Raw genomic sequence first — 97,976 nt, forward strand, 5'->3', positions numbered from 1 at the left:
GACGCCCCGCCAGGGCCGCCGCCCCGGCCAGACCCTCCAGGGACAGGGCCAGGGCGCGCGGCTCGGCGAGGACACGGGCGACCTCCAGGCCGCGCAGGTGGTGCACAGCGGCCGGACCCGCCTCGCCCCGGAGTTCGGCGATGAAGCCGAGCTCCGCGCAGAGCAGGTGGTCGCCCGCCCGGGACGACACGGCGGCGAACCCGTCGCGGATCCCCAGGAGGTGCGCCTCGGCGGCGTCGAGGCCGCCGGAGCGGCGGGCGCCGAGGGCGAGGCCCATCCCGGAGTGGATCTCGCCGTACGTGTATCCCTGCTCGGCGGCGATGCGCCGCGCCTGCTCGTGCAGGTCGCGGGCCCGGTCCCAGTCGCGGGCGAGCAGCGCCAGCCGGCCGAGTCCGGAGAGCCGGGCCGACACCTCCGCCTCAAGCCCCAGCTCCCGCGCCATGCGCAGACCCTCGTGCTGCCGTTGCTCGGCCTCCTCGTACGCGCCCTCGATCTCGGCGAGCGCGGCGAGCGGGGAAACCGTCTGCAACTCGCCCCAGCGGTCGCCCAGTTCGCGGAAGAGGGTGGCGCTGCGGCGTCCGTCGCGGCCGATTCCGGCGAGGTCCCCGCCGGCCAGCGCGAGCATCGATCTCAGGCCGAGTGCGGCCGCGGTGCCCCACGGGTCGTCCGCAGAGGTGAAGAGGGCGAGCGCGCGGGCGTTCAGCGCCTCGCCCCCGGCCGTGTCGCCCGCGCTGAACAGGCCGTACGCGCACAGCCACAGCACACGGGCCCGCCGTACGGGGTCGGGGACGGCTTCGGCGGCGGCCACGATCCCGGCCTCGGCACCGACCCCGGACGGGTCGCCCCCGGCGGTGTCGCCGGTCAGCAGGGCGAACGCCCGGTAAAGAAGTGCGAGTTCGGCCGCGTCGGCGGATCCTCCGGGTACTGCCGTCAGGACCGCGTGCAGGCTCCGGCGGGCCTCGGCGAGGCGACCGCGCAGCAGCCACCACCAGGCCAGGGCGGCGGCCGGCCGCACGGCCCCGCCCACCGTGCCCGGGGCGGCCGGCGCACGGCGCACCGCCTCGTCCAGGGCCGCCCGCAGATTCCCGGCCTCGGCGTCCAGCCGGTCCAGCCAGGGGCGTTGTTCCGCGCCGCGCAGATGAGGTTCGGCGCGAACGGCGAACGCGAGGTAGTGGCGCAGATGGCGGTCGCGCGCAGCTGCGAGGCCCTCCGTCGCGTGCAGTTGCTCCGTCGCGTACGCGGCAACGGACTCCAGGAGCCGGTAGCGGGGCCCGTCAGGACCGTTCGCCACGGCCAGGAGGGACCGGTCGACGAGCCGCCCGACGAGGTCGAGCACGTCCTCCCGGGCGACCTCGTCCCCCGTTTTTGGACAGCGCCGATCGCACGGGCGATGAAGAGGACGATCTCCGCGACGGTGTCAGCCGGCGCTCGGCCACTTCATGATCTGAGACGTGTGGGACCACACCCACTTGGCGAACCTGGTGCCGTACCTGGCGCCGACCTTGATGAGAGCGTACGCGAGCCCTACCCCAGCCGTAGGTCGTGATCTCGATGGTGAATGGCGCCTCTCCGCCTACTCGAGTTCACCGAGACGGAGGGCGTCCTCAATCTCGCTGAGCTTCGCGGAGGACAGGACGCCCGCCCGCTCGATCAGGTCATCCTGGGACACGGTGGTCAGCCACGTGCACGGGGTGAAGCCCGGGCGCGGGAACGCGAACCGCAGCACGCCTTCAAAGGGCAGGCCTTCCATGGCACCTACTTGCACTTCGATGCCCAGACCGCTGATGTCGACGCCCGCAGGAGTGACGACCTGCATCGCCCGGATCCTGGATGAGTCGTCTGCCGCCAGCAGTACGACCAGCCGCCGCTCGTCGAACTCCACCCACCAGACTCGTCCTCCGGACTCAGGACGGCAGGCGGAACTGCGCGACCCTGACGCGTTGTGGAGACGGGGGCGGCCGCCGTTGATCATCGTGAGTTGTGTGGACTGACGAAGAGACGGTGGCCGCGGGTCACGGCATAGAACCCGCCCGTTGGCGGGACGGGTTCGAGGGCCTGATGATGATGCCGGTGGTCAGCAACGGCCGGCGCCCTGGTAGGCGAGATCGGCCCGGATGGGAACGCCCTGGCGCTCGCAGATCCGGATGATCCGGTGGGTGCGGGCGGCGGTCAGGTCGTGGGTGCGGCCCGGCAGGGCGGGCGAGAGCCACAGCAGCCGGCCGCCGGGATCGGTGACGACCTGCACGTTCACTGCGCGTTCACGCCGTGGCGCCGGTGTTTGTCGGAGTAGTCGGTGCGGCCGTCGCCGACCCGGTCGCACTCGGCGAGGGTGCCGTCGGGCAGGACGAAGTCGGGTTCGTGCTCGCGCAGCGTCTTCAGTAGACCCGATGCACGTTCGGCGAGCACGTCCCACGTGGCTGCGGACCGGCCGGTGCGCGGGGCGCCGGAGTCGAGCCGGTGCTGCCGGGCTCAGCGGGTCTCGGTGAGCGGGCCGTACGCGTCGGGGCGGCGGGTGGTCAGGAACGGGAACAGCTCCAGCCAGTCGCGGCGGGCGTCGAGGTCGAGGTCGGCGACCAGGACGGCGGGCTCGTCGCGGGGGGCCTGGGCCAGGACGCGGCCGTACGGGTCCACGATGAAGGAGCTGCCGTAGAAGGTGAGGCCGTTCTCGGCGCCGATGCGGTTCGGCACGATCATGAAAGTGGCGTTGGCGACGGCGTTGCCGGTGATCACCTTCTGCCAGAGCGGCTGGGAGTCGAAGCCGGGGAAGCCGGGCTCGGAGCCGATGGCGGTCGGGTAGACGAGGACGTCGGCCCCGGCGAGGGAGTAGGCGCGGGCGAGCTCCGGGAACCACTGGTCCCAGCAGGTGGGCAGCCCGAACGCGGCCTCGTCGACCGTGACCAGCGGGAAGGCGTCGTCGCCGGCCGGGCCGGGACGGAACCAGTCGTCCTCGTAGTAGCCCTCGGTCACCGGGATGTGGGTCTTGCGGGTGCGCTGGGCGAGAGTGCCGTCGGGGGCGACGAGGATCGCGGTGTTGTAGCCGAGGCCGTCGTCCTCGCCGCCGGGCGCCGGGGCCTTCTCGTACAGCGACGCGTGCACGTACACGCCGTGCTCGCGGGCGGCCTCGGCGGCAAACGTGAAGGTGGGGCCGGTCAGCAGCTCCTCCGGCCCGGCGGGCTCGGGGTGGTCGGAGCGGCGGACGACGGCGAAGTACGGCGAGAGCGTCAGCTCCTGGAGGCAGACCACCCGGGCGCCCTCGGCCGCGGCGAGCCGGACGCCTTCCAGCAGGGCGGCCCGGTGCTCTGCGGGGTCGCGGTGCCAGCGCTGCTGGGCGGCCGCGACGCGCAGGGGGGTGCGGTCGGCGGGGCGGGTCCGGGTCGGGGACGCGGGCGGGTTGTGGGCGGTGATCAGACGCATGACGGTTCCTGGGGGAGAGGTCGGCGGGGCGGGCGGGGGCCGGCACGAGAAGGACAGGGTGCCGGAACGTTCCGGCACCCACCGAATCTAACTTTGCCGGAACGTTCCGGCAATCCTCCGCCCTGCCCGGCGGTGAACGTCTAGACTTCACCTCCGTGACCTCCCGGACCGTGACCCTGCTCGACGTGGCCCGCGCCGCCGGGGTCTCCAAGAGCACCGTGTCCGACGCGCTCCAGGGCTCGGGCCGGGTCGCGGAGGGCACCCGGGTCCGGGTCCGCGCGGTGGCGGAGGAGCTCGGCTACCGCCCCAACAGCGCCGCCCGGCGGCTGCGCCGCGCCAGCACCGGAGCCGTGGGGCTGCGTCTGCCGGCGACCGCGACCCGGCTGGACTACTACATGAACCTCGCCTTCGGGGCGGTGGAGCGCGCCCAGGAGGACGGGCTCGACGTGGTGCTGCTCGCACCCTCGGGGGCGTCGGGCGGGCGGATCGCCTCGCGCGTCGACGGCCTCCTGGTGATCGACCCCGAGGTCGGCGACAGCGAGGTGCCCGGGCTGCTCGACGCGGGCGTCCCGGTGGTGACCGGCGAGCGCTACCTCGGCCCGGCCGCCGGCCCCAGCGGCGCCGTGGTCTGCGACAACGCCGCCTCGTTGACCGCCCTCCTAGACCACGTCACCGAGCGCGGCGCCCGCCGCCCCGCGCTCCTGGCCCCCGCGGGCTCCTCCGCCTGGGCGACCGCCCTGCGTGCGACGGCCCGGTCCTGGGGGCGGGCCCGCGGAGTGGAGGTGGCGCTGCGCACCGTGCCGTTCGCGGCGACCCCGGCGGAGGCCGAGGAGGCCGCCCGGGCACTGCTCACCGCGGACCCCGCGGTCGACGCCGTGATCTGCGCCCCCGACGGCTCCGCCCCGGGCGTCCTGCGCGCGGCGGCGGCCCTGGGCCGGGAGGCCGGCGGGGCCGAAGAACGCGGAAGCGGCACCGCCCTGCTCGTCGCGTCCTGCGTCGACGGCACCGCCACCCGGGGTGCCGAACCACCCGTCACCGCCGTCGACCTGCGCCCCGCCGCGTACGGCCGCGCTTGCGCCGAACTGCTCTGCGACATACTCGCGGACCGCGCCGCGCCCGACACCGTCCGCCGCCACGCCTGGTCCCTGGAGGCCCGCGCCTCCACCGGCCCCGCCTGAGCTGCGGCGTCGCACGGACCGCGTGGCCGAGCGGCCCGGACCAGCGCTCGTCGCCCACGACGGCAAGCCGAATCACGATGCGCGCCTTCACCCGGCCGACCAGGAACCACCGAAGGGCGCGGCAGGGGCCGGGGCGCTCCGCGGAGGGCCGGACGGAAGCGAATCGATGAATTCCGGATCTTCGACAGCCACCGGACAGCCACCGGACAGCCGTCGGCACAGCCATCGAAGGTGGCCCCCGAAGCCCCGCCGCCGCGGTTCGGCGGACCGGCGGGATTCGGCCCCGCCCGCTCCCGAACTCCCCATCATGTGAAGGGAGTCGGGGTGGAGCCCCCTCCTCCACATCTGCCCGATGTGAACATTCCGCGTCGAGTGGCAACTGGCTTTGCGGCCTTGACATTTCGGCGTGCGGCCGGTGATAAGATCATCGTACTTCCAGTGGGCTGATGGCGTATGGGGGCATTCCGGGAGGGATGGATTCCTCGGCCCCACCTTCGGAGGGGCACCTCCCGAAGCGGCGCACGGTCGTGGCGAACGAGCCCTGGCTGCGTGCCGCCTGATGGGGTGTCAAGCCGTTTCCGCCATGGCACTTGAAGTGAGTCTCATGACATTTTCACAGGGCCCCGTCATCTGGGCGCTGGTTGTCGTAGCACTGGTCGCCGCGGGTGCCGTTCTGCGGGCTCGCGCGACCAACGTCAAGCTGCGCAGACACAACACCGACCTGCGCGGCGAGCGCGACGCGCTCCTGCACCAACGGGACGAGCTCCACACCGTCCACAACGGTCTGCTCCAGCGCCAGGCCGCCGAACTCGCGGAGGTCCGCAAGGACGCCGAGGAGGAGACCAAGGCCGTCCTCAAGGCCGCCGTCCGTACGCTCCAGGGTCTCGCCGACGAGCAGCAGGTCGTGATCGAGAAGGCTCAGCGCAAGTACGGCGACGACCCCGGCATCCTCGCCGACCTGATGGCCATGGACCACGCCAACAGTCAGTTCGGCCGGCGCGCCCAGGGCATCGCCGTGCTCTGCGGCGGCTGGCTCGGCCGGCGCGAGACCGTGGCCTCCGTCTTCGACGTGGCCCGCAGCGCCCAGGGCCGTATCCGGCACTTCGACCGGGTCCGGGTGAACGGCCAGGTGAACTTCTCCGTCGTCAGCCGGGCGGTGGAGCCCGTCGCCGTGGTCCTCGCCGAGCTGCTCGCCAACGCCACGAACTACTCCGCCCCAGGCACCCCGGTGGAGATCAACATCCAGGCGGTGCCCACGGGCGTCTGCCTCATCGTCGACGACGCCGGTCTCGGCATGGGCCAGGAGGAGAAGGACCGCGCGGCGGCCCTCCTCTCCCCCCAGGCCGCGATCAGCGTCTCCAGCCTGGGTATCCCGCCGCAGTTCGGGTTCGCCGTCTCCGGGATGCTCGCCGCCCGCTACGGCTTCCGGGTCTCGGTGGACTCCGTTTCCCCCTATGGAGGCGTACGCGCGGTGGTCCTCATCCCCGACGAACTGCTCACCACCGAGGTGCCGCCGGCTACCGCGGCGCCCGCCGAGGCGCCCGACCCGGCCGCCACCCACCAGCAGGTCCAGCAGATCCAGCAGGCGGACCAGTGGCAGGCCCCGGCCCCGGCGCCCACCCCGCTCTTCCCGCCCACCCCGCACCCGGACACCACCACCCAGCCGCTGGCCCAGATCACCACCACCGCCGGGGGGCTGCCGAAGCGTCGTCGCAAGAGCCCGGTCTCCGCGGTGCCCTCGGCCGAACCGGTCCCCGTGCGCAGCAACGAGGAGACCGCCTCCCGACTCGGCGCGTTCCAGCGCGGCACCCGGTCCGGACGCGACACGACGACGACGGAAGGACCCGAGTTCCAGTGAACCCCGATCTGTCCTGGGTACTCAACGACCTGCTCCAGGTACCCGGCGCCCGGCACGCGATCCTGGTGTCCGCCGACGGTCTGCTGCTCGCCAACTCCAGCGAGATCGGCCGGGACGACGCGGAGACCGTCGCCGCGGCCATGAGCTCCATGCAGTCCCTCAGCCGGGCCGTCGCCCCCTTCATCGGGACCCGCGACCCGGGCCACTGGCGGCAGACGCTCCTGGAGTACGAGGACGGCTGGATCTTCCTGATCGCCGCCGGTACCGGTGCCTACCTCGCCGCCACCGCCGCCGCCGACGTGGACATGGAGGCGATGTCCTTCCGGATGCAGCAGCAGGTCACCGCGCTGGGGAAGGCGATGACCACGCCGCCCCGCCGACACGCGGACAGCGAGATATGACGGCGCCGGGCGAGGAGCAGCAGGTCAGCAGCGGGTTCGTCCGGTCCTATGTCATCACCGGCGGACGGGGGCTGCCCGACGCGGAGGATCTCTCCCTCGTCACGCTGGTCACCCTCGCCCCCGAGCGGCAGCCGCCGCCGAACCCGAGCCCCGAGGTCAAGGCGATCTGGGAGCTGTGCTCCGGCGGCTATCTGTCGGTGGCCGAGGTCGCCGGTCACCTCGGTCTGCCGGTCGGGGTGGCCCGTCTCCTGCTCCAGGACTTAAACCAGCAGGGACACCTGCTGCGCCGGAAGGCTCCGCCGCCGGCCCAGCTCGTTGACAGGAAGATCCTCGAAGAGGTGTTGCATGGACTCCAAGTCCGGTTCGGCTGAGAGCATCTATGTGCCGGACGCGGTGCAGCGCGCGGCGAAGATCCTCGTCGTCGGGCACTTCGCCGTGGGCAAGACGACCTTGATCGGCACACTGTCCGAGATCACCCCGCTGCGCACCGAGGAGCGGATGACCCAGGTCGCCGCCCAGGTCGACGATCTGCGCGGGGCACCCGACAAGAAGACGACGACGGTCGCCCTGGACTTCGGGCGGCTGACCCTCAGCGACGAGCTGGTGCTCTACCTGTTCGGTACGCCGGGGCAGCAGCGGTTCGTGGAGCTGTGGGAGGACATGGCACGCGGTTCGCTGGGCGCGCTGCTCCTGGTCGACCCGGCGCGGCTCGCCGACACGTTCCCCGTCATCGACCTGGTCGAGACGTACGGGCTGGAGTACGCGGTCGCCGTCAACAGCTTCGACCCGTACTCGCAGCACGCGGAGAACGAACTGCGCGAGGCGCTCGACCTGTTGCCGGACACCCCGGTCGTCTTCTGCGACGCCCGGGACCAGAAGTCCTCCGCGCAGGCCCTGATCACCCTGGTCCGCCACCTGCTGTCGCACACGGCCTGACACACCCGCGGCCGCACCTCCAGACGTATCCCGAAGCCAGGAGCCCGACCGGGCCCCGCGATCACACCGAGGAAGCTGACATGGACCCGTCGCCGGGAGCCACCCCGTACAGCGCCCCCGCCGGGTGCCCCATGCACCAGCAGCAGACGTCGCTGTACGGACCGGAGTTCGCCGCCGATCCGCACCGCGCCTACGACACGTTCCGGGCGCACGGTCCCGCCGCGCCCATCGAGCTGGCCCCCGGGGTGGACGCCACGCTGATCGTGCAGCACGAGGCGGCACTGCGGGTGCTGCAGAACCCGGCGCTGTTCGCCCGGGACTCGCGGCGCTGGGCCGCGCTGCGCGAGGGCGCCGTCCCCATGGACAGCCCTGTGCTGCCGATGATGGTGTACCGGCCCAACTGCCTTTTCACGGACGGCGCGGAGCACCTGCGGCTGCGCAAGGCGGTCACCGAGTCGCTGGCCCGGCTCAACAGCAGCCGGCTGAGCCGGGACGTCGAGCGGATCGCCGACTACCTGATCGACCAGTTCATCGAGCGCGGCACCGCCGACCTGCTCAACGAGTACGCCAAGCTCCTGCCGCTGCTGCTGTTCAACCAGCTCTTCGGCTGCCCCGGCGACATCGGCGACCGGCTGACCCGCTCGATGTCCGCCATCTTCGACGGCGAGGACGTGCTCCGTGCCAACGCCGAGCTGACCGAGTGCCTGATGGAGCTGGTCGCGATCAAGCGTCGCCAGCCCGGCGAGGACATCACCTCCTGGCTGATCCAGCACCCGGCGGGGCTGCGGGACGAGGAGCTGAAGGACCAGCTGGTCATGCTGATGGGCGCGGGTGTGGAGCCGGAGCGCAACCTGATCGGCAACGCGCTGCTGCTGATGCTCGCCGGCGACCAGCCGGGCGCGCCCGAGCGGCGCGGTGCGGGGCTGCTCGTCGAGGACGCGCTGGACGACGTCCTGTGGAACAACCCGCCGATCGCCAACTACGCGACGCACTACCCGGTCCGGGACATCGAGCTGGACGGGGTGGTGCTGAGGGCGGAGACCCCGGTCCTCATCAGCTTCGCCGCCGCGAACAGCGACCCGGGGCTCACGGACGCCCGCCAGACCCTGAGCAAGGGCGCCCATCTGGCCTGGGGCGCGGGGCCGCACGTGTGCCCGGCCAAGTCGCCCGCGACGCTGATCGCGCTGACCGCGATCGAGAAGATCCTCAACACCGTTCCGGATCTCTCGCTGGCCGTGCCCGCATCGGGTGTGGCCTGGCGGCCGGGCCCGTTCCACCGGGCTCTGGTCGCGCTGCCCGTCCGGTTCACGCCGACGGCCGCGCGGCGAGCGGCGAGCGGGGTGCAGGCCCCGGCCCGGACCTCGGCCCAGCTGCCCGATCCGTACCGGAACGCCGCCCCCGCCACGCCTGTGACGCACCGTCACGAGACGGAGTCCACGAAGAAGCAGAAGGGCTGGTGGAGTTCGTTCCTCGACGTGTTCCGCGTATGACTCACGAGCCGACAATTCGCTTGTGATAACGGGCATTCGTGACGATTGCATGTGACGGGGGCAACAGAGATCGATGCTTGGCGCAGATATCCGGAGGGGTAGGTTCAGGGCGGTAACCATGGGCTAGGTCAAGGAACTCCGCGTGAGCATCACTGGCGGTACAGGCAGGACCCCCGACGGTCGGCGCGCGGTCATCGGGCTGCTCCGCCGACTCAGTACGCCGGAAGGACAGGCTGATCCGTACGGAATACTCGCGGAGCTGCGGACGATGGGTGACGTCGTCCGCGCTCCGTGGAACGGGTATTTCGTCACCGGCTTCGACGCCTGCAGCCAGGTGCTCCGGGGCCGCAACTGGATCGCCCCGGACCTCGCCTGGCAGGAGCGGCAGGACGACTCCAAGCAGTGGGACGCGATCGCGACCCGGGAGATGACCACCACGCTCGCCCGGCTCAACGCTCCGGACCACACCTGCCAGCGCCGCTCGCTGGGCAACCTCTTCGACCGGTCCACCATCGAACGCCTCACCCCCGACGTCGAGCGCGACGCCGACCGGCTGCTGGACGAGCTGGCGGAGAAGCTCCGCTGGGGTGAGGCGGACTTCGTCTCCACCGTCAGCGAGCAGCTGCCGATCAGCACGGTCGGCGCCTGGCTGGGGGTACCGCCCGAGGACTATCCGAACCTCCTGGAGATCACCCACAACCAGGTATTCGCCCAGGAACTGCTCCCCACCAAGTCGCAGCTCGCCGTCTCCGCCGAGGCGACTGTGCGGCTGCGCGCCTACTTCACCGATCTGGTCGCCCGCCGCCGGGCGGAGCCCCGCCACGACGTGCTGACCGGCTGGATCCACACCTGGGACGCGATGGAGCCGGACCGGGAGCGGGCGGACGAGATCCTCTACCGGCTCACCATGTTCGTCACCATCGCCTCGCTGGAGACCACCGCGACGCTGCTCTCCTCGATGACCGCCCTGCTGACCGAGCCCACCCGGTGGGCGTGGCTGCGGGAGTACCCGGAGCACATCGACGCGGCCGTCGACGAGGCGCTGCGCTACGACCCGCCGATCCACATCAACACCCGGATCGCCGCCGAGGACACCGTCCTGGGTGGGGTCCCGATCAAGAAGGACAGCATGATCCACGTCCTGTACGGAGCCGCCAACCACGATCCGCGGCGGAACCCGGATCCGGGCGCCTTCGACATCCTGCGCGGCGGGAGCCACCTCACCTTCGGCGGCGGGGTGCACTACTGCCTGGGCGCGGCGCTGGCCAAGCTGGAGGCGAGGACGCTGCTGGCGCGGATGCTGGATCGTTTCCCCACTCTGCACACCGTCTCGCCGCCGGTGCACGCGCCCCGGATGGTCTTCAGACGGATCACCTCGTTGGGCGTGGCCCTGTGAAGCTCTCGCTGCCCGACTTCCTGACCGCGGGCGACCGCTCCGAGGACCGGCCCGACGACCGCTCCGAGGACCGCTCCGAGGGCCGCCCCGCGACGGTACGCACCCGGCGCGGGGGTCCCGTCCTGCACGTGGAGCTGCACGCGCCCGCGAGCGGCAACGCGGTGACCGAGGCGATGCTCGACGAGCTGCTGGACATCGTTGCCGTCCCGGACCCCGAGGTGCGGGTGCTGGTGCTCAGCGGTGCGGGGGACGACTTCTGCCTGGGCGGGGACCGCACCGAGTTCGGCCAGTGGCTGGAGGAGGACCCCGGCGGCCGGGGCATCCGGGTCGCCGGGGAGAAGGCCCGCAGGGTCTGCGAGGCGATCTCCGGCGGCCGGGCGGTGACCATCGCCAGGGTGCAGGGGAAGGCGGTCGGCGCGGGGTTCGCCCTCGCCCTGGCCTGCGATCTGCGGGTCGGCGCGGACACCGCCGCCTTCCGGCTGCCGGAGCTGGCGCTCGGGCTGCCGACCGCCTGGGGCGGACTGCTGCCCCGGCTGATCCACGAGGTGGGCGCGGCCCGGGTCCGCGAGCTGATCCTGACGGGCCGGGCCTTCGGCGCCGCCGAGGCGTACGAGCTGTCCGTGCTCCAGCGGGTGGTGCCCGAGGCGGAGCTGGACGACGCGGTCGCCGCCTGGGCGAAGCCGGTGGTCCGCCGGCCGGAAGCCGCGCTGCGGGTCACCAAGGCGCTGCTGAACTCCTACGCCGCCGCCACCCGGCTGGCCGACCCCTCGTTCCTCGACGCGGAGCTGATGGCCTCGGTCGCGGCCGCCACCCGGCGTTCCCCGGCGGGCGGGGACCGGGCGGGCGGGTCACACTCGTAAAAACCCGAGTGGGAGGTCTGTGGCGTGGACGTACCGGTGTGGCTCTGGACCGTGTTCGCCGTGACCGTCGTCGTCTCGCTGACGGTCGACCTCCTGGCGCACCGCAAGGCGCATGTCATCGGCTTCAAGGAGGCCGGGCTGTGGAGCGCGCTGTGGGTGAGCCTCGCGCTGATCTTCGGCGGTGTTGTCTTCCTGACGCTCGGGGCGACCGCCGGGACGGAGTACACCACCGCCTGGCTGCTGGAGAAGAGCCTGTCGGTCGACAACCTCTTCGTCTTCGCGCTGATCTTCGCCTATTTCAAGGTGCCCCGGGAGTATCAGCACCGGGTGCTCTTCTTCGGCGTCATGGGCGCGCTGGTATTCCGCGCGATCTTCCTGACGGCCGGCGTGGCGGTGGTCAACCGCTTCACCTTCGTCCTCTTCCTCTTCGCCGCGATCCTTTTCTACAGCAGCTATAAAATCCTCAGCGGCCAGGAGGAGAATTTCGACCCGGGCAAGAGCTTCGCGGTGCGGCTGCTGCGAAAGATCATGCCGGTCCAGGACGACTATTCCGGCACGCACTTCGTCGTCCACAAGGAGGGTCGGCGGGTCGCCACCCCGCTGCTCGCGGTGGTCGCCGCGATCGAGGCGGCCGACCTCATCTTCGCGGTCGACAGCGTGCCGGCGGTGCTCGCGGTCAGCGACGACCTGTTCATCGTCTACACCAGCAACGCGTTCGCGATCCTGGGGTTGCGTGCCCTGTACTTCCTGCTGGCGGGGTTGCTGGACCGGTTCCACTACCTGAGCCACGGGCTGGCGATCATCCTCGCCTTCATCGCCGTCAAGCTCATCCTGCAGGCCACCCACAAGATGATCAGTACCTCGATCCCGGAGATTCCCTCGCCGGTGAGCCTGGCGGTGATCGTCGTCATTCTGGCGGTGTCGGTGACGCTGAGCGTGCGCCGTCCACCGAAAAGCCCGGGCGGCGTGGACGCGTCCGAAGCCGATTCGGGCAAGTAGGGCCGCAGTAAAGCAGAGGGAAAGCGAAGGCCAAGACTTTCCAAAATCTTCGGGCCCGCCTATCGTGTGTAAATGGACAGCGAAAAGCGTGACCTTCATCAGCGGGCCGCTTTCATGTGCCCGATCTGCAAGCAGTCCGTCTCCTCCGAGATCCACCGCCACAAGTCCCTCGGGATCTTCGTCCCGGTATGGCGCGCGGGCCCCTGTGAGAACCCCGACTGCCCGGACTACGCGGTCGAGGGGCGGCCCGCCCGGCACCGGTCCCGGGGGTGACCCGGGGCGGCTGCCTCAGCCCGCGGCCAGGCGCGCGGTGAGACGCGCCTTCGTCGCGGGCCACTCGTCGGCCAGCAGCGAGAAGTAGACGCTGTCCCGCCAGGTCCCGTCCGGCCGCTGCCGGTGCCGCCGGAGCACCCCCTCGCGCCGCGCACCGAGCCGGGAGATGGCCGCCTGCGAGCGCTCGTTGAGATGGTCGGTCTTCAGCTGGACGCGCCCCATGCCCAGCTCCTCGAAGGCGTGCGTCAGCAGGAGCTTCGTCTCGCTGTTCACCGCCGAGCGCCAGTGGGCGCGCCCGTACCAGGTCCAGCCGATCTCCAGGCGCTCGTCGTGCACCGCGACGTCCATGTAGGTGGTCCAGCCGACGGCCCGCCCGCTCGCGCGGTGGACGACGGCGAACGGTACGTACGTCACGTCGCCGAGCACCCGCTCCATCCGGCCGCGCAGCTCCTCGCGGGTCCGCGGCGCCGGACCGCCCTGCCAGCGCCACACCTCCTCGTCGCCGCCTCCCGCCGTGAAGAGGCCGTCGAGATGGCCCGAGGGTCAGCGGGACGAGTTCGACGTGCTGCCCGGTCAGGGTCACGGGCCGAGGGTGAAGTGCGGACATGGCGTGACCCTAACGCCTCGCCGCTTATGTACTAGCACACACTGGTTACGTACTAGTACGTAACCAGTCGGGGTCGTCCGGCGTGCGGTCCGGCTCTCCGCTGACTAGCGTTGCCCGTGCGGGGCGGGAGCCCGTACGGGGAGGGCCGAGAACAGCGACTCCAGGGGCATCGACTCCAGGAAGGGACCGGCGCCATGGCTGTACAACCCGAGGGCACTCCGTGCTGGGCGGACGCCATGTTCGCCGACGTGGAGGGCGCCAAGAGCTTCTACGGAGATGTGCTCGGCTGGACTTTCGGCGAGAGCCTGGCGGAGTTCGGCAACTACACGCAGGCGTACGCGGACGGCAAGGCGGCCGCCGCCCTCTCCCCGCCCATGCCGGGAGAGGAGGAAAGCCCCTCGGCGTGGTGTCTGTACCTCGCGTCGGCGGACACCGCCGCGACCGTCGCGAAGGTCCGCGAGAACGGCGGCGAGGTGCTGGTGGAGCCCATGCGGGTCGGCGAGTTCGGCACGATGGCGCTGGCCCGCGACCCCGGCGGAGCCGTCTTCGGCATCTGGCAGGCGGGCACCCACGAGGGGTTCGAGACGGAGATGGGTGCGCCCGGCGGCTACTGCTGGGGCGAGGTCTTCACCCGGGACCCGAAGTCGGTCGACGCGTTCTACCCCGCGGTCTTCCCCTACGCCGTGCGGAAGTTCGACGACGAGTCGATGGACTTCTCCATGTTCGACGTCGAGGGGCAGACGGTCCTCGGCCGGATGGCGATGGGTGACGACTTCCCGGCGGAGGTCCCCTCGTACCTGAACGTGTACTTCGCCGTGCCGGACTGCGACGCGGCGGTGGCGAAGGCGACCGAGCGTGGCGGGGTGCTGCGGTTCGGGCCGATGGACAGCCCGTTCGGCCGGTTCGCGGCGATCGGTGACCCACAGGGCGCCTTGTTCGCCGTGGTCGACGTGACCACCACCGAGGGCGAGATGCCGGCGACGAGCCCGGCGGCATAGTCCCGGGGCCGACACCCCCGACACGGGCCGCGCCAGGAGGACGGGCGCGGTCCGTTCGCGTGCCCCCACACGCAGCGCACCACATCCCGTGCGTTCCTCCGGGACCTCTCGCATCTGCGATGGATCATCATCCAGAGAATGGCACATGCCAGCCTGATTGCTCTAACGTGTTGCACATGCAGACCTACACAATCGGCCAGGCGGCACGACTTCTCGGAGTCAGCCCCGACACCGCCCGCCGCTGGGCGGATGCAGGCCGGGTCGCGACCCATCGCGACGAGTCCGGCCGGCGTCTGATCGGCGGCCGCGCGCTGGCCGCCTTCTCGATCGAGGTCGGCCAGGGCGCGGGCGACGAGGACGAGACCCCGTACACCTCGGCCCGCAACGCGTTCCCGGGCATCGTCACCGCGGTGAAACTCGGCGACGTCGCGGCCCAGGTCGAGATCCAGGCAGGTCCGCACCGACTCGTCTCGCTCCTGACCCGGGAGGCGGTGGAGGAGCTTGGACTTGAGGTCGGCATGCGGGCGACCGCCCGGGTGAAGTCGACCAGCGTGCATATCGACCGCACCTGAGTCCACACCCGGGTCCGCACCCCGTACCTGGGTCCGCACCCCGTACCTGGGTCCGCACCCCGTACCTGGGTCCGCACCCCGTACCTGGGTCCGCACCCCGCACCCGGGTCCGCACCCCGCACCCGGGTCCGCACCCTGCACCTGGGACCGCCCGGGACCGCACACGGACCGGCCGTCGACGACCCCGGCCGGCCGTGGCCCGACGAAGGCACACCGTTGCCCACGTACCGCAGCCCCGCCCGGCCGGCACACGTCGACCGTGCACGCATCCAAGGAGCCCCGACCCCCATGTCCCTCCCGGTCAACCGCCGCCGTGCGGCCGCCGCCGTCCTGGCCACCGCCCTCCTGATCCCGCTCGCCGCCTGCGGCAGCGACGGCTCCGGCGCCGGCCAGGCCGAGGACAGCGGCTCGGGCGCCCCGAAGGCCGACCTGACCGTGCTCGCCGCGTCCTCCCTGACCGACGTCTTCAAGGAGGCGGGGGCCGCGTACGAGAAGGAGATCCCCGGCACGAAGGTGACGTTCTCCTTCGCGGGCTCCCAGGAGCTGGCCGCCCAGGTCAAGCAGGGCGCCCCCGCCGACGCCCTGGTCACCGCGGACACCAGGACGATGGACGGCCTCTCCGGCGACACCGGGAAGCCGGCCGTCATCGCCAGGAACCGCCTCGTCATCGCCGTCGGCGAGGGCAACCCGGAGAAGGTCGGGAACCTCAAGGACCTCGCCGACCCGAAGCTGAAGGTCGTCCTGGCCGCCCCCGAGGTGCCGGTGGGCCGCTACAGCGAGCAGATCCTCGACGCGCGGAAGACCGAGGTGAAGCCGGTCTCCCTGGAGCCCAACGTCCGTGCGGTCCTCAGCAAGGTCTCACTCGGCGAGGCGGATGCCGGGATCGTCTACCGGACCGACGCCGCGACCGCCGCGGACAAGGTCGACGCGATCGAGATCCCGGACGCGGAGAACGCCATCGCCTCCTACCCGGCCGCCACACTGAAGACGTCGAAGCACGGCGAGGCCGCCGCCGCGTTCGTCGACTGGCTCTCCACACCTGCCGCGCAGAAGATCCTCCGGGGCGCGGGCTTCCAGCAGCCCTAGAAGACCGATGAAGATCTTGAAATCGCGCCCGGGTTGCACTGGTTCGACCTGATTGACATTTACCGGCAATCCGGGGTGAAACAGTCGGCCCGAGCAAGATCTTCAGGAGTCTTCTAGGGCCGGTCGTTCGGATCAGGCCGGGCTCGCGCGCCCCGGTGCGCACTCCCCCAAGCTCTCGGCTTCGCTCAAGCAGGGAGGGGCCCATCCGCGTTGCCTCGATCCTCCGCCTTGCAGCTGCACGCACCGGACCCCGCTCCCTTATCCGGCCTGATCCGAACGACAGGCCCTGACCGCCGCACGCCCCGGCAGGCCCGTACGGAACGCTCCGACCAGCCTGCCGGGCACCGCACTTCGAGCCGCCCGACGAGGTCGCCCATGAAACGCCCATCACTCCGCCGTACGCCCGGGGCCCGTGCCCCGCTCCTGCTGACGGTGCCCGCCCTGCTGGCCGTGGTCTTCCTGATGCTGCCGCTCGTCGGCATCCTGGTCCGCACCTCCTGGGGCGACCTCGGCGCCCACCTCACGGCCGAGGCCACCACCCGGGCGCTGCGGCTCTCCCTGCTGGTCTCGCTCTGGTCCCTCGGCCTCTCGCTCCTGCTCGGGGTGCCGCTGGCCTGGCTGCTGGCCCGGGTGCCGTTCCCCGGCAAGGCGTTCGTCCGCTCGCTGGTCCTGCTGCCGATGGTCCTGCCGCCCACGGTCGGCGGCGTCGCGCTGCTGCTGGCGTTCGGCCGGCGCGGGCTGCTCGGCCCGTGGCTGGAGGACACCTTCGGCATCACGCTCCCCTTCCACACCTCGGGGGCCGTGCTCGCGGCGACCTTCGTCGCGATGCCGTTCCTGGTCATCTCGCTGGAGGGCGCGCTCGGCGGGCTGCGTCCCCGGTACGAGGAGACCGCCGCGTCCCTCGGAGCCTCGCCGGTACGGGTGTTCCTCACCGTGACGCTGCCGATGGTCGCCCCCGGGCTGATCGCCGGAGCCGCCCTGACCTGGGCGCGGGCACTCGGTGAGTTCGGCGCGACCATCACCTTCGCCGGGAACCTCCCCGGCACCACACAGACCCTGCCGCTCCAGGTGTATCTGCTGCTCCAGGACTCGCCGGAGGCCGCCACCTCCGTGTCACTGCTGCTTCTGGCCATCGCGATGATCGTGCTCGTCGCGCTGCGCGGCCGCTGGACCGGCACCCCGGGCGCCCACCGGGGCCCCACGAGCCGTGCGGCGGCGGCCCGGCCGGAGGACGACCCGCCGGGCACCGCGCCGGAAGCCCTCCCCGAGCCGCCCCCCGGCCTGCTGGAGAAGGCCCCCCGGGAACCCTGGCCGCTGCACGCCGACGTCACCGGCTTCACCCGGCTGACGCTCGACGCCCCGCCCGGCACCACCATCGCGGTGGTCGGCCCCAACGGCGCGGGCAAGACGACGCTCCTGCGGGCCCTCCTCGGCCTCACCCCCCGCGCCCACGCCCGACTGCGCCTGGGCGACATCGATGTGTCGGCGCTCCCCCCGCACCGCCGGGGCGTCGCCTGGGTGCCCCAGGACGGGGCGCTCTTCCCGCACCTGAGCGCCCTCACCAACACGGCGTACGGGCTCCGCGCCCACGGCGTGCCCCGCGCCGGGGCCCGGCGCGAGGCCCAGGGCTGGCTGGACCGGCTCGGGGTGGGCCACCTCGCCCACCGCAGACCCGCGCAGCTCTCCGGCGGCCAGGCCCAGCGGGTCGCCCTGGCCCGCGCGCTGGCCGCCCGCCCCCGCCTCCTGCTGCTGGACGAACCGCTCGCCGCCCTCGACCAGACCACCCGGGCCCGGGTGCGGCACACCCTGCGCGGGCACCTCGCGGACTTCGGCGGGGTCTGTCTGATCGTCACCCACGACCCGGTCGAGGCGGTCTCGCTGGCCGACCGGGTCCTGGTGCTGGAGGACGGCCGGGTCCTCCAGGACGAGCCGCCCGCCGAGGTCACCCGGCACCCGCGCTCGCCGTGGGTGGCCCGGATGCTGGGCCGCAACGCCTGGTCCGGGACCGCCACCGCCGACGGTCTGGCGCCGGCGGACGGCGGGCACCTCGTGGTCGCCGAGCCCCTCGCGGCGGGCACGGACGCCCTCGCGGTCATCGCTCCGGAAGCCGTCTCCGTACACCGGGAGCGGCCCACCGGCAGCCCGCGCAACGTCTGGCCCGGCACGGTCCGCGAGATTACCTCGGCCGGCAGCCGGCTACGGCTGCTGATCACCTCCGCCGAGGCCCCGGACCTGGTCGCGGAGATCACCCCGCAGGCCGCCGCCGAGCTGGGCATCGCCGACGGGAGCGCCGTCTGGACCAGCGTGAAGGCCACCGAGGCGACGGTCGTCCCGCTCTGAGTCCAGGAACGGGGCCCGGGAGCGGGGTCCTCCGGGAACGGGGTCCGGCAGCGGCGTGGAACCATCGTCCGCTCCGGCTCGTACTTCTGTACGTACGACGACCGAGAAACGGGGACCCATGGCACTGTTCGGCAACGCCCACACGATCAAGCCCGCCACCGCCCAGCAGGACTACGCCCGGCTCCTCGGGCAGGGCGAGCAGGTGCACGCCGCGTTCCTGCTGATCCGCGACACGATCCTGTTCACGGACCGGCGGCTGGTCCTCGTCGACAAGCAGGGCATCACCGGCAAGAAGGTGGAGTACCACTCCGTCCCGTACCGCAGCATCACGCACTTCTCCGTGGAGACGGCCGGGACGTTCGACCTCGACGCCGAGCTGAAGATCTGGATCTCGGGCAACGCGACCCCGCTCCAGAAGACGTTCACCAAGGGCGTCGACATCTACGAGGTGCAGGCGATACTCACGCAGTTCGTCGCCCGGTAGCCACCCCCGGGACCGGTCAGAAGGACGGGCGCAGCCGGGCCGCCGCCGAGTGCCCGGGGGCGGCGGCGCGCAGCTTCGCGGCGCGCTCCCGCAGCTCGGGCAGCAGGCTGTAGAGCGCGTCGCCGGGGCAGCGGGTCTCGAAGCTGTCGCGGTGACCGGAGACGACGTGCAGCCGGGCCACCTGGCCCCGGTCGAAGCGGCTCTCGTCGTTCGTCGAGACCAGGTCGACCCTGCCCAGCGGATCCGCCCCGGGCCGCAGCTTCCAGGCGGTGAGCTTCACCAGCGCGTCCATCATCGGCTTCGGCACCTCGACTCCCGCGCCGAAGTTCCCGATCGCCGCGATGCCGACCGTGTCGGTGTTGAACCCCTTGGTGTGCGCGCCGAGCACCGAACGTCCGACACTGCCCGCGCGGCCCTCGTAGATGGTGCCGCAGCGGTCGACGAGGAAGTTGTAGCCGATGTCGTCCCAGCCGTCCTGCCGGATGTGGTCGCTCTGGACGGCCCGGATCAGGGCCGGTGCGTCCGCGCAGTCGTAGTCGTTGGGGTTGCCGGTGTGGTGCACGAACACCGCCCGCGCCGCGCCCGTGTAGTGCGGCCCCTCCCGGACCAGGTCCTCGTCCGCGTGCCATTCGCGGCGGCTGACGACGGCCGGCTGCGGCAGTCCGCGCGGCGGGCGGGGCCCGGTGGCCAGCTCCTTCCGGGTCCCGTGGAACGCCGGGCCGTCCCCGAACACCAGGAGGGCCAGGGGCAGGGCCAGAACGCCCAGGACGAATCGGCGGGACCACATGGACTCCACCCTGCGCCCCTGCCTCCGCCTTCGCAGAGGACCGGGCCGATCGGGTGACGCCCGCAGGCCCTCCACCGACAGGGGCGGTTCGCCCGCGATGCACGTATCGCCGGGTCTCCTTGCGATGAGATCCGGATCATCACGATGAGATCCGGATCATCGCCCGCTCCCGGCGGGGATGCCCGGCGGAGCGAGGGAGCATGGCCCACGACCGTGTGCCGGACCAACCGGATGCCGGCCTCAAGCCGACCCCGGGCGATGGGCCTCTGGGCGGGCTGGCTGGGCGGCTGGGCGGTCACCATGACCGGGGTCCTGGTGGTGGGCTCGCTGGCCGATGTGGCGGTGAGCTTCACGCTGCTGGCGGTGGGCCTGGACGGCTGGGTCGACAACGACTTCGTGCGCCAGCTGCTCACCGTGCTGCTGATCATCGTGATGACCGGGCTCTGCGTCCTGTGCGTCCTGTGCGTCCCCATGGAGGAGGGCACGCTCTAGATGTGTGAGATGTGTGAGATGTGTGAGATGTGCGAGATGTGCGGATCGGGCACGCGCGGGACCTCACCACGCCTCGCCGCCCTCCGCCGTGCGGCCCGGAACGGCCTTGCCCCCGCCGTCCTCCTCCTGGCGCAGCAGGCGGAACGCCAGCAGGGGGAACACCAGCACCGACACCATCGCGGCGGCGACCAGGGCGGCGGCCTCGCCCGCCCCGATCACCCTCTCCTCCAGGCCGATCGCGGTGATCGCGACCACCAGTGGCAGACAGGTGGACGCGAACAGGCCGAGCGCGGAACGCGGACCGCGCCCGGTCAGGTCGCGCGGGGCCAGCAGATACGCCGGAACCCCGCGCACCAGCAGGAACAGCAGCAGGAAGACCGGCAGGAGCAGCAGCGGACGCCCGCCGTCCAGGAGCGCCGCGAGGTCGAAGTCGATGCCCGTGACGATGTAGAAGAACGGCACGAGGAAGCCGAAGCCGATCGCCTCGACCCGCTCCAGGATCTCCCCGCTGCGCTCGGGTACCGCCCCCTGGAGGACGAGGCGGGTCAGCATCCCCGCGGCGAACGCGCCGAGCAGCGTGTCCAGGCCGAAGACATGGGCGAGCCCCAGCATCCCGGCCAGCAGCAGCATCACGAAGCGGACGGCGAACTGGCCGCTGCTGTGCAGGGTCATGGCGATGATGTGGGCGAACCACGGCGGCCGGGGCCGCATCGCCCAGAACACCGCGCCCGCCGTGACGACGGCGAACACGGCCAGCACCACGCCCGCAGCACCGGGGCTGCGGCCGCTGAACAGCAGGGCCATCGCGATGATCGGGCCGAACTCGCCGACCGAGCCGAACGCCATCACCACCGACCCGAACCGCCCCTCCAGCCGCCCCGAGTCCCGCAGGATCGGCAGCACCGCGCCCAGCGCGGTGCTGGTCAGCGCGGTGCCGATGACCAGGCTCTTCGCCAGGTCCGCCCCACTGAGCAGCAGGGCGACACCGAGTCCGGCGGCGAACGAGAGAACCCAGGCCCCGCCGGCCCGGCGCAGGGTGGAGCCGCGGACCTCGGCGAACCGGATCTCGTACCCCGCCAGGAAGATCAGCATCGAGAGCCCGAGGTCGGACAGCGTGTCGATGACCTGGTCGTGGTGGGCCCAGCCGAGCACATCGGGCCCGACCAGGACCCCGAGCACGATCTCGAAGATGACGACGGGGACGGGCAGCCACCGCCCGGTCGCGTAACCGAGCAGCGGGGCGAGAACCGCCAGGGCCATGATCAGGACAAGGGTCCCCGGGTACTCCATCGCTCGTGTATAGCAAGGAAAACCACCGAATCATCCGCTATGACACTCTCTGTACCCTCTGTGCTCTCCGCACCCTCCGGGCCGCCGGTCAGTTCGGGCAGTGGGTGTCCCGGGCGGGCCGCCGCCCGGTTACCAGGAAGTCGCTGACCGCCCGGTCTCCGCGGGCGTTGCCGTTGCCCAGACACATCCCGTGCCCGCCCTGCTCCACGGTCACTATCCTGGCCCGCTCGCCGAGCGCCGCCCGCATCTTCCGGCCCCGGCCAACGGGGTGGCCGGGTCGCGCAGGCTCTGGATCATCAGGACGTTCGAGGGGCCCTCGTCGGTGATCCGGGTGGGCCGAGGGGGTTTCCGGCCCTGCTCCACCGGACGCCCTCTCAGCTCCTCGGTGGACCGGGGTGGGGACATCCCCCGGTCCCCCTGGACCATCCCCCGGGCGGACCTCGCGCCGCCCCTGGATCGTCCCCCGGGCCGCGCCCGTCACCCGTTCCCCCGCACCGGCGTGCCGGGCGGCGGCCGGAGCCGTTGAATGCAGAGTCCGAGGCGTCCCTGCAGAAAGCCGGGGCCGGGGAGCGAATCGCCGGGAACGAGGCGGAAGGCAGGAGACCCGCATGTCGTCGTCACAGGCCCGCACCGACCGGGTGGCCGTCCCGCGCCGACGGGGCGCACTGCGGCGCACCGGCGAGTGGTGCGCCCGGCACTTCGTGACCGTCCTGGTCCTGTGGGTGGCCGCGCTCGCCGGGCTCCAGGTCCTCCAGCACGCGTACGGCGGCGACTACTCCGACGACTTCTCGCTGCCCGGCACCCAGTCCCAGGACGGCCTCGACGTCCTGAAGGCGCACGCGCCGCAGGCGGGTGGCTACAGCGCCCAAGTGGTGCTGCACGACCCCGACAAGCCGCTCACCTCGCTCTCCGACCAGGTCGCCACGGCCGTCGCCGACCTCCAGAAGCTCCCGGACGTGCTGTCCGCGCAGAACCCGCTGCCGCCGTCCGGCTCCCCCCCGCCGCCCGACCCGAACACCGGCCCGCTCTCCACGGACCAGAAGACCGCCTACATCACCGTCCGCTTCAGCGCCCAGCCCTCCACCTTCGATCCGTCCTACCTGGACGGGGTCGACCAGGCGGTGCAGCCGCTGCGTTCGGCGGGAGCGAGCGTGGAATACGGCGGATCGCTCGGCGAGCTGGCCCGGCCCGAGCCGAGCGACCGCACCAGCGAGGCGATCGGCTTCGGGGTGGCGATCGTGGTCCTGCTGATCGGCTTCGGCAGTCTGCTGGCCGCCCTGCTGCCGCTGGTCACCGCGCTGATCTGCGCCCTGTGCGGGCTCGCGCTGCTGGGCCTGCTGGCCGCCGCCACGACCTTCGCGACCGTGTCCCCGACGCTCGCCACGATGATCGGCATCGGCGTCGGCATCGACTACGCCCTCTTCCTGGTCACCCGGCACCGGCAGAACCTGGTCGACGGTCAGGACCCGGTGACCGCCGCCGGGCACGCCGCCGCCACCAGCGGGCACGCCGTACTGCTCTCCGGCTGCACGGTGATCATCGCGCTGTCGGGCCTGTGGGTCTCCGGGATCGGGTTCATCGGCAAGCTCGGCCTGGCCGCAGCGGTCACCGTCGTCACCGCGGTGTTCGGCGCCCTCACCCTTGTACCGGCGGTCCTCGGTCTCATCGGCCGTCGCATCGATCGGGTGCGGGTACGGAAACCGGTGGCCGAGACCGTACCGGCCCCCGAGGGTGCGGAGCCCGGCGGCTGGCACCGGTACGCGCAGCGGGTGGAGCGGCGGCCCTGGTGGTTCCTGGCCGGCGGGGTGACGGTGCTGGCCGTCCTGTCCTTCCCCCTCCTCTTCATCCAGCTCGGCCACATCGGCGACGGGGCCGACCCGAAGTCGTTCACCGACCGGCGCGCCTTCGACCTGATGTCCACCGCCTTCGGCCCTGGCTCCAACGGCCCGCTGACCCTGGTCATCGACCAGAGCAAGGTGCCCTCGTCCGAGCGTTCCGCCCTCGCCGACCAGGCACAGAAGGCGCTGACCGGGGTGCCTGACGCGGCCGCGATCACTCCGCTCACCGCCACCTCGGACGGCGATGTGCTGACCGCTACCGCCTATTCGGTGGCCGCCCCGCAGGACGAGCGGACCACCTCTCTGACGAACCGGCTCACCGACGACGTCCTGCCCCAAGCGGTCTCGGGTACCGACGCGAGCACCTACGTCACCGGCACGACGGCCGCCCAGGTCGACTTCCTGGACATCGTCTCCAGCAGGCTGCCGCTGATCATCGCGGTCGTGGTGTGCCTGGCGTTCCTGGTGATCCTGGCCGTCTTCCGGGGGCTGCTCGTCGCGGTGAAGGCGGCTGTGCTCAACGTCCTGTCGATCGCCGCCTCGTACGGGGTCGTGGTGGCCGTCTTCCAGTGGGGCTGGGGCGGCCCGGCACTGGGAGTGTCGGGAGACGTGCCGATCGAGAGCTACGTCCCGATGATGATGTTCGCGATCGTCTTCGGTCTGAGCATGGACTACGAGATCTTCCTGCTCTCCCGCATCCACGAGACCTGGGTGCGCACCGGGGATGCGCGGGCGAGCGTGGCGCACGCTCTGGAGATCACCGCGCGGGTCATCACCTGCGCGGCGCTGATCATGGTGAGCGTCTTCGCCGCGTTCGTCATCAGCGACAACATCGTGGTGAAGATGCTGGGCCTGGGGCTGGCCGCCAGCGTGCTCATCGACGCCACCGTCGTACGGCTGCTGCTGGTCCCGGCGGTGATGACCCTGCTGGGCCGGGCCGCCTGGTGGATCCCGGGCCCACTGGACCGGATCTTGCCGCACCTGGACGCCGAGGGGAGCGCGGAGCCGCCCACACGGGCCAGGCGGGAGTGACGAAGGACACATCAAGAAGAGGGAACGCCTCCACGCCCTAGGGTGTCAGGATGCCTTCCCCCCTCACCTCCGAGCAGCCGCGCCCCACCGCCGCCGCCGGTGCCCCGGAGACCGGAAAGCCACCGTCCGACGGCCGGGACCACTTCTTCGACAACGCGAAGTACCTGGCGATCGTACTGGTGGCGATCGGACACGCGTGGGAGCCGCTGCCCCGGGCCGCCTCGTGGAAGCCGCGTACACCTTCATCTACACGTTCCACATGCCGGTGTTCATCCTGATCGCCGGCTACTTCTCACGGAACTTCGAACTGCGGCCGGACCGGGTGTGGAAGCTGGTCACCAGCCTGCTGGTGCCGTACATCCTGTTCGAGACCCTCTACACGCTCTTCGAGCGGGCGGTGGACAAGCCGGGCTACTCGCTCTCCCTGCTGGAGCCCTACTGGCTGCTGTGGTTCCTGCCCGCCCTGTTCCTCTGGCGGCTGTCCACCCCGCTGTGGCAGACCGTGCGCTTCCCGGTGCTGGCCTCCCTCGCCATCGCCGCGCTGGCGACGGTGTCACCGGCCGCCGACGGGAGCCTTCCGGTCCAGCGCGCCCTGCAGTTCCTGCCGTTCTACGTGCTCGGCCTGCGGCTGCGCTCCGAGCACTTCGCGGCCCTCCGCTCCACCTGGGTACGGGTCGTCTCGGTACCGGTGTTCGCGGCCGGGATGCTGCTGGCGTACTGGCTGGTGCCCCGGACCTCGACCTCGTGGTTCTTCCGGAAGAACAGCGCCCAGCGGATGGACACCGCCGACTGGACGGGCCCGACCGTCACCCTTCTGCTGTTCGTGGCCGCGATCGTGCTGGGCGCGTGCTTCCTCGCCTGGGTGCCCAGGGGCCGCAACTGGATGACCTCACTCGGCATCTGCACGCTGTACGGGTATCTGCTGCACGGCTTCGTCGTCCGGGGCCTGAAGTACGGCGGCTTCTACGAAGACCCGTTCTTCGACACCACGATGGGCACGGTCGCCGTCACCCTGGGCGCGGTCGTCATCATGACCCTGCTGTGCACGCCCCCGGTCCGGCGGCTGCTGCGCCCGCTGGTGGAACCGCGCATGGCGTGGGCCCGGCAGAAACCGCCGCCGGCCGCCCCGACGCCCTGAGGGCGGAACAGCCGGGCGGCGGGGGAGGGTTCAGTGATCCACGACGACCGTCCGGCCGAGGACCGCGACGTGTTCCAGGACGTCCTCCAGCGGATCGTCGATCTGGCCCGTCGCGATCAGGGCCACCTGCGGGCCGTTGTGGGCGTCGGTGTGCGTCTCGTCGGCGTGAGCGACGGTGGCGGGCAGCACGGACGCCACCACGGTCGTGGCCAACGCGGTCAGCTTCCTGTTCATGGTGCCGATCATGGCACGCCCCGCGACGCCCGAAGTCGGCGTCGCGGGGTGCGGAAGCGGGTCTCAGACCCCGTCGGCCCGGGGGGCGGACACCGCTCCGGGAGCCTCGGCCCGTGCCTCGGCCGGAGTGCCCAGCAGCGCGGATGCCGTCTCCAGCGGGGTGCGGGCGGGGGCCGGCGCGGGCACGGCCGACTCGGCGGTACGGCAGGTGAATCCGAGCTTGGACAGCGCCCGGACGACCTCGGCGGAGCTGAAGTCGCGGCGGTCCTGCCGGGTGATCACTTCACCCACCTGCTTGACGGGGTAGACCCGGCGGCTGATGACCACCGCGTCGCCCGTGACGGGTTCGGGCTTGATGCCCTTCATCGAGTCCTCCACCTCGTTCTTGAACAGATCGAAGGGGAAGCGGGCGATGACACAGCGCATGGTTCCTCAACAGGGGTCGAGTGCGGAGGGGGCGTACGGGAGCCCCGAGCGGGATGCTCGGTGCACGCACCGGGAGGATCGCCGGGCGTACGGGGCGGCCGGCGGCGCACCGCCGGCCGCACGGGATCACGCGGCGCGGTTGTTCCGGCGCTGCGTGGCGGCCGCACGGGCCTCGGGCGTCGGCACTCCGGGACGACGGCCCCGGGCCGGAGCCCCGCCGCCGCGCTTGGTGCCACGGCCCATGAACGCGCCGCCGCGGCTGCTGCCGCGCTCCTTGGCCGGGGCGGAGATGACGACCGGGACGCCGGAGGGTGCCTGCGCACCGGTGATCCGGTTCAACTCGGCCTCGCCGGAGCGGACCTGGGCGACCTGCGGGGTGATCCCGGCGTCCGCCATCAGCCGGGTCATCTCGCGGCGCTGGTTGGGCAGCACCAGCGTGACGACGCTGCCGGACTCCCCGGCACGGGCGGTACGGCCGCCGCGGTGCAGGTAGTCCTTGTGGTCGCTCGGCGGGTCCACGTTGACGACCAGATCGAGGTTGTCGACGTGGATGCCGCGCGCCGCGACGTTGGTGGCGACCAGCACGGTGACATGCCCGGTTTTGAAGCGCTCCAGCGTGCGGGTGCGCTGCGGCTGGGACTTGCCCCCGTGCAGCGCCGCCGCCCGGACCCCGCTGTGCAGCAGGTGGTCGGTGAGCTTGTCGACCGCGTGCTTGGTGTCCAGGAACATGATCACGCGGCCGTCGCGGGCCGCGATCTCCGTCGTGGTGGCGTACTTGTCCGAGCCCTGGACGTACAGGACGTGGTGCTCCATCGTCGTGACCGCGCCGGCGGACGGGTCGACGGAGTGCACGACCGGGTCCTTGAGGTAGGTCCGCACCAGCAGGTCGACGTTGCGGTCCAGGGTGGCCGAGAAGAGCATCCGCTGCCCGTCCGGGGTCACCTGGTCGAGCAGCTCGGTGACCTGCGGCATGAAGCCCATGTCGGCCATCTGGTCGGCCTCGTCGAGGACGGTGATGGTGACCCGGTCCAGCCGGCAGTCGCCGCGCTCGATCAGGTCCTTGAGGCGGCCCGGGGTCGCGACGACGACCTCGGAGCCACCGCGCAGCGCGCTGGCCTGGCGGCCGATGGACATGCCGCCGACCACGGTGGCGATGCGCAGCTTCAGCGACCGGGCGTACGGGGTGAGCGCGTCGGTGACCTGCTGGGCCAGCTCCCGGGTGGGGACGAGGACCAGGGCGAGCGGCCGCTTGGCGTCGGCACGGCGGCCGGCGGTGCGGGCCAGCAGCGCGAGGCCGAAGGCGAGGGTCTTGCCGGAGCCGGTGCGGCCCCGGCCCAGGACGTCCCGGCCGGCCAGCGAGTTCGGCAGGGTGGCCGCCTGGATCGGGAAGGGCACGGTCATGCCCTCGGCGACCAGCGCCGCCTTCAGCGGTGCGGGCATCTCCAGCTCGCCGAAGGTCTCGGCGGCGGGGAGGGCCGGGGTGACGGTCACCGGCAGGGCGAACTCGCCCTTGACGCCGGAGGCGGAGCGGCGGCCGTAGCCACCGGACCGGCCCGAGCCGCCCGAGCCGCCGGAGCGCTTGGGTCCGCCGCCGAAGCCCGCGGCGCGGCGCTCGCCGCCGCCGGAGTAGCGGGGGGCACCGCCGGAGGAGCGGGTGCGGGAGAATCGGTCGTTCGAGCGGGGCGTGCGTTCGCGGTTCATGCAGAACCTTTCCTCGATGGGGCACGTATCGAGGGATTCTTTTTCGGGAAGCGACCGTGAACGGCACCCAGAATCGCAAGAACGAGCCGATGAAATGACAAAAGAAAACGAAGCCCGGCCGCCGGGAATCAGTGCACCGGACGCGGCTTCGTCTGGGGGCGCGCGGAGCGGGCCCGGAAACGACAACGAGCCGGGGCCCGCACCCCAAGGTGCGGGCCCCAGCTGCGCAGTACTACCTGAGTGATCAGGCGGGGGTGATGTTCTCGGCCTGCGGGCCCTTCTGGCCCTGCGTGACGTCGAAGTTCACCTTCTGGCCCTCCTGCAGCTCACGGAAGCCGCTGGCGGCGATGTTGCTGTAGTGAGCGAAGACGTCGGCGCCGCCGCCGTCCTGCTCGATGAAGCCGAAGCCCTTTTCTGCGTTGAACCACTTCACGGTGCCAGTAGCCATGTCATATCTCCTTAGGGGCAGAGCCCGCGGGCCCACACTGTGCGGACCCCACGTCGCCGCGATGATTACCCCGTCCGGAAGAACACCGGAAATACAAAAGTGTGCCCGCCGACATCTGACCGGCAAGAACACTTGAAGTTTTTGGGAACCACAACTGCAACTGAGATCAACACTAGCACGATGGGGCGGGAGAGGCTGGTGCCAAATATCACCGGCCGTGTCGGAACAGACCCGGAACAGATCCGGAACGGAAAAGCCTCATCGCGCATTGCGCGAAATTCTGTGCTGACGAATGCAGATATCTTCCGGGGTCGCGCGGGGCCTTCCGCACCGGGGGCGCGGTGGCCGTCAGCGCTCGGCGGGACCGCCGGAGCGGGCGGACCGGCCGCGCAGCTCCTCGTTGAGGCGCAGCGCCTCCTCCAGCTGGTCCTCCAGGATGACGATGCGGCAGGCGGCCTCGACGGGCGTGCCGGCGTCGACCAGCTCGCGGGCGCGCGCGGCGATACGCAACTGGTAGCGGGAGTATCGGCGGTGGCCGCCCTCAGACCGCAGCGGGGTGATCAGGCGGGCCTCGCCGATCGCCCGGAGGAACCCCGGCGTCGCACCGATCATCTCCGCGGCTCGCCCCATCGTGTAGGCGGGGTAATCGTCGTCGTCGAGCCGGTCGGTGGCGTGCGAGGGGGTCTCCGGGGGCATCTGCGCCTCTTCCGTCACGCGTGACCGGAGGAGCCGGGCGCCTTACGCCTGCGGGGTGCGCCTCTGCTGCGTACCGCTGTTTCACGTGACTGCACAAGAAACCCTAATCGCCCGGCAGGGTCATGTCTATCGCGGCTGGAACAGATTCGGGCCACCGGGAAGGGTGTGGCGGATCCGCCGCCGTGGATCACTGACCGACCGGTCAGTTGTCGTCGGGAGGGCCGCGGGGTCATAATGCACGCGTAGCCCTTCACGCATCCCCCGTCGTGAAGGGCTACACCCCTGTTCGGGCCTGCTCCGGGCGTCGCGGGGCAGCGGGATCGTTCACGGGCAAGGGACTCCCCTCGTGGTCCCCTGCCCGTGTTTTTTCGAGTTAACAGTGACGTAGAGTGTTTACGCAAGCTCAGTTCCGACTCCGAGGTGATCGTGGAGGCCCGGATGGCCATGGACGACGGCGGCGAACGCGGTCCGGAACCCGTCGAACCCTCCGGTCCGGACGAGCTTCCCCGCCTCGACTCGCTGCGGGAAAAAGTCGAGTACATGGTCGAGAAAACCTTCCCCGGACAGAAGATCTCGGGCCGGGTCTTCGCCGAGCTGGTCCGGGACCGCGGCGGCTCGCTGTCGCACAGCTACTTCTCCAACATCCTGGCCGGCAAGGTCACCCAGCCCTCCGAGGACATCCTCAAAGCCCTCGGCCTGGGATTCGGCGTGGACTGGCGCTTCTTCAAGGAGGAGTCCGACGTCGTCGACGACGTCGTCGCCGGACTGCAGTTCCTGGCCAAGCGACGCACCGGGGAGATCAGCGGCCTGGCCGGCCGGGGGCTGGACGACGACGGGCTCCCGCCGGAACTGCTGAGGTTCGCCCTGTCCCTGCTGGAGGACGCGACCCGGGAGAAGGGTGACCCGGAGGGGGAAAGCGGCGGCGCCGATTCCGCCGTGCACCACCGCCCGGCGGGTCCGGCGGCGTAGCGTCTTGGTCATGTCCCTGCGGAAGCTGCGGAAAGAGTGCGAGGCCGGGCTCGCCGACCTGCCCATCCCGGTGCCCTTCTCGCTGGACGGACTCGTCGCGAACATGGAGGAGGCCGGCGGACGCACGATCCGGCTGCACGAGCTGCCGGACCGCCTCGCCCGCGTCAACGCCGCCTGCGGGCTGCGCCTGAAGTCGGGCGGAACCAGCCTCGTCCTCTACCGCCGCAGGCCGACCGCGTACCAGACCCAGCACGTGATCCTGCACGAGCTGTGCCACGAGTGGTTCGACCACGGGACGACGCTCGACGCGGAGCAACTGCGCACGCTCCTCCCGGTCTTCGACACCTCGCTGATCGCCCGGATGATCTCTCCGGCCGCCGCCGAGTCCTTCGCCTCCGGCGGTGGCACCGTCCAGGCCCGTGCGCAGTACGCGACCCACGACGAACGCATGGCCGAATTCGGTGCCTCCCTGATCCCCCGGATGGCGCGGGGCCTCACCACCGATGACATGGTGGGGCGGCTGGACAACTCCCTGTCCCGCCCGATGGCCAACCGACGGCGCGGCCTCTTCCCCGGAAGACGGTCCGACGACGCCTGACACGTGCCACCGCCTCACCCGCGGGTCCCCGCCCCGCATCCCGACCCCGAGGACGAACACCGCCGTGACTCCCCTCGATCTCGCCGGCTATCTGATAGCCGGCCTGATGACGGCCGTTGCCCTGTGGCGTATGCCCGCCGCCCTGTGGGGCGACGAGGAGGACCGCAGACGCCGGGCCCTGTGGGGCTGCTACGCCGGATTCGCCGTCGCGCTGTGGACGAAGACCGAGGCGGTGCGCATCGGCCTCAACAACAGTGCCGTCACCGACCTCGCCGTCCTCATCAAGCATTACACCGCCACCGTGGCAATTCTGGCCATCCTCAGTTACATCGTGGCCATCTACGGCAGCTACCCCGAAGAGGGTGCGGTCCCCCGCCACGTACGGTTCGCGCGGTTCGTCCAGAAGCTGGCGGCCAAGGCCTCCGTCGCCACGTTGATCCTGCTGACCGTCCTGTTCTTCACCGTCGTCGACCGCTCCGAGCCCTCGGACCGCTTCGTCTCCGACCACGCCGGGGAGGGGGGCGCCACGCTCTACATGAGCGTCTTCTACCTCTACCTCGGGGCCGCGTCCGCCGTGTGCGCCTTCCAGTGGGCGCTGGCCACCCTCGACACCCGGCGGCGCCATCTGCGCATCGGGCTCGGGATGATGACGTTCGCGATGTTCATCGGCGTCGGCTACACCGTCAGCCGCACCCTGTTCCTGTGGATCAGTGTGGTGGACGAGCCGAGCGAGGCGTTCGCGCTGCGGTTCGACCGGATCACCGAGGCCGCACAGCTCGTGCTGTTCGCCTTCTTCGCCCTCGGCGCGTCCGTCCCCGCCTTCGCGGCGGGCCTGCGACGGGCCGGACTGTGGCGGGCCCAGGTCCGACTGCACGCCCTCTGGTACGAGTTGATGGCCGCGTTCCCGGACCAGCCGTTCGACCCGCCCGCCTCGCTGGCCCGCGAGCTGACCCGGTTCACCGTCCCGGCCGACCTGCGGGTGGACCGCTGGGCCGCAGACATCGCGGACGCGGCCGAGAAGCTCCGTCACTACGTGCCCGACGGGCTGCTCGCCGCCGCCGGACGGGCCGCCGCACGCGACACGGACGACCCGCGCCGGGCCGAGTCCCTCACGGACGCCTACTGGATCCGGGCCGCCCTGCTCGCGAAGGATTCCGGCGCGCCCGCCGGGGGAGCCGCGACGGTCGCCTCCCAGCACGCGGCGGACCAGGACGGCGAGGTGGCCCGACTGGTCCGGGTCGCCGCCGCGTACCGGACGGTCGGCGAGGAGCGCGCCCGCGCGGTCCTCGCGGCCGCGACGGCCGAAACCGCCCGCACGACGGAGACGAGCGCATGACCGGCAGCACGACCGGCGTGGGGATCCCCTCGCCGGTCGTGCTGCCGCACGACGTCCTGCCGGCAGGCATGCTCGGCATCGGCCTCGCGGCGGCGGGGGACCCGACGGGCTGCTCCGGGGCTTCCCCGGGGCGTTCCGCGCCGGGCCGGCCGCGGCGGTCCGCCGGTCCCGGGTCGCCCTCGGCTGCCACACCGTCGCCCGGACCGTGGCGGGCGCGGGCCTGCGGGCGGCGACGACGTTGGCGTACGTGTTCGGCGAGGGCGAGGGCGAGGGCGAGGGCGAGGGCGAGGGCGAGGGCGACCCGGGCGGCGCTACCGAGCCGGCGCTACCGGGTCAGAGGGCGGTGCACTGTCCCGTCCGCGGTCCGCTCACCACGTTGGTGCGGCCCGTGTCGTCCATGCCCGGCCGGTTGGCGGAGCACACCAGCGGGCCGGTGACGGTGTTGGCGGCGAGCAGCACGCCGCCGGTGTTGCCGGTGAGCACCACGGGGCCGGTGACGGTGTTCGCGGTGCAGCCCGGACCCCCCACCCGTACGGGACCGGTGGTGCGGCTCACGGACAGGGGCCCGGTGACCTGCGAACCGCACAGGTGGACCGCCGCCGCCCGGTCCGCCCGGAGCGGTCCGTCCAGGGTGGAACCGGTGACCACGAGGGCCGCTCCGGGGCGGACGACGACCGGGCCGCGCTGGGTGGCGCGGTCCAGGCAGGTGACACCGCTCGTGACGGTCAGCGGTCCGTTGCGGGAGCCGGTGACCGTGGTCGTGCAGGCGGGCGAGGGCAGGACGCGGGCCTTGTGGTCGAGGGAGTGGGCGAGCTTGCCGGGCTTGCGGTGGCTCAGGGGTCTGCCCAGCTTGGCGAACTCCCCGCCGGTCTCCTTCTTGCCGCCGTTCCACTCGTCGATCCGGCCGAGCTGCGCGGCGGTCCTCCCGTCGTCGACGACTGCCTCGGCGTCCAGCGCGGCCATCGACTTCGAGGCGCGCTTCACCAGGTCGAGGTAGGGGCCCGGGGCGGTCAGGTCGTGCGCACTCGTGTCGTGCTCGCCGCGCAGCCAGGAGCCCCAGGAGAACTCCAGGAACTCCGTTGCACTGTCGGGGACTTCGTAGCCGATGCCCCGGGTGAAGTAGACGAGGCTGCGGTACGGGTCGTCGCGGAAGTGCGTGATGCCCAGACGGTCCGGCAACCGGTCGACGCCGAGAGGCCGGTTGTTCTCGTCGCGCAGCCACACCTTCTTCTCGGCAGTCATCCGCTGCCAGAAGGCAGGGGAGGACAGGGAGCTGAAGTTGTCGGTGACGCGGAGCCGGATGTGCAGGTCGGTGGAGCCGTCGGGGCCCTCCAGGAATGATGTCAGCGAGTGGTGCCCGTCGGTGAGGTACAGCTTGCCGCCCGGTCCGACGACGGCCGTCTTCATCTCGGCGATCGTCTTCGGCGTCTCCTGCCCGACCGGCACGGTGCACGAGAAGCTCGACGGATCGTCCAGCCGGGCTCCGGGGCCGGCCGAGGCCGCCTCCTCCTGGCCGTTGGTCTCGCACCAGTCGTCGAAGCGCTTGTTGACGCCGCCCGCCGCCTCGTCGCGGTCGCTGCCGTACCGGCCGAGCTTGTAGAAGACCTGGTCGAAGCCGAGTACGGCCTGGGTCGGGTGCAGTTCGCCGAGGGTGACGTCGATCAGGTCCCCCGGCTGCGCGCAGGTGCGAGGCAGCGGCCCGCTCCCGGCGCACGGATCCCCGGCGGCCGCTCCGGTGCCCGCACCGGCCACGACCGTGCCCGCCGCCAGCACTCCGGCCAGCAGCAGCGCCCCGCGCCGTGGCAGCCGTGCCCGCGCCCTCGATCCGTTCATGTGACGTCCCCTCCCGCGTGATGGTCTTCCGCAGGGGACGATCGCAAGGCGCGACGACCCCCGCGGGGACGTGGTGTGAACGAGGGATGGCGCTGTGGTGCCACGGCGGGACGGTGCCGGCCTGCGGCAGCGGCCTCGCGACCGTCCCGTTTGCGGGGGTGGCGGACACCCGGTTACGTGTACGGGGAGGGCGCGCCCGCGAACGGGACGGCCCGAAGGCTGGAGGTACCTCCGATGGCGAAGAACCGGTCCGCGCCAGCCAAGGGCCTGCGTGGCAGCAAGGCCGGGCTCGTGCTGAGCCTGGGCAGCAGCGCGCTCGCGGTCATCAGGGCGTCCAAGCAGGTCCGCCGGGCCAAGGGCACGCACGACAAGCTGAACACCGCCGACGCGGTGGCGGGGCTGCTGCCGCTGATCACCTCGGCCGCCCTCGTACTGCGGCAGCTGCGCGGCCGACGGCAGGAGAGCCCGGAAGCGGCGTGAGCGTCGGCCACGACGTGGGCTCCACCCGAAAGGGCGGAAACCGCCGCACCTCCGATCGCTGAACCGCCTCCGGCCGACGCCGGGCGAGCGGGACCGCGAGAAGAGAGCTGGAACCCGGGCCCGAACGACGTCGGGGTGTTGTCCGCGACCGGTCCCGGCGGCTGCTGCCCGGATGCTCGGGCGTCACTCCGGAGGGGTCGGCCGCACCACCGGCGGGCCCTCGCGGATCCGGGAGGCCAGTACGGCGATGTCGTCCTCGGCGTCCTCGCCGAACCGGTCCAGCACCTGATCCAGCAGATCCTCCAGATGCCCGCCCCGCTGGAGGGTCAGCGAGGCCAGCCGCCGTATGGACACGTCGATGTCCTCGCCCCGGCGCTCCACCAGCCCGTCGGTGTACATGAACAGCACGGTCCCGGGGCCGCAGGGCACGTACGCGGTCCGGTACCCGCCGAACCCGGTGCCGAGCGGCGGCCCCACCGGCACCGGCACGACCCTGGCCCCGGCGGCGCCCGGGTCGATGAAGACCGGGGGCAGATGGCTCGCGCTGGCCACCTCGCACACCCCGCCGAACCGGTCGACGACGGCGAGCAGACAGGTCGCCGCCCGGTCCAGGCCCGACCGCTCGACCATCCCGTCGAGCTGCTCCAGGATCTGGTGGGGCGGCAGGTCCTCCCCTGACAGCAGCCGCAGCAGCGAGCGGTACTGGCTCATGGCGACGGCCGCCTCTACCCCGTGGCCCATCACGTCGCCCATCGCCTTCAGGTGCCGGCCGTCCTGGAGCGGTACGACGTCGAACCAGTCGCCGCCGACCAGGACGCCCCGGTCGGCGGGGAGGTAGCGGGTGGCGATCTCGACGTGCGGGTGGGGTCCCCAGGGCTCGGAGAGTAGGGAGCGCTGGAGTTCGCGGGCGATGCCGTGCTCGTGGTCGTAGCGGCGGGCCTGGTCGAGGCCGACGCCCGCCCGGACGGCGAGTTCGCGGGCGACGGCCACGTCCTGGCCGCTGAAGGCGGGTGAGCCGTCGGCCCGGACGAGGGTGAGCGTGCCGAGCGGCCGGCCGCGGGCGGTGAGCGGGACGACGAGCGCCTCGCGCAGACCGAGCGCCCGGGAGGCGGTGATCCGGTCCTTCGTGAAGGCGCTGCGCCCGCTGCTGTAGTTCTCCCAGCCGTCGAGGACCGGCTCGTTCTCCGCCAGGCAGCGGGTCACCGGGGAGTCCGCCGTGAAATCGACGTACTCCCCGGGATGGCCGAACCGCTGCACCTGCTCGTCGAGATCGCCGTCGCCCCGCAACGCGGCCCGCCGGAGCCGTACGACGCCTGGCGCCGGACGGCGTACGGAGTGACCCACCTCGGGCGGGAACACGTCGACCGCCGCGACGTCGGCGAAGTCCGGCACCACCAACGAGGCGAGTTCCCGGCAGGTGGTGTCCATGTCGAGCGTCGTGCCGATCCGGACGGCGGCGGTGCTGAGGAGGGCGACGTGACCGCGGGCCTCCTCCAGCTCCTCGCGCTGACTGGTGATGTCGGTGATCTCGACGACGAACGCCATCAGACCGCACGCCGCCCCGTCAGCGTCCAGCCGGTGGTACGTGGCGCGCCAGAACCGCTGGTCGGCATCGGCCGTCGCCCGGGTCTGCCCCCGAATCGTCTCCTCGCGGGGCTTTCCGTCGGCCAGGACGTCGCGCAGGGCGGCGGCCCGACCGCGCAGATCGGGCAGCACTCGGGAGATGGCGCGCCCGATGGGGGAGGCGGCGGGGAGACCGTTGAGCCCTTCGAGGGCCGGGTTGACGTAGGTGTAACGGTGAGCGTGGTCGAGGACCGCGACGGCGGCCGGATTGCCGTCGAACAGGGCCGCGACGGTCCTCTGGTCCAGGAACGACGGCATGCCGTCGTCGCACGTGTCGGCCTGCAAGAGCATGCCTCCCGCCGTCGTCGGCTCCCGGTTCTCCATCGTCGGCCGTCCACTCCCGTACCGCATCCGCGGGGCGGCCGGTCAGCGCGGGGTGCCCGTCCGGTCCTGGAACGGGCCGGGACCGGGGCCGGGGGCGGGATCAAGGTCCAGGTCCAGGTCGAGGGTGGCCTCGGTGGCCTCGGCGGTGGGTGGCAGGGCGAGGGCCGCGCCGACCGGCTGCGGCAGACTGCCGGAACCGAGCAATCCGGTGACCAGCCCGGTGGCGAGGCGGTGCCAGACGGCGGCCCGGCGGAGCATGGCGTGGTCGCCGCCCCGGACGGTGACCATGCAGGTACGGGCTCCGGCACGGCGGGCCCGGGCGGTGAGGGACTGGCTGGCCTGCGGGCTGGTCGTCCGGTCCCGGTTGCTGTGTACGAGGACGATGTCACGGCCCGCGAGCTGGGTGACCGGATCCCCCGGCGGGCACCAGGGAGCGAGCCCGACGACGCCCCGCACCAGGGGATGCCCGGCGGCGCGGAGGGCGGCGCGCGCCCCCATGGAGTGGCCCAGGAGCACCACCGGCAGCTCGTCGCCCGCTTGCTCCCGCAGTGCGTCGAGGGCGGCCACGGCGTCGTGGAACGGGTCCGCGCGGGTGCCGTTCCAGCCACGGTGGGCGTACCGCACCTGCGTCACGAGGACGTCCTCGCCGGCGGCGCGGGTGGCCCGGACGACGGCCCGGACGAAGGGGCGCATGCGGACGCCGGGCAGGTTCAGCGGGCCGGGCGGCGGGGGCTCCGTACCGTTCTCGCGGCCCCCGTGCAGGACGAGGACCGCTGCCGACGGCGGTCGTCGGGTCACGTGCAACCTCCAAGGTCCGGGTGCGGGGCGCGGGGCCCCTCTCCCCGTGTTCGGTGCCGGGCCCGCTCCGGACGGGTGCACGGCACGACGGATCGACGGACCGATTGACCGACGGATCGACGACTCAGCGACTCGACGACCCGACGGGAGCGGAGTGCCGCCCACTGTACGGTCACGACCGCGGAACCATCCGTGCCCTCCGCGCCATCCCCGTATGTGAGACCGAAGGAGCCCCTCCTCATGGCATCAGGACCTCAACTCGACAGCACCGCACCGGACTTCACCCTCCCCGGCGGAGCGCTGTCGGGCGACGCCTTCGAACGCTCCGACTACCGGCTGTCATCCGCCCGCGGCCGGTCCGTGGTGCTGGCGTTCTACCCGGGGGACAACACCAGCGTCTGCACGAAGCAACTGTGCTCGTACTCCTCGGGCATGGAGGCCTTCGAGGGTCTCGACGCCGACGTCTGGGGCATCAGTCCACAGGGCGTGGACAGTCATGAGTCGTTCGCCCGCGCCTTCGGTCTGCGCATGCCGCTGCTGGCCGACGAGGGCCGGGAGATCGCCAAGGCGTACGGGGTCTCCGCGCCGGGCATCGGGGTGCGACGGGCGGTGTTCCTCGTCGGCCCGGACGGCAAGCTGCGCTGGAAGCACGTGGCGCTGCTCGGGGCGACGTTCCAGTCACTCTCCACACTCACCGACCGACTGTCCGGCATCAAAGATGCGTAAACACTGCCGGAACCCGGCAGTGACCGAAGCAGGTGGTGTATGGGACCATCCAGTCAGATCGACGGAAATCGCTCGGGGGAAGTCGACAACAGGGGAGTGATCGCGTGACCTTCTTTCTCGGTCTCGGCATTGCGGGGATCGTGCTGCTCGCGCTCTCCCTGATCTTCGGCGGGTTCCTCGAAGGGCTCTTCGACGGTGTCCTCGACGGCCTCTTCGACGGGCTGCTCTCGCTCCCGGTGATCGCCGGCTTCATATCGATGCTCGGCTTCGGCGGAGCGATCGTGCTCGGCACGACGAGCGCCGGAACGTTTCTGGCCACCGTCGTCGGCGTCGCCGCCGGCCTCGTGGCGGGCTGGCTGACCTGGAAGCTCAGCAAGGCCCTGATGCGCGACCAGACGCACGCCACTCCGCGTGGCTCCGACCTGATCGGCACCTCGGGATCCGTCGTGACGGCCATCCCGGCCGAGGGCTACGGTGAGGTGCTGCTGCGGCTGGGCGACCAGCCCGTGAAGTACGCGGCCAAGTCGGCCATGCCGGTCGCGCGCGGGACCGAGATCTGGGTGGAAGAGGCACTGTCGACCACGTCGGTCGCGGTCCGCCCGGTGGAGCGCTGACCACGCGACCACCGCACGCGTCCACCCTGACCACCACCGTTACGACCCACCGTTACGACCCTCTGTTACGCAGCACACCGCACCGATCAACTCCATAGCACCGCCCCGCTCCACAACAATCTGCCGTCCCCCCACGGGAGGCAGGGGGGACACTTCTCATGAGTCCAGTAGTCATCGCCGTCATCGGCATCGTCGTACTCCTCGTTCTGCTCGGCCTCGTCGTCATCACGCGCTACAAGGTGGCAGGGCCCAGCGAGGCATTCATCATCACCGGCCGCCGCGGCAAGAAGTCGACGGACCCGGTCACCGGACAGACCAGCATCGACAACAGCGGCCAGAAGGTCGTCGTCGGTGGCGGCGTCTTCGTCGTGCCGTTCGTCCAGCAGAAGTTCACCCTGGACCTGTCCAGCCGCCACATTCCGATCGCCGTGCGCGGCGCCGTGACACTGCGCGGCGTCAAGTCGAACCTCGAAGGCGTCGCGATCGTCAAGGTCGGGGGCAGCGAGGACGCGATCCGCGCCGCCGCCCAGCGCTTCCTCCAGCAGCAGGACGGCATCGTCGGCTTCACCCAGGAAGTGCTCTCCGGCGCGCTCCGCGCGATCGTCGGCCGTATGTCGGTCGAGGACATCATCCGGGACCGGGCCGCGTTCGCCGGTCAGGTCGCGGAGGAGGCCGAGGCCAGCCTCTCCGGCCAGGGCCTGATCCTGGACGCCTTCCAGATCCAGGACATCACCACCGAGGGCTCCTACCTGGAGGACCTCGGCCGCCCGGAGGCCGCCCGTGCCAAGCAGGAGGCGGACATCGCCGAGGCCATCGCGAAGCGGGCCTCGGAGCAGGCCCGGCTGAAGGCGGCCGAGGAGATCGCCATCGCCGAGCGGACGTACTACCTGAAGCAGGCCGAGATCAAGGCCGAGACGGAAGGCGCGGCCGCCAAGGCCAACGCCGCCGGTCCCCTCGCCGAGGCCGCACGCCAGCAGGAAGTCCTCCAGGAGCAGGAGAAGGTCGCCGAGCGCCAGGCCGCGCTGACCGACCGCGAGCTGGACACGAAGGTCCGTAAGCCCGCCGACGCCGCCCGTTACCAGGCCGAGCAGGAGGCGGAGGCCCGCCGCATCGCCCAGGTCAAGGAGGCCGAGGCCGACGCGGAGCGCTCGCGCCTGACCGGTCAGGGTGAGAAGCTGCACCGTTCGGCGCTGGCCGACGCGGTCCGCATCGAGGGTGAGGCGGACGCCGCGGCGATCGCCGCCAAGGGTTCGGCCGAGGCCGAGGCCATGCAGAAGAAGGCCGACGCGTTCGCGCAGTACGGCGACGCGGCCGTCCTCCAGATGCTGGTCGAGGTCCTCCCGAGCGTCGTGGCGAAGGCCTCCGAGCCGCTGAGCGCCATCGACAAGATGACGGTCATCTCCACGGACGGCGCGAGCCAGCTGGCCCGTACGGTCACCGACAACGTCGCGCAGGGCATGGAACTGCTCACCTCGACGACGGGCGTGGACATGACGGCCCTCCTCCAGAACCTGAAGAGCCGCGTGGGCACGGTGCCCGCTCCCGAGGCCTCGGACGCTCCGGAGGCGGACTCCTCGACGTCGAAGAACGGCGAGATCGAGATCAAGGGCTGACCCGAGATCGAGATCAAGGGCTGACGCGCGAGGCCTCTGCCCGAGGCTGAGCCCGCTCCCGTTTATCCGTGCCCGTGCCCGGCAGTGACCTGTTCGCCGCCGGGCACGGGCACGTTCGCGTCCGTTTTCGGTCCCTCCGCCTGCCGGGCGGCGGCAGCGGCGGTGGCTGCGGCCAGCCGTCCCCGCCCGCCCGGCATCCCCCCCCCCGGTGGTCGGCTCGCCCCAGCCGCCGGAACCTGACCGCTGTGGTCCGCAGCGCCGGGCACGGGCGGGGCACGGGTGGGGCAGTGCAACGAACCCTGCCAGTCGTATTCTCCGGGTGGGCTGGTGGGCTGGTGGGCTGGTGGGCTGGTGGGCTGGTGGGCTGGTGGGTCAGAGAGGGATGGTGCGGACCTGGCTGACGCAGAGCTTGGTCATGCCGTCGCTGTCGGACGTCAGCAGGGCGACCCGTTTCGGCCGGCGCAGCGCGACTTCGGCCACCGTGGCGTCGATGGCGTACTCGTGTCCGTACAGTCCGGCGCCCATGTCATGGAACACCCGCAGCATCGCGCGGAGTTCGCCGCACGCGCGCTCGTGCGTCGGTTGGTGCCAGGACAGTGCCCTCCACGACGACCGGAGAGCCGTTCTCCAAGGGGCATAGCGGCATGGCACCGGGAACGAGCACGATTTCTGGACGCTCGCGGACGCGGCGGTGGACGGGGGACGCGTCAGTCGACTCGGAGACCGACCGCCAGCGTCAGTTCAAGGACCCGGTGTGGTGATGCGAGATCGGGAAACAGCTCCCGCAGCTGCGACATCCGGTATCGAACCGTCTGGGGATGGACGAACAATGCCGCCGCGACCTCGTCCCGTCTGCCCTGGTGCAGCAGCCACGCCCGCAACGTCTCCTCCAGCCGTCGTGCGGTTGCGGCAGGCAGGGTCCGCAACGGTGCGAGGGCGCGGGCGCGCAGGTCTGCGAACGCGTCCACGTCGGCGCTGAGCACCAGGTCGGTCAGGTGGTCCTCGGTGTCGCGAATCTCGGAGGAGAGGGAGCGCGCGCGTACGGCTCGCGCGTACGAGGCGGACGCATGAGTCCATCGCCGGGCCGGGCCGACCACGGCGGCGCGGTCGGTCAGCTGCCGCAGGAGACGTGATCGGTCGGCATCGGGGACGAGGAGCACACCGGTGGCATCCGGCAGATCGTCGAGGACGAGGGTGCTCGGGTCGAGTGTCCGGTAGGCAGGTCGGGCCTGGGCGGCGGGCAGCAGGACGGCGGTCAGCGAAACCGGAGGCTGCCACCTGGCCCGTTGACCGGAGGCCAGCAGCACGTCCGGGCTCGCGCCGGCGAGGAGGTCGCGGGCCAGGTGTTCCAGGTGGCGCTCGTGATCTCTGCCCCGGGCGGCCAGTTCGTCGGCGTGTCCCGCGGCGCTCGCGGCGGAGAGCTCGTCGATGTAGGCGAAGGTCAGCTCGGCGAACTTCGCGACCTCGGCGGCGGGCAGACCTGCGGGTACGGCACCCGCTGCCAGGCATCGCCAGGCGACGCGGGCGCCGACACGGTAGGCGCTGAGCAGGGCGTCCATCGAACGGCCGTCGCGCACCTCGCCGCGGCCCAGCTCGTAGGCGGCGTCACCGGCGTCGCCGCCCGTGGCGTTCCCGCTCGCGAGGTCCAGGTAGTGCCCCAGGGCGGTGCGGACGGCTCTGCGGATGGTGGCGCCCATGCGACCCGAAAGAGCATGGGCGTAGGGAGGGACCTCGTCGATGATCGCCTGGACGACTTCGTCGGCGGTGGTCCTCAGTGCGGCCCGAAGGGCGGTGACCGTCGTTTCATCCAGGGTCAGTTCGCTGGCCCTCCGGATTGCATAGCTCACTTTTTGTTCCCTGCGAACAATTCAGTCGACCAGATCTACATCCTGTGGTCAGGACTTTACGCCTGGAGGCGCAGCAAGCTGGAGACATGACGAGTGGAGCCCTCCGCAGTAGGGCGTGGAAACTGCTGGAGATGGTCACGACGCCGCTGCTGCCGTCGGACTACCTCGACCTGGTCAGCCCGCTGCGTGCGGGCGCTGACCTGTGTGGGCGCATCGAGGCCGTGCACTCCGAGACGGATGACGCCGCGACTGTCGTGATCAGGCCGGGGCGGGGCTGGCGCGGCCACACAGCCGGCCAGTACGTGAGGATCGGGGTCGACGTCGACGGAGTGCGCCTGTGGCGTGCCTACTCCATCACCTCGCCGACAAACCGCCGGGACGGCCGTGTCACGATCACCGTGAAGGCGATCCCGGACGGCAAGGTCAGCAACCACCTGGTCCGCAGGGCGAAACCGGGCACGCTGATCCAGCTCGACCAGCCGACCGGTGACTTCGTACTGCCGCGGGCCAAGCCCGCCAAGGTGCTCTACCTGACGGCCGGCAGCGGCATCACGCCCGTGATGGGCATGCTGCGCGACATCGAGCTCGACGACGTCGTCATGGTCCACTGCGCGCCACAGCCTCAGGACGTGATCTTCCGCAAGGAACTGCACGGCCTGGTCGCGGACAAGAAGCTCCGGCTCACCGAGGTGCACACCGACACGGACGGCAAGCTCGACATCGCCCGTCTCGACGAACTCGTGCCCGACTGGGCCGAGCGCGAGACCTGGGCCTGCGGGCCCGCAGGCCTGCTCGACGCCGCCGAAGAGCACTGGACCGAACAGGGCGTCCAAGAGCACCTGCACACCGAACGCTTCCGCCCCAGCATCGCCGTCGTCGCCGGCGACGGCGGCGAGGTCACGTTCAACGCCACCGGCAAGACCATCGACGCGGACGGCGCCACGCCGTTGCTCGACATCGGCGAGGCGGCCGGTGTGCTCATGCCCTCCGGGTGCCGCATGGGCATCTGCTTCGGCTGTGTCACACCGCTCAAGGCGGGTGCCGTCCGCGACCTGCGCACGGGCGAGATCACCGAGGCCGCGCCGGGCGTCCTTATTCAAACCTGCGTGTCCGCCGCGGCGGGCCCCTGTGACATCGAACGGTAGGAGCACCTTGACCGCCATCGACCCCACCGCCCACCTGACCGCGGAACAGATCGACCAGTTGGGCCGCGAACTGGACGCGATCCGCGACGAGGTGATCGCCGGCCGCGGTGAGAAAGACGCCGCCTACATCCGTAAGGTCATCTCGGCGCAGCGCAAGCTCGAGCTGGTCAGCAGGGGTGTGCTGCTGTTCTCGATCTTCCCGCCCGCGTGGCTGCTCGGCACCGCCGGGCTGTCCGTGGCGAAGATCATGGACAACATGGAGATCGGCCACAACGTCCTGCACGGCCAGTGGGACTGGATGCGAGACCCGAAGATCCACTCCACCACCTGGGAGTGGGATCACGTCTCGCCGTCCGATCAGTGGAAGCACTCGCACAACGAGCTGCACCACACGTACACCAACGTGATCGGCAAGGACAACGACCTCGGCTACGGCATCATGCGCGTGGACGAAGACCAGAAGTGGCACCCCTTCCACCTCGGCCAGCCGCTGTGGAACTTCCTCAACGCCTGCTTCTTCGAGTACGGCATCGCGGCGTACGACCTGGAGCTCGGCAAGAACCTCACCAAGCGCCGCCGCGAGAACCCGGAGTTCCGCGCGCGTGCCAAGGCCGTGGGCCGCAAGATCCGCAAGCAGGTGCTCAAGGACTACGTGATCCACCCGCTGCTGTCGGGCCCTTCGTTCCTCCCCACACTCGCCGCCACGTTCACCGCGAACCTGGTCCGCAACCTCTGGACCCACTCGGTGATCATGTGCGGGCATTTCCCCGAGGGCGTACAGGTCTTCGAGCGCCGGTCGATCAGGGGCGAGACGCGCGGGCAGTGGTACCTGCGCCAGATGATGGGCTCGGCGAACATCAGCGGCAGCAAGGCCATGCACTTCATGACCGGCAACCTGTCGCACCAGATCGAGCACCACCTGTTCCCGGACCTGCCGAGCAACCGGTACGCCGAGGTCGCGGTGAAGGTGCGCGCGCTGTTCGAAAAATACGAACTGGAGTACGTCACCGGCCCGCTGCCCAAGCAGGTGTTCTCCGCATGGCACAAGGTCTTCCGGCTCGCACTGCCGAACAAGCAGCCCAAGGTCGGAACGCCGGACCGCGAGCAGGACCTCATCGCCGCCTGACAGCGAGGATGTACGTGAGCGTTCCCCGGCGGGGTCCGCCCCGCCGCCTGACTGACTCAGGGTCCTCAACGGGATGTGTCGGCTCTGAGGACCGACCCCGACGGCGCGCACTATTCCTTCGCCTGCGCTCTGAGCTTGGGAATCAGCGGTCCTTGGGTCGTTGAAGGGGCTCTGAGCTGCACTTTTCCGCTGGGCCGGGTGAATGGCCACGGGCTCTGGGGGCCGTATCTGACCGCTGTTGCCGGCTCTGCTGGGCACGGACGGGGCACGAGGGCCAGCAAGGCGGCGGGCGCCGCGAGGCGCGTGCTCCGGGCGGGCCGACGAGTCAGAGGGGCGACGCGGACCTGGTTGCCACAGAGCTTGGTCATGTAGTCGCTGTCGGAGGTCAGGAGCAGGGCGCCCGCGATGCCGGTCAGGGCGAGCCCTGGAGGTATACGCGGATCCGGGTCACCGCGGACGTCGCGGCCGAGAAGGTGATGGAGCGGTTTTCGCTGGTCACCGAGACCTGCTGTCGGCCGGTGTCGGTCACGACGACGCCCACCGTGCGTTCGTGCGTGTCCGGAGGCTCCGCCGCGATGCCCGTGATGCGCAGCTCGTCCACGCCGGTGAACACGACGAAGAACCGCACCGTGTTGTACCGCTTCCCCTCCCACTCCGCCCTGGGGTGGTCCGGTAGCCGCGTGGTCTCGAACCCGAGGGTGACCGAGGTGTCCCGTTCGTCCACGTGCACGTAGTACAGCGGGCAGGAGGAGAGGTCCGGCGGCGTCTCGTAGAGCGCCGCCGGCTCGGGCCAGAGGGGAAGGTCCATCTCAGAGGTGCTCATAGAAGGTGTTCACATGGGTCTCGGGGACGGTGGGGAAGAGCTTGCGTTCCAGGATGCTCGTGAACTGGTGCGGGCCGGCGTCCTCGCCGTCCGGACCCAGGGTGAAGACGCTCAGACGCCCCGCCAGTACATCCGCGTTGGAGGTGTACGACAAGTCGAGCTGCGGCGCCGGCACCCGTACGGCCAGCCGGTGCCGGGGCAGCGGAGTGAGCACGACGTCGGCCGTCACCGGCGGACGCCACCCCGTCATCTCGAAGTCCTCCACGTGCGAGAACGCGAGGTGGCACTGCATGGTGTCACCCGGTCCCCGGTCCCAGCGGTCCGGAAACCGGGGAAGGTCCAGGCGCAGCGTGACCACCGAGCCCCAGGCATCAAGGTGCACCGAGCGCAGTCGGACTCCCGACAGCTCGGGAACCTCGTCGTAGTACGGTGCGAAGACATCCCGGTTGGGGACGAGATCAGTCCAGGTCATAGTAGTAATGCTCCTCCGCGCCTTCGATCTGTCCATTCCGGGTGTCGTCCCACGGCCGGACGTGGACGTGCGCCGGCTGGTAGCCGGGCTCACCCGGTTTCTGGTGCCCGAAATGGTGGTCCTGGAAGACCACCACGTCGCCGTTGGGCAGCTCGTACCACTCTTCGAGGTAGTAGATCGGCCGGCCGTTCGCGTCCAGTTGCTGGCCGCCGCCCTGGTATTCCGGCTTGGTCGCCTTCGTGTACGGATAGCTATTGGTGGGCTCCATGCCCTCCGGCACACCGGCGTCGCGCAGCGCGGCCGCCTTCGCCGTGGCCAGGTCGCGCCCGACCTTCGGCGGGCAGTCCGGTGCCAGCCCCAGCGGGTCCGACCAGGTCAGCGGGTTGCGGACGTAACTGGACGGGTTGGGCGAGGGCCCCAGGCCGAGTGGGTCGACCGAGAGGTATCGGGCCGTCTCCGGGTCGTAGTGACGGAAACGGTTGTAGTGCAGCCCCGATTCGGGATCGAAGTACTGGCCGGGGAAGCGCAGCGGGGTGTACGCGGCGGCGTTCTTGTTCCACTCGGTCGTGCCCCACACCGTGGACCGGGCCCGCCAGGCGATCTCGCCGTCCTCGCCGATCAGTTCCTGTGGAGTGCCCACCAGGTCGGTGACGATCGAGAAGAAGCGGCTGTCGACAACCCCTTGGTCGGCCCCGACGAGCCGTTCGGCCTGCGCGAGGGGCTGGAAGCCGTCGTGCTCCCAGGTCAGCGTGACTCCGTACCGGGTGCCGGCGGTGACGGTGGTCTGCTCGCAGAGGGTGTTCCCGTCCCAGGTGAAGGTCACCTCTTCCGCGACCGTCAGACCGTCGGCCGCCAGCCGCCGCTTGGCGATCCGGCGGCCCAGCGGGTCGTACTCGTATGTCCAGCGTGTCCCGTCCGGGGTGGTGAGAGCCAGCAGCCGGTCCTCGGCGTCCCACTCGTAGCGCCAGGTATCGGGCTTGCGGGAGAGACGGACCCGCTGCCGCAGGACGATCCGGCCGGCCGCGTCGTACTCGTAGCGGATGTCGCCCGCGCGGATCAGACGGGTCCCCTCGTAGGTGCGCGCTCCCGTGGCGTCCGGGCCGCCCGGACCTGAGCCGGGCCACGAGGCGTCCGTCTGGTTTCCCGCCTGGTCGTAGGCGTAGCGCTCGGTCCAGCCCGCGGCGCTCACCGCGGTGATGCGGCCGACCGCGTCCAAGGCGAAGTCGCGGTCACCGGCGAGCCGGTCCTCGACGCCCAGCACGTAGCCGTCGGCCCGGTAGGCGTACCCGCGTCGCTGCAGCGTGCGGCCTTCGGCGCCGTGCACGTGTTGCTCCCGGACCCTGCCGAGCTCGTCGCGGGCCAGGTCCAGCACGGCCGTAGCTCCCAGGCCGCGGCGGGTCTCACGACCCGTGGCGTCGCGTTCGAAAGCGATGCGGCGGCCGTCGAGGGTCAGCTCCGCCCCCCGGCACGCCGCGTCGTACGCCCACGTGCTGACTCCCCCCGACGGGGTGGTACGGGAGACCACCCGGCTGAGCGCGTCGTAGCTGCGGGTGAGTTCGCGGCCGTTGACCGTCTCCACGCGGATGCGCCCCGCCGCGTCCCGGACGAAGCCGAGCTCCATGCCGGGGGCGAAGATGCCCGCCAGCCGGTCGGAGTAGTCGTACTCGTACCGGGTGACCACGCCCCCGGAGTCCTTCAGCGTGCGGTTGTCCAGAGTGTCGTACTCGTACCGGATGACCTGTCCGGCCGCGTTCTCGCGCGAGACGACCCGGCCCGCCGCATCGTGCGCGTAGCGGATGGTCCTGCCGTCGAAGTCCGTTTCGGCGACGGTCCGGCCGGCCGCGTCGTGTTCGTACGTCCACCGGAGGCCTCGGGGGTCGGTGACCGACAGCAGCCGCAGCTCGGCGTCGTGGCCGAACTCGTGCCGCGCGCCGTCCGGACCGGTCCGGGCCGTCAGCACGTCGAAGTGGGAATACTCGGATGTCGTGACACCGCCGAGCGCGTCCCGGTAGTGGACGCAGTTGCCCTCACCGTCGTACGTCCACGCCTGATCGGCCCCGTCCGGCTCGACCCGGCGGGCCAGTCTGCCCTCGGTCGTCCACTCCAGCTGGGTCGCATGGCCCAGCGCGTCGGTGATCCGCACGGCCCGCCCGAACACGTCCCGTTCGTACCGGGTGACGGCGCCGAGCGGATCGGTGATCTCCACCGGGAGCCCGGCCCGGTCGCAGCGGATCCTCGTGACGCCACCGAGGCCGTCGGTGACCTGGATCAGGTGGCCGTGGTCGTCGAACGCGAAGTGGGTGGTGGCTCCCACCGGATTGGTGAGCGAGGTGCGGTTGCCCCGTTCGTCGTAGGTGTGACGCCATCCCGTGCGGTCGCCGCGCCGCTGCCGGACCGGTCGGCCGTGCTCGTCGTAGTCGGTGCTCAGCTCCTTGCCGTCCGGGCGGAGTACCGTGACCAGTCGGCCCGCGTCGTCGCGCCCGAAGTGGGTGGTACGGCCGATGGGATCGGTGAGTGTCACGAGCCGGTCGTGCCGGTCGTGGACGAAGCGGGTCACCTCGCCGAGTTCGTCGACGCGGGCCTTCACCCGGTAGCGATCGTCGATCAAATAGCGGCGGGTGTGGCCGGCGCCGGTGGTCGCGGTGGTGACCCGCAGGCCGGTCTCCGGGTCGACCGCGTCGTAGGAGAGGGTCAGGGCCATGTGGCCCTCGGTGCCCCCCTCGCGGACGCAGCGGTTCCGGTCGTCGTACGCGTAGTCGTACCGGCGGTCGTTGGTATCGGTCCAGGAAGTGATGCGGCCGAGTTCGTCGTAGGTGAAGCGCAGCGGCAGACCCGAGGAGTTCGTGACTTCGCTCAGGTTCCCGTCGGTGTAACCGTAGGCGAGGATGCGCGGGCCGCCGGTGAGGTGGAGGGCGCTGATGCGGCCCCCGTCGACGTCGAAGCGCAGGTGGTACCCGGCGCTGTGGGCCATGCCCAGGGGGGGGTGCCGTCGGCCGCGTACTCGAAGAGGATGACGTTGCCGTTGCGGTCCTCCAGTTGCGCGATCGGTGCGATGCCGTCCTGGGCGCCTTCGGCGGGCGGGCTGAAGCGCCGTACGTGGCCGCTCGCCGGCGTGCCCGCCGCGATCCCGAGGTTCCCGGCCAGCGCGCTGGCGTTCTGCACGAGACTGCGCACGCCCCACTCCCAGCGCTCGCAGAAATCCTCGAAGTCGGTGGCCAGACCCATGTGCCCGGCCTCCATCCCCGTCATCGACAGGTCTTCGAAACCCGAACCCATGGATGCGCCCGCCGCGTCACCCGTCTCACGCAGCTCGGCGATGGCTTTGCGCAGGCCGTCCTGGATGTTCTTGACGGCGGCGGGCGAGACCTCCAGGTCTCCTTCGCCCGCCATCAGAGAGCACCCGCAAGCTCATCGTCCGCATCCACCGCGCACCGGTCGGGGACGATGCCCACGACGGGCGGGAACAGCATCGAGGCGTCCTCGTCCGCGACGTCGACGGCCACCCCGGTCGGGCCGTCGACCGTGGGAATCACCGCGTCGACGAGGCGCGCTCCGAGGATCGAGAGGAACTCCCACTCACGGGCACCGGCACCGCGCGCCTCCGCGAAACGAGCCAGCGCCTCCTCGTCCGTGAACGCGTAGATCCAGCGCACACCGCCCTGCCACCCCGACATGAGGCCGCCGTCACCACCATCCGACAGCGGCACCAGCAGTGCCGTGCGGCGGAATTCCCCCAGCAAACGACCCGAATGCCCCGATCCATCACGTACAGCGGCCATTTCCTCGGCCAGTCCCATCAAGCGCCCCGTTCCCGAGGGCAGTCGACAGCCCTCGATTCGCAAATGTTAATGCAGGCGAGTAGTAGTCAGGTAGCACTACATCCTCGCTCCGTACGCTCGATGGCCCTACTCTCCAAGGGGGTGCCGGTCGGCGGCTTGCGGGCGCCTTCGCCCGCTCCGGCCCTCATCGCGCTCGCCGGGCCGGGTCGACGTCTTCAGATGAATGGCGTACCCGATGGGCGGGGTGAGAAGCCGTATAGGTCTGGCGTTTCACTTCGGAGAGCGTGAGGCCGACAGGGCCGTTCCGCCAAGTCCGAGGCGCGGGTGAAGATCGGCATGCCGAAGGCGTTCCGGTTCTACTGCATTCGTCACACCGGGCACACCCTCTCGACGCGGCGCGGGACTCCTGAGCAAGTCCGGACAACGACGAAGCCTCAGGCCGCTCCACTGAGCACGGATGGGGCACGTTGGCGGCAGTGCGGCGGAACCTGCCGAGGTGCCTGCTCCGGGTTGGCCGGCAGGTCAGAGAGGAGTGCAACGGACCTGGTGGCCGCAGGGTTTGGTCACAGATCCTGGTCGGCATGGCCGACTGGCAGAACCGGCTCCTCGACCCGGTCTGTCCGGTGATCTTCACCGGCGCCATCCACGTGAAGATCCGCGACGGTGCTGTGGCTGTGGCGAACCGGCCGATCTATGTGGCCCCGGCCGTCTGGAAAGCGTGTCGGGGGGGCGACCCCTCACGAGTTTCGAACCTCGTATCCTCCGCCATTGCTCCCACCGGGCCATACGTCGAAGGCCCCCGCAGCGAACTGCGGGGGCCTTCGCTGTTGTCTCAGCCCTCGATGTTCTGGTCCCTGCCGACAACGGTCCACCGCGCGGCTTCGCGCAGCAGTCAGAGTCGGCGCCCACCGACGGACACCGAAGCTGCCGCGATCAGGCGCGGGACTCCGCCGGCCTCGCGTGGGCGAAGCCTCTGTGATGCCAGACCAGGCCTCCGGCCGGGCGGCCCAGGCAGTCGGACGCCATGACGCGCCCCACCAGGATCGAATGGTCGCCCCCATCGATCACGTCGTACCGGGCGCAGGTCAAGCGCAGTGCGCAGTCGGCCAGTTGCGGCGCGCGGTGCGACGTCGGTCCGGCGGCCAGGGAGACGTTCGCGAAGCGCTGCTCGGTCAGGCCCGCGAACCGCTTCGCCAACGCCTCGTTCTCCGGGCCCAACAGATGGAGGGCGAAGGCGTCCGCCGCGACGAGCACGTCGTGGGTGCGGGATTTCCGGTCCAGGCAGACCAGCAGCAGCGGCGGGTCCAGGGACAGCGAGGACACTGCGCTGGCTGTGAGGCCTCGAGGGGCGCCCGCCGCGTCGTAGCAGGTCACCACCGTGACCGGGGCGGCGAGGGAGGCCATGGCGGAACGGAACTCGTCGGCCGCTATGTCGCCGGATGCCATCGGGCCCGCGGCGGCGGGACCCTCCACCGGCGACCTGTCCCGTGCCGCCGAGCCGAGCCGGGCGGAGTGGGTCCTGGTCGACGCGGTCAACAGCGGAGTGACGTTCATCGGACCGCCCCTTCCAGCTCCCGGACCGGCTTGGTGGCTGAGGTCTCCCCCGCGGGGAGGCAGGGCGCGGACGGGGCCGGACCGGCCAGCCAGCGGCCCGAGGGCTCGCCCAGCGTGCCCCGCTCCAGGTCCCAGGCCACGTGTCCGCCCCGCACCACGGTGGTGAACCGGCCGGTGAACATCCAGCCCTCGTACGCCGACCAGCCGCACAGCGACTCGACGTGGGCCGCCGAGAGCTGCCAGCGGGCGGTCGGGTCCAGGAGGGCCAGATCGGCGTCGGAGCCGACCGCCAGGCGGCCCTTCCCCGCCAGGTCGAACAGGTCCGCGGGACCCGTTCCCATCAGCCGGGCAAGGTGGACGGCGGCGGCGTCAGGGGCGATGCCGCGCGCGAGCATGCCCGTCCACACGGAGACGGCCAGCTCCTGGACCCCGGGGAGCCCGGGAGGTGCCTCGGCCGGGGGCCGGTTCTTCTCCTCGACGGTGTGCGGAGCGTGATCACTGCCGATGGTGGTCGCCTCGCCGCTGAGCACGGCCTGCCAGAGCCGATCACGGTCCCGAGGGGCGCGGATCGCCGGGGAGAGCCGGGTACGAGGGCCGCGCAGCGCGGTGTCATGGTCGGTGAACGCGAGGTGGTGTCCAGTGACCTCGAAGCTGATCGGCAGCCCTTCGGCCGCGGCGGCGACGAGCAGATCGGTCTCCTCGGCGGACGACACGTGCAGGATGTGCGTCCTGGTGCCGTACGCGCGGACCAACTGGACGACCTTGGCGACCGCGACGATCGCACCGGAGCGCGGCCGGTGGGGCTCGTAGGCGTCGTACGACTCAGGGTCGCCGCCGCGGGAGTCGAGCAGGTCGAAGACGTGCTGGTCCTCGGCGTGCAGCACGAGGCGCACCCCGCCCCGCGCGGCGGCGGCGAACGCCGCCTCCAACTGGTGAGCCTCACGGAACACCACCGGTGCCGTGTGATGGCCCGCCATGAACGCCTTGGCGGAGGTCGCCACCTCCGGGGCGAGGTCGGCGAGGACCTCGGGGTGATCGGGGTCGGCTCCCATGTGGAACCGGTGGTCTACGTACGAGCGGCCCGCGATCAGCGCCGCCTTCGCCCGCAGGGTCGACGCGTCGAGCGACGGCGGGCGCGTGTTGGGCATGTCCATCACCGTCGTGACGCCCCCGGCGAGCGCGGCCCGGCTGCCGTTCTCCCAGGTCTCCTTGTGCTCCAGACCCGGGGTGCGGAAGTGCACATGGGAGTCGATGAGCCCAGGCAGGACGTACCGGCCCGCGGCGCTCAGACGAGGCCCGGGAGGCAGCGGAGCGCCGGGGGCGAGGATCGCCGCGACGCGGCCGTCACGGACGACGACGCTGCCTTCGCTCACCCCCTCGGGGGTGACCAGCCGGCCTCCTTCCACCACCAGGTCGGCCGGGGAGGAGGTGGGGGGTATGGGGGAGGGGGAGTTCATCGGTTCCACGGCAGGCTCACCAGTTCCTTGCAGAGGTCGTTGGTCGGTCCCATCAGGGCTACGGCCCGGGCGTCGCGCCCGAACCGGTTGATCGGATGCGTCTCCACGTAGCCCGCCGATCCCAGGAACCGGGCCACGTCCGCCACCACCCGCTCCGCCGCTTCCGAGGCGGCCAGCTTGGAGTGGAGCGTGGTCATGCCGGGGGCGGCGGAGCTGCGCCGGCCGGCCCGCTCCACCACCGCGCGGGCGGCCTCGACCTGCGTGGCCAGGTCCACCAGGCGGTGGCGTACCGCCTGGTGGGCGTAGAGCCCCCGGCGGCCGGCGTGTGCGTGGGCCGCGTCCAGCGCGGCCTGAGCGATGCCCACGGCGACGGCGCCGAGCGAGGCGCCGCTGTCGCGGACCCGGGCGATGATGGACGCCGCGACGCCCGTCGCGCCGAGGCGTGCGGAGTCCGGCACGACGCACTCCCGTACCGACACGAACCCGGTGGCGGAGCCCCGCATCCCGGTCAGCCGCATCGTGGTGTCGGGCACCAGCCCCGGGTGTTCGCCCGGGACCAGGAAGAACGTCTGCCCGGCCGACCCGTACCCGGTGTCCCGGGAGGCGGCGGCCGGGGCCTCGTCCACCGTCTGCGCCAGCACGAGGTAGACGTCCGCGAGGCCGGCGCTGGTGGTGAAGGACTTGGCGCCGTCCAGGAGCCAGTCCCCCTCGGGCGTGCGGTGCGCCCGGGTCGCAAGGTTCTTCTTGTCGGCGCCGGCCCCGCTCTCCGACCAGGCGGAGGCCGCCAGCCACCGGCCGTCGGCCAGCTTGGGCAGCACCTCGCGGTGCTGGGCGGGTGAGCCGTTCTCCACGATCCGGCTGGTCACGGCGCAGTGCTGGAACAGCATGATCGCCGCGGAGGCGTTCACCGAGGCGACCTGCTCCACACAGGTGTTGAGAGCCACCGCGTCGGCGCCCGCACCGCCATAGCACTTCGGTACGACCAAGGCCGTCAGCCCGCTCTCGCGGAGCACCGCGACGGCTTCGCGGTCCGGCTCCCCAGTGAGGTCGGCCGCCTCGGCGCAGGCCGCCAGCCGTTCCAGGACCGGAGGTGCGGGGAGCACGGGGACGGTGCGCGCGGTATCGTCGCGGCCGGATCGACGGGGGGCACCGGGGAACGGATCGATGGCGAAGGGGTCGGACAACGCCCCGGGGCCGATGTCGTCGCGTACGGCGGTCAGGCTGTCAGCGGAACCCATGGGTTCTCCTCGGATACGGCTGCGGACGGGGAGAGGTGAGCGATGGCGGCGGGCGCCTGGGCGTTCCCGGACCGGGGGCGTGCCAGCAGCCCCCGGTACTCGACCTGCTTCTCGGCGACCGACACCCAGGCGAGCTCGCGCCGTCCGTCCGGGCGAGACGTCGAGTGGGCGGCCACCCGGACACAGCCGTCCGGGGTGCGGACCTGCAGTAGCGCGTCGGGGCCCGAGGCCGTGTGTCCCGCCAGCGACCAGGGCACGGTGCCGGTGATGCCGGCGGCGGCGCCCAGGCAGATGGCGCCGGTCAGCGCGACCGTGGGGTGCCAGGAGGGTACCGACACGGCGCGTACGTACAGGCCGCCGCCGTCCTGCGGGAGCACAGCCGCGATCTTGGGGAAGGCGCCGAACGTGTCCCAGCCCTGCGACGCGCAGACCGCGATCCGCAGCCGGGTCATGGTGTCGAACAGGCCGGGAGCGTCGCCGAAAAGGGCATCCGGCCCGTCGACGCCGAGGTGCGAGGCGTCGACGAAGGCGTACGGATTGCCCATCGACACCAGGGACACGGGCACGGATCGGCCCTCGAAGGGAACGTGGGTCACCGGCTCCCCCGTCATCAGGAGTTCAGGCAGCTCCAGCGGTGGTGAGCACAGGAAATGCGCCGTGAACCGGGTGCCGCCCCCGAAGGTCTCCTCGGTCTCGCACACCACGTTGTCACCGTTGTTGAGCACGTTGACCCGGACCCGGCACCCCGGCACCAGCGGCTGGATCATGCCGGTGCGGGCAGCCGCCTCGACGGCGGCCAGAATCGAGTGGCCGCAGGAGCCCCGGAGGTCGAAGCTGTCGTGGCTCTGCGGCAGAGACTGGACGAACCGGTAGTCCAGGTCGAAGAGCGGGTGCCGGGAGGGGCGCACGATGGCGTTCTTGAGCACATCGGCCGAGCCCTGCCGGGTCAGGTCGGCCCGCAGGTCGGCCAGCGCGCTCAGCAACTGCGGATCGGACTCCGGGAGGTCGCGGCCGTCCAGCACCGCGGTGGGACAGGGCGCGCCGGCCGCCTTGACCAAGGAGACATTCATCCGGCCACCACCGCCAGTTCACGGGTCGGCCGGTGCGCGCCGGCCGACGTACCGAAGAACTCGCCGCGCCACATCTGATGCGACATCAGGGCCCACAGCGCCAGCGACGTGCCGTCGGACGGCCGGGCCTCCTGCTCGGCGAACAGGGCGTCGACCACCTCGTACCGCAGCCGCCCGTCGGCCCGCAGCGCCTGCGGGGACAGTACGTCGCGGGCCATCGCCCACAGCCGCTGCCCCGGGCTCAGCATGGCCGTGATCGGCAAGGTGAAGGGCTGCTTGGGCCGGTTCAGGACGCTGTCCGGCAGCAGCCCTTCGGCCGCCCGGTACAGCGCGCGCTTGACGCCGACGCCGGGAACGGTGCGATGCTGGTCGGGCAGGGACGCCGCGAAGCGCACCACGCTGGGCTGGCAGAACGGAAGCCGGGCCTCCACCGAGCTGGCCATCGAGAGGTGGTCGACGCGGCGCAGATGGTACGCGGGCAGCCTGTAGCGCTGTTCGATCCGGGTGATCCGCTCGAGCCGGCTGCCCTCGCCGTGGGCGAGGATGTCCATGAGGCCGGGCGGCAGCGGGGACGCGCCGGGCGTGTGGACCCGGGCGGCGTACTCGGAGGTGTACAGCTGTCGGCGCAGGGACTCCGGCACCGCGGCCAGGTGGTCGAGGTAGGGCCCCGCCCAGTCGGCCCCCTCGGGTGCGGCGAGCGCCTGGGTCATGCGGCTGTACCCGCCGAAGAGTTCGTCGGCCGCGTCCCCGGTGAGGGCCACCTTGAACCCGGCGTCGCGTACCGCCCGGAACAGCGAGAAGGTGGAGAGCGTGATCGGGTCGGCGTTGGGCTGGCCGAGGTGGCGTACGACGTCACCCATCAGGTCGGGGAAGGTGGCCGGGTCGATTTCCACCTGGTGGTGCACCGTGCCGGTGTGCCGTGACACCTCCGAGGCGAAGGCCCGCTCGTCGCCGGGCCAGCTGCCGGCGTAGGCGATGTTGAACGTGTGCAGCGCCTCGCTCGAACCGCGGTTGAACAGGATACGGGCCGCGAGCGCGGTGACCAGGCTGGAGTCGAGACCCCCGGAGGTGATGGCCGCGACCGGCGCGTCGGCGATCAGCAGCCGGGAGACCTCGCGGGACAGCAACTCTCGCAGCGACTCGCCCGCCCGGGACAGGCTCCGCTCCTCGTCGACCGGCGGAGCGGACTCGTAACCCATACGCCGGGAGGTGAGGCACAGGCCGTCCTCGCGGGTGACCACCGCGGTGGTCGCGGGCGGCAGGACGTCGATGCCCTCGAACATGGTCCGCTGGCCGAAGGGTGTCTTGGCCGACAGGTAGGTGTGCAGACCCAGTTCGTCCTCGTAGGGGCGAACCCCGTCGAAACCGAGCAGGGCGGGCAGCTCGGAGGCGAAGTGGAACCGGCCGCTGCGCTCCTCCCAGTGGTAGTACAGCGGCTTCATGCCGGAGGCGTCAGTGGCGATCACCAGGCGCGGTGCTCTGCGCAGGTCCATCACGGCGACGGAGAACATGCCGTCGAGGTGCTCGGCGAAGCCGTCCCCGTACGTCAGGTACAGCGCGGGGAGAATCGATCCGTCGCAGCGGTCCTCGAAGTGGAAGCCCTGGCGCATGAGTTCGGTGCGCAGCCGGTCGTGGTTGTAGAGCTCGCCGTTGAAGACGACGGTGACGTCGCCCGATCGGTAGGGCTGAGCCCCGCCTTCGGGGTCCATGATCGAGAGTCGGTTGTTGCCGAGGGCCCAGCCGGACTGCCGGGCGAAGGACTGGGCATCGGGGCCGCCGTGGTGCTGGAGGGCGGCGACCCGGCGCAGCTCGTCATCGGTGGTACGGGCGTGGAGGGATCCGTGGATTCGGCACATGGCTCAGATCACCTGACGTCGGAGGAGAGGCCGGCGGCGGAATAGAGCGCCGGGTCAAAGGGACTGGGGCCCCCACAGGTCACGAAGCGCCGGGCGTCGGGCCCCGTGTGCGGGTTGCGGGCGCCGTGCAGAACACCCGGCGCGGCGTACAGGACGTCCCCGGCGGCGACGTCGATCCAGCGGTCGCGCAGGTACATCTGGCCGATGCCCTCGAAGGCGATGAACGCCTCGTCGCTGTCGGGGTGCAGGTGGACGTTGAAGGTCTGGCCCGGCTGCTGGATGCCGCAGTGCAGGCAGAGCTGGCTGCTGCCGTTGCCCGGCCAGAAGACGAAGTTCATGGTGGCGCGGTCGGCGTCGGGGGTTATCTGGCCGGTGCCGCCGAACCCGCGCAGCTGGGTGGTCTCGTCCCAGAGCGTGGAGAACGGCTCGGGGTCGGTGCCGGGCCGGCGTCCCGCCGTGAGGGGCGTACGCCAGATGTAGACGGTCAGTCCGTCAGCGCCTGCCGTGAGGCTCAGGGCATGGCCCGTGGGGGCGTAGACGGCGTGGGACCGTTCGACGCTCCGGCTGCGGGAGCCGACCGTGGCCGTCCCCAGGCCGTCGAGGACGACCGCGGTGTTCTCCTCCTCGACGCTCGACTCGGGGCCGAAGGACTCGCCCGGGGCGATCCGGACGACGTGCAGCGTCACGTGCGTGGAGCCGACGGCAGGGCTGACCGGGGTGGCGAGTTCGGTGAGCCGGCCGGGCAGGGGGGCGAAGACGAAGTCCGCGGCGGAGATGATCCGGGCGTCCCCGAGAGAGGGAGTGGTGGGAGACGGCGAGGTGGAGGTGCGCGTCATGCGAAGTGCTCCTTGGCGAGGGAGGAGGGGCAACGCCGGGATGGAGGGTGGGCGGGACCTGATGGCGTCCTGTGATGAAAGGCTCGCGTCAACCGGTCCCGTCGCCCTCCCGCATCGCTACCGGGCCCGGGGAGGTGGCCGGGAACCGATCCGTAATCCGGCCCGCCCCGGAACGCCCGGGCACGCTCCACGGCCGGGCGGGACGGGGCGTCATGACGCAACGAGCCGGGGCCGGCGCGCACCCCGGGAAGGGTGTCTGCGCCGGCCCCGGCTCGTTCAGGCGTGGCTGTGCGTGCTGCTTCTGAGCTGCTCCGTGTCGTTCCGTGTCGTACGGCGTTGCTACGGGCGGCTCTTCTGCGGCACGCGATCGGGGGCGACCGGTGACGTCGGCTTGGGCTTCCCGGTCCGCGACAGGGCGGAGATCCGGCCTTCCGCGAGGGCGAGCGCCGCAATGACGAGGACCCCGCCCACCGGTACGTTCCAGGACAGCGGTTCGCTCAGGGCAAGCACCCCGACGATCACGGAGAACACCGGTACGAGGTAGTTCACGCCGGAGGCCGTGGTCGGGCCGGCGTCCGCGATCAGGCGGTTGAGCAGCGCGAAAGCGACACCGGTGGAGGCCGCGCCGAGGACCAGAAGGGCGAGCAGCGGCTTGGCAGTGAGGTCGCCGTGCAGGCTCCAGCCGGTCACGAACGTGGTGAGCACCACCGTGATGATGGAGGCCGCGCTGAGCTGGGCCGCGGTCACGGAGAGCGCGGGCAGCTTGTGGGGGCCGATGAAGCGGCGGATGTACACGAAGCTGACGGCGTAGCTCGCGGCCGCCCCGACGCAGGCGAGCTGGCCGCCGATCGAGCCGAAGCCGTCGGTGTTCCACGGCCCCACCACGATGATCAGCCCGAAGAACCCGCCGACCAGGCCGGTCACCTTGCGGCGCGTCGGCTTCTCCTCGGAGAGCGCGAGAGCGGCGACGCCCATGGTGATGAGCGGGGTGGCCCCCTGGATCACACCGGCGATGGTCGCGGTGGTGTGCTGCTCGCCGATGGCGAAGAGGGTGAAGGGGATGACGTTGCCGAAGACGGAGGCGACGACGATGTGTCCCCAGAGCGGGCGCGACGGCAGGGGGAGGTGCTTCACGGCGAGCATGGCGAGGACGACGAACGCGCCGACGACCAGTCGGCCGGAGGCGAGCTGGAGGGGTGCGAACGCCTCCAGTGACATCTTGATGAAGGCGAAGCTGCAGCCCCACAGGGCGGCCAGCAGACCGAAGCGGCCCCAGTTGGCGACGTTCATGCGGTGATCTCCTCGAGAGTGATGGGGGGGCGTGGCCGGTGAGCCCCGCCGGTCAGTGGTGGCGTTACGCGGCGGGTGCGCCGGCGGGGCCGTGGTGGTGATGGTGGCCGTCGTCGTGCGTGTGCCGGTGCGGGTGGTCGTGATCGGTGTCAGGGGCGTCGACCTCGAACTGGTCGTACTTCTCCATCAGGGCGACCATCTCCTCGCGGGAGGGACGGTTGCCGTCGGCGAGCAGGGCGGCCAGGCCCTCGAAGTAGCCCTCGCGGTGTTCGGCCGGCGTGAAGATGATCAGCATTTCGGCGAGCGAGCCGCTTTCGTTGCGGAAGCCGTGCACCGCGTTCTCCGGCACGTGCAGGAAGTCCCCGGCACGTGCGGTGCGCCAGCCGGTGCCGTCGTGCAGCCGGACTTCGCCCGTCAGTACGTAGAAGGACTCGGAGATCCGGGAGTGGTAGTGCGGGTCCGCCCCTCCGGCCCCCGGCAGCATCGAGTGGTGGAAGAGTCCGAACCGCCCGTCGGTGGTTTCGGCGAGAGCTATGAAGCGGGTGGTCGTCGCGGTCCCGATCTCCGCCTTCACCGCGTCCGCGTAGGCACGGAACATCGCGTGGCTCATGCCTGGTCCTCCCACATGCTCAGGTAGCGCTCGCCGGTGTCCGCCAGGAGGGTTACCACGATGCCGTCGGCCGACTCCGGCCTGCGGGCGACGCGCTCACTGGCGAACGCGGCCGCGCCGGACGAGACTCCGGTGAAGAGTCCCTGGCCTGCCGCCAGCCGGCGCGCGGTGAGAAGGGCGTCCTCGTCGGAGACCGTCACGACCTCGTCGATGAGGGAGACGTCGGTCGTCAGGGCGACGAATCCGCCGTTGAGCCCGGGGATGCGGTGCTGGCCCGCGTACCCCTGGGACAGAATCGGCGACTTCTCCGGCTCGACGGCTATCACGCGTACGTCCGGGTCGTGCTCCTTGAGGCTGCGTGCGACGCCGGTGAGGGTGCCGCCGGTGCCCACCCCGCACACGAAGGCAGCGATGCGCCGCCCGAGACCGGACATGGCCGCTTGGATCTCCGGCCCGGTCGTCTCGTAATGGGCTCGTACATTGTCGAGGTTCTCGTGCTGGCACGGGAACCAGGAGCCCGGAGTGGCCGCGTGCAGTCGCTCGGCCTCGGCGATCGCCCCCGGGTAGCCGAGCGAGCTCGGCGTCTGGACGATCCGGGCCCCGAAGGCGCGCAGCAGCCTGACCCGCTCGGCCGTGGCGTTGTCCGGAAGTACGATCACGCAGCGGTAGCCACGGGAGGCGGCGAACGCGGCCAGGGAGATTCCGGTGTTCCCGGAGGTTGCCTCGATGACGGTGCCGCCGGGCCGGAGCGCGCCGCGTTCCTCGGCGGCACGCAGCATGTAGAGGGCGGCGCGGTCCTTGCTGGAGGACATCGGGTTGGCGGACTCCAGCTTCGCCAGCACCCGGGCGCCCGGCGCCAGGTCGTGCAACCGCAGTTCCAGCAGCGGCGTGGAGCCGACGAGGTCCTCGATGCGTGACGCGACGACGGGGCGGGCGGGAGTGACGGGGGTGAGCGGAGCGTGAGCGGTGGTGGTCATGGCTGCATCTCTCGCAATCGGGGCAGTCGGGGCAGTCGGGGAGAGGAGGTCCTGGGTGTCACCAGGAACCGGCGGAGGCGATGACGGTGAAGACGTCCTCCATGAGCTCCGGCCGCCGACCGGGCTCCTTGATGACGGCGGTGGGCGCGAGCACCCGGGCACCGCCCGGGACGCCCTTGTTGACCAGGGCCTGGGCACCGATGACCGCCCGGTCCCCGACGGTCACGGGCCCGAGGACGGTGGCGTTGGCCCCGAGGACGACGCCGCTGCCGACGACGGGATGACGGCGGTCGCCCTCGGGCCGCTTGTTGTCGCTCCACCAGCCGACCGCGCCCAGCGTGACCTGGTGGTACATCGTCACGTCGTCACCGACGACGGCCGTCTCCCCGATCACGACTCCGGCGCCGTGGTCGATGAAGACTCTGCGGCCCAGCACGGCCCCGGGGTGGATCTCGACGGCCGTCACCCGGCGTGCCCACCGGGCCAGCAGCCTGGCCGGGATGCGCCGGCCGCGACCGTGCAGACGGTGAGCGACGCGGTGGGCCCACAGTGCGGTGAGCGCGGGGTGGAGGATCGCCTCCTTCCTGCCCCGCACGGAGGGGTCACGGGCCACGACGACAGCGAGGTCCTCGCGCAGCGCCGCGAGCAGGCGGGGAGTGGGGGACGCGGGAGTGGCGATCGGTCCCTCGGACGCGCCGGCGGACGCGGAGGCGGTGCCGAGTGCGGGACCGAGGGCCGGATTCGATTCCGGTTTCGTCGGACTGAGCAGGCTCATCGTGGCTCCAGGGGCGGTGTCGGCCTCATGACTGGAGCAGAGCGTGCCCGGCGGGCTTCCCGCTGGAGTCCCACCGCGTTCCCACCAGGCGGGAGCGCGTCCGAGGCCGCATGGAAGGCGAAGGGAACAGCGCGGGAAACTTTCGGGAACGACACGGCCCACACTCGCCTGAACGCCGCGCGACCGTCCGTCGGACAGCCGGCCCGTTGCCGCGTCGACGGACGCCGCGGCCCCGTTCTCTCCCCCCACCCGAGCAGAAGGAGTTCTCCCGTGCCTGTGATTTCCGTCGACTGGTGGAAAGGGAACGACCGTGCACACCGCCAGGAGCTGGTCGAGGAATTGACCGCCTGTGTGTCCCGGATAGCCGGATGTCCTGAGGAGGCCGTCACTGTCATCGTGCGGGATGTGGAGCCCGACCACTGGGGGAAGGGCGGCGTGCTCGCCGACGCGCTCCTCGCGGGCGCCGCTTCCCGGCCCGGTCCGCAGGACACCGGAGGACAGCAGCCATGACGGCACCAGCCGGATCCGGTACCGCCGATCCCCGGCGTCTCCTCCTCGTCGCACCGACACCTCTGCTGGTGGCTGCGGTGACGGAGGCCGGCTTCCCTTTCGTCACGGTCGCCGACACGGCCGTATTCACCGACGAGGAACTACGCGCACACCTCAGGGACACCGTGCTCACCCACCGGGTGGGCAGGCTGATCGCCTGCGGAGACGCGAGCACCCACCCCGTCGTTCTGGAGACAGCCGAGGAACTGGGGGTGTCACCGAATCCCGCCTCCGCCGCCCGGTTGCTCGCGGACGCCACAGAGGTCAGAAACCTGCTGAACCGCAGCGGTCCCCCCTGGCAGGCGTTGGCGCTGCAGGAGGAGCCGGGGAGCAGGCCGCCGCTGTGCGATGTCGTGTACGGGCTGGAAACCCTGACGGTCGAGGGGATGCACCGGGTCACCGGCATCCTGGAGTACCGGTTCGGCGACCGACGCGTCAGCGATCGGAGGGAGCCCGACACCGGGAACGGGCCCGGCGCGGAGCGGGCAGCGGGAGCCGACGCCACGATGTCGCAGGGCATCGGTCTCGCTCTGCACACCTTCCCCGCCCCGATCACCGGGCCGGAGGAAGCGGAGATCAGAGCCTTGGCCACGGGCCTCCTCGACCTGGTCGGTTACGAGTTCGGGTACGCGTTCACCCGCATCGTGCCCACCGAACAGGGACCCCGCGTCCTCGACGCGGTGCCACGGCAGGCGGGCTGGCCCGCCTCTCGGCTGATCGAACTGACCACGGGACTGGTCGCGGAGCGGGAACTGGTCCACGCCCTGTCGGGGAAGCCCTTGAAGGCAGCGATGCCGGTGGGATACGCGGCCGCCGTTCCCCTGCCCGATCCGCCCGGAGCGCCTGGGCGGATCACGGCACCCGCGGACGTGCGGGAGACACGGGACGGATACCACCTGCTCACCGCGCTCACCCCCGCCGAACTCACCGCCCGCACGGCCGCCGTACTCGGCTGCCCCGTCTGACCCGACTCCGCGCCAAGAAGGGCCCGCCATCGGCGGGCCCTTTCGCGTACGTGCCGTTCCGCCGCCGCGGGGCCGGCGTACGCCTTTCTCACCCGATCGCGGGGTTTTCCCGTCGCGTTCCCGGCTGCCGGGTGAGTGCGGGTAGCGGATGTGGAACGCCTTGGGAGCGGGGTCCGCGAAAGTCGTTCACGTCAGCAGAAACGCCCCGGCAAGACCACTCCAGAAGGCGGTAGACCATGCGGAACTCGGTGTCGACGATGGTGGGAATTCTAACGGCCGCCGTTCTCCTGACCGGAGGTGCCGCCGCTTCGGCGGCGGTGGCGGACGACGGCCTTTCCGCCCTGCCGGCCACCACGCGCTCCGCGTCCCACGGTGGATCGGACACGGGTGAGGGACCGAACGTGTTCCGTGCTTCGGTCGGTGAGGGGCCGAACATCGTGCCGGTTCAGTCCGGCACGGGTGAGGGACCGAACGTGTTCCGTGCCTCGGTCGGTGAGGGGCCCAACCTGGCCTCCGGCATCCGTGACGCTTCTCCGCGCGTCACGGTCTGAGCTGTTGCCTGCCCGCTGGGGCCGCCCCTCGTCGGCGGGAGCTCTCCTGTCGGCGAGACGACCTCGTCACGCGCCCGGCGGCATCGGGGCCCCCATGGCGGCGAAAGCCTCGCGGGCCGACTCCCGGTGGGCCGAGGCCGCTCCCTGCTCGCCCATGTGGTCCAGAGCGTCTGCCATACCCGTCAGCGCCCGCGCCTCTTCGACGCGGTAGCCGATGCGCGAGGCCGCGTCGTGGGCCCGCGCATGGAGTTCGAGGGCCGGTGAGTAACGCCCGTTGCGGGTGTGGAACCGGCCGATGATGTTGCCGACAGCAGCCTCGCGCATAGGTACGCCGCTGAGATCACCCAGGTGAAGGGCCGACTCCCCCCACTCGGCGGCCTGGGCGCTCTCGCCGAGCCGGTCAGCGACCTCGGCCGACAGTGCGAGGACCAGCGACAGGTCGGCGGGCGAAATGACATCTCCCGCCAGTTTGCGGGCCCGGCCCAGAAGCTCTGCGGCTTCGGCGAGCTCGCCCAGACCGATCCGGGCCGCCGCCAGATCGGTCAGCCCCTCCACCTCCTTGTCGACCGAACCGATGGAGCGGGAGAGGGTGACGGAGCGGGTGGCTGCCTCCACCGCCTCCGGATACCGCCCTCGCTCGGTGTACAGGCTGCTGAGGTTGGTCAGGGACTCCGCCTCGGCCCGCTCCGCCCCCAGCTGCCGCTTGATCTCGATGGACTGCCGTAGTCGTGGCAGCGCCTCGTCATAGCGGCCCAGGGTGCTGAGCAGGAGCCCGAGGACACCAGTGTCCTTCGCTTCGCCACGCCGGTCGTCAAGACTGATGGCCAGGGCCAATGCCTCTTCCGACACCTCGATGCCCTCCGTGAGGCGCCCGAGTTTCCAGCAGGCCACCGCGAGGTTGGACAGACTGAGCCGCAGCAGGGCGGCGTCGCCCAGGCGGCGGGAGGCGGCGACCGCGACACGGCTCAACTCTCTGAACTCCTCCAGGCGGCCGCGCAGGTCAAGGGGGAAGACAACGTTGGCGGCCAGCAGTCCCACATGCCGGTCCATCTCCCAGCGGTAGGCCAGGGATACGGCAGCCAGCAGCGAGTCCTGCTCACGCTCGAGCCAGTCGCGGGCCTGCTCGACCGTTTCCAGCGGGGGGAGTTCGGCGGCTGACGGCGGGTGCTCGGAGTGATCTATCCCGGCCCGCCCGGGAAACAGCAGGTCGCAGGCGGCGTCGGTCGCGGCCAGCGCGAAGTCGAGAAGCCGACGCACAGCGCGCATGAGCTCGTCGCCGCCGACCTCGCCACGCCTCTCCCCGTCGGCCTCCGGTAGCCGACGGTCACCGCCGCGCGAGAGATTCTGCGCGAAGCTGCGGACGAGGTCGTGGAAGGCGTACCGACCCGTCTCGTGCTGCTGGAGCAAGTGCATGTCGAGGAGGTTCTCCAGGACTTCCTCCGCATCCCGGGTGCCCGCCCCCAGCAGGGCGCCGGCGGCATAGGTGTTGATCTCGGTGCCCGGGTACTGGCCGAGGAGCCGGAACGCCTCTCGGGTCTCGGCGGTCAGGCCCTCGTAGGAAAGCCGTAGCGTCACTTCGACGCTGCGCTCCCCGGAGTTGAGCTCGGCCAGCCGGTGGGCGTCGTCCCGGAGCCGGTCGACCAGGTAACGGACGGTCCAGCGCGGCCGCTTGCGCAACCGGGCCGTGGCGATACGCAGGGCGAGCGGAAGATGACCGCAGAGCTCCGTGAGCTGAGCGACCGCCTCCGGCTCGTTCTCCGTGCGAGTCCGGCCGAGTACGCCCTCGACGAGGGCGACGCTGTCCCTCGGCGGCATGACGCCCAGGGACACGGTGTGGGTGGCGTCGAGGTCCACGAGCAGCGCACGGCTCGTGACGAGGACGAGCGTCTCGGTGGGGGAGGCGAGAAGGGGTCTGACCTGGGAGTCATCCACGGCATTGTCGAGTAGCAGGAGCATCCGGTGCGTGCTCATCGTGCGCCGCCACAGGCCGATTCGGCCCTCCACGTCGTCTGGGATGCGGTCGCCGGGAACACCGAGCATGCGCAGGAGAGCCTCAGCCGCCGCACTAGCGCTCAGGGGACGGCCGTTGGGGGTGAACCCGCGCAGGTCGATGTAGAGCTGGGCGTCGGGGTAGTTCCCCGCGAGTTGGTGTGCGGCGCGCACGGCCAGGGAGGTCTTGCCGCTGCCGCCCATGCCGTCGATCGCGACGATCAGTGGCCCGGAGCCCGGGGCCTCCTCCACGAAGCCCAGCAGTTCCCTTACCTCCTCCTCCCGGCCCGTGAAGTCACGCAGGTCGTAGGGGAGGGTGGAGGGGGTGTCCTCCAGGGTCAAGGGGGCGGTGTCGGGCAGCTGCGGGGCCGCGAGTTCCGGGCTGTTGCGCAGCACCGCGTTGTGCAGCTCCGAGAGCGCGTCGCCGGGGCCGATGCCGAGCTCGTCGATCAAGAAGTCCCGGACCTTGGTGAACTCCTCCAGCGCGTCGGCCTGCCGTCCGGAACGGAAGAGGGCGAGCATGAGCTGGCCACGCAGAGTTTCGCGCAGCGGGTGCGCGTCGATGAACTCGCGTAATTCACCGATGAGTTCACTGCTCTCGCCACCGGCGAGCCGCAGATCGAAAAGCTGCTCCACGGCTGTCAGGCGACGTTCCTCCAGGGCGGCGGAGGCCGCGGACAGTACGGACCCACCGGCGCCTGCGAGCAAAGGCCCCCGCCACAGAGCCAGTGCCTCGCGAAGTATCGTCATGGCGTACGCGCTTTGGCCGGCGACAGCAGCCGCTCTGGCCTGTTTTAATCCCTCGGTGAATCTGCTGAGGTCCACCTGGGCAGGCGTCGCGAGAACCCGGTAACCTGGCCCCTCGGTGACGATCAGGTCCCGCCCGCCGGGGATGCGCTGACGTAGTTCCGCGACGGCCTTGCGCACTTGATGGGCGGCGGTGGCGGGCGCGTTCTCGTCCCAGGCGGCCCCCACCAGGCGGAAGACCGGGAGCACGCGCTGAGGTTCCAGCAGGAGCGTGACGAGGACCTTCTCATGTACGGGTCCGCCGACCCGGATTCGGTCGCTCCCGTCCCAGCATTCGAACGAGCCCAGAATGCGGAACTGCACTCTGTGTGGCTCTGCGGCCTCGTCGCCCATCACGCTTCCTCCTCCAGCGGCCACGGAGCGGTTTCTGCCACCACTCACGCATAGCCGACGCTCCGCGTTCCCGCCGTCCAGATGAGTCTTCCCGCAGCCATCTCATCAGGGCCCCGTAGCAGGCGGCAAGACGGCCCTCGGACGTAGCGATCGATGGACTGTCCCGTTCGGGACTACCGATTGGCCGTCGGGCTCCGGGAACTGCGTCCGACCAAGCGCCCGAGGGGGGTTGGCGAGAGGGCGTCATGGACGTGGAGATCATGCAGTGGATGGACCGGGCCGGTCCGCACGTGGCAGCTGACGTCGACGCCTACGGGACGGCCCTTCTCATGTGCGATGAAATGCTCGTCGAGTCCGTAGGCCGCGAATGCTGTGTCGTCGATCCAGTCGGCTCCACCCAGTCGCGCTTGGAGCTCGCTCAGATCGAAGGAGTCGCGGGCATGGCGACGTCCGAGTTCCTCGAGTTCGACATGGCTCCAGCGATTCGAGGCGGCCTGTACGTCGATCAAGTCTCTGGCGAGTCCGCGGTCTGACAGCGCGTGGACTTTGGCCCCGACGACATCCTCGAGGGACAGGACCAAGCCGTGTTCGGTGTGTACGGGTGGCCGCCAGAGTGCTTCTTTGAGGATGTCGACCTCGCACTCTTCACGGCTGGCAGGGTCGGTGACGATCAGGCGGGAGGAATAGAGGGTCCGTTTCCAGCGCGCTGACCTGCCACCCCCGTTGTTCCAGGCCCGTTCGCACGGAAGTGGCAATGTCCTCCATGCGATCGGGGTTCTCGGTCGCGACATCGAGGTCCTGGCTGAGCCGATCGACCAGGCTGTGCCTGGACCGCGTAGCCGCCGGTTAGCGCCAGAGGGTAAGAGCCGCCTACGGCGAGCACGTCTGCAAGCAGGCGACGGTGAAGGTCGGTGAGGTTCACGCAGCGGCCCGGGTGCTGTGGGCGAGTTCGTCGAAGGAGCGTTCCCAGACTTCACGGGCATCACGGCTGATCAGTGTGCGCAGTGTGGGCCACAAGCTGACGAGGAGGCCGCGATCGAGATACCGGACCAGATCATCGTGCTGGCCCTCGGCCAGCACGATGCGGTAGTAGCTCATCCGCAGCCGGGGCTGATCGAGGTCGAACCTGGTCAGTCCCGACCACGCCAGGTGAAGTGGCAGGCCCACCGTGCCGTGCTCGGGGCCGGCAAGCCCGGAGAGTGCTGCGGGCAGGCGCCGGGCGAACTTGGCGCGGCGGAGATCGGAAATACTGGGCTGTGATGCCATATGTCGATTATCCAGGGAGAGGCCACCGAAGCCGACCGGACGGCGACGATGTGCCGCATACAAAGAAGCCCCCGGCCAGTGGCTTGGGGCTCTTTCGTGGAGCGGGTGACGAGAATCGAACTTGCGCTCTGAGCTTGGGAATCAGCGGTGCTTGAGCCTCCGGAAGGGGTCTGACCTGTGCTTTCCTGCGAGGAAGCTGGGGTCGCCATGGTCTCTGGAGGCTGTACCTGACCGTTGTCGTCCGCTCTGCTGGGCACGGATGGGGCACGGGAAGGCGATACAGGGGACCCTGCCAGGGGGGCGAGCTCGGGATGGGCCGGCGCGTCAGAGGGGGATGATGCGGACTCGGTTGCCGCAGAGCTGGGTCATGTCGTCGCTGTCGGAGGTCAGGAGGGCGACGGGTTTCGGCTGGCGCAGGGCGACCTCGGCGACGGTGGCGTCGATGGCGTACTTGTGCCCGTGCAGTCCGGCACCTTTGAGGAGTTCCGCCGCTGTTTTCGCCGCCTGCTCGGTGACGGGTTCCACCTTGACGCGGGACAGGGCCCAGTTCAGGCGAGGCATGTTGGTGCGGGAGTGGCTGACTTCCACGATGGTGTTGGCCCCGATGACCAGGTCGGCTCCCATGTCATGGAAGACCTGAAGCATCGCGAGCAGCTTGCGATCCTGCGCGATCCAGGCGGAGAGCCCTTCCGAGTCCAGGACGACGGTTTCGATGCGTTCGCTCACGCGGCATCCGCGCCCGTGGATGTGCCGGCGGAGCCGAAGATCTTTGCGCGGGCCTCGGCGAGCTCATCGTCGCTGAAGGGTCCGTGCTCCTCCTCGTGACGGCGGAGGGCGTCGCCCAGGAGCTGGTGCCGGATCTGGCGGGCTACGGCTTCCGCCACGTAGCCGGAGACGTTGTCCGTGAGCTTGCGGAGTTCCGCCACCTGGTCGCTGGGGAGGGTGACGGTGATGCGAGTCGTTGAGGACACGAGTCCAAGCATACTGGAGTATGCACACACTGGCTCGGGTCTCTGGTCCCCAGCCTTGACGCCCGCGGTCGCATGCTCCGGGTGAAGGCGTGGGGGCGATCACTCACCGGCCGTCCCTGGCGAGTGACGCTCCGGGCCGGTTCCGTTGGACGGCAGGCAAAAGGCCCCAGTCATTGACCAGGGCCTTCGTCGTGGAGCGGGTGACGAGAATCGAACTCGCGCTCTGAGCTTGGGAATCAGCGGTTCTTGAACGGTTGTATGGGCCCTGACCTGCATGCCTGACTGGAGCGGTCGAGGCTGGCGTGGTCTCTGGCCGCCGTGTTTGACCGCTGTTGTCCGCTCGGAAGGGCACGGATGGGGCACGAGGGTGATCGATGCCGCCGAGCCGTGGGTGGGGGAAGATTCACCGCGCTGGATCAGGCGCTCGCCGTCGTGCGATTTCATTCCTGGCGATCTGGCCCAGGGTAAACCAGTCGGCTGTCCTCGCTTCGGAGCCGTAGTACCGGCGGTCGGCGGACTGCGTCTCATCGCGGTCACCAGCTCAGAACCTCAACGTGAGGTACTAAGGTACCGTGGAGGAGGAGGTGGGATTCATGACCACGGCTTCGAAGCCGTCTCGGCAGTCGCCGCTCAAGGTGGACCCGGCGACGGACAAGTTGATCAGCCAGGGCGCGCATTTCCTGGGCCTGACGAAGAAGGACCTAGTCGCGGAGGCGGTACGGGTATACCTGGACCAGCGGCGTGAGGATCTTCGCGAGGGCATGGTGGAGGCACTCAGCGTCCTGGACGGCTCCCTGAAGTCGGACGTCATGCTCCTGACCGGTCTGACATCGGAGGAGATCGACACGGTCGGCGGGATCGACGAATGACCGGTCCCGCTGCGATGCGGCCCGCCAGGCCCACCTTGCGATGCCTACGCGATGACCTCGGACTCCCCCTGCCAGCGGTGACCGACCCCCTGGACGAGATTGAGCACCCGATCCTGGCGAAGACCGCCGAGCAGTTCGCGGCGGACGATGCCAAGCATGAGCGCATCCGCGCTGTCGATGACCAGGTGTTGTTCAAGGTGAAGGTCCAACGCTGGCGCGGAGCGGTCTGGGTGGACGCCGATCTTCCGTGGCTGGTGGCGGCCGGCCGCCGCGAGGACGGCTCCACCGACGACTTCTACGCCGCTCTCGAAGCTGGAGATCTTCGCGCGGGCCTCGGCGCGCTCTTCGTCACTGAAAGATCCGTGCTCCCCCTCGTGGCGGTGGAGGGCGTCGCCCAGGAGCTGGTGCCGGATCTGGCGGGCCACGGCTTCCGCCATGTAGCCGGAGACGTTGTCCGTGAGCTTGCGGAGAGCCGCGACCTGATCGCTGGGGAGGGTGATGGTGATGCGAGTCGTGGATGACATGAGTCCAGCATGTTGGAGTATGCGCAGGGTGGTGGGCTTGCCCCTGAGGGGCCTCACCTCTTCACGGTGTGAGCTAGGGCACACACTGGAGGGCGATCATCTTGCCGCTCGCTGTCGGTCATATGGGTGACACCGTCGCAACGAGGAAGGCACGCCATGACCGGCACGTTCACCACACCTGGCCCCATCCACTCGGTAGCCACCATTCAGCGATCCACGGCGCGGTGGCTCACGACCGGTGGTGTGGTGGCAGGTCCACTGTTCCTCGCGGCCGGACTCGCCCAGGGACTCACGCGCGACGGCTTTGACTTCACCCGAAACGCGATCAGCCAACTCGCTCTGGGTGGGGCCGGCTGGGTTCAGACGCTGAGTTTCGTGTTCACCGGAGCGCTGCTGATCGCCGGCGCGACCGGGCTACGGTGGACTCTGCGCAGAGGCCCCGCCGGGAGGTGGGCACCGGCCCTGGTCGGCGTGTTCGGCCTCTCATTCTGGGCCGCAGCCGCCTTCCCGGCCGACGCCGGAGCGGGTTTCCCCGCAGGCTCCCCGAACGCGACGGTGATGAGCGGGCACGGTGTAGCCCACATGGTCGCCGGGATGATCGGCTACGTCGCTCTGTGCGCCGCGTTCGTTGTTCTGGCTCGCCCGCTCGCCACCCGGGGCCTCCGGGGCTGGGGCGTGGCGTCGCGTGTCATGCCTGTGGCTGTCTTCGCCGGGTTCATGGCCTCTGCCGCGTCGGTTCTGGCGTTTACCGCCAGTGCCGGCCTCGGTCTGTTGTGGCTGAGCGCGGTGATGGCACGGCTGGCCGACGCTCCGGGCGACCACTAGCCAAACGCTGTTCTCACCGACTCCACCAAGACGATCACAATCCGAAACGGAGCATCCATGACCGACAACGCCGTGAAGGGCCCTGCCAGCTATTTCCCGTCTATCGAGAAGAAGTATGGCCGTCCGATCGCCGAGTGGAAGGGCCTCATTCGTTCCTCCTCGCTGACGAAGCACATGGATCTGGTCGGCTGGCTCAAGTCCGAGCACGGACTCGGCCACGGCCATGCGAATGCCCTCGTCGCCCACACTCTCGCCGAGGACAGCGCCAAGTGATCAGGTCGGGACGTCGAGGCATGCTTCACCGCTCAGGTATCCCGGCAGGCCGAACAGAGGGAAGAGGAGCGCGGTGTCACGGAATGCCGTGATGCTCTCGATGCGGTCGCCGGAGGAATCGAGGACTTGGAGAGCCCAGGGCTCGTAGCCGGTCCCGTCCGTACGGGGCCGGTACTGGCCGAAGGCGGGGGAGCCGTTCGCCACGGTCGGGAGAAGTCGTGATCCGCGGCAGCCGATGGCTGGTCCGGTCAGCCAGGATTCGATGTCGGCCACTCCCTGCATCCACTTCGCGTACGGCGGAAGGGACAGTGTGGCGTCGACGTGGAGCAGCAATCCCAGCTCCTCCATGTCGTACCGGGAGAACGCCGTGGCGTACCGCTCGGCCAGGACCTGCTGGGTGCCACCGGACGCCGGGAGGCCGAGTTCGTCGGCCCTGCCGCGGCGGTCGGCCAGAGTGGCGCGGGCCCGCTGGAGAGCGCTGTTGGCGGAGGCGAGGGTGCAGCCGTGCAGGTCGGCGACCTCGCGGGCCGAGAAGCCGAGGACATCCCGCAGGAGCAACGTGGCTCGCTGCTTGGGCGGCAGGTGCTGGAGCGCGGCGACGAACGCCAGCCGCACCGACTCGCCTGTCATCGCGGAGGCCGCCGGATCGCCACCGGGCAGGGGGTCGATCCACAGCGCACTGTCCGCCGGTACGCCTGGGGATGCGGCACCGTCCGACGGCCCGGACAGGTCCATCGGCAGCGCCCGCCGCCTCCCGGCAGCCAGGGCGTCCAGACACACGTTGGTGGCGATGCGGTACACCCATGAGCGCAGGGACGACCTGCCCGCGAACTGCCCGGCGTTCTGCCAGGCTCGGACGAGGGTCTGCTGAGCGGCATCCTCGGCTTCTGCGTACGACCCCAGCATGCGATAGCAGTAGCGAACCAACTCGCCTCGGTACGCATCAAGTTCCAGCACTGTCGCCCGCGCCTTGTCACCCATGTTGCTCCCCCCCACTCCCGAACGCGCGCCACCTCAGCATGTGGCCAGGCGTGCCCATCCGACGCGCATAACGATAGAGCTGCGGGCAGGTGCGGCGATCCTGAGGGCGGACAAAGAGCGACCGCGAGTGCCGCGAAAAGGGGTCAGGTGGTGCGGAGGTGGTGCAAGGCGCTTAGGAAGGTTTAGACAACGACGAAACCCCAGGCCGATGACCTGGGGGTTCGTGGAAGAGCGGGTGACGAGAATCGAACTCGCGCTCTGAGCTTGGGAAGCTCATGTTCTACCATTAAACTACACCCGCGAAGCGTGCCGATCACCGGCGCTGCATCGTTCCACACTCTACCTCATGTCAGGCCCCCGGCGGATGAGCCGTGGGTCCTCCGTGTCGTGTGCCTGGTGGGATGGGGAGGGTGTACGGGGGTGTGATGGCCGGGAGTTGGGGGCGTAGCGTGGGCGATCGGAGCGCCGCGTGGAGCGGCGTCCTGTTCATCCCCTAATGTGGCTTTCTCGTCCATATGTGGTTGGGGAAGGGACTTGATGGAGTCGATGGAGCGCACCGTCGTCCGTTGTGCCGAAGGGCACGTTTTCGCTACCTCGTCGTTCCCGATGCAGCAGCTCGGGGCCGGCCGGATCGGGCCGGGGCGGTTGATCCGGTGTCCTCGGTGTGCCCGGTTGCGGCAGGCCGTGCCGGTGGCGTTCGGGCAGCGGTAGGAAGCAGCGGCAGGCGGCAGGGTGAGGTCGTAGGCAGTCGGGGCGGAGGGTGTTCGGCAGGCGCGCGGGTGGTCCGGTTGGGGCGGGCTCGCGCGTTCTGCGTATCCTCGGGACGTGCTTCTCTCAGACAAGGACATCCGGGCCGAGATCGACACCGGCCGAGTCCGTATTGATCCGTACGACCCTTCGATGGTGCAGCCGTCGAGCATCGACGTGCGGCTGGACCGCTACTTCCGGGTGTTCGAGAACCACCGGTACCCGCATATCGATCCGGCCGTCGAACAGCCCGATCTGACCCGCACGGTCGAGCCGGAGGGCGACGAGGCGTTCATCCTGCACCCCGGGGAGTTCGTTCTGGCGTCCACGTACGAGGTGATCTCGCTCCCCGACGATCTGGCCTCTCGGCTGGAGGGCAAGAGCTCGCTCGGGCGGCTCGGTCTGGTGACGCACTCGACGGCCGGGTTCATCGACCCCGGGTTCTCCGGGCACGTGACCCTGGAGCTGTCGAATCTCGCGACCCTGCCGATAAAGCTCTGGCCAGGCATGAAGATCGGGCAGCTGTGCCTGTTCAAGCTGACCTCGTCCTCCGAGTTCCCGTACGGATCCGAGCGGTACGAGTCGCGGTACCAGGGGCAGCGGGGGCCGACGGCCTCGCGGTCGTTCCAGAACTTCCATCGGACCCAGGTGTGATCAACCATGGCTGGTGACGTGCGGGAGAACCTTACGTACGAGGGCTTCGGGCGGGCGGTGCGCGAGCTGGCGCAGGCCGTCGCCGACGACGGGTACGAGCCCGATGTCGTGCTGAGCATCGCGCGCGGTGGCGTGTTCGTCGCGGGCGGGCTCGCCTACGCACTGGACTGCAAGAACATCCATCTGGTCAATGTGGAGTTCTACACGGGCGTCGGGACCACCCTGGAGATGCCCGTCATGCTGGCGCCCGTGCCCAACGCGATCGACTTCTCTCAGAAGAAGGTCCTGATCGCCGACGACGTCGCCGACACCGGCAAGACGCTCAAACTCGTCCACGACTTCTGCGTCGACCATGTCGCCGAGGTGCGCAGCGCCGTCATCTACGAGAAGTCCCACTCCCTCGTGAAGTGCGAGTACGTGTGGAAGAAGACCGATCAGTGGATCAACTTCCCGTGGAGCGTGGAGAAGCCCGTGGTGCGGCGGGACGGGCAGGTTCTCGACGCGTAGGGGCCCCGTTGCCCAAGTGGCCCATGTTGCCCATGTGCCCATGTGCCCACGTGCCCACGTGCCCTTGTACGTTGAGAAGGCCCCCGGAACTCAAGGTGCGTTCTGCGCTTCGGGGGCCTTTTCGTGCGTACGGGGCTTTCAGATCGTGCCCAGCTTGATGATCGACAGCAGCGCGATCAGCTGGATCGCCGATGCCCCCAGCGCCTTCGGCCACGGCAGGTCGTGCGACTTGCTGACCATCGACGTGAACAGCGCCCCGGCCGCCAGCCAGGTCAGCCAGCCCACGATCTGGACCAGGGAGTTCTCGCCGCCCAGGAAGAGGGCGAAGAGCAGCCGCGGGGCGTCGGTCATCGACATGATCAGCATCGACAGGCCCACCGTCGGCTGCCACGAGCCCGTGCCGCCGAGCTGGCGGGCCAGGGTGTGGGTCACCGCGCCGAGGACCAGGCCGCCGACGACGAAGCCGACGCCGGTGAACAGGACGTACGGGATGGCCGTCGAGATCGTCGCGTTGATCGCTTCTTCGCGCGCCTGGTCGAAGCCGAACAGCGCGAGCAGGCCGTAGACGAAGGTGACGACCAGCGCCGGGCCCCAGACCGGGTAGTCCCGCATCTGCCAGAACGTCGGCCCCGGGCGCGTCACGATGCCGGTCAGCAGTTCCTTCCAGCGCAGTCGCGGGCCCGCCGGCTGGGCGGGGGCGGCACCGGCGCGGTAGGTGTTGCCGTCGCCGTAGGGGTCCTCGTCGACGCGGAACGCCTGCGTGTGCCCCGGGTTGTTGGCGTACGGGTCGTGGGGCGCGGGGTCCGAGTACGGGTCGCCGAAGTACTCCGGTTCGCCGTGGCCCTGGCCGCTGCGTCCATGGTGTCCGCCCTGACCGCCGTGTCCCGCATAACCGCCGGTGTTGTACGGGGCGCCCTGCGGGGCTCCGTACGGCGGTGGCGCCGCGCCGTTGCCGGGGCCTCCCGCCGTCGGCCACGGCTGAGCACCGTACGGCGGCTGTGGTGCCTGCCCTCCGTACGGCTGCTGCTGTTGCCGCTGCTGCTGCGGTTGTTGCGGGGTGCGGTTGTCCCGGCCGCGTCCGATCCTGAATCCAGCCACCCGTCGAACGTACCTGGTCTCCGGGGGTGGGAAGTGGGGGCCGGGGGAACCCGTCGGCCATTGCGGCCGACCTGTGACATCCCCTAAGGGCTCCCCGGGGCCCCGGGGAGAGGGAGCTCAGGGGGAGTTCAGGGAAGGAACAGCGCCGTGGAGAAGGTGAGTACCGGCTCGCCCGTGTTACCCGCCGCATAGAGGGCGATCAGGTCCTGCCGCTCGCCCCGGTACGTCCGCACCACCGTGTCCGGCTTCTTGTCGCCGTCGTAGTCGCCGTGGTCCAGGAGGAGGGTGCGGGTGCGGGCGGTGGTGGTGAGCGGGGCCTCGGGGAGGTGCTCCGCCCTGAACGCGTAGGTGCCGCCCGGCCGCGCCGGGCCCTTCGCGGAGCCGAGCAGCAGCGTTCCCTCGGCCGCCTGCCCGGGGGCGTGCGGGCGGGTGGCGGCGACGAGGTCGTCGTAACCGTCCCCGTCGGTGTCGGCCTTGGGCTCGGGGGCGTAGAGGTACGGGCCGCCGTCGGGCAGCAGTTCCGCACTGCGCGGGGCTCCGGTGCGGCTGAAGGGGCCGTGCAGGAAGGTGACCTGGCCCGCGCTGGCGGTGACCGCGAGGTCGGTCCTGCCGTCGCCGTCGAAGTCGCCGCAGACCGGCTGCTCGGGCCACTCGTTGCCGAACCGGGCCTGCTGCGGGATGCGTACGGTGGCCGCCTTGCCGGTGAGGCCGGCCGGGGAGCCGAAGAGGATCTGGAGGGGCACGGGCGGGGCGCCGATGCCGTTGTACGGGGGATCGGTGGAGACGACCAGGTCGGTGAAGCCGTCCCGGTCCAGGTCGCAGGCCGTCTCGGCGTCGAACGCGACGGGCAGGGTGTCCCCGGACTTCGCCGCGTTCGCCCGGGCACTCAGCAGCTGCCGGGCGGCCGGGTCCAGGGGGCGGTCGGCGGAGCCGTACACGATGCCGATGCCCGCGTCGTCGCCGTGGCTGTTCTCGGGGGCCTTCACCAGGTCGTCGATGACCAGGTCGCGGTGGCCGTCGCCGTTGAAGTCGTACGGGACACGGCTGCCGGTGCCGCGCGGGACGGGGATGCGCGCCGTGCCCGCCCAGGACCGGGCCTGCGCCTTCGGCGGGGTGTCGCCGTTCTTGCCGTCGGACGTGGAGGAGGACGGGGGCGAGGACGGGGACGACGGTCCGTCGGCGGCCGAGGGGCTTCCACAGCCCGCGAGTGCGAGCAGCAGGCCCGCGCAGCCCGCGGCGAGGGCAGCCGTCGCCCTGGTGGTGACCGCTGCCTTCGGGTGCGTGATGCGTGGGCGCACGGGGCCTCGTTCGTCGCTCGTTCGTGTTCGTCGTGTGCTGTCCGCCGTCTGCCGGCGAGCGGTTTCCGACCCGTACCGGGTTTCTCCGGGGCACATAATGCTCCAGATACGGCGTCGCGTACATGCCCCGGCTCACATGCGGCCGCCGTCACTCCCGGGCCGGGGAGCTCGGCGTGGGCCGCGCACGGAAAAGCGGCCGGACCTGCCCCCGAGGCAGGTCCGGCCGCTCATCGCGCTGACGCGTTACGTCACTTTGCCGGTTCGGGCTCCGGCGCGTCCACCTGCTCCGCCTCGCCCGCCGGATCGGCCGGGGTCTTCACCGACTCCAGGAGGAGCTGCGAGACGTCCACGACCTGGATGGACTCCTTGGCCTGGCCGTCGTTCTTCTTGCCGTTGACCGAGTCGGTCAGCATGACGAGGCAGAACGGGCAGGCGGTGGAGACGATGTCCGGGTTGAGGGCGAGGGCCTCGTCGACGCGCTCGTTGTTGACGCGCTTGCCGATCCGCTCCTCCATCCACATCCGGGCACCACCGGCGCCGCAGCAGAAGCCGCGCTCCTTGTGGCGGTGCATCTCCTCGTTCCGCAGCCCCGGGACCTTCGCGATGATCTCGCGCGGCGGGGTGTAGATCTTGTTGTGCCGGCCCAGGTAGCAGGGGTCGTGGTACGTGATCAGGCCCTCGACCGGGGTCACCGGGATCAGCTTGCCCTCGTCGATGAGGTGCTGGAGCAGCTGCGTGTGGTGGATGACCTCGTACTCGCCGCCGAGCTGCGGGTACTCGTTCGCGATCGTGTTGAAGCAGTGCGGGCAGGTCGCGACGATCTTCTTCGACGACTTGGGCTTCTTCGTCGTCGTGTCGTCATCGTCCTCGCCGTACGCCATGTTCAGCATCGCGACGTTCTCCTGGCCGAGCTGCTGGAACAGCGGCTCGTTGCCCAGGCGGCGGGCGGAGTCACCGGTGCACTTCTCGTCGCCGCCCATGATCGCGAACTTGACGCCCGCGATGTGCAGCAGTTCCGCGAAGGCCTTCGTGGTCTTCTTGGCCCGGTCCTCCAGGGCGCCCGCGCAGCCGACCCAGTACAGGTAGTCGACCTCGGTGAGGTCCTCGACGTCCTTCCCGACGATCGGGACCTCGAAGTCGACCTCCTTGGTCCACTCCACGCGCGCCTTCTTGGCCAGCCCCCAGGGGTTGCCCTTCTTCTCCAGGTTCTTGAGCATCGTGCCCGCCTCGGACGGGAACGAGGACTCGATCATCACCTGGTAGCGGCGCATGTCGACGATGTGGTCGATGTGCTCGATGTCGACCGGGCACTGCTCGACGCAGGCACCGCAGGTGGTGCAGGACCACAGGACGTCCGGGTCGATGACGCCGTTCTCCTCGGCGGTACCGATGAGGGGGCGCTCGGCCTCGGCGAGTGCGGCCGCGGGGACGTCCTTGAGCTGCTCCTCTGTGGCCTTCTCGTTGCCCTCCATGTCCTTGCCGCCGCCAGCCAGGAGGTACGGGGCCTTGGCGTGCGCGTGGTCGCGCAGCGACATGATCAGGAGCTTGGGGGAGAGCGGCTTGCCGGTGTTCCAGGCGGGGCACTGGGACTGGCAGCGGCCGCACTCGGTGCAGGTGGAGAAGTCGAGGATGCCCTTCCAGGAGAACTGCTCGACCTGGGAGACGCCGAAGACGGCATCCTCGGCCGGGTCCTCCCAGTCGATCTCCTTGCCGCCCGACGTCATCGGCTGGAGCGCGCCGAGCGCGACGTCGCCGTCGGCGTTCCGCTTGAACCAGATGTTCGGGAAGCCGAGGAAGCGGTGCCAGGCGACACCCATGTTGGTGTTCAGCCCGACCGTGATCGCCCAGACCATCGTCGTACCGAGCTTGATCATCGCGAAGAGGTAGACCAGGTTCTGCAGCGTTTCGACGCTCAGCCCCTTGAAGGCCAGCACCAGGGGGTACGAGGCGAAGTACGCGGGCCCGTAGCTGTCCACGTGGTGCAGCGCGCCTTCAAGGCCGCGGAGCAGCATGATCGCGGCGCCGATGATCAGGATGATCGCCTCGACGAAGTACGCCTGGCCCATCTTCGAACCGGTGAAGCGCGACTTGCGGCCCGCCCGCGAGGGCAGGTTCAGCTGGCGGATCGCGATCAGGACGAGGATGCCGAGGGTCGTGCCGAGTGCGATGAACTCGATGTAGACCTCGTACGGCAGGAAGGTGCCGATGTACGGCAGTACCCAGTCGGCCTTGAACAGCTGGCCGTACGCCGTGACGATCGTCAGGCCCAGGGTCAGGAAGCCGACCGCGACGAACCAGTGGGCGACGCCCACGATTCCCCAGCGGTTCATGCGGGTATGGCCGACGAACTCCTTGATCAAGGTGATCGTCCGCTGCTTGGGGTCGTCGGTGCGGCTGCCTGCGGGTACCGACTGTCCGAGACGGACGAAGCGGTAGATCTGCGCGACGGCTCGGGTGATGAGCGCAACGCCGACGACCGTCAGCACCAGCGACACAATGATCGCGGCGAGTTGCATTTCGGGGCTCCTCGGGCCTGCGAGAGCGGGATCCAGTTACTACTGCCCACTACTACTAAGCAGTAACTTAATTAGTCTGTGCTGACACTATCCACTTATTCCACCGTGCTGTAGCCGGGGCGTCGGTGATCTGCGTCGCTCAGGTGCGCCTTGGTTCGACGGGCCTTCCGGAGCCGCGTCCGCAGGGGATTGCCCGCGGCTTCGGCGAGGATCGCCAGGTCGAGCACCACTCCATGGTGCTCTGCGTAGTGCTGGTCCAGCAGGGCGGGGTCGTCCCACGGCATGTCGGAGCGGGCGCGTACCTGCGCGAGACCGGTCAGGCCCGGCCGTAGTTCCTGCCGCCACTGCCGGGCGCCCGGCCCCCCGGCCCGCGGGTCGCCCGGGGCCAGGGGGACGGGTCCGACCAGGGACAGATCGCCGCGGACGACATGGTGCAGCCGGGAGAACAGGTCCAGCCGGAGCCTCCGGGTGCGCAGGGTCCGCAGTTCGAAGACCCGGCCGCCCAGGCCGGTCCTGGGCCGGCGGTCCCAGGCACCGCCCGGGGTGCGCCGCGCGGCCAAGGCGAGGGCCGCCACGGCGACGGCGGGGGCGGTCAGGACCAGCAGGGCGGTGCCGAGGGCCAGGTCCAGGGTCCGTTCGGCCCTCGTGCGCGGGGTGAAGCGGTCCGCCAGTCGCCCGGCCCGGTCGGTGAGGCCGGCCAGGCGTGCCGCGGGGCGCGAGGGGAAGTGGCTCCTTGCCGTCCCTGTCACTGCCGGGTGGGGGCGCGGGTGGCGCGGCTCCTCCTCGTGCGGATTCCTGTGCGGATCCCCGTGCGGGTGCTCGTGTGGAGATGGGCTGGGCGTCTCCGTCCCGTACGCCTCCCTCCCGTACGCCTCCGGGCTGCGCGGCTCCGGACGGGGCCGGGGCGGTCGGTCCGGCCGGGCCTGCTGGGTCTGCAGGGCCTGCTGGGTCTGCGGGGCTTGCGGAGCCTGCTGGTCTCCGCGGTTCTTCCGGTGATTCCTCTGGTTCTTCTGGCTTCTCTGGTTCTGCCGATCCTTCCGATCCTTCCGGCCCTTCAGACTCTTCTGGCTCTTCTGGTTCTTCTGCCGTACGCGCGGCTTCCTCGCGTTCTGCATCGCGCCCGCCCGGGGTTCGAGGTTCGATGGTGTGACGATCCACGGTGAAACCTGCCGGTCGAGGGTGATTGTGACCGTCTCGCGGCATTTTGTGACAGAACGATCCCATGGTGGGGTGCTGGGGCGGGCGGTGTACGAGGGGTCGCGAGGGGTGTGGCGTGCGTGGGTGTGGTCGTGGGGCGGCGCAGGCGGGTCCGACGAGGGCCGAGTGTGCTCTATGTGGCACTTAAGTTGAGCGTAAGCGACTCAGGTCTGTTGACTCCGGGGCCGGCGTCGTGCATTCTTGAGTCAGATCCACTCAAGTAGTCAGTTGGAGGAATTGAAATGGCACGTGCGGTCGGCATCGACCTGGGCACGACTAACTCCGTCGTCAGCGTTCTCGAAGGCGGCGAGCCCACCGTCATCACCAACGCCGAAGGCGCCAGGACCACGCCGTCCGTCGTCGCCTTCGCCAAGAACGGCGAGGTGCTCGTCGGCGAGGTCGCGAAGCGCCAGGCGGTCACCAACGTCGACAGGACCATCCGCTCCGTCAAGCGCCACATGGGCACTGACTGGAAGATCGACCTGGACGGCAAGAGCTTCAACCCGCAGCAGATGAGCGCGTTCATCCTGCAGAAGCTGAAGCGCGACGCCGAGTCCTACCTGGGCGAGAAGGTGGCCGACGCGGTCATCACCGTCCCGGCGTACTTCAACGACTCCGAGCGTCAGGCGACCAAGGAGGCCGGTGAGATCGCGGGTCTGAACGTCCTGCGCATCGTCAACGAGCCGACCGCCGCCGCCCTGGCGTACGGCCTGGACAAGGACGACCAGACGATCCTCGTCTTCGACCTCGGTGGCGGCACCTTCGACGTGTCGCTCCTGGAGATCGGTGACGGCGTCGTCGAGGTGAAGGCCACCAACGGTGACAACCACCTCGGTGGTGACGACTGGGACCAGCGTGTCGTCGACTACCTGGTGAAGCAGTTCGCCAACGGGAACGGCGTGGACCTGTCCAAGGACAAGATGGCTCTCCAGCGTCTCCGCGAGGCGGCGGAGAAGGCGAAGATCGAGCTGTCGTCCTCGACCGAGACCACGATCAACCTGCCCTACATCACGGCGTCCGCCGAGGGCCCGCTGCACCTGGACGAGAAGCTCACGCGCTCGCAGTTCCAGCAGCTGACCGCGGACCTCCTGGACCGCTGCAAGACCCCGTTCCACAACGTCATCAAGGACGCGGGCATCCAGCTCTCCGAGATCGACCACGTCGTTCTCGTCGGTGGCTCCACCCGTATGCCGGCCGTCGCCGAGCTCGTCAAGGAGCTGACCGGTGGCCAGGACGCCAACAAGGGTGTGAACCCGGACGAGGTCGTCGCCATCGGCGCCTCGCTCCAGGCCGGTGTCCTCAAGGGTGAGGTCAAGGACGTCCTGCTCCTCGACGTCACCCCGCTGTCCCTCGGTATCGAGACCAAGGGAGGGATCATGACCAAGCTCATCGAGCGGAACACCACGATCCCGACCAAGCGCTCCGAGATCTTCACGACGGCCGAGGACAACCAGCCCTCCGTGCAGATCCAGGTCTACCAGGGCGAGCGCGAGATCGCCGCGTACAACAAGAAGCTCGGAATGTTCGAGCTGACCGGTCTGCCGCCGGCCCCGCGCGGTGTGCCGCAGATCGAGGTCGCCTTCGACATCGACGCCAACGGCATCATGCACGTCGCCGCCAAGGACCTCGGCACCGGCAAGGAGCAGAAGATGACCGTCACCGGCGGCTCCTCGCTGCCGAAGGACGAGGTCAACCGGATGCGCGAAGAGGCCGAGAAGTACGCCGACGAGGACCACGCCCGCCGCGAGGCCGCCGAGTCGCGCAACCAGGGCGAGCAGCTCGTCTACCAGACGGAGAAGTTCCTCAAGGACAACGAGGACAAGGTTCCCGCTGACGTGAAGACGGAGGTGGAGACCGCTGTCGGCGAGCTGAAGGAGAAGCTCAAGGGCGAGGACTCCGCCGAGATCCGCACGGCCACCGAGAAGGTCGCGGCCGTCTCCCAGAAGCTGGGCCAGGCGATGTACGCCAACGCCCAGGCCGAGGGCGCGACCCCCGGCGCCGAGGCCCCGGGCGGCGCTCAGGCCAAGGCCGATGACGATGTCGTCGACGCCGAGATCGTGGACGACGAGAAGGACACCAAGGGCGGTGCGGCGTGACCGAGGAGACTCCGGGCTTCGAGGAGAAGCCCGATGTCCCCTCCGGCGCCACCCCTGATGACGCCGAGCCGAAGGCCGCCGACCCCTCCGAGGAGGAGGCGGCGGCCCCGGCCGGGGACACCGACCCGACCGTCGGTCTGACCGCACAGCTGGACCAGGTACGCACCGCGCTCGGCGAGCGCACTGCGGACCTCCAGCGGCTCCAGGCCGAATACCAGAACTACCGTCGCCGCGTCGAGCGGGACCGGGTCACGGTCAAGGAGATCGCTGTCGCGAACCTCCTGTCCGAGCTCCTGCCCGTGCTCGACGACGTCGGCCGCGCGCGGGAACACGGCGAGCTGGTCGGTGGCTTCAAGTCGGTGGCCGAATCGATGGAGACCATCGTCGCGAAGCTGGGCCTCCAGCAGTTCGGCAAGGAGGGCGAGCCCTTCGACCCGACGATCCACGAGGCCCTGATGCACAGCTACGCGCCGGACGTCACCGAGACGACCTGCGTGGCGATCCTGCAGCCGGGGTATCGCATCGGCGAGCGCACCATCCGCCCCGCGCGGGTGGCTGTCGCCGAGCCGCAGCCGGGCGCCACGCCCGCCGCGGCCAAGGAAGAGAAGACTGACGACGAGGAGAGCGGTGGCACCGAGGAGGTCTGACGGCAACGCGTCTGATCACCACGGTGCACACCGACCGGCCCGGCGGCCGGCCCACGGGCCGGCCGCTCGGCCGATCGTCCGGAAGGAGGGACGTCGATGAGCACGAAGGACTTCGTCGAGAAGGACTACTACAAGGTCCTCGGCGTCCCCAAGGACGCCACCGACGCCGAGGTCAAGAAGGCGTACCGGAAGCTCGCCCGCGAGTTCCACCCGGACGCCAACAAGGGTGACGCCAAGGCGGAGGAGCGCTTCAAGGAGATCTCCGAGGCGAACGACATCCTCGGTGACCCCAAGAAGCGCAAGGAGTACGACGAGGCGCGCGCCCTCTTCGGCAACGGCGGCTTCCGGCCCGGCCCCGGTGGTGCGGGCGGCAACTTCAACTTCGACCTGGGCGACCTCTTCGGCGGGGGCGCCCCGGGCGGCGGACAGGGCGGTGCGGGCGGCGGCTTCGGCGGCGGCGGGGGCGGTCTCGGCGACGTCTTCGGCGGGCTGTTCAACCGAGGCGGCGCGGGCACCCGCGTCCAGCCGAAGCGCGGCCAGGACATCGAGTCCGAGGTGACGCTCAGCTTCACCGAGGCGGTCGACGGGGCCACGGTCCCGCTGCGGATGTCCAGCCAGGCGCCCTGCAAGGCGTGTTCCGGCACCGGCGACAAGAACGGCACCCCCAGGGTCTGCCCGACCTGTGTCGGCACCGGCCAGGTCTCGCGCGGCAGCGGCGGCGGCTTCTCGCTCACCGACCCCTGTGTGGACTGCAAGGGCCGGGGCCTCATCGCCCAGGACCCCTGCGACGTCTGCAAGGGCAGCGGCCGGGCGAAGTCGGCGCGCACCATGCAGGTGAGGATCCCGGCGGGCGTCTCCGACGGCCAGCGGATCCGGCTGCGCGGGAAGGGCGGTGCGGGCGAACGCGGCGGTCCGGCCGGCGACCTCTACGTCGTCGTCCACGTCGACGCCCACCCGGTCTTCGGCCGCAAGGGCGACAACCTCACGGTCACCGTGCCCGTCACCTATCCGGAGGCGACGCTCGGCGGCGAGGTCAAGGTCCCCACCCTCGGCGGCCCCCCGGTCACCCTGAAGCTCCCCCCCGGCACCTCCAACGGGCGTACGATGCGCGCCCGGGGCAAGGGCGCGGTGCGTAAGGACGGCACCCGCGGCGACCTGTTGGTCACCGTGGAGGTCGCGGTCCCCAGGGACCTGGGCCAGGAGGCCAGGGACGCCCTGGAGGCCTACCGGAAGGCGACCGCGGACGAGGACCCGCGGGCGGAACTGTTCCAGGCTGCGAAGGGAGCTTGAGATGGATGGCCGTCGACGCAATCCGTACCAGCTGACCGATGAGACCCCGGTGTACGTGATCTCGATCGCGGCCCAGCTCTCCGGTCTCCATCCGCAGACCTTGCGCCAGTACGACCGTCTCGGCCTGGTCTCCCCGGACCGTACGGCCGGGCGCGGCCGACGCTACTCGGCCCGCGACATCGAGCTGCTGCGCACCGTGCAGCAGCTGTCGCAGGACGAGGGCATCAACCTCGCGGGCATCAAGCGGATCATCGAGCTGGAGAACCAGGTGGCCGCGCTCCAGCAGCGCGTCGCCGAGCTCTCGGCGGCGGTGGACGGCGCGGCGGTCGCCATGCAGCAGCGCGAGGCCCAGGTGCACGCCTCGTACCGCCGGGACCTGGTGCCGTACCAGGACGTGCAGCAGACCAGCGCGCTGGTGGTCTGGCGGCCGAAGCCGAAGCGGCCTTAAGGGCCTGTCCTCGCGTTACGGGGCCGGGAGAGCGTTCGTCCGCTCTCCCGGCCCCTTCGCGCGCACCCCGGGTCTACGGCAGGGCGGTGCTGATCGCGTCGACCGCCATCATCCACATCGGCTGGCCGCCGGTGCCGAACGCGGCGGCCAGCGCGCAGCCGACCGCCGCGTCGGCCGGCTCGACGACGACCCCGTCCCGCCACGCGGCGATGACCCGCCGGTCGCCGTCCGAGGAGAAGTCCCCGATGTGCTTTCCGTCGCGGGTCAGCCGGCTGCTCGGGATCGAGTCGGGGACGAGTCGGTAGGACGTACCCGCACAGCGGACGTCGACCTGGTAGGAGCGGCGGCGGAGTTTCCCCTTGCCGGGTGCGATCGTCGTCTCCCGGCCGTCCACCGTGAGCGTGAGCCGGCGGGGGTCGCGGGTGCCGGTGACGATGTGGTCGTCGATCTCCGCGCCGGGGGCGCGGGTGAGGACGACGCGAGGGATTCTCTCGCCGCTCACGACGAGCATCTCGCCTTACTCGCCCGTGAGTTCGACCAGAATGTCCCCGTGGTGGTCGTCCTCGACGGCGGTGGGTATGGGGGCGGTGTCGGTCATCTGGGCTTAGTGGTCGTTCTGTTGCGCGGAGGGAGGCCGTCAGGTCGGTCAGGACTGACGTACGCCATTCTCGCAGGGACGCGACGGTGAGGAGGCGGGCGATGCCGACTCGGACGGCGGTGACGGGGGAGTCCGGTGCGGCCCGGTGCCGGTTCCTGGTCGGCGGGACGGCTGGTGCCCGCAGAACTTCGTGGCGCGGTCAGGAATCCGCTTCCAGGATTCCCGACCGCGCGATCAGGTATCCGAGTTGGGCTCGGCTGGTGCTGCCGAGCGTGGTGTTCATCTTGGCGATGTGTGCCCGGCAGGTCCGGACGTTCATGCCGAGGCGACGGGCGATCGAGTCATCGACGTGACCCGCTACGAGGAGCTGGGCGATGGATCGCTGGACGCCGCTTATTCCTGCTGGAGTGGGGTCGTAGAGGACCTCCTCCAGGAGTGGGGTAGCGCGCTGCCAGAGCTGCTCGAAGACCCTGATGAGGTAGGAGACGAGCCCCGGGTGCCGAAGCTCCAGAGCGACGGTCCGGTCGTCCTGGGCGGGTATGAACGCGACGGTGCGGTCGAAGATGAGCATGCGCTCGACCAGTTCCTCGAGGGTGCGGATCTCGACCCCTTCGGCGAGACGCTCCGCGTAGGCGAACGTGCCCTGGTGGTGTCGCACGGTGTGCTGGTAGAGGGTACGGATCCCGACGCCCCGGTCGACCACGGCCTTGCCACGTTCGAGCCCCTTGCTGAGGATGTCCTCACTGCGGCCGCCCCCGGGCTGGACGGTGAGTACCTCGTAGTGGCATTCGGCGGTGGCCACGTCGATGGCGGCGTTGATGCGTGTGCTGCCCTCCAGCACGGTGATGGCGTGGGTGGTGGGGGGATCCTGGGCGCTGATATCCATGAAGGGTTCGAAGGACTCGGTCAGGTCCAGGGAATGCCGTCTGCGCTCCTGGATTTCGCGCTCTATGGGATGCAGTCGCTGCGCGAGGGCGGCGGAGGGCGGCACCGGGCGGAGCCAGGCGGGGTCGTCGGGATCCGGGTGGAGCAGGGCGAAGTCCATCAGGCACGGGGCTGGTTCGGCGTCGGCGCGAGGTATGCGGCCGGATCGCAAGGCATGGGCGTAGAGGCGCTGTCCCGCATCGCATAGTTCGGTGATGCCGTGAGGATGTGCCGCTTTTGACTCGCTTGTGGCCATATCTCCACCCCCCATGTTCCTGAACCTACAGGAACATGATGCATCGACCCAGTGGTGTTCGCGTGCCCAGGTGGGACATCGTCTTGGTGCGGGGGAGATGAATCCATCAAGTGAGGACGAAGCCGAAATGTATAAGCGAATGCTTCGCTCGGTGCTTGCCACTGCGTTCGTAGCGACCTTGGCCTTCGGGGTCCTGTCCGGACAGGGGGCCGAGGACATTACTTGGGGCGCCCCGGCGGCCGAATCGGCGCCGACGGCGCAGGCGGCTGTGCCCGGCGATATCACCTGGGGCGTCGGTTCGGCCCGTACGGTCGCATGAGTACCCCGCCGGACGACCGCACCTTCCGGCGCGAGATGGCAACCGCCTATCGCTCAGGGTGGCATTTCATCGATCTGCTCACGGCCCTCCCCCGCCGTGGCGACTCGTTGATGGTCACCCTGTTCGGAGAGCCGATCGTCGTGGTGATGGAAGAGGACGAGGATGTCCGCGCCTATCGCTGTCTGCGCCGGCCCCGCGGTGCGCCGCAGCCGGTCCGCTGTGCCGTCAGGTACGGCATGATCTTCGTCAATCTCGATCAGCGGGACCACGAGCTGTTCGACGCAGAACCCCTTTCCGCCACCCCCCGCAGTGCCTGAGCGATTCCCCCGTCGTCACCCATCGCTCCGGCGCTTCCCCCACACAGCGGCGCCACCGTGACCTGAACACGGTGGTGCCGTTGTGCTGTTCCCGTCCGGAGGGGCGGGTGTCCAGGGGTGGTCAGGCCTTGCCGAGCGCCCGGTCGAGGGTGATCTCGATGACGACCCGGGTCGGGTTGATCCGTGGGGCGCGGCCGTAGCGCTCCTCGTGGCGGGCCTCCGCGTCCGCGACGGCCTCCGGTTCGGTGCGGATGACCGCGCGGCCCTCCAGGGTCGCCCAGCGGGCCCGGTCGGTCTGGCAGACGGCCACGCGTGCCCCGCCGGGGCCGGCGGCGCGGATGTGGGCGACCTTGCGGCTGCCCCCGTCGGTGATCACGCGCGCCACCCCGGCCTCCGGGTCGTACGTCACGCACACCGGCACCACGTGTGGCGTGCCGTCGGGGCGGGGGGTCGTCAGGGTGGACAGGTGGCTCTCGCGCCAGAACGCGACGTATGCGGGAGCGGGATCGTGTACGTCTGCCATGGGGGCAGCGTACGAGCACCGTCGCGGAGGGCGCGCACCGCGTCACGCGTACGAGCGCCGTCGCCGAGGGCCCGCAGCGCGTGCGCGTATCGCCTTGAGTGGAATAGACTCAACTTTGTGCAGGTTGATTAAGTCAACACATGGCTATTGGGCCAACACAGGGCTGACGCATGACTCACCAGCTGCGAGGAGGAGTATCCACACGTGGACGCCGAGCTGACCAACAAGAGCCGGGACGCCATCAACGCGGCGACCGGCAGGGCCGTGAAGGACGGGCACCCCGACCTCACCCCGGGGCATCTGCTGCTCGCGCTGCTGGAGGGTGAGGGCCGACAGGCAAGCGCGAACATCGTCGACCTGCTCGCCGCCGTCGAGGCCGATCAGGCCGCCGTGCGGGGCGAGACCGAGCGGCTGCTCGGGACCCTGCCGAGTGTCACCGGTTCCACCGTGGCCCCGCCGCAGCCCAACCGTGAGCTGCTCGCCGTCATCCAGGACGCCGCCCAGCGGGCGAAGGAACTGGGCGACGACTACATCTCCACCGAGCACCTGCTGATCGGCATCGCCGCCAAGGGCGGCCGTGCCGGTGAGATCCTCGACGGGCAGGGCGCCGGTGCCAAGAAGCTGCTGGCCGCATTCGAGACGAGCAGGGGAGGGCGCCGGGTGACCACACCCGACCCGGAGGGTCAGTACAAGGCCCTGGAGAAGTTCGGCACCGACTTCACGGCCGCCGCGCGCGAGGGCAAGCTGGACCCGGTTATCGGCCGGGACCAGGAGATCCGCCGCGTCGTGCAGGTGCTGTCCCGCCGGACGAAGAACAACCCCGTCCTCATCGGTGAGCCCGGTGTCGGCAAGACCGCCGTCGTCGAGGGGCTCGCCCAGCGCATCGTCAAGGGTGACGTTCCCGAGAGCCTGAAGAACAAGCGGCTCGTCTCGCTGGACCTCGGCGCCATGGTCGCGGGTGCGAAGTACCGCGGTGAGTTCGAGGAGCGTCTGAAGGCCGTCCTCTCCGAGATCAAGGAGAGCGACGGCCGCGTCATCACGTTCATCGACGAGCTGCACACCGTCGTCGGCGCGGGCGCGGGCGGCGACTCCGCCATGGACGCGGGCAACATGCTCAAGCCGATGCTGGCCCGCGGTGAGCTGCGGATGGTCGGCGCGACGACGCTCGACGAGTACCGCGAGCGCATCGAGAAGGACCCCGCCCTGGAGCGGCGTTTCCAGCAGGTGCTGGTCGCCGAGCCCTCCGTCGAGGACACCATCGCCATCCTGCGCGGGCTCAAGGGCCGGTACGAGGCCCACCACAAGGTCCAGATCGCGGACTCGGCGCTGGTGGCCGCCGCCACCCTCTCCGACCGTTACATCACCTCCCGCTTCCTCCCCGACAAGGCCATCGACCTCGTCGACGAGGCCGCCTCCCGGCTCCGTATGGAGATCGACTCCTCGCCCCTGGAGATCGACGAACTCCAGCGCTCCGTCGACCGGTTGCGCATGGAGGAGCTGGCGCTCAAGAACGAGTCCGACCCCGCCTCCAGGCAGCGCCTGGAGAAGCTGCGCCGCGACCTAGCCGACAAGGAGGAGGAGCTGCGCGGCCTCAACGCCCGCTGGGAGAAGGAGAAGCAGGGGCTCAACCGGGTCGGTGAGCTCAAGGAGCGCCTCGACGACCTGCGGGGACTGGCCGAACGCGCCCAGCGCGAAGGCGACTTCGACGCCGCCTCCAAGCTGCTGTACGGGGAGATCCCCGGCCTGGAACGGGAGCTGGAGGAGGCCGCCGAGGCGGAGCAGGAGGCCTCCAAGGACACCATGGTCAAGGAGGAGGTCGGCCCGGACGACATCGCGGACGTCGTCGGCGCCTGGACCGGCATCCCGGCCGGCCGGCTGCTGGAAGGTGAGACGCAGAAGCTGCTGCGGATGGAGTCCGAGCTGGGCAAGCGGCTGATCGGGCAGAGTCAGGCCGTGCAGGCCGTCTCCGACGCCGTACGCCGGACCAGGGCCGGGATCGCGGACCCCGACCGGCCCACCGGATCGTTTCTCTTCCTCGGGCCCACCGGCGTCGGCAAGACCGAGCTGGCCAAGGCGCTCGCGGACTTCCTGTTCGACGACGAGCGGGCCATGATCCGTATCGACATGAGCGAGTACGGCGAGAAGCACAGCGTCGCCCGCCTGGTCGGGGCCCCGCCCGGTTACGTCGGTTACGAGGAGGGCGGTCAGCTCACCGAGGCCGTCCGCCGCCGCCCGTACAGCGTCGTGCTCCTGGACGAGGTGGAGAAGGCCCATCCCGAGGTCTTCGACATCCTGCTCCAGGTCCTCGACGACGGCCGGCTCACCGACGGGCAGGGCCGCACGGTCGACTTCCGCAACACCATCCTCGTCCTCACCTCCAACCTCGGCTCCCAGTTCCTGATGGACCCCCTGGTCAAGCCCGAGGCCAAGAAGCAGCAGGTGCTGGACGTGGTGCGGGCCTCCTTCAAGCCGGAGTTCATCAACCGGCTCGACGACCTGGTGGTCTTCTCCGCCCTGTCCGGCGACGAACTCGCGCACATCGCCGGCCTGCAGATCGACCGGCTGGCAGCCCGGCTGGCCGAGCGGCGGCTCACCCTGGAGGTCTCGCCCGAGGCGCTGACCTGGCTCGCCGAGGAGGGCAACGACCCGGCGTACGGGGCGCGGCCGCTGCGCCGGCTCATCCAGACGGCGATCGGCGACCGGCTCGCCAAGGAGATCCTGTCCGGCGAGGTCCGCGACGGCGACACCGTACGGGTGGACCGGGCCGAGGGCGGGCTGATCGTCGGCCCCGCTTCGTCACCGCAGGCCAGTGGCGGTCACACACACGGTGAGTGACCGCCCGGCGGGCCCCGTCCCCACGCGCTGTCTGTCAGCTTGTGGCGGATCGGGGCCGCCAGGGCTTGCCATGCCCCGCCCGCCATGGGAGAGGATGGCCGCAATCGTCACGAAGGGAAATAACGGTGAGCATCGATCCGTCCTCGATTCCTAATTTCGGGGGCCAGCCCGAACCGCAGGCGGCAGGACCGGAGGGCCCCGTCGTCCCTGACCAGGACCTCGTCAAGCAGCTCCTCGACCAGATGGAGCTGAAGTACGTCGTCGACGACGAGGGCGACCTCGCGGCTCCGTGGGAGGAGTTCCGGACGTACTTCATGTTCCGGGGCGAGGACGAGCAGCAGGTCTTCTCGGTCCGTACGTTCTACGACCGCCCCCACGCGCTCGACCAGCGTCCGGTCCTGCTGGACGCCATCGACGACTGGAACCGCCGCACCCTGTGGCCCAAGGTCTACACCCACGCCCACGAGGGCGAGGAGGGCGAGGCGGGTACTGTCCGGCTGATCGGTGAGGCGCAGATGCTCATCGGCACCGGCGTCAGCCTGGAGCACTTCGTCTCCTCGACGGTGAGCTGGGTGCGCGCCTCGATCGAGTTCGACAAGTGGCTCGTCGAGCGCCTCGGCATCCAGCCCGCCGAGGGCGAGAAGGACGGCGAGGAGCCCGCGGGCGCCTGACGCCCCCGGCCCACGGCAGCGGCCCGGGAGACGGTCATCACGACCGTCTCCCGGGCCGTCCGCCGTTGCGGCACCGTTCCGGGAGACGGGATTCCGCTGGTACCGGCCCCCTTCGCATCCGCCGGTGATCCTGCTCGGACCGCTCACGGACCGGAAGAGGGAAGGGCCGCCAGGCCGGTGGCCGTCACAGCCGCGCCAGCCGCTCCACCGCCTCCTCCAGGACGTCGTCCTTCTTGCAGAAGGTGAAGCGGACCTGGCTGCGGCCCGCCTCCGAGTCGTCGTAGAAGGCCGAGTTCGGCACCGCCGCCACCCCGCAGCGTTCGGGAAGCGCGCGGCAGAAGGCGCCCGCGTCCTCGTCGCCGAACGGGGAGATGTCGGTGGTGATGAAGTACGTCCCCGCCGGCTCGTACACCCGGAAGCCCGCGGCGCGCAGTCCCTTCGCCAGCAGGTCCCGCTTGCGGCGCATGCCCTCCCGGAAGTCGGTGAAGAAGGCGTCGGGCAGGGCCAGCGCCTCGGCGATCGCGTACTGGAACGGGCCCCCGCTCACGAAGGTCAGATACTGCTTCGCCGCGCGCACGGCCGCCACCAGCGGCGCTTCTCCGGTGACCCAGCCGACCTTCCATCCGGTGAACGAGAAGGTCTTGCCGGCGGATGAGATGGAGACGGTGCGCTCACGCATGCCGGGAAGGGCCGCGATGGGGCGATGCGCGCCCTCATAGACCAGGTGCTCGTACACCTCGTCGGTAACAACGAGCAGGTCGTGCTCGACGGCGAGTGCGGCAATGGCGTCCTGCTCTTCGGCGGAGAGGACCATCCCGGTCGGGTTGTGCGGGGTGTTGATGAGCAGGAGGCGGGTCTGCGGAGTGATCTTGGCCCGGAGCTCGTCCAGGTCCGGGCGGAAGGACGGGGCGCGCAGAGTGAGCGGCACGCGCTTCGCGCCGGCCATGGCGATACAGGCGGCGTAGGAGTCGTAGAAGGGTTCGAAGGCGATCACCTCGTCGCCAGGTTCCAGGAGTGCCAGCATGGTGGCGGCAATGGCCTCGGTGGCGCCGGCAGTGACCAGGACCTCGGTGTCGGGGTCGAAGGGGAGACCGTAGAAGCGCTGCTGGTGCTCGGAGATCGCAGCGCGCAGTTCCGGAACCCCCGGGCCGGGTGGGTACTGGTTTCCCTTCCCGTCCCGCAAGGCGCGGACGGCGGCCTCGCGGATCTCCTCGGGGCCGTCGGTGTCGGGGAAGCCCTGACCCAGGTTGATCGCGCCCGTCGCGGTGGCCAGTGCCGACATCTCCGCGAAGATCGTTGTCCCGAGCCCGTCCAGCCTTCGGTTCATCAGTGGCCTGGTACGCACGTCTCCACCGTCCTCACTCGTGTCCTCGTCGATACTCCGGGGGCCATCCTGGCGCATGACCGGTCCCGCTCACTCCGGGCGCGGGGACCTCGGCAGGGTGAGGAGCCCCGGTTCCCTGCTCCGCCGGCTTCGTGGTCGGCTCCCGGAGGATGCCGGCCTTTGCCGAGATGTCGCACATCTGGCGTCTCCCTGATCATCGGATCCGCCGTTCATTGAACACTCCCCATGCCCGCGGTGGTGTCAGTTGCGTGGGTCGCGATGGGAGGCGGGACCGTTTCTGCCTGCCAGGGCGGTGGGGATGTGTGTCGCAGTCGCGAGTGTGTGCCGCGTTCATCGGATCCCATGATGACGTCCCCGTCGAAGATGACGATCACGGCGGAGACGATGAGGGCTGCCAGGGGGCCGGTGAGCATGACGAGCAGGAACGACAGCAGGCTCACCGAGGACTGCGTGCCGGCTCCGTGGCTGCCGGAGGGGACGTCGAGCGCCGCCATTCCGGTGTAGTGCATGCCGGTCACGGCCACGCCCATGATCAGGCTGGCACCGAGGCTTGCCCAGAGCCCATGTACGGAAACCGCCGCCCAGAGTGCGGCGGTCGCGGCCACGACCGCGATGAGGATCGACAGGGCCACCGTCGCGTACGAGTACCGCAGGTCGTCGGGAGTGTGCATGGCGGCCATGCCGAGATAGTGCATCGCCGCGACGCCCAGCCCCGTGAACACCCCGGCCGTAGTCAGCACCACGGTCCCCGGTCCGCGGAACCCGACGAGGAAAACGCCTACGGCAACCACGGCTATCGCGACCAGAAGGCTGAGCAGGGTCATGACGGAGTCGTACTTCATCGACATGCCGTCGATGGTGAATCCGGCCATGGCGATGAAGTGCATGGTCCAGATACCGCAGCCGATCGACACCGAACCCAGGGCGAGCCAGCCGACCCGGTTCGTATCGCGCCGGATCGCGCGGGTCGTACACCGCAGCCCCAGAGCCGCGCCCAGGCAGGCCATCAGGAAAGCAGCGACCGGGGTCACTGCCCCGTAGTGGAAGTTGGAGACGGTGGTTTCCACAACAGGAATCCTTTGCAGACGGCCGGTGGTGGCTGCGGAACTGTCGTCCGAGGCAGCACGGGGCTGGTGTCTTCGGACTGGCGGAAGTGGCTTCGAGACATTCGCCGCCGCACAGGTGCACCGGCTCTTTTCAGCCAGTGAATATTTAGCATTCAACCATGCGGTCGTGTTGCCGCCAGGAGAGGGGGTGGCGCTCGGCGGCCCGTGCGGCGCTTCGGGTCGAGGCGGCGGCCTGGGCCTGGTGTGCGATGTCCGGCTTCCGAACCGGTCCCCATGGACCGCGGCCCGTCTTCATCGCCGCTGAAGTCGCATGCCGGACCCCGCCCCACACCCTTCTAGGTCAGATGACCTATAGTGTGGGTATGGACAACGATCAGCTGGTGCATGACCCCGACGGACCGGTTCTCCTCGTCGGTGGATATGGAACGGTGGGGGCGGAACTGGCGAGGGTGGTGGCCGGGCGGTGGCCGCTGCTGCTGGTGGGCCGCTCTCCGGAGAAGGCCAGGGAGCTGTGCGGCGAGCTCGGCGCGGAGGCGCGCCGGTGGGATCTCGGCGATCCGGTTCCCTTCCGTGCTTCGGTGCGGGCCGTGGTGGGCGTGGTCAACGATCCGGACGACCGGGTGCTGCGGGCGACTCTCGACGGAGGTGTCCCGTACGTCGATGTGACGCGCTGGACCTCCCGGGTGCAGCGCGCGGCGGCGCTGGCCTCGCTCGGCCCGGACGGGGCACGGGCGTCTGCACCGGTCCTGCTCTCCTCGGGGTGGATGGGCGGGGTGGTGCCGCTCGTCGCCGCCGCGCTCGCGGAGCGTCTGGGCGGGGCCGACCGTGTGGAGACTGCGATCCGCTACGACCTGGCCGACCGCGCCGGGGTGGACTCGGTGGAGTTCATGGACCGGCTGGGTATCGACTTCGAGGTACGCGAGGGCGGCCGGGCGGCGGCGGTCGCGCCGCTGACCAGCACGCGGACGCTGACGATCGGCGAGCACCGCACCAAGGTCGCCAGGATCGACACACCTGAGCAGTTCACCCTGCCGCTGACCCTCGGGGCGCGTACCGTGACCGCCCGCATCGGTTTCAGCAGCACCGCCTCGACCTCCGTCCTGGTCGCTCTGGGCCGTGTCGGCTTCTTCCGCCACGCCCGTGGCGAGCGCTGGCGGCCGGTCCGGCAGCGGCTGCTCTACGCGCCCGGCGAAGGCGGTACCGCTGCCCTGCGCGTCGAGGTCGAAGGTCCGCGCGGCGTACTGTCGGCCACGGTCACCGACCCGGGCGGCCAGGCCCGCCTGACCGCCGTCGGAGCCCTGATGGGCCTGCGCCGCGTCCTCGGTGCCGACGGCGCACCCGCCCGGCCGGGTCTGGCGTTCCCCGAGTCTCACCCCCTGCCCCAGACGATCCTGCCGGCCCTGGCGGAGGCAGGCGTACAGGTCGATGTCTCCGCCCTCCACGCAGGCCCGGCGGCCGCATGAGCACCGCCAAGGGGTCGGCCCGGCGAGCCGCGCTCCTGGATGCCGCCGAAGTCACGCTGACCGGCAGCGGACACGCCGCACTGTCCCTGCGTGCCGTCGCAGATACGGCCGGAGTAAGCCTCGGCCACCTCCAGTACTACTTCCCCAACCGCGACAGCCTCCTCGAAGCGCTCCTCGACCGCCTTCTGCGTCGCTCTCTGGACCGCCTGACCGCATCGGTCCCCGGCCTGGGGCCGGACGGCGGTGGAGCAGCCAGCCCCCCGGAGCGGTTGATCGACCTGCTGCTCGCCGAGCAGAACGACCCGGACCTCGTGCGGGTATTCGCCGAACTGTGGGCCCTCGCGGCACGGGACGAGGCGATCGCCACAGCCGTGCGCGCCTTCTACCGCCAGTACGCGGACCTGGTCACCGAACAGATTCGCCGCGCCCGTCCCGACCTGCCGGACGATGAACACCGCGCACGGGCCGAGGTGTTCATCGCGCTGCTTGAGGGAAGCGCACTCATGCGTTCCGGCATCGCGGGTAAGCCCTCGCCCGCAACGGATGCTCTGATCTCCCGCACCGCACTCACGCTCATCGCCGGCACGCCTACCGGCTCCTGACGGGCCCGGCCCTCACCAACGGCCGGGCCCGGGTCCGTACAACGTTCAGCTCTGACCCGTAGTCGGTGGTGACGCCACGCGACGGGCCTCGTTGGCATGGCATGCGTGATGTCAACTCCCTTGTTGGGAGCGTTTTTTCGGTGCTGTCGCCGTTGGCTGTCGAGGAGGTGGTGGACGACGGTGAGGCGATCCGGGTCATAGCCCGGCTCACCTGGTCGCCGACCGTGACCGTTTCATTCGCCACGGCCCTGTGGCTGCTGCGGCGCATTCCCCCACCGGCGGTGCCAGTTCCGCGCGTGGTCGGGGTCGACGACTTCGCCCTGCGCAGCCGGCACCGGTGCGCCACGATCATCGTCGACGCCGACAACAGGCGAGCGCGTCGACGTGCTGCCTGACCGCGAGGCCGACGAGTTCGGTGAGGGCTTCGGCGGCATGGACGCGCGAGATCGCCGAAGCAGGGCACAAGTGGCGGCCCGCCCCGAACGGCAGGTGGGCGTTGGGTGCGCGGTCGAGGGGGCCGATGCTTTGTGGTGGGACTCAGTTCACTCGATCAGGTGACGTCGCCGCGGACGCTGTCACCGAGGAGCCCGTCGGTGTACGTGACGTACTTGGCGTCGAAGATGCCCTTGCCGGTGATGGTGCCGGTGACGTTCTCTCCGGGAGCGAGGGTGACGGTGTCGAGCTGGTCCTCATCAACGCCGAGTTCGGCGGTGTGCTTGCTGCCGTCGGTGTCGGTGATCGTGACGTACAGCGGGTTGGTGTCGATGTCGTTCTTGCTGTTGTTCGTGATGGTGACCTGGACGCTGGTGTAGTCGTCGCCCTGGGCGAGGACCGACTTCCTGAAGTCGACCTGCTTGGCGGTGACTGTCACCGGGGCCTTCTTCGCGGGTTCTCCTCCCTTCGGCTCGTCCTTCTTGGTGTCGCCCTGGGTGGCGGCCGGCGGGGCGGTGGAGGATTCCGGGCTGTCGTCTCCGCCGCTGGCGACTGCGGCGATGAGGACGAACAGGCCAACGATGCCGAGGCACCCGAAGCCGATGATCTTTCCGGTCTTGCCCTTCTTCGGCGGCTGAGGCGGCTGCTGACCCCAGCCCGGTTGCTGCGGCTGGCCGGGCTGAGGCTGCTGGTATGACATGCGTTCCCCTTGTGCGGTTCGTGAAGATGCGAATGTAACGGCCCGCGTACGCCGCGTGATGCCGCATGTTCCGGTGGTGACGGAGCTGTGACCAAGAGGCGGAGACCTGCTACCGGTACACCCACGGGGCGGGAGGTGGGATCTCGCCGTCGCCGGGCGCCATCCACGGACCACGTCCCGGGCTCGAAGTTCTCCGACGCGGTGATCGCGGCGACGCCGTCGGCGTTGGTGCAGGCGCTGCCGAGGTAGCGCCCGGCGTTGGTGTGGAACTGCACCCGCCTGCCGGCGAGCGGCTCACCCGTGTAGGCATCGAGGGCGGTCGCGTGCAAGTTCTCCAGTTGCATCTGCAGGATGTTGATGGACGCCTGGCTGACGGAGAACAGCACTGGGCGCAGCTCCGGACGGCAGTCGTTGTCCCCAGGCGCATCCGGATGCGCCTGGGGAAGCTGCGGCGGCGCCGGCCGCGCTGCCAGCGCCGAGCGATGTCAGCACGACCGCAGCCACGGCGACAGCCCTACGTCCGGAGAGTCCCACGGTTCCGCCATACGAGATCGGTATCGGCGCACCCCGCCCGGCTGTCCCGTGCTCGTGCGCTGCGGCAGGGAAGGCGCTCGGAGCGGCCGACAGTAGCGAGGAGGACCCGGAACGACCGGCGCCTCCGGCAGCACACCCCGCGATCGAACACTCGGCCCCAAGAATCCGGATACTGCCGGGACCCATGAGAGCCCGTCCCCTGTCGCCCCAGGTCAGCGGAGCACGGAGACGCCAAGAGCGCGTTTGAGGCCCACGCCGGCCGGCGGCAGCAGCCTGTGACCGCCCCCTCGAACGGGTTGTCAGCGTGCCTGAACATCGCACAGGCGTTGTGCCGGTGAATCCGCTGAGCGATCTTGACCGTAGATGCACGATGCCCAGGAGCAGCAACAAGCGACGGTGGGCGAGGACCGCTCGGAGGGCTCTACTCCAGTGACGTCTCCGACGGACAGTGGGCCCTGGTCGGTGCGACACGAAGTCGCGCATTTCGAGTGAACTCGCAGAGTGGAGGCCGGATACGGCTCGAACGCGATGACCTCGTCGCCCGGTTCGAGGAGGGCGAGCAGGGAGGCGGCGATCGCCTCGGTGCCGCCGGTCGCCACGAGGAACTCGGTCTCCGGCGGCCAGGTCAGGCCGTGGAAGCGCTCCTGACGGGCGGCGACGGCGTTGCGCAGTCCGGGACGCCGGGGCCCGGCGGGTACTGGTTGCCGTGGCCGGCGCGCAGTGCGCGGACCGCCGCCTCCCGGATCTCCTCGGGGCCGTCGGTGTCGGGGAAGCCCTGGCCGAGGTTGATGGAGTTGGTCCGCACGGCCAGCGCGGACATCTCCGCGAAGATCGTCGTGCCGAACGTGGCGAGGCGGCGGTTGAGCAGCGGTCGTCCCTGTGTCGCTCGTCCTTGTGTCATGGGCGCGATCCTGGGCCGAAGCTCTGGAGTTGCTCAAGTCCGCTTTGGCGCGCGGAGGCCCGGGGAATCCCCTTGTCACACAACAACGGGGAAGCGGCGGGGAACCTCGCTTCGGGGGAAGAAAGGCGGGTGGGGAGCATGGGCGTCTTCATCGCGGTGCTGGTCGCCGTGGTCGTCGGCGGAGGGCTGCTGGTCGTCCTGCGGGTGACCGGCGGCGGGAGCGACTCGTCGAATGCGCGCGCCGGACGCCGGCGCTCCGCGAGCGGAGTTACGGCCGGTGGTGGTGGCTGGTGGGCGGGCGGCACCGGCTCCGGCACGTCCTGCGGCAGCGGTGGCTCCGGCGGG

The 97,976-nt window shown here is 70.5% G+C and carries 87 protein-coding genes, 1 tRNA gene and 11 pseudogenes; 46 read left to right on the forward strand and 53 right to left on the reverse strand.

Annotated features, from left to right (window positions below):
• The 5 genes and pseudogenes from B9S58_RS21730 to B9S58_RS21745 all read right to left on the reverse strand — a co-directional run.
• Positions 1–1,360 (reverse strand): annotated as a pseudogene (locus B9S58_RS21730) (AfsR/SARP family transcriptional regulator); the annotation flags it as partial.
• A 57-nt stretch (positions 1,361–1,417) separates the two neighbouring features.
• The gene (locus B9S58_RS40265; protein WP_181009408.1) at positions 1,418–1,507 is read right to left on the reverse strand and encodes an aureocin A53 family class IId bacteriocin; all 90 of its coding nucleotides are present in this window, start codon (positions 1,505–1,507) and stop codon (positions 1,418–1,420) included.
• A gap of 66 nt (positions 1,508–1,573) precedes the next feature.
• A complete protein-coding gene (locus tag B9S58_RS21735) occupies positions 1,574–1,882 on the reverse strand; it encodes a MazF family transcriptional regulator (protein WP_103533772.1) in 309 nt (102 codons plus the stop codon).
• Between the two features lie 169 nt (positions 1,883–2,051).
• Positions 2,052–2,409 (reverse strand): annotated as a pseudogene (locus B9S58_RS21740) (transposase family protein); the annotation flags it as partial.
• A gap of 60 nt (positions 2,410–2,469) precedes the next feature.
• Positions 2,470–3,414 carry a carbon-nitrogen hydrolase gene (locus B9S58_RS21745; protein WP_103533773.1) on the reverse strand — a complete coding sequence of 315 codons (945 nt, stop codon included), beginning with the start codon at positions 3,412–3,414 and terminating at the stop codon, positions 2,470–2,472.
• 155 nt (positions 3,415–3,569) lie between these two features.
• On the opposite strand from B9S58_RS21745, the gene B9S58_RS21750 reads away from it, so the two are divergent.
• The 10 genes from B9S58_RS21750 (at position 3,570) to B9S58_RS21795 (ending at position 12,805) form a co-directional block, all read left to right on the forward strand.
• Positions 3,570–4,592, forward strand: coding sequence for a LacI family DNA-binding transcriptional regulator (locus B9S58_RS21750; protein ID WP_103533774.1), 1,023 nt, complete (start codon positions 3,570–3,572; stop codon positions 4,590–4,592).
• A 604-nt stretch (positions 4,593–5,196) separates the two neighbouring features.
• Positions 5,197–6,450, forward strand: coding sequence for an ATP-binding protein (locus tag B9S58_RS21755; RefSeq protein WP_103533775.1), 1,254 nt, complete (start codon positions 5,197–5,199; stop codon positions 6,448–6,450).
• Entirely contained in the window at positions 6,447–6,851 is a 405-nt protein-coding gene (locus B9S58_RS21760; RefSeq protein WP_030075680.1) for a roadblock/LC7 domain-containing protein, read from the forward strand. Before B9S58_RS21755 ends, B9S58_RS21760 begins: the two co-directional genes overlap by 4 nt.
• A complete protein-coding gene (locus B9S58_RS21765) occupies positions 6,848–7,222 on the forward strand; it encodes a DUF742 domain-containing protein (RefSeq protein WP_103533776.1) in 375 nt (124 codons plus the stop codon). Before B9S58_RS21760 ends, B9S58_RS21765 begins: the two co-directional genes overlap by 4 nt.
• Complete coding sequence (locus tag B9S58_RS21770; protein ID WP_103533777.1) at positions 7,197–7,787, forward strand: ATP/GTP-binding protein; 591 nt, start codon at positions 7,197–7,199, stop codon at positions 7,785–7,787. Before B9S58_RS21765 ends, B9S58_RS21770 begins: the two co-directional genes overlap by 26 nt.
• An 80-nt stretch (positions 7,788–7,867) precedes the next feature.
• The gene (locus B9S58_RS21775; protein ID WP_103533778.1) at positions 7,868–9,277 is read left to right on the forward strand and encodes a cytochrome P450; all 1,410 of its coding nucleotides are present in this window, start codon (positions 7,868–7,870) and stop codon (positions 9,275–9,277) included.
• Between the two features lie 268 nt (positions 9,278–9,545).
• Positions 9,546–10,673, forward strand: a complete 1,128-nt coding sequence (locus B9S58_RS21780; protein WP_103533848.1) for a cytochrome P450 — start codon at positions 9,546–9,548, stop codon at positions 10,671–10,673.
• Positions 10,670–11,533 (forward strand): enoyl-CoA hydratase/isomerase family protein, encoded by an 864-nt coding sequence (locus B9S58_RS21785; protein WP_103533779.1) that lies wholly within the window; start codon positions 10,670–10,672, stop codon positions 11,531–11,533. Before B9S58_RS21780 ends, B9S58_RS21785 begins: the two co-directional genes overlap by 4 nt.
• A gap of 24 nt (positions 11,534–11,557) precedes the next feature.
• Complete coding sequence (locus B9S58_RS21790) at positions 11,558–12,532, forward strand: TerC family protein (RefSeq protein ID WP_103533780.1); 975 nt, start codon at positions 11,558–11,560, stop codon at positions 12,530–12,532.
• 72 nt (positions 12,533–12,604) lie between these two features.
• Positions 12,605–12,805: a hypothetical protein gene (locus B9S58_RS21795; protein ID WP_103533781.1), complete on the forward strand. Its 201-nt coding sequence runs from the start codon at positions 12,605–12,607 to the stop codon at positions 12,803–12,805.
• A gap of 15 nt (positions 12,806–12,820) precedes the next feature.
• Here B9S58_RS21795 and B9S58_RS21800 read toward each other — a convergent pair.
• Positions 12,821–13,412 (reverse strand): annotated as a pseudogene (locus tag B9S58_RS21800) (GNAT family N-acetyltransferase).
• Between the two features lie 194 nt (positions 13,413–13,606).
• On the opposite strand from B9S58_RS21800, the gene B9S58_RS21805 reads away from it, so the two are divergent.
• The 5 genes from B9S58_RS21805 (at position 13,607) to B9S58_RS21825 (ending at position 18,892) form a co-directional block, all read left to right on the forward strand.
• Positions 13,607–14,410 (forward strand): VOC family protein, encoded by an 804-nt coding sequence (locus B9S58_RS21805; RefSeq protein WP_103533782.1) that lies wholly within the window; start codon positions 13,607–13,609, stop codon positions 14,408–14,410.
• 176 nt (positions 14,411–14,586) lie between these two features.
• On the forward strand, positions 14,587–14,982 hold the full coding sequence (locus B9S58_RS21810; RefSeq protein WP_103533783.1) for a molybdopterin-binding protein: 396 nt from the start codon (positions 14,587–14,589) through the stop codon (positions 14,980–14,982).
• Between the two features lie 288 nt (positions 14,983–15,270).
• Positions 15,271–16,068, forward strand: coding sequence for a molybdate ABC transporter substrate-binding protein (gene modA / locus B9S58_RS21815; RefSeq protein WP_103533784.1), 798 nt, complete (start codon positions 15,271–15,273; stop codon positions 16,066–16,068).
• A gap of 375 nt (positions 16,069–16,443) precedes the next feature.
• Positions 16,444–18,408, forward strand: a complete 1,965-nt coding sequence (locus B9S58_RS21820) for an ABC transporter permease (protein ID WP_103533785.1) — start codon at positions 16,444–16,446, stop codon at positions 18,406–18,408.
• Between the two features lie 118 nt (positions 18,409–18,526).
• Positions 18,527–18,892: a PH domain-containing protein gene (locus B9S58_RS21825; protein WP_103533786.1), complete on the forward strand. Its 366-nt coding sequence runs from the start codon at positions 18,527–18,529 to the stop codon at positions 18,890–18,892.
• Between the two features lie 16 nt (positions 18,893–18,908).
• On the opposite strand, the gene B9S58_RS21830 is transcribed toward B9S58_RS21825, so the two are convergent.
• A complete protein-coding gene (locus B9S58_RS21830) occupies positions 18,909–19,679 on the reverse strand; it encodes a peptidoglycan recognition protein (RefSeq protein WP_103533787.1) in 771 nt (256 codons plus the stop codon).
• Between the two features lie 252 nt (positions 19,680–19,931).
• Between B9S58_RS21830 and B9S58_RS21835 the strand changes: the two are divergent.
• A pseudogene (locus B9S58_RS21835) lies at positions 19,932–20,132 on the forward strand (APC family permease); the annotation flags it as partial.
• A 102-nt stretch (positions 20,133–20,234) separates the two neighbouring features.
• Here the strand turns inward: B9S58_RS21835 and B9S58_RS21840 are convergent.
• Together B9S58_RS21840 and B9S58_RS21845 are read right to left on the reverse strand one after the other, a co-directional pair.
• Complete coding sequence (locus tag B9S58_RS21840; protein WP_103533788.1) at positions 20,235–21,461, reverse strand: cation:proton antiporter; 1,227 nt, start codon at positions 21,459–21,461, stop codon at positions 20,235–20,237.
• An 88-nt stretch (positions 21,462–21,549) separates the two neighbouring features.
• Positions 21,550–21,800: pseudogene (locus B9S58_RS21845) on the reverse strand (alpha/beta hydrolase); the annotation flags it as partial.
• A 269-nt stretch (positions 21,801–22,069) separates the two neighbouring features.
• On the opposite strand from B9S58_RS21845, the gene B9S58_RS21850 reads away from it, so the two are divergent.
• Both B9S58_RS21850 and B9S58_RS21855 read left to right on the forward strand, forming a co-directional pair.
• Complete coding sequence (locus B9S58_RS21850) at positions 22,070–24,331, forward strand: MMPL family transporter (RefSeq protein ID WP_103533789.1); 2,262 nt, start codon at positions 22,070–22,072, stop codon at positions 24,329–24,331.
• Positions 24,332–24,381: 50 nt separating this feature from the next.
• Positions 24,382–25,469, forward strand: a pseudogene (locus B9S58_RS21855) (acyltransferase family protein).
• A gap of 30 nt (positions 25,470–25,499) precedes the next feature.
• Here the strand turns inward: B9S58_RS21855 and B9S58_RS21860 are convergent.
• From B9S58_RS21860 to B9S58_RS21880, 5 genes are all read right to left on the reverse strand, one after another.
• On the reverse strand, positions 25,500–25,703 hold the full coding sequence (locus B9S58_RS21860) for a hypothetical protein (protein ID WP_258044844.1): 204 nt from the start codon (positions 25,701–25,703) through the stop codon (positions 25,500–25,502).
• Between the two features lie 63 nt (positions 25,704–25,766).
• Entirely contained in the window at positions 25,767–26,129 is a 363-nt protein-coding gene (locus B9S58_RS21865) for an SCO5918 family protein (RefSeq protein WP_103533791.1), read from the reverse strand.
• Positions 26,130–26,255: 126 nt separating this feature from the next.
• On the reverse strand, positions 26,256–27,830 hold the full coding sequence (locus B9S58_RS21870; RefSeq protein WP_103533792.1) for a DEAD/DEAH box helicase: 1,575 nt from the start codon (positions 27,828–27,830) through the stop codon (positions 26,256–26,258).
• 244 nt (positions 27,831–28,074) lie between these two features.
• Entirely contained in the window at positions 28,075–28,278 is a 204-nt protein-coding gene (locus B9S58_RS21875) for a cold-shock protein (RefSeq protein WP_015609674.1), read from the reverse strand.
• 348 nt (positions 28,279–28,626) lie between these two features.
• The gene (locus tag B9S58_RS21880; protein WP_103533793.1) at positions 28,627–28,974 is read right to left on the reverse strand and encodes a MerR family transcriptional regulator; all 348 of its coding nucleotides are present in this window, start codon (positions 28,972–28,974) and stop codon (positions 28,627–28,629) included.
• A 438-nt stretch (positions 28,975–29,412) separates the two neighbouring features.
• Between B9S58_RS21880 and B9S58_RS21885 the strand changes: the two genes are divergently transcribed.
• From B9S58_RS21885 to B9S58_RS21895, 3 genes are all read left to right on the forward strand, one after another.
• Positions 29,413–29,943, forward strand: coding sequence for a hypothetical protein (locus B9S58_RS21885; RefSeq protein WP_103533849.1), 531 nt, complete (start codon positions 29,413–29,415; stop codon positions 29,941–29,943).
• 10 nt (positions 29,944–29,953) lie between these two features.
• Complete coding sequence (locus B9S58_RS21890; RefSeq protein ID WP_103533794.1) at positions 29,954–30,541, forward strand: toxin; 588 nt, start codon at positions 29,954–29,956, stop codon at positions 30,539–30,541.
• 64 nt (positions 30,542–30,605) lie between these two features.
• Positions 30,606–31,877, forward strand: a complete 1,272-nt coding sequence (locus tag B9S58_RS21895; RefSeq protein ID WP_103533795.1) for an MAB_1171c family putative transporter — start codon at positions 30,606–30,608, stop codon at positions 31,875–31,877.
• Between the two features lie 333 nt (positions 31,878–32,210).
• On the opposite strand, the gene B9S58_RS21900 is transcribed toward B9S58_RS21895, so the two are convergent.
• Positions 32,211–33,710 carry a ParB/Srx family N-terminal domain-containing protein gene (locus B9S58_RS21900; RefSeq protein WP_103533796.1) on the reverse strand — a complete coding sequence of 500 codons (1,500 nt, stop codon included), beginning with the start codon at positions 33,708–33,710 and terminating at the stop codon, positions 32,211–32,213.
• A gap of 234 nt (positions 33,711–33,944) precedes the next feature.
• Here B9S58_RS21900 and B9S58_RS21905 point away from each other — a divergent pair, with 234 nt between their 5' ends.
• Positions 33,945–34,190 (forward strand): hypothetical protein, encoded by a 246-nt coding sequence (locus tag B9S58_RS21905; protein ID WP_103533797.1) that lies wholly within the window; start codon positions 33,945–33,947, stop codon positions 34,188–34,190.
• A gap of 183 nt (positions 34,191–34,373) precedes the next feature.
• On the opposite strand, the gene B9S58_RS21910 is transcribed toward B9S58_RS21905, so the two are convergent.
• Positions 34,374–36,104, reverse strand: coding sequence for a SpoIIE family protein phosphatase (locus tag B9S58_RS21910; protein ID WP_181009404.1), 1,731 nt, complete (start codon positions 36,102–36,104; stop codon positions 34,374–34,376).
• Between the two features lie 75 nt (positions 36,105–36,179).
• Positions 36,180–36,935, reverse strand: coding sequence for an alpha/beta fold hydrolase (locus tag B9S58_RS21915; RefSeq protein ID WP_103533799.1), 756 nt, complete (start codon positions 36,933–36,935; stop codon positions 36,180–36,182).
• Between the two features lie 240 nt (positions 36,936–37,175).
• Here B9S58_RS21915 and B9S58_RS21920 point away from each other — a divergent pair, with 240 nt between their 5' ends.
• From B9S58_RS21920 to B9S58_RS21930, 3 genes are all read left to right on the forward strand, one after another.
• Complete coding sequence (locus B9S58_RS21920; protein WP_103533800.1) at positions 37,176–37,661, forward strand: peroxiredoxin; 486 nt, start codon at positions 37,176–37,178, stop codon at positions 37,659–37,661.
• Between the two features lie 104 nt (positions 37,662–37,765).
• Positions 37,766–38,275, forward strand: a complete 510-nt coding sequence (locus tag B9S58_RS21925; RefSeq protein WP_103533801.1) for a hypothetical protein — start codon at positions 37,766–37,768, stop codon at positions 38,273–38,275.
• Between the two features lie 158 nt (positions 38,276–38,433).
• On the forward strand, positions 38,434–39,888 hold the full coding sequence (locus B9S58_RS21930; protein ID WP_103533802.1) for a flotillin family protein: 1,455 nt from the start codon (positions 38,434–38,436) through the stop codon (positions 39,886–39,888).
• A gap of 372 nt (positions 39,889–40,260) precedes the next feature.
• Here B9S58_RS21930 and B9S58_RS21935 read toward each other — a convergent pair.
• A pseudogene (locus B9S58_RS21935) lies at positions 40,261–40,410 on the reverse strand (DNA-binding protein); the annotation flags it as partial.
• Positions 40,411–40,595: 185 nt separating this feature from the next.
• Complete coding sequence (locus B9S58_RS21940; RefSeq protein ID WP_103533803.1) at positions 40,596–41,735, reverse strand: CdaR family transcriptional regulator; 1,140 nt, start codon at positions 41,733–41,735, stop codon at positions 40,596–40,598.
• A gap of 131 nt (positions 41,736–41,866) precedes the next feature.
• Between B9S58_RS21940 and B9S58_RS21945 the strand changes: the two genes are divergently transcribed.
• Positions 41,867–42,880: a ferredoxin reductase gene (locus B9S58_RS21945; RefSeq protein ID WP_103533804.1), complete on the forward strand. Its 1,014-nt coding sequence runs from the start codon at positions 41,867–41,869 to the stop codon at positions 42,878–42,880.
• Between the two features lie 7 nt (positions 42,881–42,887).
• A complete protein-coding gene (locus B9S58_RS21950) occupies positions 42,888–44,006 on the forward strand; it encodes an acyl-CoA desaturase (protein ID WP_103533805.1) in 1,119 nt (372 codons plus the stop codon).
• A 412-nt stretch (positions 44,007–44,418) separates the two neighbouring features.
• Here the strand turns inward: B9S58_RS21950 and B9S58_RS21960 are convergent, their stop codons facing one another.
• The 15 genes from B9S58_RS21960 to epsC all read right to left on the reverse strand — a co-directional run bounded on the left by B9S58_RS21960 (position 44,419) and on the right by epsC (position 60,743).
• Entirely contained in the window at positions 44,419–44,829 is a 411-nt protein-coding gene (locus tag B9S58_RS21960) for an Imm50 family immunity protein (protein WP_103533806.1), read from the reverse strand.
• Positions 44,816–45,301, reverse strand: coding sequence for an Imm50 family immunity protein (locus B9S58_RS21965; protein ID WP_103533807.1), 486 nt, complete (start codon positions 45,299–45,301; stop codon positions 44,816–44,818). Before B9S58_RS21965 ends, B9S58_RS21960 begins: the two co-directional genes overlap by 14 nt.
• Positions 45,288–48,272 (reverse strand): RHS repeat-associated core domain-containing protein, encoded by a 2,985-nt coding sequence (locus tag B9S58_RS21975; RefSeq protein ID WP_258044859.1) that lies wholly within the window; start codon positions 48,270–48,272, stop codon positions 45,288–45,290. Before B9S58_RS21975 ends, B9S58_RS21965 begins: the two co-directional genes overlap by 14 nt.
• A complete protein-coding gene (locus B9S58_RS39320) occupies positions 48,155–48,691 on the reverse strand; it encodes a hypothetical protein (protein ID WP_258044861.1) in 537 nt (178 codons plus the stop codon). The genes B9S58_RS21975 and B9S58_RS39320 overlap by 118 nt, the downstream gene beginning before the upstream one ends.
• Positions 48,691–49,098: a hypothetical protein gene (locus B9S58_RS21980; RefSeq protein WP_103533808.1), complete on the reverse strand. Its 408-nt coding sequence runs from the start codon at positions 49,096–49,098 to the stop codon at positions 48,691–48,693. The genes B9S58_RS39320 and B9S58_RS21980 overlap by 1 nt, the downstream gene beginning before the upstream one ends.
• Before the next feature lie 915 nt (positions 49,099–50,013).
• A complete protein-coding gene (locus B9S58_RS21995; protein WP_103533810.1) occupies positions 50,014–50,634 on the reverse strand; it encodes a flavin reductase family protein in 621 nt (206 codons plus the stop codon).
• Positions 50,631–52,091, reverse strand: coding sequence for a dihydroorotase family protein (locus B9S58_RS22000; protein WP_103533851.1), 1,461 nt, complete (start codon positions 52,089–52,091; stop codon positions 50,631–50,633). The genes B9S58_RS21995 and B9S58_RS22000 overlap by 4 nt, the downstream gene beginning before the upstream one ends.
• The gene (locus B9S58_RS22005; RefSeq protein WP_103533811.1) at positions 52,088–53,329 is read right to left on the reverse strand and encodes an acyl-CoA dehydrogenase family protein; all 1,242 of its coding nucleotides are present in this window, start codon (positions 53,327–53,329) and stop codon (positions 52,088–52,090) included. Before B9S58_RS22005 ends, B9S58_RS22000 begins: the two co-directional genes overlap by 4 nt.
• On the reverse strand, positions 53,308–54,399 hold the full coding sequence (locus B9S58_RS22010) for a PrpF domain-containing protein (protein WP_103533812.1): 1,092 nt from the start codon (positions 54,397–54,399) through the stop codon (positions 53,308–53,310). The genes B9S58_RS22005 and B9S58_RS22010 overlap by 22 nt, the downstream gene beginning before the upstream one ends.
• Positions 54,396–56,255 carry an asparagine synthase (glutamine-hydrolyzing) gene (gene asnB / locus B9S58_RS22015; protein ID WP_103533813.1) on the reverse strand — a complete coding sequence of 620 codons (1,860 nt, stop codon included), beginning with the start codon at positions 56,253–56,255 and terminating at the stop codon, positions 54,396–54,398. Before asnB ends, B9S58_RS22010 begins: the two co-directional genes overlap by 4 nt.
• An 8-nt stretch (positions 56,256–56,263) precedes the next feature.
• Positions 56,264–57,091, reverse strand: coding sequence for a cupin domain-containing protein (locus B9S58_RS22020; protein WP_103533814.1), 828 nt, complete (start codon positions 57,089–57,091; stop codon positions 56,264–56,266).
• A 339-nt stretch (positions 57,092–57,430) separates the two neighbouring features.
• Complete coding sequence (locus B9S58_RS22025; RefSeq protein ID WP_103533815.1) at positions 57,431–58,381, reverse strand: DMT family transporter; 951 nt, start codon at positions 58,379–58,381, stop codon at positions 57,431–57,433.
• A gap of 64 nt (positions 58,382–58,445) precedes the next feature.
• Positions 58,446–58,991 carry a cupin domain-containing protein gene (locus B9S58_RS22030; RefSeq protein WP_103533816.1) on the reverse strand — a complete coding sequence of 182 codons (546 nt, stop codon included), beginning with the start codon at positions 58,989–58,991 and terminating at the stop codon, positions 58,446–58,448.
• On the reverse strand, positions 58,988–59,968 hold the full coding sequence (locus B9S58_RS22035; RefSeq protein ID WP_103533817.1) for a PLP-dependent cysteine synthase family protein: 981 nt from the start codon (positions 59,966–59,968) through the stop codon (positions 58,988–58,990). Before B9S58_RS22035 ends, B9S58_RS22030 begins: the two co-directional genes overlap by 4 nt.
• A 58-nt stretch (positions 59,969–60,026) precedes the next feature.
• A complete protein-coding gene (gene epsC, locus B9S58_RS22040) occupies positions 60,027–60,743 on the reverse strand; it encodes a serine O-acetyltransferase EpsC (RefSeq protein WP_103533818.1) in 717 nt (238 codons plus the stop codon).
• A 270-nt stretch (positions 60,744–61,013) separates the two neighbouring features.
• Between epsC and B9S58_RS22045 the strand changes: the two genes are divergently transcribed.
• From B9S58_RS22045 to B9S58_RS22055, 3 genes are all read left to right on the forward strand, one after another.
• Entirely contained in the window at positions 61,014–61,253 is a 240-nt protein-coding gene (locus B9S58_RS22045; RefSeq protein WP_103515788.1) for a 4-oxalocrotonate tautomerase family protein, read from the forward strand.
• A complete protein-coding gene (locus B9S58_RS22050; RefSeq protein WP_103533819.1) occupies positions 61,250–62,257 on the forward strand; it encodes a hypothetical protein in 1,008 nt (335 codons plus the stop codon). The genes B9S58_RS22045 and B9S58_RS22050 overlap by 4 nt, the downstream gene beginning before the upstream one ends.
• Before the next feature lie 236 nt (positions 62,258–62,493).
• Positions 62,494–62,808 carry a hypothetical protein gene (locus B9S58_RS22055; protein WP_146063549.1) on the forward strand — a complete coding sequence of 105 codons (315 nt, stop codon included), beginning with the start codon at positions 62,494–62,496 and terminating at the stop codon, positions 62,806–62,808.
• A 66-nt stretch (positions 62,809–62,874) separates the two neighbouring features.
• On the opposite strand, the gene B9S58_RS22060 is transcribed toward B9S58_RS22055, so the two are convergent.
• From B9S58_RS22060 to B9S58_RS22080, 5 genes and pseudogenes are all read right to left on the reverse strand, one after another.
• Positions 62,875–65,937: a BTAD domain-containing putative transcriptional regulator gene (locus tag B9S58_RS22060; protein WP_103533821.1), complete on the reverse strand. Its 3,063-nt coding sequence runs from the start codon at positions 65,935–65,937 to the stop codon at positions 62,875–62,877.
• Positions 65,938–66,272: 335 nt separating this feature from the next.
• A pseudogene (locus B9S58_RS39330) lies at positions 66,273–66,859 on the reverse strand (nucleotidyl transferase AbiEii/AbiGii toxin family protein); the annotation flags it as partial.
• Positions 66,856–67,203, reverse strand: a complete 348-nt coding sequence (locus B9S58_RS22070) for a transcriptional regulator (RefSeq protein WP_103533822.1) — start codon at positions 67,201–67,203, stop codon at positions 66,856–66,858. The pseudogene B9S58_RS39330 and the gene B9S58_RS22070, both read right to left, overlap by 4 nt.
• Before the next feature lie 324 nt (positions 67,204–67,527).
• Positions 67,528–67,929 (reverse strand): DNA-binding protein, encoded by a 402-nt coding sequence (locus tag B9S58_RS22075; RefSeq protein WP_103533823.1) that lies wholly within the window; start codon positions 67,927–67,929, stop codon positions 67,528–67,530.
• Positions 67,926–68,174 carry a type II toxin-antitoxin system CcdA family antitoxin gene (locus B9S58_RS22080; protein ID WP_103533824.1) on the reverse strand — a complete coding sequence of 83 codons (249 nt, stop codon included), beginning with the start codon at positions 68,172–68,174 and terminating at the stop codon, positions 67,926–67,928. Before B9S58_RS22080 ends, B9S58_RS22075 begins: the two co-directional genes overlap by 4 nt.
• A gap of 593 nt (positions 68,175–68,767) precedes the next feature.
• Here B9S58_RS22080 and B9S58_RS22085 point away from each other — a divergent pair.
• Positions 68,768–69,043: a hypothetical protein gene (locus B9S58_RS22085; RefSeq protein WP_103533852.1), complete on the forward strand. Its 276-nt coding sequence runs from the start codon at positions 68,768–68,770 to the stop codon at positions 69,041–69,043.
• Between the two features lie 317 nt (positions 69,044–69,360).
• Here the strand turns inward: B9S58_RS22085 and B9S58_RS39335 are convergent.
• A pseudogene (locus B9S58_RS39335) lies at positions 69,361–69,567 on the reverse strand (hypothetical protein); the annotation flags it as partial.
• Between the two features lie 156 nt (positions 69,568–69,723).
• On the opposite strand from B9S58_RS39335, the gene B9S58_RS22100 reads away from it, so the two are divergent.
• Together B9S58_RS22100 and B9S58_RS22105 are read left to right on the forward strand one after the other, a co-directional pair.
• Positions 69,724–70,392, forward strand: a complete 669-nt coding sequence (locus tag B9S58_RS22100) for a DUF998 domain-containing protein (protein ID WP_103533825.1) — start codon at positions 69,724–69,726, stop codon at positions 70,390–70,392.
• Positions 70,393–70,449: 57 nt separating this feature from the next.
• Positions 70,450–70,665 carry a DUF4287 domain-containing protein gene (locus B9S58_RS22105; RefSeq protein ID WP_103533826.1) on the forward strand — a complete coding sequence of 72 codons (216 nt, stop codon included), beginning with the start codon at positions 70,450–70,452 and terminating at the stop codon, positions 70,663–70,665.
• Here the strand turns inward: B9S58_RS22105 and B9S58_RS22110 are convergent, their stop codons facing one another.
• Positions 70,666–71,646, reverse strand: coding sequence for a sigma-70 family RNA polymerase sigma factor (locus B9S58_RS22110; RefSeq protein ID WP_103533827.1), 981 nt, complete (start codon positions 71,644–71,646; stop codon positions 70,666–70,668). It abuts the gene before it with no gap.
• A gap of 230 nt (positions 71,647–71,876) precedes the next feature.
• Positions 71,877–71,947 (reverse strand) — tRNA-Gly (locus B9S58_RS22115).
• A gap of 524 nt (positions 71,948–72,471) precedes the next feature.
• Between B9S58_RS22115 and dcd the strand changes: the two genes are divergently transcribed.
• Both dcd and B9S58_RS22125 read left to right on the forward strand, forming a co-directional pair.
• Positions 72,472–73,047 carry a dCTP deaminase gene (dcd, locus tag B9S58_RS22120; protein WP_007452873.1) on the forward strand — a complete coding sequence of 192 codons (576 nt, stop codon included), beginning with the start codon at positions 72,472–72,474 and terminating at the stop codon, positions 73,045–73,047.
• A gap of 6 nt (positions 73,048–73,053) precedes the next feature.
• The gene (locus B9S58_RS22125; protein WP_103533828.1) at positions 73,054–73,554 is read left to right on the forward strand and encodes a phosphoribosyltransferase; all 501 of its coding nucleotides are present in this window, start codon (positions 73,054–73,056) and stop codon (positions 73,552–73,554) included.
• Positions 73,555–73,692: 138 nt separating this feature from the next.
• Here B9S58_RS22125 and B9S58_RS22130 read toward each other — a convergent pair whose 3' ends face one another.
• The 4 genes from B9S58_RS22130 to B9S58_RS22145 form a co-directional block, all read right to left on the reverse strand.
• Positions 73,693–74,652 carry a Yip1 family protein gene (locus B9S58_RS22130; RefSeq protein ID WP_103533829.1) on the reverse strand — a complete coding sequence of 320 codons (960 nt, stop codon included), beginning with the start codon at positions 74,650–74,652 and terminating at the stop codon, positions 73,693–73,695.
• Between the two features lie 128 nt (positions 74,653–74,780).
• Positions 74,781–75,950: a VCBS repeat-containing protein gene (locus tag B9S58_RS22135; RefSeq protein WP_103533830.1), complete on the reverse strand. Its 1,170-nt coding sequence runs from the start codon at positions 75,948–75,950 to the stop codon at positions 74,781–74,783.
• Positions 75,951–76,198: 248 nt separating this feature from the next.
• Positions 76,199–78,466, reverse strand: coding sequence for a (Fe-S)-binding protein (locus B9S58_RS22140; RefSeq protein WP_103533831.1), 2,268 nt, complete (start codon positions 78,464–78,466; stop codon positions 76,199–76,201).
• 95 nt (positions 78,467–78,561) lie between these two features.
• Positions 78,562–79,215: a sugar transferase gene (locus B9S58_RS22145; RefSeq protein ID WP_103533832.1), complete on the reverse strand. Its 654-nt coding sequence runs from the start codon at positions 79,213–79,215 to the stop codon at positions 78,562–78,564.
• A 690-nt stretch (positions 79,216–79,905) separates the two neighbouring features.
• Between B9S58_RS22145 and dnaK the strand changes: the two genes are divergently transcribed.
• The 4 genes from dnaK to B9S58_RS22165 all read left to right on the forward strand — a co-directional run bounded on the left by dnaK (position 79,906) and on the right by B9S58_RS22165 (position 84,144).
• Positions 79,906–81,759 (forward strand): molecular chaperone DnaK, encoded by a 1,854-nt coding sequence (gene dnaK, locus B9S58_RS22150; RefSeq protein ID WP_103533833.1) that lies wholly within the window; start codon positions 79,906–79,908, stop codon positions 81,757–81,759.
• The gene (gene grpE, locus B9S58_RS22155; RefSeq protein ID WP_103533834.1) at positions 81,756–82,406 is read left to right on the forward strand and encodes a nucleotide exchange factor GrpE; all 651 of its coding nucleotides are present in this window, start codon (positions 81,756–81,758) and stop codon (positions 82,404–82,406) included. The genes dnaK and grpE overlap by 4 nt, the downstream gene beginning before the upstream one ends.
• 96 nt (positions 82,407–82,502) lie before the next feature.
• Complete coding sequence (dnaJ, locus tag B9S58_RS22160) at positions 82,503–83,696, forward strand: molecular chaperone DnaJ (protein ID WP_103533835.1); 1,194 nt, start codon at positions 82,503–82,505, stop codon at positions 83,694–83,696.
• A gap of 1 nt (position 83,697) precedes the next feature.
• Entirely contained in the window at positions 83,698–84,144 is a 447-nt protein-coding gene (locus tag B9S58_RS22165; RefSeq protein WP_103533836.1) for a heat shock protein transcriptional repressor HspR, read from the forward strand.
• Positions 84,145–84,217: 73 nt separating this feature from the next.
• On the opposite strand, the gene B9S58_RS22170 is transcribed toward B9S58_RS22165, so the two are convergent.
• A complete protein-coding gene (locus B9S58_RS22170; RefSeq protein ID WP_374935702.1) occupies positions 84,218–84,646 on the reverse strand; it encodes a hypothetical protein in 429 nt (142 codons plus the stop codon).
• Between the two features lie 295 nt (positions 84,647–84,941).
• The gene (locus B9S58_RS22175; RefSeq protein WP_103533837.1) at positions 84,942–85,787 is read right to left on the reverse strand and encodes a helix-turn-helix transcriptional regulator; all 846 of its coding nucleotides are present in this window, start codon (positions 85,785–85,787) and stop codon (positions 84,942–84,944) included.
• Positions 85,788–86,237: 450 nt separating this feature from the next.
• Between B9S58_RS22175 and B9S58_RS22185 the strand changes: the two genes are divergently transcribed.
• On the forward strand, positions 86,238–86,558 hold the full coding sequence (locus tag B9S58_RS22185; protein WP_003967571.1) for a hypothetical protein: 321 nt from the start codon (positions 86,238–86,240) through the stop codon (positions 86,556–86,558).
• A gap of 121 nt (positions 86,559–86,679) precedes the next feature.
• Here the strand turns inward: B9S58_RS22185 and B9S58_RS22190 are convergent, their stop codons facing one another.
• Positions 86,680–87,081, reverse strand: a complete 402-nt coding sequence (locus tag B9S58_RS22190) for a pyridoxamine 5'-phosphate oxidase family protein (protein WP_103533839.1) — start codon at positions 87,079–87,081, stop codon at positions 86,680–86,682.
• A 204-nt stretch (positions 87,082–87,285) separates the two neighbouring features.
• Here B9S58_RS22190 and clpB point away from each other — a divergent pair, with 204 nt between their 5' ends.
• Both clpB and B9S58_RS22200 read left to right on the forward strand, forming a co-directional pair.
• Complete coding sequence (gene clpB / locus B9S58_RS22195; protein WP_103533840.1) at positions 87,286–89,916, forward strand: ATP-dependent chaperone ClpB; 2,631 nt, start codon at positions 87,286–87,288, stop codon at positions 89,914–89,916.
• Between the two features lie 125 nt (positions 89,917–90,041).
• Positions 90,042–90,587, forward strand: coding sequence for a YbjN domain-containing protein (locus B9S58_RS22200; protein ID WP_103533841.1), 546 nt, complete (start codon positions 90,042–90,044; stop codon positions 90,585–90,587).
• A gap of 184 nt (positions 90,588–90,771) precedes the next feature.
• On the opposite strand, the gene B9S58_RS22205 is transcribed toward B9S58_RS22200, so the two are convergent.
• Positions 90,772–91,914, reverse strand: a complete 1,143-nt coding sequence (locus B9S58_RS22205; protein WP_258044878.1) for a pyridoxal phosphate-dependent aminotransferase — start codon at positions 91,912–91,914, stop codon at positions 90,772–90,774.
• Positions 91,915–92,141: 227 nt separating this feature from the next.
• On the reverse strand, positions 92,142–92,999 hold the full coding sequence (locus B9S58_RS22210) for an MHYT domain-containing protein (RefSeq protein WP_103533843.1): 858 nt from the start codon (positions 92,997–92,999) through the stop codon (positions 92,142–92,144).
• 362 nt (positions 93,000–93,361) lie between these two features.
• Between B9S58_RS22210 and B9S58_RS22215 the strand changes: the two genes are divergently transcribed.
• From B9S58_RS22215 to B9S58_RS22225, 3 genes and pseudogenes are all read left to right on the forward strand, one after another.
• Positions 93,362–94,462, forward strand: coding sequence for a saccharopine dehydrogenase (locus B9S58_RS22215; protein WP_103533844.1), 1,101 nt, complete (start codon positions 93,362–93,364; stop codon positions 94,460–94,462).
• Positions 94,459–95,064, forward strand: a complete 606-nt coding sequence (locus B9S58_RS22220) for a TetR/AcrR family transcriptional regulator (RefSeq protein WP_103533845.1) — start codon at positions 94,459–94,461, stop codon at positions 95,062–95,064. Before B9S58_RS22215 ends, B9S58_RS22220 begins: the two co-directional genes overlap by 4 nt.
• 191 nt (positions 95,065–95,255) lie before the next feature.
• Positions 95,256–95,469: pseudogene (locus B9S58_RS22225) on the forward strand (ISL3 family transposase); the annotation flags it as partial.
• A gap of 145 nt (positions 95,470–95,614) precedes the next feature.
• Here the strand turns inward: B9S58_RS22225 and B9S58_RS22230 are convergent.
• A complete protein-coding gene (locus B9S58_RS22230; RefSeq protein WP_103533846.1) occupies positions 95,615–96,196 on the reverse strand; it encodes a DUF4352 domain-containing protein in 582 nt (193 codons plus the stop codon).
• A 1,042-nt stretch (positions 96,197–97,238) separates the two neighbouring features.
• A pseudogene (locus B9S58_RS22235) lies at positions 97,239–97,631 on the reverse strand (aminotransferase class I/II-fold pyridoxal phosphate-dependent enzyme); the annotation flags it as partial.
• A gap of 138 nt (positions 97,632–97,769) precedes the next feature.
• Here B9S58_RS22235 and B9S58_RS22240 point away from each other — a divergent pair.
• The coding region (locus B9S58_RS22240; RefSeq protein ID WP_103533847.1) for a hypothetical protein at positions 97,770–97,976 on the forward strand (207 nt) is incomplete at its 3' end.

This window comes from Streptomyces sp. SM11, from assembly GCF_002910905.1.
Taxonomy (GTDB): Bacteria; Actinomycetota; Actinomycetes; order Streptomycetales; family Streptomycetaceae; genus Streptomyces.

What these genes read in the sequence shown, in the direction of transcription:
- B9S58_RS21745 (WP_103533773.1), bottom strand. Translation starts at nt 3,414, where the DNA reads ATGCGTCTGATCACCGCCCACAACCCGCCCGCGTCCCCGACCCGGACC.
- B9S58_RS21755 (WP_103533775.1), top strand. Translation starts at nt 5,197, where the DNA reads ATGACATTTTCACAGGGCCCCGTCATCTGGGCGCTGGTTGTCGTAGCA.
- B9S58_RS21765 (WP_103533776.1), top strand. Translation starts at nt 6,848, where the DNA reads ATGACGGCGCCGGGCGAGGAGCAGCAGGTCAGCAGCGGGTTCGTCCGG.
- B9S58_RS21770 (WP_103533777.1), top strand. Translation starts at nt 7,197, where the DNA reads ATGGACTCCAAGTCCGGTTCGGCTGAGAGCATCTATGTGCCGGACGCG.
- B9S58_RS21775 (WP_103533778.1), top strand. Translation starts at nt 7,868, where the DNA reads ATGGACCCGTCGCCGGGAGCCACCCCGTACAGCGCCCCCGCCGGGTGC.
- B9S58_RS21780 (WP_103533848.1), top strand. Translation starts at nt 9,546, where the DNA reads ATGGGTGACGTCGTCCGCGCTCCGTGGAACGGGTATTTCGTCACCGGC.
- B9S58_RS21795 (WP_103533781.1), top strand. Translation starts at nt 12,605, where the DNA reads ATGGACAGCGAAAAGCGTGACCTTCATCAGCGGGCCGCTTTCATGTGC.
- B9S58_RS21805 (WP_103533782.1), top strand. Translation starts at nt 13,607, where the DNA reads ATGGCTGTACAACCCGAGGGCACTCCGTGCTGGGCGGACGCCATGTTC.
- B9S58_RS21810 (WP_103533783.1), top strand. Translation starts at nt 14,587, where the DNA reads ATGCAGACCTACACAATCGGCCAGGCGGCACGACTTCTCGGAGTCAGC.
- modA (WP_103533784.1), top strand. Translation starts at nt 15,271, where the DNA reads ATGTCCCTCCCGGTCAACCGCCGCCGTGCGGCCGCCGCCGTCCTGGCC.
- B9S58_RS21820 (WP_103533785.1), top strand. Translation starts at nt 16,444, where the DNA reads ATGAAACGCCCATCACTCCGCCGTACGCCCGGGGCCCGTGCCCCGCTC.
- B9S58_RS21825 (WP_103533786.1), top strand. Translation starts at nt 18,527, where the DNA reads ATGGCACTGTTCGGCAACGCCCACACGATCAAGCCCGCCACCGCCCAG.
- B9S58_RS21830 (WP_103533787.1), bottom strand. Translation starts at nt 19,679, where the DNA reads ATGTGGTCCCGCCGATTCGTCCTGGGCGTTCTGGCCCTGCCCCTGGCC.
- B9S58_RS21840 (WP_103533788.1), bottom strand. Translation starts at nt 21,461, where the DNA reads ATGGAGTACCCGGGGACCCTTGTCCTGATCATGGCCCTGGCGGTTCTC.
- B9S58_RS21850 (WP_103533789.1), top strand. Translation starts at nt 22,070, where the DNA reads ATGTCGTCGTCACAGGCCCGCACCGACCGGGTGGCCGTCCCGCGCCGA.
- B9S58_RS21860 (WP_258044844.1), bottom strand. Translation starts at nt 25,703, where the DNA reads ATGAACAGGAAGCTGACCGCGTTGGCCACGACCGTGGTGGCGTCCGTG.
- B9S58_RS21865 (WP_103533791.1), bottom strand. Translation starts at nt 26,129, where the DNA reads ATGCGCTGTGTCATCGCCCGCTTCCCCTTCGATCTGTTCAAGAACGAG.
- B9S58_RS21870 (WP_103533792.1), bottom strand. Translation starts at nt 27,830, where the DNA reads ATGAACCGCGAACGCACGCCCCGCTCGAACGACCGATTCTCCCGCACC.
- B9S58_RS21875 (WP_015609674.1), bottom strand. Translation starts at nt 28,278, where the DNA reads ATGGCTACTGGCACCGTGAAGTGGTTCAACGCAGAAAAGGGCTTCGGC.
- B9S58_RS21880 (WP_103533793.1), bottom strand. Translation starts at nt 28,974, where the DNA reads ATGCCCCCGGAGACCCCCTCGCACGCCACCGACCGGCTCGACGACGAC.
- B9S58_RS21885 (WP_103533849.1), top strand. Translation starts at nt 29,413, where the DNA reads ATGGCCATGGACGACGGCGGCGAACGCGGTCCGGAACCCGTCGAACCC.
- B9S58_RS21890 (WP_103533794.1), top strand. Translation starts at nt 29,954, where the DNA reads ATGTCCCTGCGGAAGCTGCGGAAAGAGTGCGAGGCCGGGCTCGCCGAC.
- B9S58_RS21900 (WP_103533796.1), bottom strand. Translation starts at nt 33,710, where the DNA reads ATGAACGGATCGAGGGCGCGGGCACGGCTGCCACGGCGCGGGGCGCTG.
- B9S58_RS21905 (WP_103533797.1), top strand. Translation starts at nt 33,945, where the DNA reads ATGGCGAAGAACCGGTCCGCGCCAGCCAAGGGCCTGCGTGGCAGCAAG.
- B9S58_RS21910 (WP_181009404.1), bottom strand. Translation starts at nt 36,104, where the DNA reads ATGCTCTTGCAGGCCGACACGTGCGACGACGGCATGCCGTCGTTCCTG.
- B9S58_RS21920 (WP_103533800.1), top strand. Translation starts at nt 37,176, where the DNA reads ATGGCATCAGGACCTCAACTCGACAGCACCGCACCGGACTTCACCCTC.
- B9S58_RS21930 (WP_103533802.1), top strand. Translation starts at nt 38,434, where the DNA reads ATGAGTCCAGTAGTCATCGCCGTCATCGGCATCGTCGTACTCCTCGTT.
- B9S58_RS21945 (WP_103533804.1), top strand. Translation starts at nt 41,867, where the DNA reads ATGGTCACGACGCCGCTGCTGCCGTCGGACTACCTCGACCTGGTCAGC.
- B9S58_RS21960 (WP_103533806.1), bottom strand. Translation starts at nt 44,829, where the DNA reads ATGAGCACCTCTGAGATGGACCTTCCCCTCTGGCCCGAGCCGGCGGCG.
- B9S58_RS21965 (WP_103533807.1), bottom strand. Translation starts at nt 45,301, where the DNA reads ATGACCTGGACTGATCTCGTCCCCAACCGGGATGTCTTCGCACCGTAC.
- B9S58_RS21975 (WP_258044859.1), bottom strand. Translation starts at nt 48,272, where the DNA reads ATGGCCCACAGCGCCGGGTACCACCTGCGCTTCGACGTCGACGGGGGC.
- B9S58_RS39320 (WP_258044861.1), bottom strand. Translation starts at nt 48,691, where the DNA reads ATGGCGGGCGAAGGAGACCTGGAGGTCTCGCCCGCCGCCGTCAAGAAC.
- B9S58_RS21980 (WP_103533808.1), bottom strand. Translation starts at nt 49,098, where the DNA reads ATGGGACTGGCCGAGGAAATGGCCGCTGTACGTGATGGATCGGGGCAT.
- B9S58_RS21995 (WP_103533810.1), bottom strand. Translation starts at nt 50,634, where the DNA reads ATGAACGTCACTCCGCTGTTGACCGCGTCGACCAGGACCCACTCCGCC.
- B9S58_RS22000 (WP_103533851.1), bottom strand. Translation starts at nt 52,091, where the DNA reads ATGAACTCCCCCTCCCCCATACCCCCCACCTCCTCCCCGGCCGACCTG.
- B9S58_RS22005 (WP_103533811.1), bottom strand. Translation starts at nt 53,329, where the DNA reads ATGGGTTCCGCTGACAGCCTGACCGCCGTACGCGACGACATCGGCCCC.
- B9S58_RS22010 (WP_103533812.1), bottom strand. Translation starts at nt 54,399, where the DNA reads ATGAATGTCTCCTTGGTCAAGGCGGCCGGCGCGCCCTGTCCCACCGCG.
- asnB (WP_103533813.1), bottom strand. Translation starts at nt 56,255, where the DNA reads ATGTGCCGAATCCACGGATCCCTCCACGCCCGTACCACCGATGACGAG.
- B9S58_RS22020 (WP_103533814.1), bottom strand. Translation starts at nt 57,091, where the DNA reads ATGACGCGCACCTCCACCTCGCCGTCTCCCACCACTCCCTCTCTCGGG.
- B9S58_RS22025 (WP_103533815.1), bottom strand. Translation starts at nt 58,381, where the DNA reads ATGAACGTCGCCAACTGGGGCCGCTTCGGTCTGCTGGCCGCCCTGTGG.
- B9S58_RS22030 (WP_103533816.1), bottom strand. Translation starts at nt 58,991, where the DNA reads ATGAGCCACGCGATGTTCCGTGCCTACGCGGACGCGGTGAAGGCGGAG.
- B9S58_RS22035 (WP_103533817.1), bottom strand. Translation starts at nt 59,968, where the DNA reads ATGACCACCACCGCTCACGCTCCGCTCACCCCCGTCACTCCCGCCCGC.
- epsC (WP_103533818.1), bottom strand. Translation starts at nt 60,743, where the DNA reads ATGAGCCTGCTCAGTCCGACGAAACCGGAATCGAATCCGGCCCTCGGT.
- B9S58_RS22050 (WP_103533819.1), top strand. Translation starts at nt 61,250, where the DNA reads ATGACGGCACCAGCCGGATCCGGTACCGCCGATCCCCGGCGTCTCCTC.
- B9S58_RS22055 (WP_146063549.1), top strand. Translation starts at nt 62,494, where the DNA reads ATGCGGAACTCGGTGTCGACGATGGTGGGAATTCTAACGGCCGCCGTT.
- B9S58_RS22060 (WP_103533821.1), bottom strand. Translation starts at nt 65,937, where the DNA reads ATGGGCGACGAGGCCGCAGAGCCACACAGAGTGCAGTTCCGCATTCTG.
- B9S58_RS22070 (WP_103533822.1), bottom strand. Translation starts at nt 67,203, where the DNA reads ATGGCATCACAGCCCAGTATTTCCGATCTCCGCCGCGCCAAGTTCGCC.
- B9S58_RS22085 (WP_103533852.1), top strand. Translation starts at nt 68,768, where the DNA reads ATGACCACGGCTTCGAAGCCGTCTCGGCAGTCGCCGCTCAAGGTGGAC.
- B9S58_RS22100 (WP_103533825.1), top strand. Translation starts at nt 69,724, where the DNA reads ATGACCGGCACGTTCACCACACCTGGCCCCATCCACTCGGTAGCCACC.
- B9S58_RS22105 (WP_103533826.1), top strand. Translation starts at nt 70,450, where the DNA reads ATGACCGACAACGCCGTGAAGGGCCCTGCCAGCTATTTCCCGTCTATC.
- B9S58_RS22110 (WP_103533827.1), bottom strand. Translation starts at nt 71,646, where the DNA reads ATGGGTGACAAGGCGCGGGCGACAGTGCTGGAACTTGATGCGTACCGA.
- B9S58_RS22125 (WP_103533828.1), top strand. Translation starts at nt 73,054, where the DNA reads ATGGCTGGTGACGTGCGGGAGAACCTTACGTACGAGGGCTTCGGGCGG.
- B9S58_RS22140 (WP_103533831.1), bottom strand. Translation starts at nt 78,466, where the DNA reads ATGCAACTCGCCGCGATCATTGTGTCGCTGGTGCTGACGGTCGTCGGC.
- dnaK (WP_103533833.1), top strand. Translation starts at nt 79,906, where the DNA reads ATGGCACGTGCGGTCGGCATCGACCTGGGCACGACTAACTCCGTCGTC.
- dnaJ (WP_103533835.1), top strand. Translation starts at nt 82,503, where the DNA reads ATGAGCACGAAGGACTTCGTCGAGAAGGACTACTACAAGGTCCTCGGC.
- B9S58_RS22165 (WP_103533836.1), top strand. Translation starts at nt 83,698, where the DNA reads ATGGATGGCCGTCGACGCAATCCGTACCAGCTGACCGATGAGACCCCG.
- B9S58_RS22175 (WP_103533837.1), bottom strand. Translation starts at nt 85,787, where the DNA reads ATGGACTTCGCCCTGCTCCACCCGGATCCCGACGACCCCGCCTGGCTC.
- B9S58_RS22185 (WP_003967571.1), top strand. Translation starts at nt 86,238, where the DNA reads ATGAGTACCCCGCCGGACGACCGCACCTTCCGGCGCGAGATGGCAACC.
- B9S58_RS22190 (WP_103533839.1), bottom strand. Translation starts at nt 87,081, where the DNA reads ATGGCAGACGTACACGATCCCGCTCCCGCATACGTCGCGTTCTGGCGC.
- B9S58_RS22205 (WP_258044878.1), bottom strand. Translation starts at nt 91,914, where the DNA reads ATGAACCGAAGGCTGGACGGGCTCGGGACAACGATCTTCGCGGAGATG.
- B9S58_RS22215 (WP_103533844.1), top strand. Translation starts at nt 93,362, where the DNA reads ATGGACAACGATCAGCTGGTGCATGACCCCGACGGACCGGTTCTCCTC.
- B9S58_RS22220 (WP_103533845.1), top strand. Translation starts at nt 94,459, where the DNA reads ATGAGCACCGCCAAGGGGTCGGCCCGGCGAGCCGCGCTCCTGGATGCC.
- B9S58_RS22230 (WP_103533846.1), bottom strand. Translation starts at nt 96,196, where the DNA reads ATGTCATACCAGCAGCCTCAGCCCGGCCAGCCGCAGCAACCGGGCTGG.